Origin of the sequence: Microbacterium sp. CFH 31415 (genome assembly GCF_022538185.1) — a bacterium.
In the GTDB taxonomy this organism is placed as follows: domain Bacteria; phylum Actinomycetota; class Actinomycetes; order Actinomycetales; family Microbacteriaceae; genus Microbacterium.
The window spans coordinates 1-112020 of sequence record NZ_JAKYXC010000005.1; the positions used below are offsets into that span (position 1 = coordinate 1).

At 70.2% G+C, this 112020-nt stretch carries 111 protein-coding genes and 1 tRNA gene (1 of these 112 only partly in view); 43 read left to right on the plus strand and 69 right to left on the minus strand.

All coding sequences use genetic code 11. From position 1 onward, the window contains the following. Nucleotides 1-94: 94 nt before the first annotated feature. The 7 genes from MK786_RS06560 to MK786_RS06590 all read right to left on the minus strand — a co-directional run bounded on the left by MK786_RS06560 (nucleotide 95) and on the right by MK786_RS06590 (nucleotide 6631). Nucleotides 95-1063: a tripartite tricarboxylate transporter substrate binding protein gene (locus MK786_RS06560; protein WP_241111441.1), complete on the minus strand. Its 969-nt coding sequence runs from the start codon at nucleotides 1061-1063 to the stop codon at nucleotides 95-97. An 85-nt stretch (nucleotides 1064-1148) separates the two neighbouring features. Beyond that, nucleotides 1149-1817, minus strand: a complete 669-nt coding sequence (locus MK786_RS06565) for a GntR family transcriptional regulator (protein WP_241111442.1) — start codon at nucleotides 1815-1817, stop codon at nucleotides 1149-1151. Between the two features lie 87 nt (nucleotides 1818-1904). Then, nucleotides 1905-2393, minus strand: a complete 489-nt coding sequence (locus MK786_RS06570) for a heat shock protein transcriptional repressor HspR (protein ID WP_241111443.1) — start codon at nucleotides 2391-2393, stop codon at nucleotides 1905-1907. Between the two features lie 29 nt (nucleotides 2394-2422). Then, nucleotides 2423-3418, minus strand: a complete 996-nt coding sequence (locus MK786_RS06575; RefSeq protein ID WP_241111444.1) for a DnaJ C-terminal domain-containing protein — start codon at nucleotides 3416-3418, stop codon at nucleotides 2423-2425. A gap of 14 nt (nucleotides 3419-3432) precedes the next feature. Further along, nucleotides 3433-4017, minus strand: a complete 585-nt coding sequence (locus MK786_RS06580; RefSeq protein WP_241111445.1) for a nucleotide exchange factor GrpE — start codon at nucleotides 4015-4017, stop codon at nucleotides 3433-3435. Nucleotides 4018-4019: 2 nt separating this feature from the next. Further along, a complete protein-coding gene (dnaK, locus tag MK786_RS06585) occupies nucleotides 4020-5888 on the minus strand; it encodes a molecular chaperone DnaK (protein WP_241111446.1) in 1869 nt (622 codons plus the stop codon). Between the two features lie 182 nt (nucleotides 5889-6070). Next, on the minus strand, nucleotides 6071-6631 hold the full coding sequence (locus tag MK786_RS06590; RefSeq protein WP_241111447.1) for a hypothetical protein: 561 nt from the start codon (nucleotides 6629-6631) through the stop codon (nucleotides 6071-6073). Between the two features lie 271 nt (nucleotides 6632-6902). Between MK786_RS06590 and MK786_RS06595 the strand changes: the two genes are divergently transcribed. Continuing rightward, nucleotides 6903-7487 carry a GNAT family N-acetyltransferase gene (locus MK786_RS06595; protein WP_241111448.1) on the plus strand — a complete coding sequence of 195 codons (585 nt, stop codon included), beginning with the start codon at nucleotides 6903-6905 and terminating at the stop codon, nucleotides 7485-7487. Nucleotides 7488-7629: 142 nt separating this feature from the next. Here the strand turns inward: MK786_RS06595 and MK786_RS06600 are convergent, their stop codons facing one another. Next, nucleotides 7630-8907, minus strand: coding sequence for an HNH endonuclease signature motif containing protein (locus MK786_RS06600; RefSeq protein ID WP_241111449.1), 1278 nt, complete (start codon nucleotides 8905-8907; stop codon nucleotides 7630-7632). Between the two features lie 65 nt (nucleotides 8908-8972). After that, a complete protein-coding gene (locus MK786_RS06605; RefSeq protein ID WP_241111450.1) occupies nucleotides 8973-10550 on the minus strand; it encodes an MFS transporter in 1578 nt (525 codons plus the stop codon). A 168-nt stretch (nucleotides 10551-10718) separates the two neighbouring features. Between MK786_RS06605 and MK786_RS06610 the strand changes: the two genes are divergently transcribed. Then, nucleotides 10719-12191, plus strand: a complete 1473-nt coding sequence (locus MK786_RS06610; RefSeq protein ID WP_241111712.1) for an MFS transporter — start codon at nucleotides 10719-10721, stop codon at nucleotides 12189-12191. A 19-nt stretch (nucleotides 12192-12210) separates the two neighbouring features. On the opposite strand, the gene MK786_RS06615 is transcribed toward MK786_RS06610, so the two are convergent. Next, entirely contained in the window at nucleotides 12211-12753 is a 543-nt protein-coding gene (locus MK786_RS06615) for a MarR family winged helix-turn-helix transcriptional regulator (RefSeq protein ID WP_241111451.1), read from the minus strand. 115 nt (nucleotides 12754-12868) lie between these two features. Here MK786_RS06615 and MK786_RS06620 point away from each other — a divergent pair, with 115 nt between their 5' ends. From MK786_RS06620 to MK786_RS06680, 13 genes are all read left to right on the plus strand, one after another. Next, nucleotides 12869-13720: a hypothetical protein gene (locus MK786_RS06620; protein ID WP_241111452.1), complete on the plus strand. Its 852-nt coding sequence runs from the start codon at nucleotides 12869-12871 to the stop codon at nucleotides 13718-13720. Nucleotides 13721-13869: 149 nt separating this feature from the next. Next, complete coding sequence (locus tag MK786_RS06625) at nucleotides 13870-14622, plus strand: sirohydrochlorin chelatase (RefSeq protein WP_241111453.1); 753 nt, start codon at nucleotides 13870-13872, stop codon at nucleotides 14620-14622. 128 nt (nucleotides 14623-14750) lie between these two features. Next, nucleotides 14751-16496: a nitrite/sulfite reductase gene (locus tag MK786_RS06630; protein ID WP_308220025.1), complete on the plus strand. Its 1746-nt coding sequence runs from the start codon at nucleotides 14751-14753 to the stop codon at nucleotides 16494-16496. Nucleotides 16497-16614: 118 nt separating this feature from the next. Then, entirely contained in the window at nucleotides 16615-17358 is a 744-nt protein-coding gene (locus MK786_RS06635) for a phosphoadenylyl-sulfate reductase (protein WP_241111454.1), read from the plus strand. Next, the gene (cysD, locus tag MK786_RS06640; RefSeq protein ID WP_241111455.1) at nucleotides 17355-18374 is read left to right on the plus strand and encodes a sulfate adenylyltransferase subunit CysD; all 1020 of its coding nucleotides are present in this window, start codon (nucleotides 17355-17357) and stop codon (nucleotides 18372-18374) included. Before MK786_RS06635 ends, cysD begins: the two co-directional genes overlap by 4 nt. Further along, entirely contained in the window at nucleotides 18374-19702 is a 1329-nt protein-coding gene (locus MK786_RS06645; protein WP_241111456.1) for a sulfate adenylyltransferase subunit 1, read from the plus strand. Before cysD ends, MK786_RS06645 begins: the two co-directional genes overlap by 1 nt. A 47-nt stretch (nucleotides 19703-19749) precedes the next feature. Beyond that, nucleotides 19750-20817, plus strand: coding sequence for an ABC transporter substrate-binding protein (locus MK786_RS06650; RefSeq protein ID WP_241111457.1), 1068 nt, complete (start codon nucleotides 19750-19752; stop codon nucleotides 20815-20817). Nucleotides 20818-20960: 143 nt separating this feature from the next. Continuing rightward, entirely contained in the window at nucleotides 20961-21686 is a 726-nt protein-coding gene (locus MK786_RS06655) for an ABC transporter ATP-binding protein (RefSeq protein WP_241111714.1), read from the plus strand. Then, nucleotides 21676-22590, plus strand: a complete 915-nt coding sequence (locus MK786_RS06660; protein ID WP_241111458.1) for an ABC transporter permease — start codon at nucleotides 21676-21678, stop codon at nucleotides 22588-22590. Before MK786_RS06655 ends, MK786_RS06660 begins: the two co-directional genes overlap by 11 nt. Continuing rightward, the gene (gene cobA / locus MK786_RS06665; RefSeq protein WP_241111459.1) at nucleotides 22587-23420 is read left to right on the plus strand and encodes a uroporphyrinogen-III C-methyltransferase; all 834 of its coding nucleotides are present in this window, start codon (nucleotides 22587-22589) and stop codon (nucleotides 23418-23420) included. Before MK786_RS06660 ends, cobA begins: the two co-directional genes overlap by 4 nt. 11 nt (nucleotides 23421-23431) lie before the next feature. Further along, the gene (locus tag MK786_RS06670) at nucleotides 23432-24796 is read left to right on the plus strand and encodes an FAD-dependent oxidoreductase (protein WP_241111715.1); all 1365 of its coding nucleotides are present in this window, start codon (nucleotides 23432-23434) and stop codon (nucleotides 24794-24796) included. After that, the gene (gene fdxA, locus MK786_RS06675; RefSeq protein ID WP_241111460.1) at nucleotides 24793-25122 is read left to right on the plus strand and encodes a ferredoxin; all 330 of its coding nucleotides are present in this window, start codon (nucleotides 24793-24795) and stop codon (nucleotides 25120-25122) included. Before MK786_RS06670 ends, fdxA begins: the two co-directional genes overlap by 4 nt. Further along, on the plus strand, nucleotides 25115-26086 hold the full coding sequence (locus tag MK786_RS06680; protein WP_241111461.1) for an NAD(P)/FAD-dependent oxidoreductase: 972 nt from the start codon (nucleotides 25115-25117) through the stop codon (nucleotides 26084-26086). Before fdxA ends, MK786_RS06680 begins: the two co-directional genes overlap by 8 nt. Before the next feature lie 73 nt (nucleotides 26087-26159). On the opposite strand, the gene MK786_RS06685 is transcribed toward MK786_RS06680, so the two are convergent. From MK786_RS06685 to dcd, 3 genes are all read right to left on the minus strand, one after another. Continuing rightward, nucleotides 26160-26921 (minus strand): hypothetical protein, encoded by a 762-nt coding sequence (locus MK786_RS06685; protein WP_241111462.1) that lies wholly within the window; start codon nucleotides 26919-26921, stop codon nucleotides 26160-26162. A gap of 67 nt (nucleotides 26922-26988) precedes the next feature. Then, a complete protein-coding gene (locus MK786_RS06690; RefSeq protein WP_241111463.1) occupies nucleotides 26989-27639 on the minus strand; it encodes a PadR family transcriptional regulator in 651 nt (216 codons plus the stop codon). A 229-nt stretch (nucleotides 27640-27868) separates the two neighbouring features. Further along, nucleotides 27869-28474 carry a dCTP deaminase gene (dcd, locus tag MK786_RS06695; protein ID WP_241111464.1) on the minus strand — a complete coding sequence of 202 codons (606 nt, stop codon included), beginning with the start codon at nucleotides 28472-28474 and terminating at the stop codon, nucleotides 27869-27871. A gap of 87 nt (nucleotides 28475-28561) precedes the next feature. Between dcd and MK786_RS06700 the strand changes: the two genes are divergently transcribed. Further along, nucleotides 28562-28635, plus strand: a tRNA-Gly gene (locus MK786_RS06700). 33 nt (nucleotides 28636-28668) lie between these two features. Further along, nucleotides 28669-29214 carry a hypothetical protein gene (locus MK786_RS06705; RefSeq protein ID WP_241111465.1) on the plus strand — a complete coding sequence of 182 codons (546 nt, stop codon included), beginning with the start codon at nucleotides 28669-28671 and terminating at the stop codon, nucleotides 29212-29214. A gap of 76 nt (nucleotides 29215-29290) precedes the next feature. Here the strand turns inward: MK786_RS06705 and MK786_RS06710 are convergent, their stop codons facing one another. Beyond that, nucleotides 29291-29446 (minus strand): hypothetical protein, encoded by a 156-nt coding sequence (locus MK786_RS06710; protein WP_241111466.1) that lies wholly within the window; start codon nucleotides 29444-29446, stop codon nucleotides 29291-29293. 193 nt (nucleotides 29447-29639) lie between these two features. On the opposite strand from MK786_RS06710, the gene MK786_RS06715 reads away from it, so the two are divergent. After that, nucleotides 29640-29912 (plus strand): DUF1905 domain-containing protein, encoded by a 273-nt coding sequence (locus MK786_RS06715; protein ID WP_241111467.1) that lies wholly within the window; start codon nucleotides 29640-29642, stop codon nucleotides 29910-29912. A gap of 148 nt (nucleotides 29913-30060) precedes the next feature. Here the strand turns inward: MK786_RS06715 and MK786_RS06720 are convergent, their stop codons facing one another. The 3 genes from MK786_RS06720 to MK786_RS06730 all read right to left on the minus strand — a co-directional run bounded on the left by MK786_RS06720 (nucleotide 30061) and on the right by MK786_RS06730 (nucleotide 32195). Continuing rightward, the gene (locus tag MK786_RS06720; RefSeq protein WP_241111468.1) at nucleotides 30061-30504 is read right to left on the minus strand and encodes a hypothetical protein; all 444 of its coding nucleotides are present in this window, start codon (nucleotides 30502-30504) and stop codon (nucleotides 30061-30063) included. A gap of 91 nt (nucleotides 30505-30595) precedes the next feature. After that, nucleotides 30596-31153 carry a hypothetical protein gene (locus MK786_RS06725; protein ID WP_241111469.1) on the minus strand — a complete coding sequence of 186 codons (558 nt, stop codon included), beginning with the start codon at nucleotides 31151-31153 and terminating at the stop codon, nucleotides 30596-30598. 358 nt (nucleotides 31154-31511) lie between these two features. Continuing rightward, nucleotides 31512-32195: a hypothetical protein gene (locus tag MK786_RS06730; RefSeq protein WP_241111470.1), complete on the minus strand. Its 684-nt coding sequence runs from the start codon at nucleotides 32193-32195 to the stop codon at nucleotides 31512-31514. 873 nt (nucleotides 32196-33068) lie between these two features. Here MK786_RS06730 and MK786_RS06735 point away from each other — a divergent pair. After that, the gene (locus MK786_RS06735; RefSeq protein ID WP_241111471.1) at nucleotides 33069-33413 is read left to right on the plus strand and encodes a hypothetical protein; all 345 of its coding nucleotides are present in this window, start codon (nucleotides 33069-33071) and stop codon (nucleotides 33411-33413) included. Nucleotides 33414-33880: 467 nt separating this feature from the next. Here the strand turns inward: MK786_RS06735 and MK786_RS06740 are convergent, their stop codons facing one another. The 3 genes from MK786_RS06740 to MK786_RS06750 form a co-directional block, all read right to left on the minus strand. Continuing rightward, nucleotides 33881-34633 carry a hypothetical protein gene (locus MK786_RS06740; RefSeq protein WP_241111472.1) on the minus strand — a complete coding sequence of 251 codons (753 nt, stop codon included), beginning with the start codon at nucleotides 34631-34633 and terminating at the stop codon, nucleotides 33881-33883. A 376-nt stretch (nucleotides 34634-35009) separates the two neighbouring features. Then, entirely contained in the window at nucleotides 35010-36320 is a 1311-nt protein-coding gene (locus tag MK786_RS06745) for a DUF2254 domain-containing protein (protein ID WP_241111473.1), read from the minus strand. A gap of 4 nt (nucleotides 36321-36324) precedes the next feature. After that, the gene (locus MK786_RS06750) at nucleotides 36325-36804 is read right to left on the minus strand and encodes a DUF421 domain-containing protein (protein WP_241111474.1); all 480 of its coding nucleotides are present in this window, start codon (nucleotides 36802-36804) and stop codon (nucleotides 36325-36327) included. A 448-nt stretch (nucleotides 36805-37252) separates the two neighbouring features. Between MK786_RS06750 and MK786_RS06755 the strand changes: the two genes are divergently transcribed. The 7 genes from MK786_RS06755 (at nucleotide 37253) to MK786_RS06785 (ending at nucleotide 42160) form a co-directional block, all read left to right on the plus strand. Further along, complete coding sequence (locus tag MK786_RS06755; protein WP_241111475.1) at nucleotides 37253-37675, plus strand: hypothetical protein; 423 nt, start codon at nucleotides 37253-37255, stop codon at nucleotides 37673-37675. Nucleotides 37676-37855: 180 nt separating this feature from the next. Further along, nucleotides 37856-38794, plus strand: coding sequence for an SDR family oxidoreductase (locus MK786_RS06760; protein WP_241111476.1), 939 nt, complete (start codon nucleotides 37856-37858; stop codon nucleotides 38792-38794). Nucleotides 38795-38863: 69 nt separating this feature from the next. Beyond that, complete coding sequence (locus MK786_RS06765) at nucleotides 38864-39724, plus strand: helix-turn-helix transcriptional regulator (RefSeq protein WP_241111477.1); 861 nt, start codon at nucleotides 38864-38866, stop codon at nucleotides 39722-39724. A 31-nt stretch (nucleotides 39725-39755) separates the two neighbouring features. After that, on the plus strand, nucleotides 39756-40439 hold the full coding sequence (locus MK786_RS06770) for a phosphatase PAP2 family protein (protein WP_241111478.1): 684 nt from the start codon (nucleotides 39756-39758) through the stop codon (nucleotides 40437-40439). 215 nt (nucleotides 40440-40654) lie between these two features. Then, entirely contained in the window at nucleotides 40655-40972 is a 318-nt protein-coding gene (locus tag MK786_RS06775; protein WP_241111479.1) for a hypothetical protein, read from the plus strand. Next, complete coding sequence (locus MK786_RS06780) at nucleotides 40969-41679, plus strand: 1-acyl-sn-glycerol-3-phosphate acyltransferase (RefSeq protein WP_241111480.1); 711 nt, start codon at nucleotides 40969-40971, stop codon at nucleotides 41677-41679. The genes MK786_RS06775 and MK786_RS06780 overlap by 4 nt, the downstream gene beginning before the upstream one ends. A gap of 85 nt (nucleotides 41680-41764) precedes the next feature. Continuing rightward, on the plus strand, nucleotides 41765-42160 hold the full coding sequence (locus tag MK786_RS06785) for a hypothetical protein (protein ID WP_241111481.1): 396 nt from the start codon (nucleotides 41765-41767) through the stop codon (nucleotides 42158-42160). A gap of 46 nt (nucleotides 42161-42206) precedes the next feature. Here the strand turns inward: MK786_RS06785 and MK786_RS06790 are convergent, their stop codons facing one another. From MK786_RS06790 to MK786_RS06800, 3 genes are all read right to left on the minus strand, one after another. After that, nucleotides 42207-45092 carry a hypothetical protein gene (locus MK786_RS06790; RefSeq protein WP_241111482.1) on the minus strand — a complete coding sequence of 962 codons (2886 nt, stop codon included), beginning with the start codon at nucleotides 45090-45092 and terminating at the stop codon, nucleotides 42207-42209. Nucleotides 45093-45211: 119 nt separating this feature from the next. Beyond that, nucleotides 45212-46090 carry a DMT family transporter gene (locus MK786_RS06795; RefSeq protein WP_241111483.1) on the minus strand — a complete coding sequence of 293 codons (879 nt, stop codon included), beginning with the start codon at nucleotides 46088-46090 and terminating at the stop codon, nucleotides 45212-45214. A gap of 4 nt (nucleotides 46091-46094) precedes the next feature. Continuing rightward, nucleotides 46095-47360, minus strand: a complete 1266-nt coding sequence (locus MK786_RS06800) for a beta-lactamase family protein (protein WP_241111484.1) — start codon at nucleotides 47358-47360, stop codon at nucleotides 46095-46097. Between the two features lie 82 nt (nucleotides 47361-47442). Here MK786_RS06800 and MK786_RS06805 point away from each other — a divergent pair, with 82 nt between their 5' ends. Together MK786_RS06805 and MK786_RS06810 are read left to right on the plus strand one after the other, a co-directional pair. Then, complete coding sequence (locus MK786_RS06805) at nucleotides 47443-47751, plus strand: DUF2470 domain-containing protein (protein ID WP_241111485.1); 309 nt, start codon at nucleotides 47443-47445, stop codon at nucleotides 47749-47751. Nucleotides 47752-47801: 50 nt separating this feature from the next. Further along, nucleotides 47802-48455: a heme oxygenase (biliverdin-producing) gene (locus tag MK786_RS06810; RefSeq protein WP_241111486.1), complete on the plus strand. Its 654-nt coding sequence runs from the start codon at nucleotides 47802-47804 to the stop codon at nucleotides 48453-48455. A 6-nt stretch (nucleotides 48456-48461) separates the two neighbouring features. On the opposite strand, the gene MK786_RS06815 is transcribed toward MK786_RS06810, so the two are convergent. Beyond that, nucleotides 48462-49835, minus strand: coding sequence for an ATP-dependent RecD-like DNA helicase (locus tag MK786_RS06815; RefSeq protein ID WP_241111487.1), 1374 nt, complete (start codon nucleotides 49833-49835; stop codon nucleotides 48462-48464). A gap of 230 nt (nucleotides 49836-50065) precedes the next feature. On the opposite strand from MK786_RS06815, the gene MK786_RS06820 reads away from it, so the two are divergent. Further along, nucleotides 50066-51118, plus strand: a complete 1053-nt coding sequence (locus tag MK786_RS06820) for a hypothetical protein (RefSeq protein WP_241111716.1) — start codon at nucleotides 50066-50068, stop codon at nucleotides 51116-51118. Between the two features lie 6 nt (nucleotides 51119-51124). Here MK786_RS06820 and MK786_RS06825 read toward each other — a convergent pair whose 3' ends face one another. The 8 genes from MK786_RS06825 to MK786_RS06860 form a co-directional block, all read right to left on the minus strand. Beyond that, the gene (locus tag MK786_RS06825) at nucleotides 51125-53101 is read right to left on the minus strand and encodes a cytochrome c oxidase assembly protein (RefSeq protein WP_241111488.1); all 1977 of its coding nucleotides are present in this window, start codon (nucleotides 53099-53101) and stop codon (nucleotides 51125-51127) included. Between the two features lie 94 nt (nucleotides 53102-53195). Continuing rightward, nucleotides 53196-53483 (minus strand): HU family DNA-binding protein, encoded by a 288-nt coding sequence (locus MK786_RS06830; protein ID WP_127473557.1) that lies wholly within the window; start codon nucleotides 53481-53483, stop codon nucleotides 53196-53198. A gap of 289 nt (nucleotides 53484-53772) precedes the next feature. Then, nucleotides 53773-54903: an alpha/beta hydrolase gene (locus MK786_RS06835; RefSeq protein WP_241111489.1), complete on the minus strand. Its 1131-nt coding sequence runs from the start codon at nucleotides 54901-54903 to the stop codon at nucleotides 53773-53775. Nucleotides 54904-55004: 101 nt separating this feature from the next. Further along, on the minus strand, nucleotides 55005-55310 hold the full coding sequence (gene rpsN / locus MK786_RS06840; RefSeq protein WP_191764850.1) for a 30S ribosomal protein S14: 306 nt from the start codon (nucleotides 55308-55310) through the stop codon (nucleotides 55005-55007). Between the two features lie 3 nt (nucleotides 55311-55313). Continuing rightward, on the minus strand, nucleotides 55314-55484 hold the full coding sequence (gene rpmG, locus MK786_RS06845; protein WP_029145259.1) for a 50S ribosomal protein L33: 171 nt from the start codon (nucleotides 55482-55484) through the stop codon (nucleotides 55314-55316). After that, nucleotides 55484-55720: a 50S ribosomal protein L28 gene (rpmB, locus tag MK786_RS06850; RefSeq protein ID WP_013584774.1), complete on the minus strand. Its 237-nt coding sequence runs from the start codon at nucleotides 55718-55720 to the stop codon at nucleotides 55484-55486. Before rpmB ends, rpmG begins: the two co-directional genes overlap by 1 nt. A 188-nt stretch (nucleotides 55721-55908) precedes the next feature. Continuing rightward, nucleotides 55909-57342: an FAD-binding oxidoreductase gene (locus MK786_RS06855; RefSeq protein ID WP_241111490.1), complete on the minus strand. Its 1434-nt coding sequence runs from the start codon at nucleotides 57340-57342 to the stop codon at nucleotides 55909-55911. 91 nt (nucleotides 57343-57433) lie between these two features. Beyond that, the gene (locus MK786_RS06860; protein ID WP_241111491.1) at nucleotides 57434-58732 is read right to left on the minus strand and encodes a nucleotide disphospho-sugar-binding domain-containing protein; all 1299 of its coding nucleotides are present in this window, start codon (nucleotides 58730-58732) and stop codon (nucleotides 57434-57436) included. 67 nt (nucleotides 58733-58799) lie between these two features. Here MK786_RS06860 and MK786_RS06865 point away from each other — a divergent pair, with 67 nt between their 5' ends. Continuing rightward, nucleotides 58800-59423, plus strand: a complete 624-nt coding sequence (locus MK786_RS06865; RefSeq protein ID WP_241111492.1) for a TetR/AcrR family transcriptional regulator — start codon at nucleotides 58800-58802, stop codon at nucleotides 59421-59423. Between the two features lie 11 nt (nucleotides 59424-59434). Here the strand turns inward: MK786_RS06865 and MK786_RS06870 are convergent, their stop codons facing one another. The 14 genes from MK786_RS06870 to hisC form a co-directional block, all read right to left on the minus strand. Then, nucleotides 59435-60100, minus strand: a complete 666-nt coding sequence (locus MK786_RS06870) for a DNA-3-methyladenine glycosylase (RefSeq protein WP_241111493.1) — start codon at nucleotides 60098-60100, stop codon at nucleotides 59435-59437. 180 nt (nucleotides 60101-60280) lie between these two features. Next, complete coding sequence (locus MK786_RS06875) at nucleotides 60281-61126, minus strand: hypothetical protein (protein WP_241111494.1); 846 nt, start codon at nucleotides 61124-61126, stop codon at nucleotides 60281-60283. Beyond that, entirely contained in the window at nucleotides 61111-61476 is a 366-nt protein-coding gene (locus tag MK786_RS06880) for a PadR family transcriptional regulator (protein ID WP_241111495.1), read from the minus strand. The genes MK786_RS06875 and MK786_RS06880 overlap by 16 nt, the downstream gene beginning before the upstream one ends. Before the next feature lie 104 nt (nucleotides 61477-61580). Then, nucleotides 61581-62993: a hypothetical protein gene (locus tag MK786_RS06885; protein WP_241111496.1), complete on the minus strand. Its 1413-nt coding sequence runs from the start codon at nucleotides 62991-62993 to the stop codon at nucleotides 61581-61583. Beyond that, nucleotides 62983-63780 (minus strand): TIGR03943 family protein, encoded by a 798-nt coding sequence (locus MK786_RS06890; protein ID WP_241111497.1) that lies wholly within the window; start codon nucleotides 63778-63780, stop codon nucleotides 62983-62985. Before MK786_RS06890 ends, MK786_RS06885 begins: the two co-directional genes overlap by 11 nt. Beyond that, nucleotides 63773-64792 (minus strand): permease, encoded by a 1020-nt coding sequence (locus tag MK786_RS06895; RefSeq protein WP_241111498.1) that lies wholly within the window; start codon nucleotides 64790-64792, stop codon nucleotides 63773-63775. The genes MK786_RS06890 and MK786_RS06895 overlap by 8 nt, the downstream gene beginning before the upstream one ends. Next, nucleotides 64779-65192 carry a Fur family transcriptional regulator gene (locus tag MK786_RS06900; protein ID WP_241111499.1) on the minus strand — a complete coding sequence of 138 codons (414 nt, stop codon included), beginning with the start codon at nucleotides 65190-65192 and terminating at the stop codon, nucleotides 64779-64781. Before MK786_RS06900 ends, MK786_RS06895 begins: the two co-directional genes overlap by 14 nt. 414 nt (nucleotides 65193-65606) lie before the next feature. Further along, on the minus strand, nucleotides 65607-66470 hold the full coding sequence (locus tag MK786_RS06905; protein WP_241111500.1) for a metal ABC transporter permease: 864 nt from the start codon (nucleotides 66468-66470) through the stop codon (nucleotides 65607-65609). Next, a complete protein-coding gene (locus tag MK786_RS06910; RefSeq protein WP_241111501.1) occupies nucleotides 66467-67288 on the minus strand; it encodes a metal ABC transporter ATP-binding protein in 822 nt (273 codons plus the stop codon). The genes MK786_RS06905 and MK786_RS06910 overlap by 4 nt, the downstream gene beginning before the upstream one ends. Continuing rightward, nucleotides 67285-68265, minus strand: a complete 981-nt coding sequence (locus MK786_RS06915) for a metal ABC transporter solute-binding protein, Zn/Mn family (RefSeq protein ID WP_241111502.1) — start codon at nucleotides 68263-68265, stop codon at nucleotides 67285-67287. Before MK786_RS06915 ends, MK786_RS06910 begins: the two co-directional genes overlap by 4 nt. Nucleotides 68266-68336: 71 nt before the next feature. Beyond that, on the minus strand, nucleotides 68337-69704 hold the full coding sequence (locus MK786_RS06920; RefSeq protein WP_241111503.1) for a dihydrolipoamide acetyltransferase family protein: 1368 nt from the start codon (nucleotides 69702-69704) through the stop codon (nucleotides 68337-68339). A 209-nt stretch (nucleotides 69705-69913) separates the two neighbouring features. Beyond that, entirely contained in the window at nucleotides 69914-70879 is a 966-nt protein-coding gene (locus MK786_RS06925) for an alpha-ketoacid dehydrogenase subunit beta (RefSeq protein ID WP_225221756.1), read from the minus strand. Between the two features lie 14 nt (nucleotides 70880-70893). After that, on the minus strand, nucleotides 70894-72051 hold the full coding sequence (locus MK786_RS06930) for a thiamine pyrophosphate-dependent enzyme (RefSeq protein WP_241111717.1): 1158 nt from the start codon (nucleotides 72049-72051) through the stop codon (nucleotides 70894-70896). A 5-nt stretch (nucleotides 72052-72056) separates the two neighbouring features. Next, on the minus strand, nucleotides 72057-73178 hold the full coding sequence (gene hisC / locus MK786_RS06935) for a histidinol-phosphate transaminase (protein WP_241111504.1): 1122 nt from the start codon (nucleotides 73176-73178) through the stop codon (nucleotides 72057-72059). A gap of 110 nt (nucleotides 73179-73288) precedes the next feature. Here hisC and MK786_RS06940 point away from each other — a divergent pair, with 110 nt between their 5' ends. Next, the gene (locus MK786_RS06940) at nucleotides 73289-73681 is read left to right on the plus strand and encodes a phage holin family protein (protein ID WP_241111505.1); all 393 of its coding nucleotides are present in this window, start codon (nucleotides 73289-73291) and stop codon (nucleotides 73679-73681) included. On the opposite strand, the gene MK786_RS06945 is transcribed toward MK786_RS06940, so the two are convergent. From MK786_RS06945 to MK786_RS06955, 3 genes are all read right to left on the minus strand, one after another. After that, nucleotides 73653-75017, minus strand: coding sequence for a hypothetical protein (locus tag MK786_RS06945; RefSeq protein WP_241111506.1), 1365 nt, complete (start codon nucleotides 75015-75017; stop codon nucleotides 73653-73655). The two genes, MK786_RS06940 and MK786_RS06945, sit on opposite strands and share 29 nt — an antisense overlap. Next, entirely contained in the window at nucleotides 75017-75295 is a 279-nt protein-coding gene (locus tag MK786_RS06950) for a hypothetical protein (protein ID WP_241111507.1), read from the minus strand. Before MK786_RS06950 ends, MK786_RS06945 begins: the two co-directional genes overlap by 1 nt. A 176-nt stretch (nucleotides 75296-75471) precedes the next feature. Further along, nucleotides 75472-78729: an ExeM/NucH family extracellular endonuclease gene (locus MK786_RS06955; protein WP_241111508.1), complete on the minus strand. Its 3258-nt coding sequence runs from the start codon at nucleotides 78727-78729 to the stop codon at nucleotides 75472-75474. A gap of 173 nt (nucleotides 78730-78902) precedes the next feature. Here MK786_RS06955 and MK786_RS06960 point away from each other — a divergent pair, with 173 nt between their 5' ends. Continuing rightward, nucleotides 78903-79409 carry a low molecular weight phosphotyrosine protein phosphatase gene (locus MK786_RS06960; protein WP_241111509.1) on the plus strand — a complete coding sequence of 169 codons (507 nt, stop codon included), beginning with the start codon at nucleotides 78903-78905 and terminating at the stop codon, nucleotides 79407-79409. A gap of 36 nt (nucleotides 79410-79445) precedes the next feature. Further along, nucleotides 79446-80843, plus strand: coding sequence for an adenylosuccinate lyase (gene purB / locus MK786_RS06965; RefSeq protein ID WP_241111510.1), 1398 nt, complete (start codon nucleotides 79446-79448; stop codon nucleotides 80841-80843). A 182-nt stretch (nucleotides 80844-81025) separates the two neighbouring features. Here purB and MK786_RS06970 read toward each other — a convergent pair whose 3' ends face one another. The 3 genes from MK786_RS06970 to MK786_RS06980 all read right to left on the minus strand — a co-directional run bounded on the left by MK786_RS06970 (nucleotide 81026) and on the right by MK786_RS06980 (nucleotide 83530). Then, a complete protein-coding gene (locus tag MK786_RS06970) occupies nucleotides 81026-81352 on the minus strand; it encodes an amino acid transporter (protein WP_191764897.1) in 327 nt (108 codons plus the stop codon). Next, on the minus strand, nucleotides 81349-82062 hold the full coding sequence (locus MK786_RS06975; RefSeq protein ID WP_241111511.1) for an acyl-CoA synthetase: 714 nt from the start codon (nucleotides 82060-82062) through the stop codon (nucleotides 81349-81351). The genes MK786_RS06970 and MK786_RS06975 overlap by 4 nt, the downstream gene beginning before the upstream one ends. Before the next feature lie 85 nt (nucleotides 82063-82147). Continuing rightward, nucleotides 82148-83530 (minus strand): pyridoxal-dependent decarboxylase, encoded by a 1383-nt coding sequence (locus MK786_RS06980; RefSeq protein ID WP_241111512.1) that lies wholly within the window; start codon nucleotides 83528-83530, stop codon nucleotides 82148-82150. 165 nt (nucleotides 83531-83695) lie between these two features. Here MK786_RS06980 and MK786_RS06985 point away from each other — a divergent pair, with 165 nt between their 5' ends. After that, complete coding sequence (locus MK786_RS06985) at nucleotides 83696-84148, plus strand: hypothetical protein (RefSeq protein WP_241111513.1); 453 nt, start codon at nucleotides 83696-83698, stop codon at nucleotides 84146-84148. A 3-nt stretch (nucleotides 84149-84151) separates the two neighbouring features. Here the strand turns inward: MK786_RS06985 and MK786_RS06990 are convergent, their stop codons facing one another. Genes MK786_RS06990 through dnaB form a run of 3 tightly spaced genes read right to left on the minus strand, consistent with a single transcriptional unit; the run spans nucleotide 84152 to nucleotide 86754 of the window. Continuing rightward, nucleotides 84152-84532 carry a PPOX class F420-dependent oxidoreductase gene (locus MK786_RS06990; RefSeq protein ID WP_241111514.1) on the minus strand — a complete coding sequence of 127 codons (381 nt, stop codon included), beginning with the start codon at nucleotides 84530-84532 and terminating at the stop codon, nucleotides 84152-84154. 29 nt (nucleotides 84533-84561) lie between these two features. Then, nucleotides 84562-85320 (minus strand): class I SAM-dependent methyltransferase, encoded by a 759-nt coding sequence (locus MK786_RS06995; protein ID WP_241111515.1) that lies wholly within the window; start codon nucleotides 85318-85320, stop codon nucleotides 84562-84564. A 54-nt stretch (nucleotides 85321-85374) separates the two neighbouring features. Continuing rightward, nucleotides 85375-86754, minus strand: coding sequence for a replicative DNA helicase (gene dnaB / locus MK786_RS07000; protein ID WP_191764910.1), 1380 nt, complete (start codon nucleotides 86752-86754; stop codon nucleotides 85375-85377). A 560-nt stretch (nucleotides 86755-87314) separates the two neighbouring features. Here dnaB and MK786_RS07005 point away from each other — a divergent pair. Together MK786_RS07005 and MK786_RS07010 are read left to right on the plus strand one after the other, a co-directional pair. Then, nucleotides 87315-88316, plus strand: a complete 1002-nt coding sequence (locus MK786_RS07005; protein WP_241111516.1) for a hypothetical protein — start codon at nucleotides 87315-87317, stop codon at nucleotides 88314-88316. Between the two features lie 90 nt (nucleotides 88317-88406). After that, nucleotides 88407-89783: a hypothetical protein gene (locus MK786_RS07010; protein ID WP_241111725.1), complete on the plus strand. Its 1377-nt coding sequence runs from the start codon at nucleotides 88407-88409 to the stop codon at nucleotides 89781-89783. Between the two features lie 123 nt (nucleotides 89784-89906). Here the strand turns inward: MK786_RS07010 and rplI are convergent, their stop codons facing one another. From rplI to MK786_RS07040, 6 genes are all read right to left on the minus strand, one after another. Then, the gene (rplI, locus tag MK786_RS07015; protein ID WP_241111517.1) at nucleotides 89907-90359 is read right to left on the minus strand and encodes a 50S ribosomal protein L9; all 453 of its coding nucleotides are present in this window, start codon (nucleotides 90357-90359) and stop codon (nucleotides 89907-89909) included. Nucleotides 90360-90370: 11 nt separating this feature from the next. Then, a complete protein-coding gene (rpsR, locus tag MK786_RS07020; RefSeq protein WP_045301896.1) occupies nucleotides 90371-90625 on the minus strand; it encodes a 30S ribosomal protein S18 in 255 nt (84 codons plus the stop codon). A 57-nt stretch (nucleotides 90626-90682) separates the two neighbouring features. Then, nucleotides 90683-91192: a single-stranded DNA-binding protein gene (locus MK786_RS07025; RefSeq protein WP_191764915.1), complete on the minus strand. Its 510-nt coding sequence runs from the start codon at nucleotides 91190-91192 to the stop codon at nucleotides 90683-90685. A 5-nt stretch (nucleotides 91193-91197) separates the two neighbouring features. Continuing rightward, a complete protein-coding gene (gene rpsF / locus MK786_RS07030; RefSeq protein WP_241111518.1) occupies nucleotides 91198-91581 on the minus strand; it encodes a 30S ribosomal protein S6 in 384 nt (127 codons plus the stop codon). 130 nt (nucleotides 91582-91711) lie between these two features. Next, nucleotides 91712-92920, minus strand: a complete 1209-nt coding sequence (locus MK786_RS07035; protein ID WP_241111519.1) for a CaiB/BaiF CoA-transferase family protein — start codon at nucleotides 92918-92920, stop codon at nucleotides 91712-91714. Further along, complete coding sequence (locus MK786_RS07040) at nucleotides 92917-94110, minus strand: acyl-CoA dehydrogenase family protein (protein ID WP_241111520.1); 1194 nt, start codon at nucleotides 94108-94110, stop codon at nucleotides 92917-92919. The genes MK786_RS07035 and MK786_RS07040 overlap by 4 nt, the downstream gene beginning before the upstream one ends. A 74-nt stretch (nucleotides 94111-94184) precedes the next feature. Between MK786_RS07040 and MK786_RS07045 the strand changes: the two genes are divergently transcribed. Then, on the plus strand, nucleotides 94185-95387 hold the full coding sequence (locus MK786_RS07045) for a hypothetical protein (RefSeq protein WP_241111521.1): 1203 nt from the start codon (nucleotides 94185-94187) through the stop codon (nucleotides 95385-95387). Nucleotides 95388-95430: 43 nt separating this feature from the next. Here the strand turns inward: MK786_RS07045 and MK786_RS07050 are convergent, their stop codons facing one another. From MK786_RS07050 to MK786_RS07070, 5 genes are all read right to left on the minus strand, one after another. Next, the gene (locus tag MK786_RS07050) at nucleotides 95431-95844 is read right to left on the minus strand and encodes a DUF779 domain-containing protein (protein WP_241111522.1); all 414 of its coding nucleotides are present in this window, start codon (nucleotides 95842-95844) and stop codon (nucleotides 95431-95433) included. Between the two features lie 94 nt (nucleotides 95845-95938). After that, complete coding sequence (locus MK786_RS07055; RefSeq protein ID WP_241111523.1) at nucleotides 95939-97489, minus strand: aldehyde dehydrogenase family protein; 1551 nt, start codon at nucleotides 97487-97489, stop codon at nucleotides 95939-95941. Nucleotides 97490-97623: 134 nt separating this feature from the next. After that, a complete protein-coding gene (locus MK786_RS07060) occupies nucleotides 97624-98952 on the minus strand; it encodes a GAF domain-containing protein (protein ID WP_241111524.1) in 1329 nt (442 codons plus the stop codon). A 51-nt stretch (nucleotides 98953-99003) separates the two neighbouring features. Continuing rightward, nucleotides 99004-100431, minus strand: a complete 1428-nt coding sequence (locus MK786_RS07065) for a CCA tRNA nucleotidyltransferase (RefSeq protein WP_241111525.1) — start codon at nucleotides 100429-100431, stop codon at nucleotides 99004-99006. A gap of 468 nt (nucleotides 100432-100899) precedes the next feature. After that, on the minus strand, nucleotides 100900-102429 hold the full coding sequence (locus MK786_RS07070) for a methyltransferase (RefSeq protein ID WP_241111526.1): 1530 nt from the start codon (nucleotides 102427-102429) through the stop codon (nucleotides 100900-100902). 118 nt (nucleotides 102430-102547) lie between these two features. Here MK786_RS07070 and MK786_RS07075 point away from each other — a divergent pair, with 118 nt between their 5' ends. The 5 genes from MK786_RS07075 to MK786_RS07095 all read left to right on the plus strand — a co-directional run bounded on the left by MK786_RS07075 (nucleotide 102548) and on the right by MK786_RS07095 (nucleotide 108565). Further along, on the plus strand, nucleotides 102548-104854 hold the full coding sequence (locus MK786_RS07075) for a DUF6049 family protein (RefSeq protein WP_241111527.1): 2307 nt from the start codon (nucleotides 102548-102550) through the stop codon (nucleotides 104852-104854). Further along, nucleotides 104851-106461 carry a murein biosynthesis integral membrane protein MurJ gene (gene murJ, locus MK786_RS07080; protein WP_241111528.1) on the plus strand — a complete coding sequence of 537 codons (1611 nt, stop codon included), beginning with the start codon at nucleotides 104851-104853 and terminating at the stop codon, nucleotides 106459-106461. The genes MK786_RS07075 and murJ overlap by 4 nt, the downstream gene beginning before the upstream one ends. Before the next feature lie 78 nt (nucleotides 106462-106539). Beyond that, the gene (gene trxB / locus MK786_RS07085) at nucleotides 106540-107538 is read left to right on the plus strand and encodes a thioredoxin-disulfide reductase (protein WP_241111529.1); all 999 of its coding nucleotides are present in this window, start codon (nucleotides 106540-106542) and stop codon (nucleotides 107536-107538) included. A gap of 82 nt (nucleotides 107539-107620) precedes the next feature. Then, nucleotides 107621-107944, plus strand: a complete 324-nt coding sequence (gene trxA / locus MK786_RS07090; protein WP_191764942.1) for a thioredoxin — start codon at nucleotides 107621-107623, stop codon at nucleotides 107942-107944. 204 nt (nucleotides 107945-108148) lie between these two features. Beyond that, the gene (locus MK786_RS07095) at nucleotides 108149-108565 is read left to right on the plus strand and encodes a YciI family protein (protein ID WP_241111530.1); all 417 of its coding nucleotides are present in this window, start codon (nucleotides 108149-108151) and stop codon (nucleotides 108563-108565) included. Nucleotides 108566-108573: 8 nt separating this feature from the next. On the opposite strand, the gene MK786_RS07100 is transcribed toward MK786_RS07095, so the two are convergent. After that, entirely contained in the window at nucleotides 108574-108921 is a 348-nt protein-coding gene (locus MK786_RS07100) for a tryptophan synthase subunit alpha (protein ID WP_241111531.1), read from the minus strand. 59 nt (nucleotides 108922-108980) lie between these two features. Between MK786_RS07100 and MK786_RS07105 the strand changes: the two genes are divergently transcribed. Continuing rightward, nucleotides 108981-110288 (plus strand): sigma-70 family RNA polymerase sigma factor, encoded by a 1308-nt coding sequence (locus tag MK786_RS07105; RefSeq protein ID WP_241111532.1) that lies wholly within the window; start codon nucleotides 108981-108983, stop codon nucleotides 110286-110288. A 35-nt stretch (nucleotides 110289-110323) separates the two neighbouring features. On the opposite strand, the gene MK786_RS07110 is transcribed toward MK786_RS07105, so the two are convergent. Both MK786_RS07110 and MK786_RS07115 read right to left on the minus strand, forming a co-directional pair. Further along, nucleotides 110324-111313 carry a ParB/RepB/Spo0J family partition protein gene (locus tag MK786_RS07110; RefSeq protein ID WP_241111533.1) on the minus strand — a complete coding sequence of 330 codons (990 nt, stop codon included), beginning with the start codon at nucleotides 111311-111313 and terminating at the stop codon, nucleotides 110324-110326. Further along, on the minus strand, nucleotides 111313-112020 hold the 3' portion of the coding sequence (locus MK786_RS07115) for a ParA family protein (protein ID WP_241111534.1). Its footprint extends 279 nt past the window's final position; the window shows 708 of its 987 coding nt (coding positions 280-987); its start codon lies beyond the right edge, outside the window — the gene reads right to left on this strand; its stop codon occupies nucleotides 111313-111315. The genes MK786_RS07110 and MK786_RS07115 overlap by 1 nt, the downstream gene beginning before the upstream one ends.

A 112020-nucleotide genomic window follows, 5' to 3' on the forward strand; every position in this document is an offset into this window, starting at 1 on the left:
CCCGCCCCCCCCCCCCCCCCCCCCGCCCCCCCCCCCCCCCCCCCCCCCCCCCCCCCCCCCCGGGCCCCCCCCCCTCGCCCGCCCCCCGGACGGGTCAGCCCAGGAGCTCCTGGAAGAGGGTGAACTGGTCCTCGACGAAAGTGGTCCACTCGGCCGAGTCGCGGTAGACGACGAGGTTGCCGGCGTCCGCCTGGAACTGCTGGTAGGAGTCGCTCTCAACCGCCTCCTCGACGGCGGACTCGAGCACGCTCTTCACGTCGTCCGGCAGGTCCTTGGGAGCGTAGATCCCGCCCCATCCGCCGAAGACGACCTCGGCGCCGATGGCCTCCTGCGCGGTGGGGACGTCCGGCGCGTCGGGGTGACGCTCGTCATGGAGCACCGCGAGGATCCGCACGGCGTCGCCCTGCGCGAGGGCTTCACCGAGACCCGACACCGCGGCGTCGGTCTCGCCGGACGCTGCGGCCGAGACGGCCGTCGCGCCGCCGTCGTACGGCACCGGGGTGAACGTGCCGCCGGCCTCGGCGGCGAGACCGAGGGTCGCGGCCTCCCAGATCGAGCCCGCGCCCGAGTTGGCGACGGTGACACTGCCGGCCTCCGCCTTGGCGACGAGGTCCTCGAGTGTCTTCACATCGCTCGACGCACCGACGGTGACGACGCCCGGAGCGAGCATGATCTGGCCGAGGAGGTCGTAGTTCTCAGGGAGCACGTCGGCTCCCTGCGTGGTGTTGAGCATGGCGATCTCGACCGGCGCGAACCCGATGACGTAGCCGTCAGCGGGCTGGGCCGCGACGTACTCCATCGCCAGGGCGCCTGCGGCGCCCGGCATGTTCTCGGGGATCACGCTGACGCCGAGGATGTCCTCGAGCTCAGTGGCGAGGGCGCGCGACGAGAGGTCCGATCCGCCGCCCGGGTTCGCCTGGATGATCAGGCGCAGATCCTTCTCGGGGAAGGTCGACTCCGGTGCAGCGGTCTCATCGACCTTGGTGCAGGCGGAGAGAACGAGAGCGGTCGCTGCGACTGCTGCGGCGGCGACGGCGAGGCGGGTGATGCGCTTGCGGGGCATCCTTGCTCCTCTGGTGCGTGGCCGACCCTGTTGTCGACTCACTTCGACGCTACAGTGTCGACTGTTAACAGTCAACACTGAAGGGTCAGGCTTCCCGTCGCGTCGCCAGTTCGATGGTCATGCGCTCCTCTGCGCCGGCGAGGTGCTCCGCCAGAACCCGGGACGCCGCCGCGACATCGCCCGAGCGCATCACCGCGTAGAGGCGATCGTGGTCGGCCGCCGATTCGTGGAGATCCTCGTCGTGGTTGATCGTCACGTCGAGGAGCGAGGTGAAGGTCGGGAGGTACTGACTCCACGCTCCCTCGAGCCGCGGGTGATCGGCGAGCGCGTAGATCTGCGCGTGGAAGTCGAGGTCGGCGGCGAGGAAATCAGCATGGTCGCCGCGGTCGGCCGCCTCCAGCATGCGCGTCACCGCCTCGCGGGACGGCCGCCACCGCGCATCATCGCTCACGCGCATCGCCCGCTGCAGGGCGAGCTGCTCGAGTGCCGCGCGCAAGCTGTACAGCTGCTCCACGTCGTCATCGGTGAGACCGACGATGTAGATGCCGCGCGGCTTGTGCACCTCGACGAGCTTCTCGAAGCTGAGCTGGGTGATCGCGTCGCGAACAGGTCCGCGGCTCACCTGGAACTCGTCGGCGAGCGACTCCTCGGTGAGGCGGTCGCCGGGCTTCAGCTGGCCCCGGACGATCCGCTGGCGGATGATGTCCGCGATCTGCTGACCCAATGACGCGGCGCGCTGGACCGATCGAGTCACTTCGTCTCCTGTCGACAGTTAACAGAGTACGACGGAGCGACCGCTCAGATCCAGCACGGATCTGAGCGACTTCTCGGCTCGGCCTGCTCAGCCCTCGACCGGACCGGCCGCCGGTGGATCACCGTCGTGATCGTCGGCTCGCTCGATCGGCTGGCGGGGACGCCACACGACGAGCTCGGTCGCGCGGCGCACGCGCGTGCCGTGGCGCAGGGTCACTACGGCGCCGGTCGCACCCGCCGCGAAGACGCGGGCGCCCGGGCGACGTTCGAGTTCGGTGCGCACCCGCTCCTCGAGGTCGCGGACGCGGCCGTGCAGCTCGCGGACCCGGTCTTCCAGCTCGAGGATGCGCGCGATCGCCGGGAGGCCGATGCCGTCGGCCGACATCCGCGCGACCTCGCGCAGCTGCGCGACGTGGCGGAGCGAATAGCGGCGCGAGCCGCCCGACGTGCGCGCGGGCACGACCAGCCCGAGGCGGTCGTACTGACGGAGGGTCTGCGGATGCATACCGGAGAGCTCGGCGGCGACGGCGATCGCGAAGATCGGCGCCTCGTCGTCGATGTCGTGCTGCTCACCCATGCCGGCTCACCTCCCTCCGACCTATCCTCCTAGCCGCGCGCCTTCGCCATGAGGTCGGCACGCGGGTTCTCCTTCGGCTCGAGCGCGTGGTACCGCTCGAGTGCCTCGCGGGCCGCGTCGTCGAGGTGCGACGGCACAGCCACCTGCACCTCGGCGAGCAGGTCGCCGGTGCCCTTGGCGGTCTGCACGCCGCGGCCCTTCACGCGGAGCACGCGCCCCGACGGAGTGCCGGGCGCTACGCGCAGCTTCACCGGCTCGCCGCCCAGGGTCGGGACCTCGATGGTCGCGCCGAGGGCGGCCTCGGTGAACGTCACCGGGATCGTCACACGAAGGTTGAGCCCGTCGCGCGTGAACACCGGATGCGGCCGCACGGCGACCTGCACGACGACGTCGCCGTTCTCGCCGCCGTCCGGCGACGGCCGGCCCCGGCCGCGCAGGCGGATCTTCTGGCCGTCGGAGACGCCCGCCGGGATCTTCACCTTGAACGGACGGCCGTCCTCCCCCTGGAGCGTGATGGTCTCGCCCTTGGTCGCGGTGACGAAGTCGATCGTCGTCCGCGCCGTGACGTCGGCCCCGCGGGTCGGACCGCCATACCCGCGGTAGCCGCCCGTCGACTGACCGAACCGGCCGGTGCCGAAGCCGCCGCCCTGCTGGTTGAACATCGAGAAGATGTCGTCGAAGTCCTCGGCCGACTGATAGCGGCCACCGCCGCGCCCCTGGTTGAACATCGAGAAGACGTCCTCGAAGCCACCGGCGCCGCCCTGGCCGCCCGCCGTGAAGCGCGCGCCCGAGCCCATGGCGCGGATCTGGTCGTACTCCTTGCGCTGCTCGGCGTCGGAGAGCACCGAATACGCCTCGCTGACCTCTTTGAACTTCGCCTCGGCCTTGGCATCGCCCTGGTTGGAGTCGGGGTGGTACTTCCGCGCGAGCTTGCGGTAGGTCTTCTTGAGGTCAGCATCGCTGACGTCCTTCGACACACCGAGGATCGAGTAGAAGTCCTTGTCGAACCAGTCCTGACTGGCCATAGGTGCCCTCCGGACTACTCGGCCGGCACCGCGACGACGACCTTCGCCGGGCGAAGCTCGACGGAGCCGAGTCGGTAGCCGATCTCGACGACCTCGAGGATCGTGGGCTCGGTCGTGCCGGGGGTCGGCGCCTGGAAGATGGCCTCGTGCTGCTGCGGATCGAACGCCTCGCCGGGCGCACCGTAGGTGACCAGGCCGATGCGCTCGGCAACGCCGCGCAGCTTCTCGGCGATCGCGGCGAAGGGCGAGCCCTCCTCGAGGTCACCGTGCTTCTCGGCGCGGTCGAGATCGTCGAGCACGGGCAGGAGGCCCTTCGCGACCGCTCCCTTGGCGCGCTCGATCTCGAGCTCTCGCTGGTCCTCCGTGCGGCGGCGGTAGTTGGCGTACTCCGCCTGGAGGCGCTTGAGATCGTTGAGCAGCTGCGATTCGAGGTCGGCGATCACGGCGTCTTCGGCCGCGGCATCCGCATTCTGTGTCGCACCGAGGATGTCGTCGATCGTCAGCTCGTCGTCCTGGCCCTCCTGCGGGTCGGACCCGGAAGCCTGTGCTTCCGGGTCCTCGCCGCCGGGGACCTCGTTCTCGAAGTCCTTGTCGGCCATGGTTACTTCTTGTCTTCCTCGTCGTCGATGACCTCGGCGTCGACCACGTCCTCGTCGGACTCGGTCTGGCCGGAGCCGTCGGCGGGCTGCTCACCCGACGCGTCGGGAGCCGACGGCGACGCCTGGTTGGAGGCGTAGATCGCCTCGCCCAGCTTGCCCTGGCTCTGGTTCAGCTTGTCGAACGCCGTCTTCACAGCCTCGTCGTCGTCGCCGGCCAGCGCCGTCTTGAGAGCGTCGACGTCGGCCTGGACCTCGGTCTTGACGTCTTCGGGCAGCTTGTCGTCGTTCTCCTTGATGAGCTTCTCGATCGAGTACGAGAGGGTCTCGGCCTGGTTGCGCACCTCGGCGGCCTCACGGCGCTTCTTGTCTTCGGCGGCGTGCTCCTCGGCCTCGCGCACCATGCGCTCGATGTCGTCCTTGGGCAGCGAGGAGCCGCCGGTGATCGTCATCGACTGCTCCTTGCCCGTGCCCTTGTCCTTCGCCGAGACGTGCACGATGCCGTTGGCGTCGATGTCGAAGGTGACCTCGATCTGCGGGATGCCGCGGGGAGCCGGCGCGATGCCGGTGAGCTCGAACGTGCCGAGCGGCTTGTTGTCGCGCGTGAACTCGCGCTCACCCTGGAAGACCTGGATCGCGACGGACGGCTGGTTGTCGTCGGCCGTCGTGAAGGTCTCCGAGCGCTTCGTCGGGATGGCGGTGTTGCGCTCGATGAGCTTGGTCATGATGCCGCCCTTGGTCTCGATGCCGAGGCTCAGGGGGGTCACGTCGATGAGCAGGACGTCCTTGCGCTCGCCCTTGAGAACACCGGCCTGGAGGGCAGCGCCGACGGCGACGACCTCATCGGGGTTGACGCCCTTGTTGGGCTCCTTCCCGGCCTCGCGCTGCACGAGCTCGCTCACCGCGGGCATACGGGTCGAGCCGCCGACGAGCACGACGTGGTCGATGTCGGCGACCTTGATGCCGGCCTCGCGGATGACGTCCTCGAACGGCTTCTTGGTGCGGTCGAGCAGGTCCTTGGTGAGGTCCTCGAACTTGGCGCGCGTGATCGTCTCGGAGAGCGACACCGGGCCCGAGTCGGTCAGCGAGAGGTACGGGAGGTTGACGCTCGTGCTCGTCGAGGACGAGAGCTCCTTCTTCGCCTGCTCGGCGGCCTCCTTGAGACGCTGCAGGGCGATCTTGTCGCCCGAGACATCGACACCCGTCGTGTCCTTGAACTGCTTGATGAAGTAGTCGACGAGGCGCTGGTCCCAGTCGTCACCACCGAGGCGGTTGTCACCGGCCGTTGCGCGCACCTGGATCGTCGAGAAGTCGTCGTCCTTGCCCACCTCGAGCAGCGAGACGTCGAACGTTCCGCCACCGAGGTCGAAGACGAGGATGAGCTCGTCCTCCTTGCCCTTGTCGAGGCCGTACGCGAGAGCGGCGGCGGTGGGCTCGTTGATGATGCGGAGCACGTTGAGGCCCGCGATCTCGCCGGCCTCCTTCGTGGCCTGACGCTCGGCGTCGTTGAAGTACGCAGGAACCGTGATGACGGCATCCGTCACCGTGTCGCCCAGGTACTGCTCGGCGTCGCGCTTCAGCTTCTGCAGGATGCGGGCCGAGATCTCCTGCGGCGTCCACTTCTTGCCGTCGACGTCGAAGCCCCAGTCGGTGCCCATGTGACGCTTGACGGACGAGACGGTGCGGTCGACGTTGGTGACGGCCTGGCGCTTCGCGGTCTCGCCGACGAGCACCTCACCGTCCTTCGTGAACGCGACGACCGACGGGGTCGTGCGGAAGCCCTCGGCGTTGGCGATGACCTTCGGCTCGCCACCCTCGAGGACGCTGACGACCGAGTTGGTCGTACCGAGGTCGATTCCGACAGCACGTGCCATGTGTTCTCTCCTTCTTGTGGGCGAAGCGGATGCCTCGGCCCGTGGTTGATGGGAAGTCTGCTCGCGCTCGACACAGAGGTTGAGTCGCGATGGCTCAAGGCTACTCGCGTGGGTCGAGCGTGTCAAATGAAGTTGATATGACCCGACTCAAGTTTGGATCCGACTCCGACTTCGGGTCCCGCTCAGACAGAGTGGGCGAGCGTCTGCAGCAGCACGACCACGAGTCCGAGCGTGACGAGGATCGTGAGCGCCAGCAGCTGCTTCCACAGGTCCAGGCGCGAACGGCGCACCGCGAACCAGCCGATCACGGCGAGCGTGGCGACGTAGACGATCTCGGCCGCGCGGAGTGCCGCGGGGAGCGGCAGGACACCGAACCATGCGAGCGCCAGAAGGATCATCGGCGTGACAAGGGTGCCCAGCGCCCCACCTGCGATGCGCAGCTGCGCCCTCAGCTCGGCGCCTCCCGGGAAGTCGCGGTGGACGGCGAGGTGCGAGATCACGCCCGACACGAAGCCGGCCGCGGTGATGCCGACGACGCCGAGCAGGAGCGCCAGCACCGCATGGCCGGCGTCGTGCGCGTCGTTCACCGACACCACGAGGACGATCGCGAGTCCGGTGAAGGTCGCGTAGACACGCTCCTTGAAGTACTCGACGAACTCTGGGGCATCCTCGCCCAGCCTCTGGCGCGCACGGGCGGTGCCTCCGTGCGTCGGCGGTGGGGGCGCCTCGTGGTGCGCCCCCACGCGGTGACGCGGACCCTGCACGTGATGCGGGCCCTCACCGCGACGCAGGGCCTGCCCGCGTGGGGGCTCAGTGCCGGGTGGGCCTGCGGGGGGCGAGGCGGAGTCGGGCAAGGCGCCGGGCGGCTCGCTGTCCGGCGGTGCGGCGTCGTTCATCGATCCTCCCGTCGGAGTCCGCGTTGCGGCGAGCCTAACCCTGGAGGGCGCCGGGTGGCGGGCATCGGCGGGCGTGGCATCCCTCCCGCTCATTCGTGCGATCCGGGAGGATGGCCCCATGCCGCTTCCGTACGACCTGCAGCCGCTGCGCGGCCCGCGCGTCACGCTCGACGCGCTGCGCCCCGAAGATCTCGCCGACCTGTATGCCCTTCAGTCCGACCCCGACGTGTGCCGGTTCCTGCTGTATGAGCCGCGGTCGCGTGAAGAGGTGGCCCGAGTGCTCGAGCGGGATGCCGCGGCCACTCGCCTCGAGAAGGCCGGCGACTACCTTCAGCCGGCGATCCGGGACGAGCACGGCGCGTTCCTCGGCACGATGTATCTCGAGCTGCACAGCGTCGATCCCGACCGCAACGCCGAGATCGGCTGGATCCTCGCTCCGCACGCGCAGGGACGCGGCTATGGGGCGGAGGCTGCGCGCGTGCTGCTCGACCTGGCGTTCGGCGACCTGGGCCTGCATCGCGTGTACGCGGAGCTCGATCCGCGGAACGAGGCCTCCGTCCGGCTGTGCGCCCGTCTCGGCATGCGCCGGGAGGGGCACTTCGCGGAGCACATGTGGCTGAAGGGCGAGTGGACCGACACCGGGCACTACGCGATCCTCGAGCGCGAGTGGCACGGGCAGCGCGATGGCGGGAGCGCTGCCTGAGCCGCGTGCGCGGCGGCAGTGTCTGGGCGCGTTCGCGGCGGGATCGATGTCTGGCCGCGTGCGCGGCGGGATCGGTGTCTGAGCACGTGCGCGGCGGGATCACTGTCTGAGCCGCACGAGCGGTCACTCCCCGCGCGACCGGTCACTGTCTGAGCCGGGTGAGCGTCGTTTCGCGGTCCTCGCGCGGACCGCTGGCGTGTTCGTGACCGGACGGACTTGTCCACACGAGAAGCTCGTCCTCGAATCGTGCCCACCAGCGGGTGTGATGCTTGAGCCGGTGATGCGTGCGGCAGAGGTGCGCGAGGTTGTCGTGGTCGGTGCAGCCGCCGTCGGCCCAGTCGTCGGTGTGGTCGACGTCGCATGACGACGTCGCGCGTTCGCAACCCGGAAATCGGCAGGTGCCGTCGCGGTCGGCGAGCCAGGCGCGCAATGCGGCCGGCACCCGGTAAGTCTCGCGGTCGAAGCAGAGCCGGACCCCGGTCACGGGGTGCGTGAGCACGCGATGCCAGGAGTCCGCCCCCGCCGCAAGCGTCTTGGCGACGTCGAGCGGGATCGGGCCGTACCCGTCGATCACCGCGGGCTCGTCACCGTGCCCGAGCAGGGTCAGGGCGGGGACCGTGAGCGTCACCCCGACCCGGACCGGGCGCAGCGACGCCGCGTCAGCGCCGTCGGCGAGCCCGACCGGACGCCCGGAGCGCAGCACCGCATCGACGAGGGCATCGAAGCGGAGCTGCGACATCGTGCGCGGGTCGCCCGCCGCGGACTCATCCATTGCGGTGCCGGTGAGCAGTGCGTGCGCCAGCTGCACCTGCATGATCGGGCCGTAGGCCATCAGCCAGCCCATGCCGTCTCGCGCCGGCTGAACGGTCACCCCGCGTGATCGCGACGCACGCTCGGACATCGTCTCGGGGTCGAGGTGCTCGCGGACGCGGCGGCAGCGATGGGCGAACCGGTTCGCCGGGACGTCGAGGCGGCCCGAGAGCACGGCCTGCTCGAACGCGCCGCGGTCGAGCGGACGGAACAGCTGTGCATCTTCGACCAGCGCCCTGGCGTGCGCGTAGGAGATGTCACCGGAGCGCAGCGCCTCGGTCGTGGCGGGGAGGTCGGCGCACAGCACGCGTGCTTCGGCGATGAGGGTCGCGGCAGCGCGCTCGCTGACCCGAAGGACGCAGGCGACTTCGGCGCGGGTCGAGCGGGCGACCCAGTCCGAGGCATCCGCCGCCCCTGCTCTCGAGCCGGGCGCGCCCTCGACCTCACCCACCGTCACGATCAGCTCTTCGTGCGCCTCGTTCGCGCACCGCAGGGCGTCGAGCAGCATCGTGCGCTCGGCTTCGAGCGCGGCAAGGTTGCGGCGCACCCGGTCGAGCTCACCGACGATGGCAGCAGCGTCGTCGCAGTGGAGGGCGTCGGTGCTGCACATGCCCTGACTTTAGAACATATCTACGACATTCCTCCGCGCGGGGGGGGTCCTGTCGCGCCCCCGCCCTACCCCAGCAGCGTCTCCGCCGAGGAGGCCTTCGGGTCGGGCAGCCGCCGCATCCGGAACGCGTTCAGCAGGCCCAGTCCCGCGGCGAGGATGGGGATGAGAAGCGCCACCTGCAGCGCGACGTGCCTGGCCTCGGTGTTGATGCGGATGACCTCGGCCGCGGCATCCGGCGGCTCATCCGCCACCAACTCGGCGAGCCCGGTGTTCGACATCAGCTGCGCGTCCTCTTCGAGCACGCTGGAGACCTGCTGCTTCTGCTCCGTCGACAGCACCGTGCTCGCGTCGGCGAGCGACGTGAACGACACGGCGAGCGTCGCGAGCATGATGGCTCCGGCGAATGCGAGGCCGAACGAGAGGCCGAAGGAACCCGCCGCGGAGTTGACCCCGGCCGCCTCGCTGACCCGCTCGTCGGAGATCGGCGACAGCGTGTAATTGTTGAGCTGCGACACGAGCAGACCGAGCCCGGAGCCGGCGATGAGCAGCGGAATCGCCAGCCACCACCCCGTGTCGGCGATGGGCACGAGCGGCACGATCGCGAGCAGCCCGACGAGGGCGAGGGCGAAGCCGGTCAGGATCAGATTGGCCGGGCGGCCCTTCGCGCCGCGTCCGGCCCAGATCGCGACGGCGAACATGCTCAGCGACAGCGGGGCGATCGACAGACCGGCCTGCAGGGCGTTGTACTCGAGCACCATCTGCAGGTACAGCGGCAGCACGATCATGGTGCCGCCCAGTGCGATCTGCTGCAGCAGCTGTCCGCTCACGCCCGTGCGGAACGGCTTCGAAGCGAACAGCGCGGGATCGAGCAGCACGGGCTTGCCCTTCCTCTTGCGGGACCGGAGCCACCACGCCAGCCCGCCCAGCGCGACCGCGCCGAGGCCGATGATCAGCCCGACGTAGCCGCCGCCCTCCTGCCACACCAGGATCCCGAGCACGACGCCACCCATGCCGATGACCGACAGGCCCGCTCCGACGAGGTCGATCGAGCGATCGCCGGTGTACTTCACATCCTTCACGAGGCCGATCCCCAGCAGCACCACCGCGATGATGACGGCTTCGAGCGCGAAGGCGACGCGATACGACCAGAACGTCGTGATGAACCCGCCGAGCAGTGGACCCACTGCTGCCGCGATCGCCGCCGACGCGCCGACGAGCGCGTAGACGCGCTTCTGATGTTCGCCGGCGAAGTTGCCGTGGATGAGCGATTGCATCGCGGGAAGGAGAAGGGATGCTCCGATCCCGCCGATCACCGCCCAGAAGATGATCACCGCGGTCAGGCTCTGGGTGAACGTCATCGCGACGGCTCCGACCGCATAGCCGAGCAGACCGAGGATGTAGGCGAGCTTGCGTCCGATCAGGTCGCCCGTCTTGCCGCCGATGAGGATGAACGCGGCAGAGACGAGCGCTTCGAGCGCGATCGCGCCCTGCACGCCGCTCGCCGTCGTGCCGAGGTCGTTCACGACAGCCGAGATCGACACGTTCATGATCGACGTGTCGACGACGAGCACGAACATCGCCATCGCGAGGAGCAGCGCAAGGCGGCCGTTGAAGGCGGGCGCGGCGCCCGGTGCATCGGACATGACGGAAGCGAACCACGGCGGAACCCGCAGGAACAGATCCCTCAGCAGAGATCACCCGGGTGAACATCGCCCAGGGTCGACGGCCGGTACTCTGGCCTGGCGTCGCGACGAGGCGGCGCGCTCGCGGGCGCCACCCGCCGTTCACCGAAGGACCATACCGTGACGACCATGGGACCCGACCGCTCCCCCGACGAGCCGATCTTCCGCCCGCCTGCGCCGCCGGCGGCAGCCAACACCGGTGCGATCCGGCCGTTCGCGGACGTCTTCCAGGAGGCCGGTTCCGAAGCCCCCGTGCCGCGCAAGCGCGTGATCTCGTGGGCGCTGTGGGACTGGGCGACCCAGCCCTTCAACTCGGTGCTGCTCACCTTCGTCTGGGTGCCGAGCTTCCTCGTCTCGCCGTTCTTCCTCGATCCCGCCGTCGCCGCCTCCGGCATCGTGAACGGCGAGGAGATCGACTGCGACACCACCGCGAATGCGCTGACGGAGTTCTGCCGCGCGCTGGGCGGTCTCGATGCGAACCTCGGCTGGGGCATCATGATCGCCGGCGTCCTCATCGCCCTGCTCGCGCCGGTGCTCGGTCAGCGCGCCGACGCCACCGGGCGCCGCAAGCTCATGCTCGGGATCTTCACCGGGCTGCTCATCCTCAGCCAGCTCGCGATGGCCTTCATCCCCGGCACGCCGTCGCTCTTCTGGTTCGGGGTCGCGATGATCGCGTTCGGGAGCATCGTCGGAGAGATCGCGGGCGCCAACTACAACGCCCTGCTCGTGTCGGTGTCGACCCCCAAGACCGTCGGCCGCGTCTCCGGACTGGGCTGGGGGTTCGGCTACATCGGCGGCATCGTCGCGCTCGTGATCGTCGTGGGCCTCATCCTGGGCGGCGTCCTCGACGGGACGCAGGCGATCACATTCCAGCTGATCGCTGCGGGCGCGACCGTCTGGACGGTCCTGTTCTGCATCCCGATCTTCCGTAACGTGCCGGAGCCGCCGCCGTCGCCCGACGCCAAGCGGGTCGGGTTCTTCGCCGGGTACGTCGAGCTCGTCCGCTCGGTGGCGCGCCTGTGGCGCGAACACCGCCCGACCCTGTGGTTCCTGCTGGCGTCGGCGGTGTACCGCGACGGCCTCGCGGCCGTGTTCACCTTCGGCACCGTGATCGCCGCCCGCGTCTTCGGGTTCGGCTTCACCGATCTGGTCATCTTCGGCGTCGTCCTGAATCTCGTCGCGGGCATCTCGACGATGCTGGCCGGCCGTCTCGACGACCGCTTCGGGCCGAAGACGGTCATCCTGTTCGCGATCGGCGGGATCATCGCGTGCTGCCTCGCCGTCTTCATCGGCGCGGGCGCCGGCAAGGGTCTGTTCTGGGCCGCGGGCATCGTGCTGGCATCGCTCGTCGGTCCCGCGCAGGCCGCGTCGCGCTCGTTCCTCGCCCGCGTGACGCCCGTCGGCCAGGAGGGCGAGATCTTCGGCCTCTACGCCACGACCGGCCGGGCCGCGAGCTGGATGGCGCCGCTCCTCTGGGGCGCGTTCATCGCCGTGGGCGGCAACCAGACCCTGTACGGCATCCTCGGGATCGCGTTGATCCTCGCGATCGGTTTCGTGCTGCTGCTGTTCGTAAAGGCCCCGCCGCGCACGCCGCGCGTCTGAGGGGCGGCGCCCGGCGCCGTCACCAGGGCCAGGCGTCTGCGAGCTTCGTGAGCAGTCGTGCGAGGTCGGCTCGCTCCTCGTCGGTGAACCCGGCCAGGGCGGTGTCGATGGCCTCGCGGCGCTCGCCGCGGAACCCCCGCACGAGGGCGGCGCCGGCATCCGTCAATGCCACACGGGTCCGCCGCGCGTCTTCGGGGTCTGCCTCACGGCGTACGAGCCCCAGCTGGAACGCCTGCTGCACAAGCCGTGAGGCGCGCGGCTGATCGACTCCGACGGCCTCGGCGATCTCACCGACGGAGAGAGGGTGGGATGCCGCGGCCAGCGCCTCGAGCAGGCGCATCCGGGCCGGACCGCCGATGCGCGGACCGCCTCCCCACGGCGGACCGCCGTGCCCGCGGTGCGGGCCGCCGCGTGCCCACGGCGCGTCCCCGTGGTGGTGAGGACCGTGGCCGGAGTGACCGTGGGCGTCCGCTCCTTCCCACGGCGGGCGCGGGATGCGGCGGCCGCGCAGCTTCGAGAGGGCTGAGGCGATGTCGTCGGCCGGAGTCGGATCCTGAGGCATGGAATCAATTTACATGCGACTTGACATACAAACCATTCACATGTCATCCTACATATGCATGTACTTCGACATGTAACCAGGCGGCCACCCGTGCCGCCTCCGGAAAGGACTTCACATGAACGACAACGAGAAAACACAGGACCACCCCGTCGACGACACCGCCGACATCCCCACCGGCCGTCGGCCGCTCGGCTACTGGCTGCGCGCCGTCGACGGCCTGCTCACGAGCGAGTTCGCCGCCGCCTTCCAGAACGAGGGCGTCACGCGCCGCGACTGGATGATGCTGAACCTGCTCGCCGGAGAGCTCGATGCCCCCGAAGCCGCAGAGCGCCTCGCCCGCAAGGGCAAGCGACTGCGCCGGCTGGAAGACCTCGGCTGGGCCGAGGAGCAGGGCGATGGAACGTGGGCGCTCACCGACGCCGGCCGCGAGGCGCACGCACGTCTCGGCGAGGTCGTGAGCGGCATCCGCTCCCGCGTCGCGGGTGCCGTCTCCGACGAGGAGTTCGCCACCACGCTCGCCTCCCTCGAGGCGATCGCCCGCGAGCTCGGCTGGGACGAGACCCGTCCGTTCGCCGGGCGGCGCGGCTTCGGGCGCGGCTTCGGCCCCGGACGCCGGTTCGGCGGACCGCGCGGGTTCGGGTTCGGCCCGGGGGAGGGCTTCGGCTTCGGTCCGGGCTACGGCTTCGGACCGGGCGCCGGCGCTTCGCACGGCGAGGCGTGGGCGTACGGCCACGACGACGGATGCCACGGCCACGGCGGTCACCGCCACGGCCACGCCCCTCACGAGCACGGCCACGCCCCTCACGAGCACGGCCACGGCCACGGCCACGGCCACGGTCACGACCGGCACCGCCACGGCGGCCACGGTCACGACCGGCACGGCCACGGCGGCAAGGGCGGCGAGCGCGCGTTCGAGCGCGGCTTCGACGCCGGCTTCCGCCGCGGCCAGGAGGCCGGCGCAGCCTGAGCGGCTGCTCCACTGTCAAAGCGGCGGGAGATTCCTGCGCTGGAAGGGTCGATCCGACGTTTTCAGGCCGGTTTCTCCCGACGCCTTGACGTGCTGGCGCCGAACGCGGCGTAACACGCGCGCCACACGGCCGGAGCACAATGGAGCCGATGACCACCCCAGCTCTGCTCGCGATCTCCCACGGCACGTCCTCCCCCGAGGGCCAGGCCGCGGTGGCGGCGCTCGTCGACGCCGTCGCTGCGCGGCTTCCCGACGTCACAGTCTGGCTCGGGCACGTCGACGTGCAGCAGCCGGATGTCGCGGCATCCCTCGACGCCCTCCCCGATGACCAGCCGGTCGTCATCGTGCCGCTGCTGCTGTCGGCGGGCTACCACGTGCGGGTCGACCTGAAGAAGCAGTCGGCCGGCCGCGACGGCGTGACGATCGCGAAGGCCCTCGGCCCCGACCCGAGGCTCGCCGAGCAGCTGGCGACCCGCCTCGCACCGCTCGACCCCGACCCGGCGAGCGCAGTCGTGCTCGCCGTCGCAGGGTCGAGCGACGACAGGGCGAACGACGACTGCCGTGCGGTGGGCGCGTTGCTCGCCGAGCGCCTCGGGCGACCCGTCGAGGTCGGCTTCCTGGCCGCAGCCGAACCGCGCCTCGGCGCGGCCGTGGCATCGGCGCGTGAGCCGGCGGCCGGACGCGTCCTCGTGGCGAACTACCTCCTCGCGCCCGGCTACTTCCACGACCTCGCCGCACGCGTGTCGGGCGACTCCCCGGTAGCCCGACCGCTGCTCGACGATGACGAGCCCGCGGCATCCCTCGTCGACATCGTCGTCGACCGATACCGCAGCGCAATCCCGACATTGCGAGCGCTTTCCTGGACGCGGTCTGACAACCCCGGCCAGCCGCAACCTCTGTGACGCACCGTTACGCACGGTGACGCCCCTTGACACGCGCCTAGGCCGGGGCTCGCGGCGCTTCTACTCTCGCCGAATGGGCTCGCCAGAGTCCGCCCCGGCGACGCCCGGGGACTCCTCCGGAGGCCACCGTGACCCTCAGCGACACCGACACCCGCGCCGCAGCACCGCCGCCTGCACGCGCCGGCGGCGCGACCGCGCGTCCGCCGCGGCCGTCGTCCAAGCCCAACGGGCAGTGGAAGATCGACGGCACGACGCCCCTCAACGGCAACGAGGAGTGGAAGCAGGTCGACGACGGCCTCGCCGTACGCGAGCGCATCGAGAGGATCTACGCGAAGGGCGGCTTCGCGAGCATCGACCCGACCGACCTGCACGGCCGATTCCGCGTGTGGGGCCTCTACACGCAGCGCAAGCCGGGCATCGACGGCGGCCGCACCGCCACCCTCGAGCCGCACGAGCTCGAGGATGCGTACTTCATGCTCCGCGTCCGCATCGACGGCGGCCAGCTGACCACCGAGCAGCTGCGCGCGATCGCCGGCATCTCGCAGGAGTTCGGACGCGACACCGCCGACCTCACCGACCGGCAGAACATCCAGCTGCACTGGGTCGAGGTCGAGTCGATGCCCGAGATCTGGCGGCGCCTCGAAGCGGTCGGGCTGGGCACGACCGAGGCCTGCGGTGATGTGCCGCGTGTCGTGCTCGGGTCGCCCGTCGCGGGCATCGCCGCCGACGAGCTCATCGACCCGACGCCGCAGATCGACGAGATCACATCGCGCTTCATCGGCGATCCGTCGCTCGCCAATCTCCCCCGCAAGTTCAAGTCGGCGATCACCGGGCACCCCAGCCAGGACGTCGTGCATGAGATCAACGACGTCGCCTTCGTCGCAGTCGAGCATCCCGACTTCGGCGTCGGCTATGACCTGTGGGTCGGCGGCGGCCTGTCGACGACGCCGCGTCTCGCCGAGCGGCTCGGTGTCTTCGTGTCGCCGGATCGGGTGGCGGATGCCTGGCACGGCGTCGCCCAGATCTTCCGCGACTACGGCTACCGGCGGCTGCGCAACAAGGCGCGACTGAAGTTCCTGCTCGCGGAGTGGGGCGCCGGGAAGTTCCGCCAGGTGCTCCAGGATGAGTACCTCGGCTACGCCCTCCCCGACGGACCTGCTGCGCCGAAGCCGCTCGCACACGGCGACCATGTCGGCGTGCACCGGCAGAAGGACGGCCGCTTCTACGTCGGCGTCACCCCGATCGTCGGCCGGGTCTCGGGCCGGATCCTCGCACAGCTCGCCGACCTCGTCGAGGCGCACGGCTCGACGAGGCTGCGCACCACCCCGCACCAGAAGCTCGTCATCCTCGACATCCCCGCAGACCGCGTCGACTCGCTCGTCGCCGGGCTCGACGAGCTCGGGCTCTCGGCGCGTCCGAGCCTGATCCGCCGCGGCACGATCGCCTGCACCGGCATCGAGTTCTGCAAGCTCGCGATCGTCGAGACCAAGGCCTACGCGACGGCCGCCGTGCTCGATCTCGAGAAGCGTCTCGAGCAGTTCGAGCTGCCGCATCCGATCTCGCTCCATGTCAACGGCTGCCCGAACTCGTGCGCGCGCATCCAGACGGCCGACATCGGCCTCAAGGGCCAGCTCGTGACGATCGACGGCGAACAGGTGCCCGGATACCAGGTGCACCTCGGCGGCGGACTCGTCAGCGCCGACCGCGACGAGGCCGGCCTCGGCCGCACCGTGCGCGGCCTCAAAGTAGGCGCCGACGGCATCGCCGACTACGTCGACCGGGTGGTGCGCCGCTTCCTTTCGGAACGGGATGCCGCGGCCGACGAGACCTTCGCCCAGTGGGCGCACCGCGCCGACGACGAGGCCCTCCAGTGACCCGCAGCACCCACCCCCACGTCACCGCGAGACTTCATCCGCGCGCCCAGACTGCACGCACCGACCGCCGGCTCGGTGCACCGGTGCAGTCTCGCGGGGCGACGGCGGGGGGTGGCGCATGACCGTGTCGCTTGCGCCCCGCGTCGCCGTGAAGCGCTCGGGCGAAGAGCTGCGGGCTCTCGCCGAACGAGGCAACCTCGAGCTCGGCAGTCTCACCGAGCACGAGGCATCCCCCGCCGACGTCGTCGCCTGGGTCGCGCGCAACTTCTCGATGACGTCGGCGGCGGTCGCATGCTCGATGGCGGATGCCGCGCTGCCGCACCTCATCGCCGAGCACCTGCCGGGTGTCGACGTGCTGTTCCTCGACACCGGATACCACTTCGCCGAGACGCGCTTCACGCGCGATGAGGTCGGCCGCATCCTCGACGTGCGGATCGTCGACGTGCTGCCCGAGCAGACCGTCGCGCAGCAGGACGCCGAGTTCGGCGCGAAGCTGCACGAGCGCGACGCGGCGCTGTGCTGCGAGCGCCGCAAGGTGACCCCGCTCCGCGATGCCCTCGCCGGCTACGAGGTCTGGTTCACGGGCGTACGCCGCGACGAGGCGCCGACCCGCACCCGCACGCCTCTCGTCACGTGGGACGAGCGCAACGGCCTGGTGAAGGTGAACCCCGTCGCCGCCTGGACCTTCGACGACCTGCTCGACTACGCCGGCGCCCACCGGGTGCCCGTCAATCTCCTCGTGTCGAACGGCTACCCGTCCATCGGGTGCGAGCCCTGCACCCGACCGGTCGCGCCCGGCGATGACCCCCGTTCCGGCCGCTGGGCCGGGCTCTCCAAGACTGAATGCGGGCTCCACGTATGACCGAGACACTCACCGCCAACGCTGTCGCCGAGAACAGGAGTTCTGGCGAGGACAGGTCGATTCCCGGCGGATCGTCCTCCGCTCGGCAGACCACCGGTTCCGGGCAGCTCGGCACCGCACCGTCGACGCTCAGCACGCTCGACCTGCTCGAGGCCGAGGCCATCCACATCATCCGCGAGGTGGTCGCCGAGTTCGAGCGGCCCGTGCTGCTGTTCTCCGGCGGCAAGGACTCCGTCGTCGTGCTGCACCTCGCCACCAAGGCGTTCGCTCCCGGTCGCGTGCCGTTCCCGGTGCTGCACGTCGACACCGGCCACAACTTCCCCGAGGTGATCGCGTTCCGCGACGAGACCGTCGAGCGTCTCGGCCTCCGCCTCGATATCGCCCGCGTGCAGGACTACATCGACGACGGTCGCCTGCAGGAGCGCGCCGACGGCACCCGAAACCCGCTGCAGACCCTGCCGCTGCTCGACGCGATCGCCGCAGGCCGGCACGACGCCGTCTTCGGCGGCGCGCGGCGCGACGAGGACAAGGCCCGCGCGAAGGAGCGCATCATCTCGCTGCGCGACGAGTTCGGCCAGTGGGACCCGCGCAACCAGCGGCCCGAGCTGTGGAGCCTGTACAACGGCCGCCACACTCCGGGCCAGCATGTGCGCGCCTTCCCGATCTCGAACTGGACCGAGCTCGACGTCTGGCGCTACATCGAGCGCGAGGGCATCCCCCTTCCTCCGCTCTACTTCGCGCACGAGCGCGAGGTCTATGCCCGCGACGGCATGTGGCGTCCCGTCGGCGAGTTCTCCCCTCCGCGCGCGGGCGAGAAGGTCGAGCGTCGCACGGTGCGCTACCGCACGGTGGGCGACATGAGCTGCACCGGAGCAGTGGAATCGGATGCCGCATCCCTCGCCGACATCGTCGCCGAAGTGGCCATCTCGACCCTCACCGAGCGCGGCGCCACCCGCGCCGACGACCGCCTCAGCGAGGCGGCCATGGAGGACCGCAAGAAGGACGGGTACTTCTGATGTCTGGGACGCTCACCGCCCAACCCACGCTCTTCCGGTTCGCGACCGCAGGATCGGTCGACGACGGCAAGTCGACGCTCGTCGGACGCCTGCTGCACGACTCGAAGGCGATCCTCGCCGACCAGCTCGATCAGGTCGCCCGCACGTCGGCCGAGCGCGGCTTCGCCCATGGCGCCTTCGACTTCGCGCTGCTGACCGACGGCCTGCGGGCCGAGCGCGAGCAGGGCATCACGATCGACGTCGCCTACCGCTACTTCTCGACGGGCTCCCGGTCGTTCATCCTCGCCGACTGCCCCGGCCACGTGCAGTACACGCGCAACATGGTCACCGGCGCGACGACCGCTGACGCCGTGGTCGTGCTCGTCGACGGACGCAAGGGCGTGCTCGAGCAGACCCGCCGGCATCTCGCGGTCGTCGCGCTGCTGCGCGTTCCGCATGTGATCGTCGCGGTGAACAAGATCGACCTGATCGGATTCTCGGCGGATGCCTTCGCCGACGTCGCGGCGCAGGCGCGTTCGGTCGCGAGCGAGCTCGACATCGAGGGCCTCCACTTGCTCCCCGTCTCGGCGCTCGACGGCGACAACGTCGTGGACCGCTCCGATCGCACCCCCTGGTACGACGGGCCTTCGCTGCTCGAGCTGCTCGAGACCCTGCCCGCGACGGGATCGCTCGGCGACGATCCGCACACCGCACCCGAGCCGCTGCGCCTCCCGGTGCAGCTCGTGCTGAGGCCGCAGGGCGGCCTCTCGCCCGAGCTCGCCGCCGATCCCGTCGAAGCCGAGCTGCTGCGCGACTATCGCGCTGTCGCCGGGCGCATCTCGTCGGGCACTGTGCGCATCGGCGACCGGGTGCAGCTGTTCCCGTCCGGCATCGCGACGACGGTCACCGGCATCCGCTCCTCCGGTCGCCCGGTCGCCGAGGCTGTCGCCCCGCAGTCGGTGTCGCTCGAGTTCGCCGACGACCTCGACACAGCGCGCGGCGCGCTGGTCGTCGCCGAGGGGACGCTCCCCCTCGGTCGCCGCGAGGCCGACGTCGAGCTGTTCAACCTCGACGCCCGTCCGATCACCCCCGGTCAGCGGGTGCTGGTCAAGCACGGCACGACGACGGTGCAGGCGATCGTCGCGCAGATCGAGTCGCGGTACGACCTCGACGCGCTGGTCCACGCGCCGGCGCAGACTCTGCACACCAACGACATCGGCCGCGCGCGCCTGCGCCTGGCCGCCGATCTTCCGCTCGAGCCGTACGCCTCGAGCCGGCACGGGGGCTCGTTCCTCGTGATCCATCCGTCCGACGGCGCCACCCTGGCCGCCGGCATCGTGCGCGACTGACGCGCACCCGCCCTGCTCCACCCACTGCCATCTAAAGGAGGCGAACCGTGAACACCATCCGCACCGCGACGACGATCACCACTCTGGGACTTGTGGCCGTGATGATGGCCGGGTGCGCCTCCGCCGCAGGCAGCACGCCCGAGCCCGAGGACGTCACCGAGGTGCGCCTCGGCTACTTCGCGAACGTCACGCACGCACCGGCGCTCGTCGGACTCGAGGAGGGCCTCTTCGCGGAGTCGCTCGGCGACATCGACCTGTCGACCTCGGTCTTCAACGCCGGTCCCGCGGCGATCGAGGCGCTCACGGCGGGCGCGATCGATGCGACCTACATCGGCCCGAATCCATCGATCAACACGTTCATCCAGTCCGGCGGCGAGTCGGCCCGTATCGTCGCCGGTGTGGCGACCGGCGGCGCCGCCCTCGTCGTCCGCCCCGGCATCGACAGCCCGCAGCAGCTGTCGGGCACGACCCTCGCGAGTCCGCAGCTCGGCAACACCCAGGACGTCGCGCTGCGCGTCTACCTGGCAGAGCAGGGCTATGAGACCGATCCCTCGGGCGGCGGCGACGTGTCGATCACGCCGACCGAGAACGCCCAGACGCTCACCCTGTTCCAGCAGGGTGCGATCGACGGCGCCTGGCTGCCCGAGCCGTGGGTCTCGCGGCTCGTGGTCGACGAGGGTGCCGAAGTGCTCGTCGACGAGGCCGAGCTGTGGCCCGGCGGCGCGTTCCCGACCACCGTCCTGCTCGTGCGCGCCGAGTTCCTCGAGCAGCATCCCGACGTCGTCGAACGGCTCCTCGAAGGGCACGTGGCTGCCGTGCACTGGATCGCCGATAACGCGGCCGAGGCCCCCGGAGTCATCAACGCGGCGATCGAGTCAGAGACGGGCAAGCCGCTCAGCGACCCGGTCATCGAGCGCGCCCTCGAGCACGTGACCTTCTCGGTCGACCCCCACGCCGAGGCGTTCGAGACCCTCGTCGCCAACGGCCTCGGAGCCGGCACGCAGAAGGACGGCTCGATCGACGGGCTGTTCGACCTGCGCATCCTCAACGGCCTGCTCGACACCGCCGGCGCAGAGCAGGTCTCGGCGGCAGGGCTCGGAGAGGACTCGCCGTGACGGCGTCCGGTCCCCCGGCAGCGGGTGTCGCGACGCCGGGCGCAGCGGTCGCGGCGCCCCGCTCCGGCACGCCGAACCTGCTCGGGCCGAGCTTCGACGGCGTGACGCCGGTGCCCGCACGCACTCCCGCCCCGGAGCCCGCGGTGCGCATCGACGGCGTCTCGAAGCGGTTCGGCCGCGGACCGCTCGTGCTCGACGACGTCACCCTCGACATCGCGCCGGGCGAGTTCGTGTGCCTTCTGGGCGCGTCGGGATGCGGAAAGTCGACGCTGCTCAACCTGATCGCCGGCCTCGACCGCCCCTCGGTCGGCTCGATCGCAACGCCGGCGGAGGGCTCGGCGGTCATGTTCCAGGAGTCGGCCCTCATGCCGTGGCTGACCGCGCGCCGCAATGTCGAACTCGCCCTGCGGCTGCGCGGGGTGCCGCGCGGCGAGCGTCGCGAGAGGGCGCTCGCGCTGCTCGATACCGTGAATCTCGCGGATGCCGCGGAGAAGCGCCCGCACGAGCTGTCGGGTGGCATGCGCCAGCGCGTCGCTCTCGCCCGCGCGCTCGCGCAGGACCGGCCGGTGCTGCTGATGGACGAGCCGTTCGCCGCTCTCGACGCCATCACGCGCGATCTGCTGCACGAGGAGCTCGAGCGCGTGTGGCGCGCGACCGGCCGCACGATCGTGTTCGTCACCCACAACGTGCGCGAGGCGGCGAGGCTCGGCCAGCGCGTCGTGCTCATGGGCAGCCGGCCGGGCCGGATCGTGCAGGAGTGGACGATCGCCAAGACCCGCGGCCGTCGCATCGAGTCGCCCGAGGTCGCCGCCCTGTCGGTGGAGATCACCGAGCAGCTGCGGAAGGAGATCCGTCGCAATGCCGCGTGACATCGCCGTCGAAGCGCCGCGGGCCGAGGCATCCGCTCCCGACGACCTGCGCAGCCTCGCTGCCGGACTCGACCGCCTGCAGACCGACGCCGGCCCGGGGTCCGCGCGCTGGCGGCGGATCGCCGAGAGCGTCGTGCCGCCCATCGTCTTCGTGCTGCTGCTCCTCGTCGCGTGGCAGGCGTACGTCGTCCTCGCGCAGCCGCGCCCCGACATCGTGCCGAGCCCTGTCGACGTCGCGAACGCGCTCGGATCGGCGTGGGACTCCGGCCGTCTGCAGGAGGCCGTCGCCACGAGCCTCGAGCGCGGCGTGGTCGGCTTCCTCATCGCGATCGCCGTCGGCACTCCGATCGGGCTGCTGCTGGCCGAGGTGCGCCCCATCCGCCGCGCCGTCGGACCCATCATCTCGGGGCTGCAGGTGCTCCCCTCGGTCGCATGGGTGCCTGCCGCGATCATCTGGTTCGGGCTGTCCGACGCGACCGTCTACTTCGTGATCCTGATGGGCGCGATCCCGTCGATCGTGAACGGCCTCATCGCCGGAATCGACCAGGTGCCGCCGCAGCTGCGGCGCGTCGGCACCGTGCTGGGGGCATCGCGCTGGCAGCTGGCGACGGCCGTCATCCTCCCCGCGGCGCTGCCCGGGTACCTCGCCGGCCTCAAGCAGGGCTGGGCGTTCTCGTGGCGCTCGCTCATGGCGGCCGAGATCATCGCCGTCGGCGGCACGATCGGGTTCGGGCTCGGCTCGATGCTGCAGCAGTCGCGCGAGCTGGCCGACCTCGCGGGGGTGCTCGGCACGATCATCCTGATCCTCCTCATCGGCATCCTGATCGAGCTCGTCTTCTTCGGACCCCTTGAGCGACGGATGCTGAAGCGCCGGGGTCTGCTCGTCACGGGAGGCGCGCGATGACCCGGCGACCGGGATCCACCGGCAAGGTCTGGCTCGTGGGCGCCGGGCCCGGCGACGCCGAGCTGCTCACCGTCAAGGGACTGCGGGCCCTCGAGCGGGCGGACGTGATCGTGGCCGACCGGCTCGGCGCGCGGGGGGTGCTCGACGGCCTCGCCGCGGAGGGGGTGGTGCTCACGCCCGAGGTCGTCGACGTGGGAAAGCTACCCGGGCACCACGCCGTGCCCCAGGACGCGATCAACGCCCTGCTCATCCAACTCGCCAGAGACGGGAAGCGCGTCGTACGGCTCAAGGGCGGCGACCCGTACGTGTTCGGCCGCGGCGGCGAGGAGCTCGCGGCCTGCCGGGAGGCGGGGATCGAGGTCGAGGTCGTGCCCGGCATCACCAGCGCCATCTCGGTGCCTGCGCTCGCCGGCATCCCCCTCACCCATCGCGGTCTCGCGACCGCGTTCACCGTCGCCACCGGCCACGACCAGATCCGCGAGCTCGGCGGCGGGTGCGACCACACGGTGGTGCTGCTCATGGGCATCGGCACCCTCGCGCACTCAGCTCTGATCCTCGCCCGCGGCGATCGCGGCGCCGGCTGTCCCGTGGCCGTGGTCGAGGACGGTTACGGACCGGGCCAGCGGGTCACGATCGGCACGCTCGCGACGATCGCCGCGCAGGCCGCCGCCCGCGGGGTCCGCTCACCCGCCGTCGTGGTGGTCGGCGACGTGGTGCGCCTCAGCCCGTGTGCCCCCGACGCGATCGCGGCCGCCGATCTGTCGACCTTCGACCCCCTCGGCTCGCCCGCCTCGCGCAGCGACGCCCCCGGAAAGGCTCTTGCACAATGACCTCATCGTCCATCGACAACCTCCGCGTCGCGATCGTCGGCGCCGGTCCGGCCGGCATCTATGCGGGAAACATCCTGTCCGCTTCTGTGCGGGAGGCCGGCGGTCGTGTCGCGATCGACCTCTTCGAGTCGCTGCCCGCCCCCTACGGCCTGATCCGCTACGGGGTCGCGCCCGACCACCCGCGCATCAAGGGCATCGTGACGTCGCTGCACGAGATGCTCGACGCCGGCGCCATCCGGTTCCTGGGCAACGTCGAGATCGGCCGCGACCTGGCGCTCGACGAGCTGCACGCGCGGTACGACGCGGTGATCCTGGCGACCGGCGCGATCCGCGACGCCGCGCTCGACATCCCCGGCATCGACCTGCCCGGGTCGTTCGGCGCCGCCGACTTCGTCGCCTGGTTCGACGGTCACCCCGACGTGCCGACCGACTGGACCCTCGACGCCGCGCAGGTCGCCGTGATCGGCAACGGCAACGTCGCGCTCGACGTGGCGCGCATCCTCGCGAAGCACCCCGAAGACCTGCGGTCGACCGAGATCGCCGACAACGTGCTCGCCGGGCTCGAGGCATCCGCCGTCACCGACGTGCACGTCTTCGGCCGCCGCGGCCCCGCCGACATCAAGTTCACGCCGATCGAGCTGCGGGAGCTGGGCGAGGTTCCCGGGGTCGACATCGTCGTCCACGACGAGGATTTCGCCCACCTCGAGGGCGTGGCGCCCGCCACCAACCAGCTCAAGGTGATGCTGCGCATCCTCGACGGCTGGCGCACCCGCTCCTCGACCGGAGCGAGCCGCCGCCTGCACCTGCACTTCTACCACGCGCCCGTCGCGGTGCTCGGCTCTGACAGGGTCGAAGCGGTGCGCTTCGAGCGCACCGCACCGACCGGCGACGGCCGGGTGCGAGGCACGGGCGAGTTCCGCGAGGTGGCGGTGCAGCAGGTGTACCGCGCGGTCGGCTACCACGGCACGCCTGTGGTCGACGCGCCCTTCGACGAGGCACGCGGGGTGATCCCCAACGTCGAGGGCCGCGTGGACGGCGGGGACGGTCACGTGTCGGGTCTCTATGCCACCGGCTGGATCAAGCGCGGCCCCGTCGGGCTGATCGGCCACACCAAGTCCGATGCGATGGAGTCGATCGCGCATCTCGTCTCCGACGCCACCGCGGGCCGGCTCAGCGCACCCCCGATCGACGCCGATGTGGTCGAGCTGCTCGATGAGCGCGAGGTCGCCTACACGACATGGGACGGCTGGCTCGCGCTCGACGCCCATGAGCGCGCACTCGGCGAATCCCACCGGTTCACACGCGAGCGCGTCAAGGTCGTCCCGCGCGCCGAGCAGGTGGACATCTCGCGGTCGGGAGCGCTGATCCGCACATGACGTACGTCATCGCGCTGCCGTGCGTCGATGTGAAGGACCGGGCCTGTATCGACGAATGCCCGGTGGACTGCATCTACGAAGGCGACCGCTCGCTCTACATCCACCCCGACGAGTGCGTCGACTGCGGTGCGTGCGAGCCGGTCTGCCCCGTCGAGGCGATCTACTACGAAGACGACCTGCCGGATGAGTGGCAGGACTACTACAAGGCCAACGTCGAGTTCTTCGACGATGTGGGCTCGCCCGGTGGCGCCGCCAAGGTGGGCGTGATCCACAAAGACCACCCCATCATCGCCGCACTGCCCCCGCAGGAGGACTCGCATGGCTGAATCGGAATATGATGCTGGCGTGTCGCAGGTCGAGGTCGACGTGATCGTCATCGGCGGTGGTCCGGCGGGACTGTCTGCGGCGCTCAATCTCGGGCGCTCGCGGGCATCCGTGGTCGTGGTCGATGCCGGTCGACCGCGCAACGCGGCCACGCTGCGGTCCCATGGATTCCTCACCCGCGACGGGGTTCCTCCGCTCGAGCTGCGCAAGCTCGCACGCGCGGAGCTGACGGCGTACCCGAGCGTCAGCCTGCTCGATCGCACCGGGGTGACAGCTCTGCTACCGACGGATTCTTCGAACGGCATGCGTTTCATCGCCGCACTGAAGGGTCCGGCCGGCCGGACCCCGCCGGCCGTCGCCGCGAGATCGGTGCTCATCGCCACCGGGATGCGCGAGACCCTGCCCGAGATCCCGAGCCTGCGCGCGTTCTACGGCATGTCGCTGTTCAGCTGTGCGGCCTGCGACGCGTGGGAGCTGCAGGATCGTCCGCTCGCCCTCATCGGCGAGACGCCCGACCTCGCGGTGCGCGCGCGTCTCATCTCCCGCTGGACCGACCGCCTCACGGTGTTCACGAACGGAGCGGACGTGGTCGACACCGTCGAGGAGGCCGAGCTCGCGGCATCCGGAATCATCGTCGAGCGCCGCGCCATCGATGATCTCGAAGGGGACCGTGGCGCCGTGTCGGCGGTACGCCTCGTGGACGGCTCGCGCGTCGAGGTCACCGGCGGGTTTGTGCGGCCGCAGTGGCAGCCGGCGCTGGACTTCCTGTCGGCGTTCGAGGTGGATCGCGACGACGACGGCGCACTCACCGTCGATCGCTCGGGACGCACGTCTGTGCCGGGTCTGTATGCGGCGGGGGATGCCGCGTCCCCCGGTCCGCAGCAGCTCATCGTCGCCGCGGGCCAGGGTGCGCGTGCCGCCGCCGTGCTGGTGCACGACTCGGTCGGGGTGCGCACGGCGCACTGAGGTCGTCGGGGCGCTGAGTGCCGCCGGGAGGCCGGCCGCGACGCTCAGGGTCGCCGGGCGTAGACCGGGGTGCTCAGGGTCGCCGGGCGTAGACCGACGCCTCGGATTCGTCGATGACGAAGCGGAGGGAGGTGCCCTCGGGGAACTCGGCGCGCAGCTCCTCCGACGCGGTAGCCGTCACGGTGAACGACGCCGTCGGCGGGAAGCCCTCGCCCGCGCAGCCCATGGTCAGCATCATGCCCTGGTCGCTGTAGACGAACACGCACGTCGTCGAGCGGTCGCTCTCGGGCTGACCCCAGGCGTTGCGAACCTCGACGACGGTGAGGTCGCGGAAGTCCTCGAACACGACGGAGCCGTCCTGCATCGGGCCGAAGAGGTCGCTGTTCCACTCCGCCTCTGACGCGGTTGCGAGCACCGCGACCCGGTTGCCGGGCAGCACGGGAATCGCCGTCGCCAGCACGGCGCCGACGACCAGACCCGCGCCGCCGACGGCGGCCAGCCAGGGCCAGATGCGTCGACGCCGCCGCCCCGGCTTGTCCTCCGTAGCGACCGCGGTCGTCGCGGACGCTCCGGAGACGGATGCCGCGACCACCGGTGCCGCGTCCGTGGCAGTGAGTCCGGGTGCAGGGTCCGTGGCGGCGGTGGCGGCTGCGGGGTCTGCGTCCATGGCAGCGGGAGCGGGGCCTGCGTCCGTCGCAGCCGGGTTGGGGGTCTGCGCGCGACCCTCGAGCTCGCGCAGCCGGGCGAGCGCGGCCGGATCGTCGAGGATGTCGGCTGCCGGACCGTACGCGCGGGCACGCAGCATCCGCAGCTCGTCACTCCACTCGTGATCCATCGCTCATATCCTGACATCCCGCGGCGCGCCGAGGACGATCGGTGCGGCGACGTCGAGGCGCAAGGCGTCAAGCTCCGAGCTGCAGCGAGTCGGCCCAGACCTTGCGACCCTCCACGAGCATGTCTCGCACCTGCGCCTGATGCGTCTCGGCCGGCGAAGCGGCGTCGGGCCACGACGCGGTCTGCTCGAGTGCCCACGTCGTCCACTCGATGATGTGGACGTAGTGGCCGATCATGAACGTGTTCGACAGAGCGAACAGGTGGCGGCGCTGGGGGAACGTGCCACCCGTCTCGCTGATGTTCACGGCGTAGCGGGCGAACAGTGCGCGGGCCGTTTCTGCCTGCGTACGGATCGTCTCGAGGGTGCGCCGCAGGTCGTCGATCGAGCCCTGGTCCGAGACGAGCACGCGGATCATCCCCTCGAACTCGAGGGCGACGGGCTCCGGGTCAGCGGCCAGCCACGCGGCGAGCGTCTCCCGGCCCGCGTCGGTGATCGTGTAGACGGTTCGGCCGCGCCTGCCGGAGTGCTCTTCGCGCGCGGTAACCAGGCCGGTGGCGAGCAGTCTGTGCACGACGTTGTACCGCTGACGGTCGGCCCGGGGCCAGAGCAGGTCGACGCCGCGACCCAGCTGTTCGGCGAGCTGGTAGGCCGACCAGTCGCTCGTCGCGAGCAGACCGAGGGTCAGGTACGCGGTCGTGGTGAGCTCGCGTGGGGGCACAGCATCCTTCTTTCAGAAAATCATCGACGCGGCCCGTCCCGATCCCTATACTGCAAACTGCAGTAGCCTTCGGGTCGAACGTGGCCGAATCGTGTGGGGACACGGGTCACGGACTGGGGCGGGCTCGATCGCAAGGTTGGCCTGCGCCCGATGGCGCTGGGGTAGCCATCGGGGTGGTGCCGGCACCGCTCGCCGGTTCCACCCCGATTGCTCGATCGGGGCCCGAGGGTCAGCCGCCCATGGCTCCCGCATCGGTCTGCCCGACATCGGTGCGGTGGAAGCTCTGGAACGACCGGGACGCCGTCGGCCCACGCTGGCCCTGATAGCGGTTTCCGTACGGCCCCGAGCCATAGGGATTCTCAGCGGGCGAGGTGAGGCGGAAGTAGCAGACCTGGCCGATCTTCATGCCGGGCCAGAGTTTGATGGGCAGCGTCGCGACGTTCGAGAGTTCGAGCGTCACGTGGCCCGAGAAGCCGGGGTCGATGAAACCGGCCGTGGAGTGGGTCAGCAGGCCCAGACGGCCGAGCGAGGACTTGCCCTCGAGGCGGGCGGCGATGTCGTCGGGCAGGGTGATCTGCTCGAACGTCGAGCCGAGCGCGAACTCGCCGGGGTGCAGGATGAAGGGCTCTGACGGGTCGACCTCGATGAGGCGCGTGAGCTCGGGCTGGTCCTCGGCAGGGTCGATGAACGGGTACTTGTGATTGTCGAACAGCCGGAAGTAGCGGTCGAGCCGCACATCGACACTCGACGGCTGCACCATCTCGGGATCCCACGGCTGGAGCCCGATGCGACCCGCGTCGAGCTCGTGGCGGATGTCGCGATCGGAGAGCAGCACGAGGTCAGCCTACCCGCGGCGCGGACGCGTCTGCTTCGGCCTGTGGATGCGCTCTGTTATTCTTTCCAGACGCCGAAAGGCGTGCCCGGGGATGTAGTTCAATGGCAGAACTTCAGCTTCCCAAGCTGATAGCGCGGGTTCGATTCCCGTCATCCCCTCCATTTACGGTACGGCCGCGGGCTAGGGTCGGAAGCGTGTCTCGAAAGCCGGCGGGTGCTGCGCTCGTCCTCGCTGTGGTGCTCCTCTGTTCCGGTTGCACGTCGTTCCCGAGCCCGCCGGGGTCCGTCGGAGACGACTATCCCGGCACGTGCATGCCGGGAGAGCTGTCGTGGCCGACCGACTTCCTGGAATCGCTCGCGGGGGAGTCGTCGGCGGTAGGCGGTGAGATCGTCGGCCTTCGGCTCGAGTACCTGGAATCGCGGTGGGTCTGGCGCCTGAGGAGCGCCGACACGAAGCTCGACGCCTTCGGCGAGCGGGTCGACGAACCGAGCTTCGGCAGAGAGTCGCTCATCGACGTGCGAACTCTGGAGCCGATCGCGACCCACGAAGTCACGCTTACGCAGGCCGAGCAGGGCACGCCGGCGCGTGCGGCGCTCGAGGCAGCTCAGCAGTCGGGCGAACAGTGGCCGGGCCCGCTGATCATCGAGATGACCCGCGTCATCGACGGCGATCAGGCAGCGTGGCAAATCACGACGTGCGACACGGAGAGCAATCAGCACACGGTGATGACGCTGGGCTGATCGCACGGTCCCGGACGTATGACGCGAGCGCGCCGGCCGCGAGGGGTCGCTCGACGGAAACAGAGTAAATCGACCGCTATTCGAGCTCGACAGCAACCCAGGCGGATTCCGGAACGCGGTCTCCGGAATCAACCAGCCACCCTGATAGTGCGGCAAGACCCAGCCCGATCGTCATCGCCGCCAGTGCGCCCGCCCCGACGATGATCCATGCCTTGCGCGCGTCCGGAGCCATGGGACTGACCCTATAGACGTCGACCGCCTGGTCGCGAGCGGTCGAGGCTCGGCGGTCCACCGGTCAATGAACGTTGCCGATCGAGACGGACGCTGGTACAGGTCTTGGTGGCGGGCCGGTGAGCAGCCGCTCGTCCAGGCTTCGCGCGTGGTTCGCCCGGACACCGGGCGGAGTGGGCGCATAGGCTGGCGCGATGGACACGGGTGAACTGCACTTCCGGACGACAATCGGCGTCAAGGTCAAGGGTGAGACCTGGAGTTGCGTCGAGATTCCCGGGTCCGCCGACCTGTTCGGTACGGGTAAGACCGTCAGAGTTGATGCACAGATCGACCACGTGTTCCTGGAGGACGTCGGTACGTTGCCCACCGGCGCGGGCGGACACATGGTCTCTCTCAACGCCAAGGTCCGCAAGCAGCTCGACAAGAACATCGGAGACGAGGTCGAGGTGACGATCGCACGGCGGTGAACGCGTCGTCGATAGCTCAGCGCTGACAAAGGCCAACCACGCGCTCCGCCGAAGGTTCTGCGACCGCACGACGACCGGCTTGAGGGCGACCCTCAGGTCTCGGGTCTCAGGCGGTCAGTGAACAATCGAGGGAGGACATTCACCAGCGCTACGGCGTGATCTCGTCGCTCGAGTCACGCCGGTACACCAGCCGCAACTCAACACCGTCTTCCGTGGGTGTGCTGTATACCCACACGGGACGCCAATCCAGGGGGGTCGGGCCGATCTGAGTCGGCTGCTCAGCCAGCCCCATCTCCTCAATGAGTTGATGGGCTTTCTGACCGTCCGCCGGACGGATCGTCACGTATGTCGTTGCCCTGTACGGCTCGTAACCGATCCGAGGTTCTCCCAGGATCGTTGCCCCGGCAGGTGCCGATATGAGCCACGATGGCGGCACCGCGTCCTTCGCGGTCCAAACTCCGAGGAGCTGCCAGATGACGTAGCCGCCGACGATGATCAGGGCGATAGTCCACGCGATGATTCGTCGGTCTTTCGCCTTCCGCGGTCGCGGCTGCCCGACGTCGGCTTTGACCTTGTCCTCCGGGGCCGTCAACGGACTCTCCCTGTAGACGCACTCGCCAGCAATCGAGTTGTCACCTTTCCTCCATCATCTGCGAGGAGGCCGGAGAGTGCCTCGGTGTCGTTCATGTGCGCAGGTCACCCACGAACCCATTGCAGATGCCGCTCTCACTGGCGAGCGCCTGATCGTCGATGGCCCCGTCGGAGCGCGTCAAGTCATTGGGGTAGGGCACGTCCGGCATGGTCGCATCCCCGCGTGCGGCGTAGTCCTTGGACGCGATCGGGTCGTCGTCGACGAAATACGCGTCCCACGCTGCGTACACCAGCATGCAGTGGTAGATGCCGGCGGCTCTGGTGTAGCCGGACCAGTCACCGTTGCCGTGCCACCGTCCAGCGGGCAGACCTGTTATCGACTCCGGCCACGCGAACCCCTGAGGAATCGCCTCAGCCCACGCTGCGACTTCCGCGTCGTACGCGCTGTCACGCGGATCAGGGGGGTGCGTAGGCGTAGGGCTCGGTGATGCTGGTGCGGTAGATGCCGTCGGTGCAGGCGTCTCGGCCGTCACCGTGGCATCCGCGGTTCGTTCAGAAGCGGGGTCATCCACGGGCACGGCACATCCGGTCAGCGAGAGCGCGATGACGACGACGGCGGCTCCGAGAACGGCCTCGGCGATGCGATTCACAAGCGAATACTCGCATACGACCGTGTGGGAATCCGGCCGTCGCATCGGCCCCGGGGGAATCGTGGACCGCTGAACGAGACGAGCCGGCTCGGGCGCGCGTGACTAACGGTTCGCGTCGCATCGATCACTTCGACTGCCGCGCGCCCGACGACCGCCTAACGAGCCCGTGTGGTGGACGGCCCGACGCATACGCGCTCGACGGCGCACCGGCCTCAGGAGTCCACCCAACCTTGCGTTCGCGCCAACCTAATGGTCACGTCGACGTCGCCCCGCTCCGTAGTCAGTCGGGCCACGAACTGTGCTGACCCAATCAGCCCACTCGAACGAATCCAGAAGGTGCGACCTGGCGGCGGGAGGACTAATCCATGGCGAGCGGCTCGAGTTGCGTGACGATCTGCGTGGCGATCTCCAGGGCTCGCGAGGCTGTCTCTCGGCCCGTATGTGCTCCTCGATGGATCGCGTCGTTCCGGCGATCGACCAGACCATCTCTTGTGTCGACGGGTAGAGCGACTGTCGCGTGATCGACCAATAGACCCAACGTTGGGCGGGGGTGGTTCAAGCCCGGAAACGAGTTCCGCGAATGCAGCCGAGCGAGCACGAGTTCGACCGAAGTGGCGGCATCGATGACTGATCTTCTGAATCGACCTCTGATCAGCTCACCCCGCGCGTCTCGAAGGAACAAGTGCGCATCGGGTGGCAGCCGAGCTGCGTTGGACATCGCGATTACTCGACGCAGCATCCCTAACGTCAGGGGCGTTGGTCGCGAAACACGGATCTCCATTCGATTCGGCCAGGTGGTTCCCGACGGGCCGTCATCCGAAAGCGCTCTGAACGACAACCCTTCGCCCCATTTGCGCCTATGTATGGGGTTGTCGATCAGTGTGTCCTGGCCGGTGGCCGCGCCGATCCAGACGAGCACATTGTCGAACCAGCTTTGTACCTCCTCGAACAAGGAATCGATCTCGGGACCAGTCGGATCCCAGCTACCAGTCGGCTGCGCACGTCGCTCGATCAATTCATCGCGGAGAACAATTTCCATCATCAGGCACGAAACCCACGCGGCCCGAAATCGAGGTGGACCGGTGCGCCACTCCGTAACCCTTCCCCACTCGCCGTCCCCGAGTCGCTCTCGATCGTTTGGCGACTGAGGCAGGAGATCGACGGCCGGTGGAACGATTGCAAATCCGTCCGGCCGCTGCCACGCATCGTCACCTCGCTTCCAGCCAGGGAAGCTCACTCGCATTCGGCGGTCAGCAATGCGTGCTGAGAACGTCTTGCCGAGGCAGCCGCGTGTGACCTTTATGGACGTCGGGAGGTCGTACCGAGCGAAGACTCGAACCATGGCCTGACACTAGCGGTACGCATTGTTCCTAGGAGGGCTTCGATTGGGACGGCTTCGCAATCCCCTCCCGACGGTGGCTCGAGACTCCCTAGAGGACCCGGCCACGCGCACTCTGCGACCAATGACTCACTTCGCAGCTGACCTCCTATGCGGCGCGCGAGACGTCGTCGCGCTAGGCTCAGAAAAGTTCGTTGGTTCAAGGCGCCAGTGGTCCCGGGTTCGATCCCTGGGGCATCGCAGGTGGCTTGGTGGCGCTAGTTCTGCTAGCACTCGTCCGCCTTCTCAGTGACAGAAGAAATTCGACTACGCCGAAGGAGACACGGATGAACACAAACCACGCAAACAAGTCAGGTCGCACACGGAAGTACTGGCAGTACGTCTTGGAAACCCTCTGGGCGGCGGGTGCTGGGGTAATTGGCAGCCCACTGGCCACCTTGAGCTAACGAACCAAGGAGGTAGTCGGCGGACGCATGGCTACCTCCTCCCCCGTTCCAACCACGCGAGCCTCGCACGGCGACCGGCGTCGCCCGGTCCTCGACCGGCATGCGGTCGCTCATCCTGCAGAGTAGGAGCATGCGTGCGCGAGCGACACTCAGGGCGTCGGTCGAGTCCGGCAACAACTGGGACGACCCATCCGAGGATCATCTGTTCATGCTCGTCGAGGATATCGAGCGCGGCGACGAAAGCTACCTGATCGTCGAGCGCCTCAGCGACTCGTCCGGACAGAGCTACATCCAGACGATGCGGAACGAGGAAGGGGGCTTCCTCGTCGAACGTCGCGATGGGGCGCCGGACAAGCACTTCCAGACCACGGCGAGCGACTTCCGACATGCCCACGCCCTGATCGCGGCGTGGGCGTTCGGCGAGCCCGAGGTCGCCACACCCAGCGAGTGGTTGCCAGTCAGATTCGTCGGCTGACTCCCGTCGGCCCGGGCAACCTTCGGCGCGGTCGGGATCGCCGGCGCGCTTACGGACGGTCAGCGGGCTACTGCCTCGAGCGGCCGAAGCCTTCGAGACCGCGGCACACGCTGTCGAGATGCTGCGGCGAGCACCGAGGCGAGGCGGCCGAGGTCGCGGAGATCACCCGGATCGAGCGGGAAGCTATTCGAGCGGACTGCGACGGCTGAACTCACCGAGGGCCTCGCCGGTGCACCTCCCGGAAAGTCATCGGCTGTCATTGACGCTCGCGCTCGTAGCCACACTCACGGTCGGGGTTTCCGCCCCCGCCCAGGCTGCCGTACGGACACAGAGGTGCTCATCGCACGTCGTCTTCATCGGGGTGCGCGGGACGACCGGCAATCGCGCAGTACAGGACGATGTCGGGTGGCGGCGACCGGCGAAGTGGCGTGAGCTGCACGCAGGCCCGGCCCGCGTTTCTAGCCCAGTCAGCGTGGCGGATTCGTGTACAGGTCAGTCGCGCACCCTGTCTCACCGGGCTCGAGCGAAATGGGGCGATAGGAGGGGTAGAACAGTTCGCCTGCTTCGTCGCGTACTACGAGAATGCACTCACGCTCCGCCGGAATCCCGACGGCGACTACGGTTTCACCGTTCCAGAAGGCAATGTCGATGCGGATGTAGTCGTCGGGAAATGCGTCATGAAGCGCCGACTCGAGTGTGTCGAGCTCGCTCTTGGCGGAGAGGATCTCGGCGACACGGGCGGTGTCGTGTTCAGTGAGCTCGGGACGTGCACGCGGTAGGGGTCGCGGAGGCGCGACAGTGTCGGGGCATGAGATCTCGGAGCGTCTCGCCTCGTAGTACCGCGGCCAGACCAGCCGGTAGCACACAGTCGCCTCCCCGGCGCTGTTCGATCGACCCCCGATGTTGGGCGAGGTGTAAGCCGCCACCTCGACGTGAATGCGCACGTCGATAGTCGCTTCGCTGTCGTGACCGATCTGGCCAGACCAGTCGAGTGCCTCGACTTCTTCGGGCACCCACCAGGAGACCATCTCTTCTAAACTCACCTCCCCGGTGTTGTCAGAGTGGGAGCCGATCTCCGCGGCGATGTTCTCGGCTCCGCGGTGCGCAAGGTCGTCACCGTCGGTGAAGAACGATGGCGCGCATCCCGTAAGTGGCACGGCGAGAAGTGCGGCGACCGCGATGTTGGTGGCGCGAACGTGTGGTCGGGTGCGGAGTCGCATGACGAGATTGTCGCGATAAGAAGCCCGGTCGTCCCGAGGTTCGGCGCGACCCGACAAAGGGCGAAGTCCGCGGCGCATCACTTGTAGGCGCTCTTCTACGGACGCATTCGCCTCGCGGCATGTTTCACTTGACCGACACGGCGTACACAAGCTGCCACCCAACGGGAGATGAGCCGGGCGTCCCGCGGGGCGCCTTTCGACCTCAACTCAGCGGATGGCCTCCTGGGGTGCCCCGCGAAGCCGCGTCGCCACTCCCGGCGACAAGGACGGTCGCGCCAAACTCTCGCGCGCTGCTGTCTCGAGGGAGGGTTCGGCTCTGCGAAATCGATCCGTTTGGGTCGCGTCACGCCGGCGGCGCTCGCAACCAGTGCCTTGCTCACCGCACGTCGTGGCGTTCCGCGCAGGCGAGGGCGGTCTGGAGGCGGACGGCTGGCGCACGCTCCGCGGGCACCACTCGCTCCAGCCGGCGCAGTACGTCCAGCAGCACACCGACGACGTGGGCGTTGCCGTGGGCGCTGTCGCGGATCTGATCGAACGACGCCGCAACAAATTCGTCCCAGCCCGGCCGGTCGAGCGTGATGTGGATGCCGCCACCCGGTGCCGTGCGCACCGCCGACGGAAACGCGCGCTGCCCCAAGCGCCCGAGGAAGTCGCCCAGATAGTACAGCGCGTGTTCGGCCGTGGTCGGGTCGTTGATGCCGGGTGAGAGCGCTCGCAGAGCGATGTCGACCAGCTGCCGCACGTCGAAGAGCGGGTCCTGCTCGGCCGAGCGGGTCGCGTCGATGACGACGGCGGCGCGGATCGCCTTTGTCGCCTCGACCTCGTCTACTGGCGTGCCGGCGGCCGTCGCCAGCACGTCGTCGCACGCCACGAAGGAGCCCACGCGCACCCGAATATGCACGCGGTCGACCTTTCCAAGGTCGGCGTCCAGAAGGGCGGAATCGTCGATCGACCGGACGAATCCGGTCGCGGTCGACCGGACGTCCCACTTCGGGCCGGCGTAGGGGCGCAACGCCGCAACGCCCCCGGCCGCCGCCTGCCGGTCGGCCTCGCTCTCGGCGAACTGATCCGCGGCGGACTCGTCCTGGGCCTCGACGGGTGTACCGATCATGGAGGGATAGAGGTGGTCCAGACGCTCCAGCATCTCCTCGTGGATCTGCCGCTGCACCAGATCGACCTGCAGCATCTGAGAGATGTGGTGGATGAAGAGGATCAGGAGGCCCACGCAGACGATCGCCAGCGCGATGGCAACCGACACGGACAGCGCGGGAACGAATCCGGACGCCCCCTCCGCAGGGCTGCGCACCTCACGGAGCACCATCAGCGAATAGACGAAGGTGCCGATGTAGGCCCCGAGCACGACCTGGTTGACGCGGTCGCCGGTGAATCGGCGCATCACCCGGGGCGAGAACTGCGACGACGCCTGCTGCAGCGCGATCACCGTGAGCGAGAAGGCGATGGAGATGACCGTGATCAGCGAGCCGGCGATGGTCGACAGAAGGCTCCGCGCGGCATCCGCGGTACCGCCGAAAAGCCACGGCACCGAGGAGTAGTCGAGGCCGCTTAGGTGGGCATCGACCTCGACCAGCACCCAGGAGAGGCCGAGGGCTCCGACGACGGCGAGTGAGGGGACGAACCAGAAGCTGTTCGACATGTTCTGCCACAGGTTCTGGAGCTTGCCGGGCATCGATCTACCCGTTCGCGCCGTGCTCATCGCGGTGATATCCCGAGAGGTCGCGCAGCGCCCGAAGATCGCCGCCATCGGTGCGATGGATGACCGCGAAGCTCCCGTCCGTCTCGAGGATCACCGTCTCAACGCGGAGCAGGCGGCCGCGCAGCACGAGGATTCGGGGCCCGCTCTTCACCAGTCGACCCACACGCTTCGACCGCACCGAGAGCCATGCGATGCCGAATTGCATCCCGATGAGGACGGAGAACGCGACGATACCCTCGGCGAGGGCGACATCCTCCGACAAGAGGATCGTGGCGAGCGTTGACCCGAGGGCGACCGTGACGACGAGGTCGAAGGCGTTCATCTTGCTGAGCGTCCGCTTGCCCGAAAAGCGCAGCAGTGCGATGAGGGCGGCGCACGCGAGGATGCCGACCAGAACGGTCCGGATGAGTCCGCCCCAGTCCTGGAAGAACATCGAGAGAAGATCTGACGCGTTCATCGCGACTGGACAGTGCCTATCAGCGGTGTCACCCCGCGGCCGTGTCCCAGGGGCAGCTGGTCGTGCGGCGACGTCAACTGTTCAAAACTCCCAGGCTGACGCGAAACGACACTCACGATGTTCGACCTCTCCTTGTGCGCGCGCATGCTCATATCGTGGCCTCCAGTAGGTCGCTGCTCCGTGCAGGCTACTTCCCGCCCGCGTACTGCCTAAACGGGTTGACATGTCGCGCCGACGATGGGAACCACCCGTCGCCGACCACCGGCGCCTCCCCCTCACGGAACTCGCACCCGCGCGGTGCACTTGGGTCTTGGACCAATCGAAGGCGATCGGGGGTTCGATGAAGGGTCTCGGAAGACGAGTCACGTTCACCACAGCGCTCCTGGTCGCGACCTCCCTGGTCGCAGTGGGTTGCGTGCCGGGTGGTCAATCGGGAAGCCGGCATACGTTGTATGACGACCTCGACTCGCTGGCCCGGGACAGCTCGGCCATCGTCGTGGGATCCGTCAGAGATCAGCGCGAAGAGACATCCGCGGGATTCAGCTCCACGATCTCGACGGTCGAAGTCACCAACAGTCCTGCGAACCCGAGCCTCGGCTCGAACCTCGACTCCGGCGCGGTGCCCGTAGCCGTCGGAGAAGTGATCCAGGTTCGACAGGATGGACCGGAGCCCAGCGTTCTTCACCCGGGACAGGAGTACCTGCTCTACCTGACGCCCAGCATGCTCTCCGGGGAGGAGTCGACGCACTTCTTCATCACCGGAGCGGTCGCAGGGGCGTACGTGAGGAACGGCGATCAGTTCACCCGCGTCGCAGTCGACAGCGGCGATCGGCTTCCCGACACGATCACCATCGCGGGCACGGAGGGCTGACCGAGCCCCCGTCGAGTAGGCGGCACAGAGGTTCCAGGAAAGAACAGAGCGGGCGGCCGAGGGTCGGCGAGGGTGGCCGCTATCCCCAGCCAGGGACTCGCGATCCCGGGGTAACGGCGCCCTGAATCCGCCGGCGCGCCTCGCGCACGATGGGTGAACCCTCACACGAAGGAGCCACCCATGCCGAAGCCACACGACATCCACATCCCTGACCTGACTGGCAAGCGCGCGCTCATCACCGGCGCGAGCGACGGCGTCGGATTCGAGATCGCGGCGCGCCTCGCTCGGGCGGGCGCCGACCTCGTCCTGCCCGTCCGCAACGAAGCGAAGGGCGAGGCCGCCGTGGCCCGTATCCGCGAGCGGACGCCGGGTGCCGGCATCCAGATCCGTCATCTCGATCTCGCCTCGCTGAAATCGGTCGCCGCATTCTCCGACGACCTGCTCGCCGATGGGCGCGCGATCGACATCCTGATAGCCAATGCCGGTGTCATGAACCCGCCCACCCGGCAGCGCACCATCGACGGCCACGAGCTGCAGTTCGCGGTCAACCATTTGGGACACTTCGCCCTCGTCGCACACCTGCTCCCCTTGCTGCAGGCGGGACGCGCGCACGTGACGAGTCAGGTCAGCGTCGCGGCGAACAGAGGCTCGATCAACTGGGACGACCTCACGTGGGCGCGTCACTACGACCCCATGAAGGCGTACAGCTCATCGAAGATCGCGTTCGGCCTCTTCGCGGTCGAACTGCAGAGGCGATCGGATGCCGCGGGCTGGGGCCTGCGCAGCAACCTGTCGCACCCCGGCATCACTCCCACCAATCTGCTCTCGGCGCAGCCGGGCATGGGGCGACCAGACGACACGGCGGCGGTCAAGGTGATCCGATGGTTGTCGGAACGCGGCATCCTGGTCGGCACTCCGTCGTCGGCTGCGCTGTCTGCCGTGTACGCGGCGACCGCCCCGGAGGCGCGGGGCGGACGAATGTATGGGCCGAAGGGCTTCCGGCATCTGGGCGGGCTCCCCGCGGAGCAGCCGCTGTTCACCCGGCTGCGGAGCGAGAGCGACGCACGGCGCGTGTGGGAGCTGTCCGAGCAGTTGACCGGCGTCCGCGTCACCCGGTGATGCGAGCGACACCGACGCACGGATCCGGAGTCCCTGGCTAACCCCGAGCCCGTACCCGAGACTCGGATCATGGACAGAGCGCAACTGGCGGACTTCCTGCGGCGCCGCCGAGAGGCGTTGCAGCCCGAGGACGTCGGTCTGCGGCGCGGCCCGCGGCGCCGCACGTCGGGGCTGCGTCGGGAAGAGGTCGCGGTGCTCTGCGACATGTCCACCGACTACTACAGCCGACTCGAGCAGAGCCGCGGCCCGCAGCCTTCCGAGCAGATGCTCGCCGCGATGGCGCGCGGCATGCGGCTCAGCCTCGACGAGCGCGACCACCTGTTCCGCCTCGCGGGGCACACGGCACCCGCGCGAGCCCTGCGCGGCGAGCACGTCTCGCCCGGTCTGATGCGGGTGCTCGACCGGCTCGCCGACACTCCCGCGCAGGTCATGACGGAGCTCGGCGAGACGCTCGCGCAGACTCCCGCCGCTCGCACGCTGTTCGGCGACGAGACGCGGTTCGAAGGATTCATGCGCAGCGTGGGGTATCGATGGTTCATGGATGCCGCGGCCCGCGACGTCTACCCGCACGAGGACCATGCCGCACTGTCCCGCGCGTTCACCGCCGACATCCGGACGGTCTACGCCAAGTTCGGTGCACGCTCCCGCGCCGGTGCGATCGTCGCCGCCCTGTTGGCGGAGAGCCCGGAGTTCGCCGCGCTGTGGGAGGCGCACGAGGTGCGGTCGACGCATGCACGTGAGAAGCGGTTGCAGCACCCTGAAGTCGGCGTGATGGACATGCAGTGCCAGATCCTGATCGACCCGGAGCAAGGGCAGACGCTCCTCGTGCTCACTGCGACGCCGGGCACCGAGAGCTACGAGCGCCTGCAGCTTCTCTCGGTCATCGGCACCCAGGAGATGTCGTCCCCCGGCGGGCCCGATCACCCGTAGGCGCCGGTCGCCGCAACGCTACGATGCGGGCATGCCGTTGCTGCGAGACGTCGTCCTGCCGACGCTCGGCGCAGTCGCCGTGCTGGCTGCGGCTGGGCGGGCGATCCGGCGCATCGGTGGCGATGACCCCCGTGAGGACCAGGCCGTGCGTGCGCTCCAGGAGGCGTTCGGCCACCGGCCGGACGCCGGCGATGCCGCCCTCGCGACCCGCCCCGCCGACCCGGCTGGGCGTGAGCCCATCGACCGCCTCACCGGCCCGCTCTCGTGGTACTCCGGCGTGCCGCAGACCATCGCGAACGGGGCGATCTGGTGTGGCGTCACCTGGCTGCTGACGCGCGACAGACGCTCAGCGATCGCTCCTGCGGCAGCGCTCGCCCTCGAGACCGCGTGCTTCGTCGCATCTGCGGCGCTCGTGGGACGACCACGACCCCAGAGGGTGTGGCGCCCTGAGCAGCCGCATGCGACGTCGTCGTTCCCTTCCGGCCACACGGCAGCAGCCTTCGCGCTCCACGGCACGCTCGCCGACCTGCTCGACAGGCGCGGCGTACCTGGCGCACGGCTCCTCGGTCCTCTCCTTCGGTACGGCATTCCCGGAGTGATCGCGTTCTCGCGGGTCTACCGCGGCCAGCACCATGTCTCGGACGTCGTCGCGGGCGTCGTGCTGGGACGGTGGAGCGCCGCTGTGGTGCGGCGCGGGCTCATCTCGGGGCCATAGACCTCGGGGTGATGAGGACCCGAGGATCGCGATCAACCAGTCCGGCAAGCGGCCTCCCCGCTCGGACAGTTCGCACACCAATCCAACCCCGCGGAGGCGATCGGTATCGGCCGAGGCCCGCACAGCCTCCTATCCGATGACACGACGGAAGACCTCCCGGGCCACCGGGGCGCCGGTCAGGGGGTGTCAGAGCTTCGCCGAGGAGGTGAGACACGATGTACGCCTACATCGACGTGCTGGGGTTCATCGCCTCGGTGATCTCGTTCGTCCTCTGGTGGCCGCAGGCGGCGCTGGTGTGGAGGTGCCGCAAGCACGGGGAGCAGCTCAGAGGAGTGTCCACCTCTTCTCAGGTGCTCCTCTCGATGAACGCATGCCTCTGGGGGGCATACGCGGTAGGCACCGGCTCGCTCTGGGTCGGTGCGCCAGGGCTCGTCAACGGTCCGCTCGCCATCGTCACCGTCGTTCTTCTCAGACGATCCCGACGACTGCCGGAGAAAGCCCGGGGCTCCACGGCAGATAAAGTGGCGAGGTGACAGCGCCCGCTCCGCCGAGTCCCACCCCTGTGCCGCGGCCGGGTGCCGTCTACTTCCTGGGTCGAGTCGTTCTGCGGCCGTTGTTCTGGGTTCTGTACCGCCCCCGCATCGTCGGACGAGCGAACCTGCCGGAACGCGGGCCGGTGCTGTTGGCGAGCAACCACCTGGCGGCGCTCGACACGGTGATCATCCCGACTTCCGCGAGCCGCCCCGTCCAGTTCCTGATCAAGTCGTCGTACTTCACCGGCCCCGGGATCCTCGGCCGCTTCAAGCGATGGTTCTTCACCTCGATCGGGGGGGTCCCCGTTCACCGCTCGACTGGTCGCGATGCACGCGCCGCGCTCGATGCCGGGAGCAGCATCCTGCGGGCCGGGAACGTGTTCGCGGTGTTCCCCGAAGGAACCCGCTCACGCGACGGGAAGCTTCACGCCGGCCACGGTGGTGCGGCATGGATGGCGCGCGACACGGGCGCCGCGGTCGTGCCCGTCGGGCTCATCGGGACCGGCACCGCCAAGCCGCTGAGCCACCTGCTGCCGGGGAGGCGGCGGCTCGAGGTGCGCTTCGGCGAACCGCTCGATCTCGCCGACCTGGAGGGCGTACCCGACGGCAAGGCGCGTCGCGAGATCACCGAGCGCATGATGGCCGCCATCGCACGCCTGAGTGGCCAAGAACGCTCCGGCACCGTGAACGCGACCTCGCGCGACTGAACTGCTCAGGCGGTCCCGAGACGGCAGGAACGCGAGCGCCGAGCTGTGACGCGGCGCGAGCTCACCCCGCCGATACATTGACAGGATGCCCTTCGCCTTCCTCTTCACGCTGGTCCTCGCCCTGCTGGCCGTCTTCCAGCTCGCGCTGGTGCTCGGTGCACCGTGGGGGCACTTGGCGTGGGGCGGGCAGGACCGGGTGCTGCCTGCCCGCAAGCGGATCGGCAGTGTGATCTCGATCCTGATCTACGCGTTCATGGCGGTGGTGGCGTGGGACCGCGTCGGTGCGATCAGCGTCTTCCCGGACCTGTTCTCGCAGATCGCGATGTGGGTGATCTTCGCCTACTCAGTGCTCGGGATCCTGATGAACGCGATCTCCCGCAGCAAACCGGAGCGCTACACGATGGTGCCGGTCGCGATCATGCTCTCGGTGCTGTCGTTCCTGATCGCGATGGGGTACGGCGAGGTGGCCCTGGCGGTCTGACCCGCGCTCTCGAGGAGTTCCGCTCTTCGAGAGCGCGCCGCGAGCACTACTGGTCAGCGCGCAGCGCCGTCACCAGTTCCGCGCGGGCGAGCTCGATCTGATCGGTGCCCAGATAGGCCGAGTGCTTCGCGACCGTCCACTGGTAGCCCGGGGCCGTCTCGGTCGCGCCGCGGTCGACCGGGTTGCGGGCACTGTCGTAGCTGAACACCGGAAAGCCGAGGAAGTCGGTGCGGCGCCAGAGATTCCGCCAGCGCGGGTCGCCCTTCGCCCCCGCGCCGAGCAGCGCTGTCAGCGACTCATCCCGATATGCCGCGGCGTGCACCTCGGCCTTGGACGCCCTGATGCTCTCCTCGTCGGCGGCAGCACCCGGCCCGGGGAACTCCGCGAGCACCTGCGTCTTCCACGGGTCCCGCTTCCACAGCGAGGGAGCCGTCAGACCAGGCACGCCCAGCACCTGATAGCCGAACACCGAAGGGAAGTACCGACTGAAGTACGCGCGCAGCTGGCTGCCGTACGAGAGCAGAGCCAGGCGCGCGGTCAAGCGCGTGCTGGACGGGTCGTCCTCCACGATCGTCTCGCCGCGGAGAGCCAGGATCGTCGCGGCAGAGATGGTCGATCCCATGGAGTGCGCCGTCAGCATGACGGCCGGCAGCGGCGCGGCGGCGTCTGCCCGTGGTGTCCGCAGAAACCGCCTGGTGTGCTCCGCGAGCTCGGGAACGGCTCGTTCCGCGAAACAGGGCGGCGCGAACGGGTGTCCCGCTCGCGGGAAGAACGCGACGACGTCCCAGAAGACGCCGAGAGGACGATCAGCACTGGATGCCGCGTTCGCGACGACCGCCGCAGCGGCGACGACCGCCAGCGCGACGAGCACCGATGTCGCGGTGGTGCGCAGCCCCGCCGGGAGGCCGGGCGCCCACCCGGTGAGGATGAGCTTCGCCTCGTCGAAGGCGATCGAAGACGACAGGGCGAGGAAGCCGACGGCAGCGAACACGGCGATCCACGCGAACAGTGGCTCGCCGCGGTGGAGGAGGTGCGACGACCGTCGACCGAGGGCGCGAATCCGGACCCGTTCGTCCGGGTCGTCGAGTGGCTCGGGGTACTTCGCGCCCGGCGCATCCACCCCACCTCCTGCCTCAGCGTCGACTTCGTCATCCGGTGCACTGCCCCGCCACTTCAGCTCGGGGAGCGTGAACTTCACGAGCTTCGCGAGGTTGATCCCGATCGCGAGCACGAGCAGCAGAATGACCCCGACGACCACCGCCAGGAGCAGCACCGCGAAGCGCTCGTACGCGTCGGGCACGTTCCACTCGGTGACCGGCAACGGGTCGCCGGGTTCGCGCCAGATGCGGTCGGTCTCGGGCGGGGCGGGCGCTCCCAGCCAGGAGGCGACCCCCAGCACGAGCAGGCTCGACAGCGCCATCGACACGAAGAGCGACAGCAGCATGACCACTGCCGCCCCCTGACCTCGCCAGGCGCGGAAGCGCAGCTCGCCGGCATCCGACTCCCCCTCGGCGACACCCGGGTTCGGCTGCGACGTCCGCGAGATGAGCAGGTGGAGCAGAACGAACGCGATGGCCACTCCGGTCAGCGCCCATTGCAACGCGGAGTCGGAGAGCACCTGACTCGCCAGCAGTGCCGCCGCGCCGAGGGTGAGCACGATCGCGCTGGTGCGCCGGCGCCAGGTCGAGCGCAGTCGCCAGCTCAGCGCATACAGCGCGAGGAACAGCGCCACCGACATGAGCACGAGCGGCGCGGTGATCAGACCGGTGAACTGATCCGCGACCTTCGCCGGGTCGGTCGGCGGCAGGAACGTCAGCACGAGCCACACGAGGTAGCCGAGAACGGCGTAGCCGAGGCAGCTGAGCGCATACACGCGCTTGTGGGCATTGCGCTTGTCGGGGGTCTGCTTCTGCTGGGCCAGCCGGACGGGATTCATCGTCTTCGCCGTCTGCGTCGCCTGCGGCGGCGTGCTCGAGGCGATGATCACCCCGATCACGACGAGAACGAGGCCGACTCCCGCCACCATCACGAAGGCCATCGGCATGCCGTCGACCGGCCCGAGGCACGTGGCGAGGTCTTTGGTCAACGGGGCGCCGAGGCAGTCGGCATCGGGGAAGGCCGCATCCCAGGCCAGCAGGAACAGCACCAGCACGAACGCGCCGGCCACATGCAGCCACTCCGAGGTGTCGCGGCTGCGCGCGGCCGACCAGAACCCGCGCGTCGCGAGGAGCGGTCGGCCTGCGTCTTCCTGGCTGCCGATCTGCTCGCCGAACTTCTCGATCCGGGCTTCGAACCGCACGCGCCCACGGCGTGCGATCGAGTAGAGGACGAGGATGATGAGCACCGGGATGAGGCCGAGGAGGGCCGCCCGGCTGTCGACGTCGAACTCGCGCAAGCCGTCGAAGATCGCGGGCAGGGCTGCACACACCCTGTCGGCGTCGTCGACGCTGCCGCGGAAGCACTGCACCGCGACGAGGTCGATCGCGACCGAGCAGAACGCGGCCACCGCGATGAACGTGAGCACGAGCCCGAAGACGCGCACGGTCCCCGAGCCGATGTCGCCGTGCCACGCGCGCGTCGTCCCGTCGGGCTGGGGCCTGATCTCGCGCGTCCAGTAGGCGAGGTTCACCAGCGCGTAGGGAAGCAGCAGGAACCAGCCGACATGCACGAACGCCCGCCCGACTGCGGCGAGCGCTCCGCCGCCGGTGCGGGTCTGCGCGCCCCATGAGAACGCATGCGTGGATGTGATGCCGTCGCCGTTGACGGCTCTGTCCTTCCGCGCCCAGAACGAGCCGAGGGCATCGCCGTCGACGCGTTCGATGGCGTCGGGCTCGGACTCGAGCATCTCGGCCGGGGGCGTATTGCTCACGCCGTGGACCCTGATGTCGAGGATCAGCGGCGACGGCGGGGCCGTCGATTGCGCGTCAGTCATGGACACTTCCCGGATGCGTCGGTGCCGCCGGACAGATCAGCACGATGGTACTGCGCAGAGGCCACTGCGCGACATGCTGATACCGTCGCGACGAAGGGCCCGCCGTCCGGACAGTGTCGTCAGGCGAGCGGCTCGGCCGCCTCGCGCGCGGCCCGCGCGGACGACTGAACGGCGCCGATGCTGGCGGCGATGACGAGGGCGATGCCGACGATCTCGAGCCAGGCCAGGTGCTGGCCGAGGAAGACGAACCCGGCGAGTGCCGCCGTCGCAGGCGCGAGGCTCATCAGGATCGCGAAGACCGCCGCAGGCAGCCGGCGCAGCGCCACCAGCTCGAGGGCGTAGGGGATCGTCGACGACAGCACCGCGACGGCGGCGCCGAGGGCGACGATCTCGACCCGCAGCAGGGCTGAGCCGGCATCCACCACACCGAACGGGAGCGCCAGCACCGCGCCGATCGCCATCGCCAGCGCGAGCCCGTCGAGCTTGGGGAACGCCTGGCCGACCCGCGCCGACGCGAGGATGTAGAACGCCCAGCTCGCCGCGGCGCCGAGCGCGAAGAGCACGCCGAGGGGGTCGAGCCGGTCCCATCCGCCACCACCGAGCGCCACGACTCCCGCCAGTGCGAGAAGCGCCCAGAGCCAGGCGGACGCGCGTCTGGTCGCGACGATCGACAGGACCAGCGGGCCGAGCACCTCGATGGTGACGGTGACGCCGAGCGGGAGCCGCTCGAGCGCGAGGTAGAAAAGGGCGTTCATGGTCGCGAGGACGACACCGAACCAGACCACGCCCGTCCATGCGTGGCGTGAGTGCCCCCGCAGCGCCGGGCGCGCGATCAGGAGGAGGATCGCCGCCGAGAAGACGAGCCGCAGCATCACCATGCCGAGCGGCCCGACCGTGGGGAAGAGCAGGACGGCCAGCGAAGCGCCGACCTCCTGGCAGGCGAGGCCGGCGACGACGAGGAGGATCGCGGGAGTGGCTCCCGCGCCGCCGCGCGTCACTGAGTCACTGCGCCGGGGCCGCGCAGATCGCGTTCGCGGCGATCTTCTCGTGGTACTGCTCGGCGGTCCACGGCAGCCCCGCCTCGGGTGCCGTCTGACCGGAGGCGGCGGGAGCCTTCGATGCGATCGCAGCCAGCTCCCACGCGAGCTGCGCACCTACGCCCGAGTTGGCAGCGGAGTCATTGAGCACCACGGCGACCGTCAGGCCCGAGGAGGGGTCGGAGAACGCCGCTGTGATGTAGCCAGGCACCGCCCCGAACTGCCCGATCAGCGGGCCCGCCAGGACCGCACCGCCGGCCATGTTGAACCAGGACGGCGCGCCGACCCCCGCGGGGACAGGATCGTCGAAGCGGTCGTCCTTGCCGGGCAGCAGCGCACCGGTCGCGAGCGCCTGCGCGTAGCGCCCGAGTTCGGTGATGTTGCTCGACACCCCGCTGTCGGTGAACCCGGTGGTGATCGACACGTTCGAGACGTCACGCGGCTCGGCGCAGTTGCTCTTGCCGTCCTTCATCCGCGGGGCGTACAGGCCGGTCAGGACCGATCCCGACGGCAGCGCCAGCTGGGTGGCCTCGAGGTCGAGAGGGTCGGCGACGTAGTCCTGGATCAGCTCGGCGGCAGACCGCTCGAGGGCGCGCTCGAGCGCGAGCCCGAGCAGCACGTAGCCGGCATCGGAGTCGCGGTACGCGGTGCCGGGCTCGCCCGACCGCGGCTCGCCCAGCCCGAAGCTGGCCAGCTCGCGCGGGCTCCACCGGCGCTCGGGGTTCGACAGCCAGACCGGGGTCAGGTGCTTCGAGTACGACCCGATTCCCGACGTGCCGTCGCACAGCTGCTCGAGGGTGACATCGGTGAGCGTGGGAACGCTCGGTACCCACGTCGCGACGGGGTCGTTCAGTTTGACCTTGCCCTCGGCGGCCGCCGCGTAGAGCACGTCGCAGGTCATCGCCCGTGTCACGACCCCGGCCCGGAACTGCATGTCCGCGCTGACCTTGCCGCCGTCGACCGGATTCTGCGTGCCGAGGCCCGCAACCCAGCTGCCGCTCCACGGCGCCCAGACCCCGACGATGGCGCCCGACGACCCGGTCGCCTCCATCGCGTTGGCGACGGCATCCTCCAACTGCTCGACGGTAGCCTCGGCGAGCTTGCCGTCGGCCTGCGGCGGCACGTCGACGTCGACGTGCTTGTCGGGGGAGCATCCCACGAGGGCGAGCGCGACGACGATCGCGGCGGATGCCGCAGCCATGGCGCGGCGTGTCGCGAGTCGGGCCGTCATTCTCACCCCCCGGTGATCGTCCTCTAGATTCAAACACACCCGGGCACGACTGACCCTCTCAGCATTCTTTAGGCTGACCCTCATGACGCACCACTTCGACGAGTCCGCGCTGGCGGGCGTCTTGGGCCACATGAACGGCGACCACGGCGACGACAACGTCCTGATCGCCCGGGCGTTCGGCCCCGAGGGCGTCGTCGGTGCGGTGATGACCGGCTTCGACGGCGACGGCGGCACGTGGGAGGCGACGCTGTCCGATGGCACCGCGATCCAGGTGCGCGCACCCTGGCCCGGCGGACCGATCGCCGCGCGTCCCGAGGTGCGCCGGGAGATCGTCGCCCTCTACGACGAAGCGTGCCGCCGGCTGGGCGTGGAGCCGCGGCCGCATGCCTGATGTTGCGGCGGGCATAGGTTAGGCGACCCTAATCTGCCTAGAATGGGGCCATGAGCGACCCGATCCCGTTCTCCGCTGCGCTGCGTGAGCGCTCGAGCCGCGCCCACTCGTCGAGCGAGCACGCCGGTTTCATGGCCGACCTCATGAAGGGCGAGGGGACGCGCGAGGACTACATCGCACTCGTCGCGCAGCACTGGTTCATCTACGAGGCGCTCGAGCGCACCGCCGATCGGATGCGCAACGACCCCGTCGCCGCCGTCTTCATCAGCGACAAGCTCACCCGGCTGCCGGCTCTCGAGGCCGACCTGGAGTTCCTCGTCGGCCCGGACTGGCGCAAGACCATCACGCCGCTGCCGACCACCCGTGCATACGTCGACCGCATCAACGAAGTCGGCGCCACGTGGGCGGGCGGGTTCGTCGCCCACCACTACACCCGCTACCTCGGCGACCTCTCGGGCGGCCAGTTCATCGGACGCCTCATGGCTCGCCGGTTCGGCTTCGAGACCAACGGCATCGGCTTCTACCTCTTCGACGACATCGCCGACCCGAAGGCCTTCAAAGAGGTGTACCGCGAGCAGTTGGATGCTGCGCCGTGGGACGCGGCAGAGCAGGAGCGCGTCATCGACGAGGTGCTGCTGGCCTACCGCTTCAACACCGAGCTGTTCGACGATCTCGCACTCGCGAAGGCGGCGCAGGTCGCCTGACGCGTCTCAGCGACCGGAGCCGGCCGCGGACTGTGCCCGCACACCGGCCATGAACCTCTGCACGTCGGGGTCGACGCGAATGTCGCTCGGACGAAGCGGTCGCGAGAGATACAGCCCGTCGAGCGATGTCAGCCGCGACAGGGCGACGTACGTCTGACCCGGAGCGAACGCGCCCGAGCCCAGGTCGACGATCGCTCGGTCATACGTCTTGCCCTGCGATTTGTGGATCGTGACCGCCCACGCCAGGCGCAGCGGGAACTGCGTGAACTCCGCCACGATCTCGCGAGACAGCGACTTGGAGCCGGCGTCGTACGCGTAGCGGAACCTCTCCCACACGGCGGGCTCGACGTCGAACTCCTGACCCTCCACCTCGACGCGCACCGTGCCACCGGCGATCCGGGTGACCGTGCCGATCGTGCCGTTGACCCAGCGCGGCGGTTCGCCGTACGACTGGACGTCATTGCGCAGGAACATCACCTGGGCCCCGACCTTCAGCTTCAGCTCGACGTCGGCGGGGTACGCGGCATCCCCTCTTCCGAAGTCTCCGCTGATCTCGGCCATCGCGGTCTGCTCGCGCCCCACGAGCTCGTTCAGGTGACGGCGGTTGATGCTGTTGACGATGTCGTTGCGTGTCGCGAGCGTGATGATCGGATGCTCCCCGTCGCGCGCGTCCGGGGGCGTGCGGGCGCCGGTGTCGTTGAGGATCTGCGCGATGTCGGCGGTCACCCGGCCGTAGCGCACGGCATTGAGCATCGCCTTGAACCCCGGATCGGATTGCCGGTGGATGTCGACGAGCTCGCGGATGTGCAGGTCGGCGCCGTACGACCCGACATCGAGGATGCCGTCGCGCGCGGCCTCGCCGACCCAGACCTTCGCGTCGAAGAACCAGAAGGAGCGGTAGTGGTCGCGCACATACCTCAGCTCGTCGCCGCGCGGAGGCACGGGGGCGAGCTGGTACGGGTCGCCGAACATCACGATCTGCACGCCGCCGAACGGCTCGCCGCGCCGCCCCCGCGCTTTGCGGAGCGAGCGGTCGATCGCGTCCATGAGGTCGGCATTGACCATCGAGATCTCATCGATCACCAGTGTGTCGATGGCGTTGAGCAGCTTGCGGGTCGCGTCGGACTGGTCTTCCTCCTGCGAACCGATGATGCCCAGGGGGAGCTTGAACAGCGAATGGATCGTCTGCCCCTCGACGTTCAGCGCCGCGACACCGGTCGGCGCGCAGACCGCTATCGACTTGCTCGTGTGCCACGCGAGGTGCTGCAGCAGCGTCGACTTGCCGGTGCCGGCGCGGCCGGTCACGAACACGTGCTCGCGCGTGTCTTCGATGAGCCGGAACAGAGCCTCCTGCTCGGCGGAGAGAGGCGGCGTGGTCACCGATCAATGCTAACGAGCGGATGCCGCGCCCCGGCCGCCCGCGACGGTTCGGTGGACGACTCACCCTCCACAGCGTCGTCAGCCCACACGTGTGACACCAGGTTTCGGGCTCGACGCGGGATGCTTCCTAGACTGGGGGTGTGGACCAAGGGGCGGTGGGCACGACAGCCGGTCGCGGGTCTGCGCCGCCGGCTCCGTCCGCGAGCCCGGGGAACGAGGCATCCGCTCTCATCCAGCCGCCGCGCAAGCGCCGCCGCACCCTGGCCCTGGATCTCACCCTTCTCGCCATCGTCGGCGTGCTGCTGATCGCGGCGACGGCCGCGGCCGTGGGAGCCATCCAGACGCAGTTCTACAGCCCGAGCGCGTTCGTCGAGCGCTACCTCGACATGCTCTCCGACGGCAGGGCGGCCGAAGCGCTCACGGTGCCGGGCGTCGTGGTCGAGTCGGCCGAGCTCGAGGCGGCCGGGCTGCCGGCGTCGGCATCAGAGGCGCTGCTGCGCCGGGCGGCGCTCGCTCCGCTCTCGGACGCGCGAGTCGTGTCCGAGGAGACCGACGGCGACATCACGCGGGTCACGGTCGAATACGTCGCGGCGGGCTACGACGGCACCACGACGTTCGATGTCGCCCCGAACGGGATGATCGGCATCGCGCCGACGTGGCGCTTCGCAACGAGCCCGCTGGCCGTGATGGACCTCGTGGTCAAGGGTTCGATGGTGTTCTCGGTGAACGGATTCGAGATCGACAAGCGGCAGGTCTCGGTGGACGGAGCGGATGCCGAGCCGCTCGACCCGCTTCCGCTGCTGGTCTTCTCGCCCGGCCTGTACTCGGTCTCGGTCGACACCGCCATCTCGGCGACGCCGGGCGTCGCCGTCCTCTCCGACAGCCCGTTCCGTTCCATCCCCGTCGAGATCCAGGCCGAGGCCACCGACGAGTTCGTCGCGGTCGTGCAGCAGGAGGTCGAGGCGTTCCTCACCGAGTGCGCGACGCAGGAGGTGCTCCAGCCGACCGGATGCCCGTTCGGCTACACGGTGCAGGACCGCATCGACTCGCTGCCGAAGTGGTCGATCGCGCAGCAGCCCACGGTCGCCGTCACGCCCGAGGGTGCGGGCTGGCGCATCGCGCCCACCGAGGCCGTCGCGCACATCGAGGTCGACATCCAGTCTCTGTTCGACGGCTCGATCACCCAGGTGGCCGAGGACGTGCCGTTCATCGTCGAGGGCCAGATCACCGTGCAGCCCGACGGGCGGGCATCGATCGTGGTGACCGGACCCGACACGCAGTAGGCGTGGTCAGTGAGTCTGCCGGGCGTCCCGCGCGGCGAGCTCTGCGAGCCGCGCGTTGTACTCCTCGAGCTCGGCGTCGCCCGTGCGGTCAGCGTGCCGGTCGCGACGCTTCTGGTCGCGGGCGTCGCTCCTGCTCCACTGGATCGCGACGATGATCGCCAGGATGAGCGTCGGGATCTCACCGATCGACCACGCGACACCGCCGCCGACGTACTGGTCTTCGAGCGGCGTCGCGCCCCACGTGCGTCCCATCGAGCCGAACCACTCGGCGATCATGAGCCCTTCCTGCATCATGATCGCGATGCCGAAGAACGCGTGCATCGCCATGACGCCGATGAGCAGCAGCAGCCGGCCGGGGTACGGCAGACGGTAGGGGACCGGATCGATGCCGATGAGCGTCAGCACGAAGAGGTAGCCGGTGATGAGGAAGTGGGCGACCATCCACTCGTGGCCGAGGTGGTCGTACAGCGACCAGCGGAACAGGTCGGTGTAATAGAAGACCCACAGCGACCCGATGAACAGCCCGGCCGCGACGAACGGGTTCGTCAGCACCCTGGCCACCGGCGAGTGCACGGCCCAGAGGATCCACTCGCGCCCGCCGCGCGTGCCATCCTCGCGCTTGCGGATGGCGCGGGCCGCGAGGGTCACCGGGGCGCCCGCGACCAGCATGAGCGGCACTGCCATCGTGAGCAGCATGTGGCCGACCATGTGCACGCTGAAGAGGTAGTCCTGGTAGACGTTGATGGCGCCGCCGGTCACCCACACCAGCAGAGCGAGCCCGATCATCCACAGCACGGTGCGGTAGACCGGCCAGGCATCGCCGCGGCGCCGCAGGCGCCAGACGCCCATCGCGTAGAAGAAGATGCCGAAACCGGCCGCGACGGCCCACAGCAGGTCGATGTTCCACGACGTGAGCCAGCCCAGCGGCGTGAGCTCGGGCGGCAGCGGGGCACCGGTCAGCACCTCGGCGGGCGTCGGCGGCCCCGGCAGCACGGACGACCCGGGCGGAGGGGTGCGGGCGAGTGCTGCCGCTGCTCCTGATGCTGCGCCCATGAGCACGAGTTCGAACACGATCAGGGTCCAGAAGACGCGGGATGCGGCATCCCCCCGCAGCCTGCCGATCAGCCGAGTGCGGTACCACGCCCCGAAGGCTCCGAGCGCGATGAGCGCCACGATCTTGACGCACAGGATCGCGCCGTAGGGCGACAGCAGGGCGTCCCAGGTCTGCAGCCCGATGGCCGCCCGCACGGTGCCCGACGCGGCGACCACGACGAACGCGGCGATCGCGATGCTCGAGTACCGCGCCACGACGGTCGCGAGGCGGTCGCGATCGAGCAGGGGGCGCACCACCACGAGCAGGACGAGGCCGCCGAGCCAGACCGCCGCGGCGATGATGTGCAGGATGAGCGCGGTCATCGCCTCGTGATGGAACGCCTCTTCGCCCGAGTGGCCCTGGGTGCCCATCGGCACGAGCGAGGCCGCCGCGAGGATCGCGACGAAGAGGGTCGCCGTCCACGAGCGCACCGCGAATGTGAGCACGGTGAGCGCCGCACCGGCGACCGTGGTGATCAGCCACGTGCGGCCCACCTCGGTCTCGACGACGAAGCGGCCCAGCTGCGCGCCGAACTCCGGGCCCGCGTCGATCGCGGGGTTGAAGGCATCGACGAAGGTGAGGAATCCGGTCACCGCCGCCGAGACCGTGAAGATCGCCGCGGAGATGGATGCCACATCCAGCGCGACGTCGAACTCGCGCTCACCCGCGCGCAGCGCGTAGAGCGCCGTCACGAGCGCTCCGACCAAGCCGGCGGCGGAGAGGTTGACGACGAGTTTGACGGTGGGGAGTCCCCAGCGGGCGACCGGGCCGGGGTCGCCGATCGCGAGCGGAGCGGCCCCGCCGCCGAACGCCAGCGCCCAGATCAGCACGACGAGCGCGCTGACGACGAGGATCACGGGCCCTGCGGCCCGCAGGGCGCGGGGACTCACCCCTCCAGCCTAGGCGCGGAACGCGGCGCCATTCGCCGTCGGCGGCAACGCAGAAGGGGGATGCCGCGGCATCCCCCTTCTTGTGTGGTCGTCGTTACTTGACGGCGGCCTTGAGCTTCGAGCCCGCGGTGACCTTGACGCGCTGGCCGGCGGGGATCTTGATCTCCTCACCCGTCTGCGGGTTGCGACCGGTGCGGGCGGAGGTCTCGACGCGCTCGAACGAGATCCAGCCCGGGATCGAGACCTTGCTGCCCTTGGCGACGGCCTCGGAGACCGTCGAGAAGAGGGAGTCGAGCACGCCCGACACGGCGGACTGGCTCTGCCCGGTCGCGCTGGCGATGCTCGCGACGAGTTCGGTCTTGGTGATGGACTTGTCGGCCATGGGGATTGTCCTCCAAGGCGGCGGAATCGCCGCCTTTTCATTGCTCGGACCGGACGGCATGCGCCCCCCGGCTGGTCGGATCGACCGCCTTGAATGTACCCGACTTCGCGCGCAGATCCGCGTATTTCCGGGGTTTTCGGACGTTCCGGGCGGCGTGTCGGGGGTGAAAGTGACCCCTGTGGCCGATGTGACGACGGTTTCGGGGTCGTTCGACGGGCTCCGCAGACGTCAGGGGCGGTGCGAGTCGAAGCCTCTGCGGGACGTTCGGGCGAAGGCGGGAGCGACCCGATCACGCGTGAAGCCGGTGCAGGGCCGCGACGACGTCGTCATGCCACCGGCGGGCGGCGGGGAGCACGCCGGTGAAGATCGGGGTGTCGTGCGTCACGCCCATGTAGCGAACCACGCTGGCGTCGACACCGGCCGCGCGCAGGGCCGCCCCGTAGGCATCGCCGTCTCCACGCAGCGGGTCGTACTCGGCGGTGAGGATGACGGCGGGCGGCAACCCGGCATGCGATGAGGCGCGCAGCGGCGATGCGTAGGGCTCCCGGGCATCCTGCGGTCGCTCGAGGTAAGTGCGGGCGACCGAGCGCAACTCCCTCATCGTCAGGAATCGGGGGATGCCGAGTGCGCGCATCGCGCCGAGATCGAGGTGGGCGCCGGTCAGGTCGACGACCGGCACCTCGAGCACCTGGACGCCCAGCGGATGGTTCGCGCGATCCCGGTTGACGATCGTCAGCGCCGCGGCGAGGCTGCCGCCGGCGGAGATGCCCATCACGCCGATCCGGCTCGGGTCGACCCCGAGCCCGCCGGCCGAGGCGATCAGCCAGTCCAGGGCGGCCGCGGCCTGCTCGATCTGCACCGGATACCGGTGCTCGGGCGCCAGCGCGTAGTCGACCGCGGCGATCGCGACGTGGGCGTCGACGCAGCGGCGGCGGTACGCGGCATCCGTCGTCGGATAGTCGATGCCCCCGATGCGGAATGCTCCGCCGAAGAACGCCAGGACGGCAGGCACAGGTGCGTCACCGACGACGGGCGGGTGATAGATCCGGACGCGGACGGACGGATGCCCCGGCACGTCGACCTGGTGCTCGGTGATGCGCACCTCGGGTCCTGGCGTACCGACCGTGCTCAGCTCGGTGCGATCCCACGCGAGCGCCGCGCGGCGGTGCCGGGCCCGGGCTTGCGCGCGAGGACCGAGCGCGGCGGGCTTCTCGGGCGCCGACTTCTCGGCCGCGGAATTCTCGGCCGCGGTCTTCGCCGGCGCGCCGGCTCCGGTGGGCTTCGCGGCAGCCGGAAGCACGGTGCCACGGCTGAACGGCCACAGCGCGGTCAGGCGGGCGCGCGCGGAGCTCAGCGCCTGGTCGAACATGTACTTGCGATGCACGCGCAGGCGCTCGGCGAAGAACGGGTCCAGCGGCATGCCACCATCCTGGCGCGAGCCGGTGTGCGGGTGCACTCGGTTGACAAGCGGAAGGCCCGGAGTTCCGAGGAACTCCGGGCCTTCCGGTGAAGCTGTGGTGCTTACCAGCTCGACTTGGTCACGCCGGGCAGCTCGCCACGGTGCGCCATGTCACGGAAGCGGACACGCGAGATGCCGAACTTCGTGAGGACACCGCGGGGGCGGCCGTCGATGACGTCGCGCGAGCGGACGCGTGCGGGCGACGCGTTGCGGGGCAGCTTCTGCAGGCCCACGCGAGCGGCCTCGCGCTGCTCGTCGGTCGAGTCGGGCGAGACGAGCGCCTTCTTCAGTTCGGCGCGCTTCGCCGCGTAGCGGTCGACGACCACCTTGCGCTGCTCGTTGCGCGCGATCTTGCTCTTCTTGGCCATAGGTCAGCGCTCCTCTCGGAATTCGACGTGCTTGCGGACGACCGGGTCGTACTTCTTGAGCACGATACGGTCGGGGTTGTTGCGGCGGTTCTTGCGCGTCACGTAGGTGTACCCCGTGCCGGCGGTCGAACGCAGCTTGATGATCGGACGGACGTCCTGTGCCTTCTTGGCCATTAGAGCTTCACACCCTTCGCCTGGAGGTCACGCACGACCGCCTCGATGCCGCGGGCGTCGATGACCTTGATGCCCTTGGCCGAAACGTTGAGCTTGATGTTGCGACCCAGCGACGGAACGAAGTAGGTCTTCTTCTGCACGTTCGGGTCGAAGCGGCGCTTCGTCCGGCGGTGCGAGTGCGAGATGTTGTGACCGAAGCCGGGAACTGCTCCAGTCACCTGGCACACTGCTGCCATGGTGATGTCTCCTTAGTACCGTGGAGCCGGACGGCCCCACCCAAGATCCCTTGTCTGCACCCCAGGACTCACCGGACCGATTCCGGCCCGGAGGAGGTGTGGGATACGAACTGCGTGCTGGAGTGCGCGCAGACAAAGAGTCAGTCTAGCACGGGCGGCGTGTCGCGCTTGACTCGGGCGGCGAGGCGTCAGTCGAGCGGGTGGCCGACGCGGATGACGCCCTCGGGGTCCCACGCGTACGCGACCCGGCGCAGCCGCTCGGCATCGGGCCCGTACAGACTCGCCGCGGCTGCGGGCCGCTCGGCGAAGTTCTTCACGACGGCGGGCGACGCGAAGGGCTGCATCCGGTCGGTGACAGCGGTCGCCGCGTCCTTCACCCCGCCGAGCGCGCCGGGAAACGGCACCAAGCCGACCGCGAACACGAGTCCGGCACCGTCGATGGCCGAGACGGCACCGCCGGTGGTCCGGCCCGGCGTCGTCCCGCCGCCGAGGTGACGCAGTTCGATCGACAGGAGCGACTGCGACGACGGCGCGAGCGCGACATCGAGCAGGGCGTCCATCGACGCCGCGGTGATGTCGGTCAGCACGACGGCTTCGCCGAACGCCGGAGCGGGGTGCGCCGGGTCACCGTGCACGGTGTTCAGCTCCGCCGGAGACATCGGGCGCACCGAGTCGAGCTCGGGTCGGAGGTCACGCAGGGGCTGCAGCAGGGACGCGGCGGTCGCGGCATCCGCCTGAATCGCCGCTTCGACGGCCACGAAGGAGCGGCCGCGCAGGAAGTCGGGGATCTCGGGGATCGGGGGGTAGCGCAGCACGCGCGCCAGCGAGGTGACCGACTCGGGCAGCTCGGCGATCCACTCGCGCCACGCGTGAGCGACGTCAGCCGCACGCTCGAGCGGCCACAGCAGGGCGCCCGCGTGGAGGTCGCCGATCTCATGCAGCTGGAGCTCGATCGACGTGACGATCACGGGGGCGATGCCTCCGCGCACCGCCCAGAAGAGGTCCGGGTGATGCTCGGCGTCGACCCGGACGACGTGACCCTGCGCGTCGACCGCCTCGATCGAGAGGATGCTGTTGACCCCGAGGCCGTGAGATCGGGCGAGCCAGCCGAGCCCGCCGCCGAGGGTCGACCCGACGACACCGACCGACGGTGCCATGCCCGAGACCGCGGCGCACCCGTGCTCGGCCACGGCCGCGGCCAGCGCCGCTGCCGTGACGCCGGCGCCGACTCGCGCGGTGCGGGCTTCGGCGTCGATCGCGATGCCGTCGAGCCGCGCGGTGCGCAGGAGGATCGTGTCGGTGAGCGGCCCGAGCGCTCCGGCCGCGTGACCCGTGCTCTGCGGGGCGACGTGCAGTCCGAGCCGACGCGCGCAGGTCACCGTCGTCGCGACATCGCGCGCGTCGGCGGCGATGACGACTGCCGCCGGCTGCTGGTCGACCAGCAGCTGCCACGCGGCGCGGGCGGAGTCCCAGCCGTCCTCGCCCGGGAGGAACAGGTCGCCCGAGAGCTCCGCACGGAGTCGCTCGAAGTGCTCACCGGGCAGCGCGAGCTGGTCGGCGGCGGATGCCGGGCCGGCAGAGGAGGCCGGGCCGGGGGTCGGGAGGGAGGTGTCGATCGTCACTGTGATTGCTCTTTCGTCTTCGATGTCTTCGTTCTGTGCTGGGCGTCGTGGGGAGCGCGCCCGGCGTCGCGCGGAGGGCGCGCTCGGCCGCTCAGCGTCGGGCTCCGGCGGAAAGGAGTGCGTCCAGCACGGCCGTGATACCTGCGGGACCAGGAGATCTCCGGATCGCGGCGCCGATGCGTTCCGCGTTGCTCCGGTACGAGGGGTCGCGCAGCAGCGCATCGACGGCTCTGCCGACCTGAGCGGGCGCGACGCGGCCGTCGCGCGGCCGCAGACGCAGCCCCGCACCGCTCCAGGCGACCCGCGCCGAGACCTCGGACTTGTCTTCACTGTCGCCGGCCGCGACGATCGGCACGCCATGGGCGAGTGCGTACTGGACCCCGCCGTAGCCGCCGTTGGTCACGAGCGCGCTCAGGTGCGGGAACAGACGGTCGTACGGCAGATAGGGGGCGATGCGGGCATTGTCCGGAAGCGCGAGCGAGGGAACGTCGCGTCCACCCGTCGTGGCGACCACCAGGACATCGCGGTCGGCGAGCGCTTCGAACGCGGGCAGGACGAGCCCGGAGAGGTCGCCGTTGGCGACCGTCCCCTGGGTCACGTGGACGACCGGCCGCCCGTCCTTCAGGTCGTCCCACCACTCCGGCACCTCGACGGTCGACGCGTCGGCCGGCGAGACCGGGCCGACGAAGTGCACGGGCGTCGTGAGATCGCCGCGCGGATACTCGAACTCGGGCACGCTGAACTGCACCACGGCGTCGGCTGCGGATGGATAGTCCATCACCGGCACGCTCAGCTCGACGCCGATGAGGTCCTGCACCATGCGCTCGGCGTTGCGCTGCAGCTCGGCGAACACGAAGCGATCCGTCGTCCACGCGAGGAATCGGTTGCGGACGCGCCCCAGGGGCCCGGCAAGCGGCGGGATACCGAGGGCGAACGGTGCGGTGTCGCGACTGCGCAGGCCCAATGGCACGATGCCGAGATTGACCACGAGTGGTCGCTGATGCGCCGGGCGCGCGAGCATCAGCATCGCGGCGAGGAACATGCTCTCGCTGAGCACGGCATCGGCCGGCTCCGCCGCCAGCAGCTCATCGAGCGCGCGCAGCTGGCTCGGCGCCGGCTCGAGGAAGATGTGCTGCAGGTCCCACCGGGGGCCGGCGACGCCCCGGAGTCCGACGCGGCCCGGGAACGCGGCATCCATATCCCGGTCGTCGTAGTCGGCGTCGGCCGGAAGCGGGAGCCAGCGCGCGCCGGTGGCCTCGACAGCCTCGCGGTAGCGACCGCCCGTGAGGAATCGCACTTCGTGGCCGGCCGCCACGAGCGTGCGGGCGACAGCGAGCAGCGGGGTGACATGACCGTGCACCGGAGTGCTGCACATGACGAGAGACAGCATGGGATTCTCCAACTGATAGGGTTGTGAAAGTACTCGTGGAGTATTCACTACCCCGTCAGGAAAGTCAATGACCCCATACGTGTCGCCCCTGCGCGAAGCGCAGGCTGCACAGACCCGAGCCCGCATCCTCGACGCGGCGATCCGCGTGTTCGGGCAGGCCGGGTACTCCGGCGCTTCCCTCGGTCGCATTGCGAGCGAGGCCGGAGTCTCGCTCGAGACGGTGAAGCAGAACGGGCCCAAGGCGGCTCTGCTGCTGGCCGGCTTCGATCACGCGTTCGCCGGCAGCGAGGGCGAGGGGCCGCTGCACACGCGCGAACTCGGCGAGACGGCGGAGGAGCTCGACGCGAGCGAGCTGCTGCCCTTCCTGGTCGATTTCGTCGCGAGCGCCAACGCCCGCGTCGCACGCCTGTGGCCCCGGCTGCTCGAGGCGGCCGCCGGCGACGACGACGTTGCGCAGCGGCTGCGCGAGCTGCAGGCCAACCGGCGGTCCGACATGCTCGGTGCGGTCGCGATGTTCCGGCGGCGGGGTGTGTGCGACAGCGCTCGACCCGACGGGGAGCTCGCCGACGCGCTGTCGTTCGTCATCTCGCCGGAGAGCCACACCCAGCTGGTCGCCGAGGCGGGCTGGAGCGAAGAGGCGTATCGCGCGTGGCTCGTCCGCGCGGTAGAGCGCGTGGTGCTGACCGACTGACCCGCCTGGGCTCAGAGCTCGGCGGCGCCGCGGCCCCAGCGGAACGGCGATACCGTCGGCTCGCCGGGGATCCAGAACCGCCAGGGGAAGGCCGAGGTGCCGGCCACACCGGCCACCCCGACTCGCGGTCCCGAGGCGATCTCGGCGATCGGCTCGACCGCCACCGCGAGCCGCGCGACCGCACCGTGGTGGGGTGTGCCGGTGATCGCGTCGATCCCGTCGTGGAGCGGATGCCGCAGCCCCACCGCGTCGCCGAGCCGGCCCGGTCCGCGCGCGAGGTCGCGCGGCGAGCGGGCGGCGGGACGGCGGCCGAACGCGGTCTCGGTGCCTTCGATCACCTCGCCGCCGCGCAGGAGCACACCGCCGGCGATCCCGTCGGGCCCGCAGACGACGTTCACACAGGAGTGGATGCCGTGACTGAGGTAGACGTAGAGGTGCCCGGGCTCGCCCCACATGGTGGCGTTGCGTGCCGTCGGTCCCATGCGGGCGTGCGACCCCGGATCGGGCACCGGCCCGGTGCCGCGGCCGTGGTACGCCTCGACTTCGGTGAGACGCACGGTCACCGTCGCCCCCGCCACGGTCGTGGTCAGCTGGGCGCCCAGAAGCCGGGGCGCGACCTCGGCGGGAAGACCGGCCAGGTCGGCGCGCGTCGCTGCGCGCACCTCGTCACCCGCCATGGCGCGATTCTACGTGCGCCCGCAGACGACGCGTCCCGGGGTGCCGTGCCGAGCGGCATCCCGGGACGCGCTCCGGCGCGCACGGAGTCGAGGCGTGCAAGCCTCTCCGCGCCGGAGTCGGGCGTGCGACGGCGCGCGCCGCACACATCGGGACGGGGCGCTGCGCGCCCCGGCAGGAGGTCAGGCGGCCGCGACCTGCGGCGGAGCGGCCGGACGTGCCTTGGCCACCGCGAGGAGCGTCGCCACGCCGGCGAAGGCGGCGGCGAACCAGAGCAGACCGGTCACTCCGGCATCGAAGCCGACCCAGACGTAGCCGACCAGCGCTGCCCCGACGCCCAAAGCACCCACCGCAGCCAGCGCGCCGAGCAGCACATCGCCCTGCGCGAAGCGCCGCACGAGGTCGATCATCGAGCCGAGGAGTACTGCGATGCCGATGGTCATGACGATCGGCGCCCACCACAGGCACGCCGGGGTCGCGGCTCCCGCGACGATGAGAGCGGCGGCGGTGCGCGGCATCCGGGCCTTCAAGATGACTCCCGCGGCCAGCATTCCGCCGACGATGATCGCCTGGACGGAGCCTTCCAGGTAGGGCATGCCCGGCTCGAGGAGCTGGCCGATGCCCATGCTGAGGATGATCGCCGACAGGACGGCGGCGCCGAGCACCCACCACCAGCGGGACGAGAATCGGAGTACGGAGTTCATGATCGTTGCTTTCGGTTCAGCCGGCAGACTCCGCAGTGCCGCGCGTTCTGTGTGTACCCAGAGCAGGTCGGCCGGGATGCCGGACGCTGCTCTGCGCGCGATGGAGAAGGACACCGCGATGGGCGGTGTGCCGATCTCACGCGCGTAGGCCTGCTGCTCCCACAGGTCGGAGTGGATCTCGTCGCGTCGACGCTCGGCCGCCGGCGCGCTCACCCAACCCGTGTAGAAGCCGACCCATGCTCGGACGAGCCGCACCGCGAATCCCGTGGTCGCGGCTCCTCCGATGCGCTCCCGGGCCAGCAGCCCGGTCACAGTGTTCCCCACGCTGCTCGCCCCTGCGCCAGCGGCGCACGGGATGATGACTGCCGGTGCTGGGCCAGCGCCGCCGAGGCGGCGGTGCCGTCGACCTCGTACAGGCGGCGGCGGGGACGCCCCTCGGCGGCCGCGTCGTCGGCCGCTTCCCACGTGCTGGAGAGGAAGCCGGCGGTTTCGAGCCGGCCGAGCGCCTTGTACAGCGTTCCATGCGACGTGAGGCTCCCGGTCTCCTCGCCCTCGGCGATGACCCGGGCGATGCCGAAGCCATGGAAGCTCTGTTCGCCGCTGCGCCGCAGCTGGAGCGCAGCGTCGAGGATGGCCACCTCGAGCGGCAGCAGAGTTCCTGGTTTCCGTCGCATGGGTCATTTATAGGCAGATATCTTCCCATTGTCAATAGGAAGATATGAAGACGTCTGTGACCGCCGGAGATTCGCGGGAGTCACACCGTCCGTCAGAGGGCGGGTCAGGCCGGTGGCACCTGGCACCACGAGATCGACGACCCCGCGAGCGAGACCACCTCGGCGCCGTCGGCGAGCTCGAGGACCCTGGTCTCGGTGCGCTCGGGGAGCGGGAGCTGGTAGGTGTCATAGGGGTTGGCCACGGCGTCCGGCGCGACGAGGACGGCGGCGTAGCGCGCGCTGGGCGACACGCACACCTGCAGCACGGCATCCGTGTCGGCGACCTCGCTCAGCAGACGCGTGATCCCGTCGGACGCGACGAGCGAGATCGACGTCCGGCCCGTGGGCGCGCCGTCGGCCTCGAGGACGGCCGCCGTGCGGATCGTCGATCCGTCGGGGAGCGGGGTCACGGTGCTCACCGGGCCGGGGTCGTCGTCGGGCGGTACGAGCGGGCCGTCGGCGGCGTCGGTCAGGTCGATCGACACCAGCCCCTCCACCCGCTCGACGACCGCCGCGGTCGAGCCGCGCGCGATGCCCTCGATCGTCACGGCCGAGCCGAGCGCCGTCGCGCCCTCGCCCTCGGAGCCCGTCAGCAGCAGCGACCCGTCGAACGACAGGAGCAGGATGCTGTCGGTGTCGGGAACGAAGCGCCACTCGGCGATGCGCGGATCGGCGCCCTCGACGGCGATCTCGACCGGCTCGGCATCGGGGTCCCTCAGCGACATCGTGTAGAGCAGGCTCTCGCGTCCGCTGTCGGCCGTGATCGCGGCATCCGAGAAGGTGAACCCGATCGTGTCGCCGCGGTCAGCGCTCTGCAGATTCGACACGAATCCGTCGCCCGGGAGCGTGAGCTCGCGGGGGTTCGCGCCGTCGAGGTCGGTCATGACGAGCCCGGCACGGTCGTCTTCAGTGCGCACCGACATCACGAGGTGGGTCGACGTCGCGCGGAAGTCCTCGATGTGCGGGTGGGTGAAGACGGGCACGGCGTTCTCGCCCGAGAGGTCGGTGCGGAAGATCGTGTCGCCGTCGGCGCCGCGCTGGAGCAGCTCGACCTGGGCAGCCGGCGTGCGGAAGGTCTCGGCGATCCCCGCCGTCGGGCCGCCGCCCAGCGACGTGACGTCGGCGATCTCCACGGTGTACGCGGTGTCGTCCCACAGCGGGAGGGCGAAGCGGATGCCCACGCTGCGACCGGCGGTGTCGACCGCGAACGGCGTCGCGGGTGTGACGGTGACCTGTGACGGGTCCACTTCGGCGAGCGACTGCGTGGTGGTGATGATGAGACGGCCGCCGGATGCCGCGGCCGCCGCAGCCGGATCGACCTGCACCTGCGTCACCCGTGGCCCCTGCGCGACGGTCGCCGCGGCACCGGCCAGTCCGAACACCGCCAGCAGACCGACGACGATCGCGAAGGCGGCGGCGAACGCGCGACCGCGCCGACGGCGGCCGTGAGAGCGGCGCGTCGACGGCTCAGTACTCATACGGGTCCTCGGGCTCGTCGATCTCCTCGACCGAGGCCGCGTCGATCTCGAGGCGCCCGTCGGAGGTGGCCCGCACCGTGCCGGTCACCGTCACCCACTGCCCCGTGCCCGGGTTCCCCGCGCCGCCCACGGCGACGCTCGCGGGCTGCGCGTCGATCACGCAGTGCGTGATGACCAGGCGCGTCAGGTCGAAGGCGCCGTCCTCGCCGGGGGTGACGAACCCCGTGAGCTCGATCGGGTCGCCGTCGAACGCCTCGGGGTCGGTGGCCGTGGCGAAGACCGTGGCCCACTCGCCGACCCCGAACGACGACGTGTCTCCGGTCGCGGCGAGGGTGACGGCATCCGCTCCCGCGAACAGCGGGGTCGCACCGACGTCGCGCGACATCGCAAGCTCGGCGGAGAGCGACGCAGGCGGCAGCACAAGGGTGAGGACCGCGATTCCGGATGCCGCGACCCCGCCCACCACGCTCGCGGCGACCCCGAGCGGGTGCGACGGACGGTGGTCGAGGGTGTCTTCGCCGGCGTGTGCGCCATCGGCTGTGCGGGCGTCGCCGTGGCCGTGGTCGTGATCGTGGCCGTGATCGGCCTCGGCGCCGAGCGGCAGGGCGAACGACGCGATCGCGCCGACGAGCGCGACCACCGCCATCGAGACTGCGAACCAGGTGGAGTCGGGGTTGATGTACAGGCCCAGGCGCCCCGTCACGGCGAGGCCGAGCGTGACGACCGCGAGGATCGCGGCGAGCCCGACGCCAAGCCACCGCGTGCCGATCCACTCCGACCTACGCAAGGAGGTTCACCGCCGTCCCGATGGCGAAGGCCGACAGCACCACGATGACGACGATCCCGGCGAGCGTGCGGGTCGTGAAAGTCGTGCGCATGAGTGCGAGCATCTTGACGTCGACGAGCGGCCCGACGAGCAGGAACGCCACGATCGACCCGGGCGTGAACGTCGAGGCGAACGACAGGGCGAAGAACGCGTCGACGTTCGAGCAGATCGAGACGACCATCGCGAGGGCGATCATTGCGACGATCGACAGCGCCGGGTTCGAGCCGATCGCGAGCAGCGTCTCTCGTGGGATGAGCACCTGCACGGCGCCGGCGAGCGCCGAGCCGATGATGAGCGCGGGCATGACCGCGCGCAGCTCGACGACGAACTGGGCGATGCTGCGACGGCCTTTCCCGCCGGGCTCGTGCGTCACGAGCTCGCAGGTGTCGCGGAACCGGTCGGTGAGCAGCGCATCGGGCGACGGGTGACGGCTGTAGAGCCACCCGATCAGGTTCGCGATGAGGTACCCGCCGACGAGGCGTGCGATGAGGATGCCGTCGCTGAAGCCGAACGCCTGGTGCGTGGTGATGATGACGATCGGGTTCACGATCGGAGCTGCGATGAGGAAGGTCATCGTCTCCGGCACGCTGAACCCGCGCATGAGCAGGCCGCGTGCGAACGGCACGTTGCCGCACTCGCACACCGGCACGATCATGCCGAGCAGCGAGAGCACGGCCCGGCGGGCCCACGCGCGGCGCGGCATCCATCGCTCGAGCACGCCTGGTGGCACCCACACCTGCACCGCGATCGACAGGATCACGCCGAGCATCACGAACGGCAGGGACTCGATCAGCACGCTGATCGCGAGGGTCAGTCCGTCCTGCGCGCGCGTGGGGAGGGATGCCGGGAACAGCGTCGGCACGAGCCAGTCGATGAGGAACAGCGCCGCGACGACCGCCGCGCCGATGGCGAGCGCGACGAGAGTGCGGGCCGTGCGCGTCGGAGCCGCGGGCCGAAGGTCAGTCCGCGACACTCTGCTCGTCCCGGGCCTTCGCGCAGGTGGCGCACAGCCCGAAGATGTCGACGATGTGCTCGGCGTCGCGGAAGCCGTTGCGCTCGGCGGTCCGCTTGGCCCACTGCTCGACATCCGTGGCCTCGATCTCGACGGTGAGCCCGCAGCTGCGGCAGATCAGGTGGTGGTGGTGCCCACTGCTGGTGCAGGCGCGGTAGAGCGCCTCGCCCTCGGGACTCTGCAGGGAGTCGGCGTCGCCCTGGGCTGCGAGGCCGGCGAGCGCCCGGTAGACGGTGGCCAGTCCGATGCCGGTGTTCTCGTCGCGCAGGGTCGCGTGAAGCGACTGCGCGCTGACGAATCCGCGGGCGTCGGCAAGCGCTTCGCGCACGCGCTCGCGCTGCCACGTATTGCGCTGGGCCATAGGGGTAAGTCTACCGGCGGCCCCCTGAACGCCGCCCGGGTCCGCTCGCCTGCGCCCCTTCCGCCCGCCTGTGCCCCTGGCGCTCGCCTGTCGCAATGTGCTGCCGCGCACGGCGTTTCGTGCCAGGTGAGCCCCCCGCTCACCCGGGCCTGACGCTCGCCTGTCGCAATGTGCCACCCCGCACGGCACTTCGTGACAGGCAAGCCCCCTGCTCGCCCGGGCCTGCCGCTCGCCTGTCGCAATGTGCTGCCGCGCACGGCGTTTCGTGACAGGTGAGCCCCCCGCTCACCCGGGCCTGCTGTTCACCTGTCGCATCGTGCCGCCGCGCACGGCGTTTCGTGACAGGTGAGCGAAGGGGAGTCGGCGCTGAGCGACCGGGTCAGGCGCCGTCGGTTCGTGTCAGGCGCCGTCGGTTCATGCGGCAGCGCGGATCACGCGGCCACGGCGGGCGCCTACGCCGCGGCACACCACGTAGATCACGAACGAGATCGTCGTGATGTACGGGCTCACGGGCAGCGTGCCCATGATCGCGAGCAGGATGCCGCCCACGGCCGACACGAATCCGAAGAGCGCGGCGAGGAGCGGCACCGACATCGGTCCGGTCGCGACCCGCATCGCCGCCGCTGCCGGGGTGACCAGCAGCGCCATCACGAGCAGGGCGCCGATGATGTGCACGGCGACGGCGACGATCAGCCCCAGCAGCACCATGAAGGCCAGCGACACCGCGGTCGTCGGCACACCGCGCGCCGCCGCCGACTGCGGGTCCAGCGAATCGAAGCGCAGCGGCCGCCAGATCAGCAGCAGCCCGAGGAGGGCGATCGCGCTGATCACGATGAGCCAGCCGAGCTGCCCCGACTGCACCGACACGATCTGGCCGGTGAGCAGGCTGAACCGGTTGGCGCTGCGCCCGTTGTACAGCGAGAGGAACAGGATGCCGAGACCCAGCCCGAACGGCATGAGCACGCCGATGATCGAATTGCGGTCCCGTGCCCGCGCACCGAGCCAGCCGATGATCGCCGCGGCGAGGATCGACCCCACGATCGACCCGGTGACGACGTCGACGCCGATCAGCAGCGCCGCCGCCGCCCCCGCGAACGACAGCTCGCTGATGCCGTGCACCGCGAACGCCATGTCGCGCTGCATCACGAGCACGCCGATCAGCCCGCCGACGAGGCCCAGCACGGCCCCCGCCCACACCGAGTTCGACACGAGCCCGAGGATCTCGCCGTACACCGGCAGGCCGCCGAACATCGCGTCGGCGATGTCGTCCCAGTTCATGCGTGGTCCTCGTCGTGGGCGTGATGGTGGTGGGATGCCTCGGCATCGGGCGCACCGACGACCACGAGCCGGTCACCCGCGCGCAGCACGAACACCGGAGCACCGTAGAGGTCGGTGAGCACGCGCGAGTTGAGCACCTCGTCGGGGGTGCCGAGCGTGAAGCGGCCGTTGGCGAGGTACAGGATGCGGTCGACCTTGCCCAGGACGGGGTTGATGTCGTGCGTGACGAGCAGGACCGCGGCATCCTTCTCTCGCCGGTGCCGGTCGATGAGGCCGATCACCGCCTGCTGGTTCGCCAGGTCGAGGCTCGTCAGCGGCTCGTCGCACAGCAGCAGTCCGGGCTCGTCGGCGAGCGCCTGACCGGCGCGCAGTCGCTGCTGCTCGCCGCCCGACAGCTCACCCACCGGCCGGTCGGCGAAGTCCCGCGCGCCGACGGCGTCGATGAGGGCGTCCACCCGGGCGTGGTCGCCGCGGCGCGGGATGGGAAGACCGAACCGGTGGCCCGAGACGCCGAGGGTGACGAGGTCGCGCCCGCGCAGCGCGGTGTCGGGCGGCAGCGGCCGGCTCTGCGGCAGGTACCCGACGCGACGGCTGCCCCGCTTGCCGACCGGCTCGCCGAGGACCGTGATGGAACCGGCGCTCAGCGGCTCGAGCCCGAGGATCGCCCTCAGCAGCGTGGTCTTGCCCGACCCGCTCGGCCCCAGCACGGCGATCAGCTCGCCCGGACGGACGGCCAAATCGAGTCCGGCCCAGAGCTCGCGGTCGTCGCGGCGGAGTGCGGCGCCGCGGATCTCGAGGGCGGGCGCGGGGTCGCTCACGACTCCAGCGCGCCGCTCAGCGCCTCGATGTTCGCCTGCATCCACGAGATGTAAGTCTGGCCCTCGGGGAGCGTTTCCGAGAACGCCATGCTGGGGATGCCGCGACCGTCCGCCTCGCCGACGATCTGCGCGGTCTCGGCGCCGGCGGTCTGCGTGTTGGTGACGACGAGCTTCACGTCGCCGTCCTCGAAGCGGGCGATCGATTCGAGGAGCGTCGCGGGCGCGACATCCTGTCCCTCTTCCACCGCCTCCGTGAAGGCGTCGGGCGTGACGTTCTCGAGACCCGCGGCAGCGATGAGGTAGGCGGGCACGGGCTCGGTGACGAAGGCCTCGGCGCCCGCGTGGGTGGCCGCGATGTCGGCGAGCGAGGCCTCGAGGCCCTCGACCTCGGCGACGAAGGCCTCGGCGTTCGCGGCGAAGACGTCGGCGTCGGCCGGGCTCAGCGCCTCGAGCTGCGCGGCGACGCCGAGCGCGAGGTCCGCCATCGCGTGCGGGTCGTACCAGACGTGCTCGTTGAATCCCTCGATGTGCTCGTGCCCGTGGTCGCCGTCCTCGTCGGCATGGTCGCTGTCGTCGCTGTCATCGTGGGCTGCGCCGCCCGGCCACTGGTCCGAGAACTCGACGGCGGTGAGGACGGGGGCCCCGGCGCCGCTCGACTCGATGAGCGCGTCGATGAAGGCGTCGTAGCCGCCGCCGTTCTCGATGATGAGATCGGCCTTCGCGACGGCGAGCTGGTCGCGTGCGCTCGGCTCGAACGAGTGCGGATCCTGCGACTCGTTCGACACGATCGACGTCACCTCGACGAGGTCGCCGCCGATCTGCTCGGCGATCTGTCCGTACACGTTCGTCGACGCGACGACCGATACGCCACCGTCAGCACCGTCGCCCGCGAGTGTGCTGCTCGCGCAGCCGGCAAGTGCGAGAGCGGATGCCGCGGCGAGGCCGAGCACGATCAGTGAACGTAGGGGGGAGGTCATGCCTCCACTCTAACGCTATTGATAATCGTTCTCAAACTGGCGGGCGGAGGACACCGCGGAACGAGCGGTCATCAGTCCAGCAGCAGGGCGGGCTCCTCGAGGATCGACGCGACGTCGGCGATGAAGCGGGACATCCCGTCGCCGTCGACCACGCGGTGGTCGAACGAACCGGCGACCGTCGTCACGAACCGGGGGCGCACCTCGCCGTCGACGACCCACGGCTTCTGACGGATCGTGCCCAGCGCCACGATGCCCGACTCGCCGGGATTGATGATCGGGGTGCCCGCGTCCATGCCGAAGACGCCGATGTTCGTGATCGTGATCGTGCCGTGCTGCTGATCGGCCGGAGTCGTCTTGCCGTCGCGCGCCGTCTGCGTGAGCTTCTCGAGCGCCCGGGCGAGCTCGCGCATCGAGAGGTCCTGCGCGTCCTTGATGTTGGGCACGAGCAGCCCTCGTGGCGTCGCGGCCGCGATCCCGAGGTTGACGTACCGGCGCACGCGGATCTCGGCGCCGCTCTCGCCGTCGACCCACGCCGCGTTCACCATCGGCGTGCGCCGCGCTGCCCAGATCACGGCGCGCGCCATGATGAGCAGCGGCGAGACGCGCACGTCGGCGAAGTCGGGCGAGGCCTTCAGCCGCTTGACGAGCTCCATCGTGCGCGTGGCGTCGACGTCCGTCCACACCGAGACGTGGGGCGCCGAGTAGGCCGACTGCACCATCGCGGTCGAGGTCGCCTTGCGCACGCCCTTGACGGCGATCGTCTCCTCGCGGCCGCCTGCGTCGGGGGCCGGCACCGCCGGAGCGACGGCTGCCGGACGGGATGCCGCCACCGGAATCGTCTCCTCCCGCACGTCGCCCCAGTCGGGCGTCTCGATGTTGCGGAAGACGCTGGCCTGCGACGCGTGCTTCACGACGTCGTCGCGTGTCACCTCGCCGGCGGGGCCGGTGGGCGCGACCGCGGTGAGGTCGACGCCGAGGTCGCGCGCGAGCTTGCGGATGGGGGGCTTGGCGACGACGCCGACGGATGCCTCGACCCGCTCCTGTGCGGTGGCAGCAGGCTTGCGGCGGCGCGACTGCACGGGTCCGCCCGTGCCGTAGCCGACCAGGACCGCGCCCTCGCCCTCACCCGCTGGGGCCGGCGCATCGGCCGGGGCACCGTGCTCGGACTGTCCGACGGTGGCCGGGCCCGCGGCATCCGCTCCCGCTGTGATCGTGATGATGGGCGCGCCGACGTCCACGGTCTCGCCCTCTCCGACGAGCAGGTCGCCGACCGTGCCCGCGAAGGGCGAGGGCAGCTCGACGAGCGACTTGGCGGTCTCGATCTCGACGAGGACATCGTTGACCGCGACGGTGTCGCCGGGTGCGACGTGCCACGACACGATCTCGGCCTCGGTGAGGCCCTCGCCGACATCGGGGAGGACGAACGTCTGGGTGCTCATGTGCGGTCCTTTCGGAGAGCCCGCTCGCCACGCTCTCCACGCCCACCCCACCGCTCGCGAGACTGCATCCGCGCACCGAGACCGCGGTCAGCGCATGCGGTTTCGGTGCACGGGTGCAGTCTCGCGGGGATCGGGACCGGGGCCGGGGCGAGAAGGCGGGTGGCGAGGAGCGGGGTGGTGGCGGGCACGGTGCGGTGGGTGGCGGGGGGTCAGTAGGCGAGGGAGCGGTCGACGGCTTCGAGGATGCGGTCGGCGTCGGGCAGGTACGTGCCTTCGAGCTTGGCCGGGGGGAACGGCACGTCGAAGCCCGACACCCGCAGCACCGGGGCCTCCAGGGCGTAGAAGGCGCGCTCCATGACGGTCGCCGCGACCTCGCCGCCGAGGCTCGCGAAGCCGGGTGCCTCCTGCGCGTAGACCATGCGGCCGGTGCGGCGGACCGAGTCGAGGATCGGCCCGTAGTCGATGGGTGACAGCGAGCGCACGTCGACGACCTCGCAGCTCGTGCCCTCGCTCTCGGCGAGCGCCGCCGCCTGCAGCAGCGTCGTCACCATTGCGCCGTGGCCGACGAGCGTGACGTCGGTGCCCCGACGCACGATGCGGCTGGCGTGCAGCGGCAGGGCGCGTGACGTCGTGTCGACCTCGCCCTTCTGCCAGTACTTGCTCTTTGGCTCGAGGAAGATCACGGGGTCGGGCGAGGCGATGGCGTCCTGGATCATCCAGTACGCGTCGTTGGCCGTCGAGGGGCTGACCACGCGCAGCCCGGGGGTGTGGGCGAAGTAGGCCTCGGGACTCTCCTGGTGGTGCTCGACGGCGCCGATGTGGCCGCCGTAGGGGATGCGGATCACGACGGGCATCTGCAGCGCACCCTCGTGGCGGTTCGTGAACTTCGCGAGCTGCGACGTGATCTGGTCGAACGCGGGGAAGACGAATCCGTCGAACTGGATCTCGCACACCGGCCGGAACCCGGCCATGGCGAGCCCGATCGCGGTGCCGACGATGCCGGACTCGGCAAGCGGAGTGTCGAGCACGCGGCGATCGCCGAACTCGGCCTGCAGACCCTCGGTCACGCGGAACACGCCGCCGAGCTTGCCGATGTCCTCGCCCATGAGCAGCACGCGGTCGCTGCCGGCGAGCGCCGCCCGCAGACCCGCGTTGAGCGCGCGGCTGATGGGCATGGTGGTCACGTCGGTCACGATGCCCCCTCCTCGAAGGATGCCTCGTACCCGGCGAGCCACTCCCGCTGCGCCTCGACGAGCGGATGGGGCTCTGAGTACACGTGGTCGAACATGAGCGCGGTGTCGATGCCGCCGAGCGCGTTCGTGCGCGTGCGGACGTCATCGGCGACGGCCTGCGCCTCGGCGTCGACGTCGGCGAAGAAGGCGTCGGACGCGCCTCGCCCGCGGAGGTAGGCCTCCATGCGGGCGATCGGGTCGCGGCGGCGCCACGACTCCTCCTCATCGGACGTGCGGTACTTGGTGGGGTCGTCGCTCGTGGTGTGCGCGCCCATGCGATACGTCATCGCCTCGATCGCGCGAGGGCCCTCGCCCGACCGGGCCCCCTCGAGCGCGACGCGGGTGACCGCCCAGCTCGCGAGCACGTCGTTGCCGTCGACCGGGATGCTCGGCATGCCGTAACCCTCGCCGCGCTTGAACAGCGGCGCGCGCGACTGCGTCGCGACCGGCACCGAGATCGCCCACTGATTGTTCTGCAGGAAGAAGACCTCGGGCGTGCGGTAGCTCGCGGCGAACACCATCGCCTCGTGCACGTCGCCCTGGCTGGACGCGCCGTCGCCGTAGTAGACGATGACAGCCTCGTCACGCTCGGGGTCGCCCGTGCCGCAGCGCCCGTCGAAGACGAGCCCCATGCCGAAGCCGGTCGCGTGCAGCGTCTGGGCCCCGAGCACCAGCGTGTAGATGTGCGTGTTGCCGTTCTTCGGGTCGGTCGGGTCCCACCCGCCGTGCGTGAGGCCGCGCATCAGGCGGATGATGTCGAGCGGGTCGACCCCGCGGATGCGCGTGACGACGTGCTCGCGGTACGACGGGAACAGATGGTCCTGGGTGCGCGCGGCGCGGGCGGAGCCGACCTGCGCGGCCTCCTGGCCGAAGCTCGGCGGCCACAGCGCGAGCTGCCCCTGGCGCTGGAGGTTGGTCGCCTGCACGTCGAACGCCCGGATGACCGCCATGTCGCGGTAGAAGCCCTCGAGGTCGGCGTCGGCCAGTCCGTCGACGAGCGCGCGGTACGGCTCGGCGGCCGGCGATGGGGCGAACGTGCCGTCAGCGGCGAGGAAGCGGACCGTGCCTGGATCGTCGGCCGGTGCTGCAGCCGCGACCTCGACCGACCCGTCGATCGACGTCACCGCTCGACGCTCTCTCGCGTGCCGGCGTGACCGGCGGGGAGGTCGGCGACGACGGATGCCGCGATCCGCAGCACCTTCTCGACCGATTCCTCTTCGCCCACCGAGATGCGGATGCCGTCGCCGGCGAACGGGCGGACGATGATGCCCGCCTCGTCGAACGCCTGCGCGGCGGCGAGCGTCTCGTGGCCGGTGGGCAGCCACACGAAGTTGCCCTGCGCGTCGGGGACCCGCCAGCCGGCGTCGCGCAGCGCGGCGACGAGCTGGTCGCGCCGCTCGGCGATCGCGCGGACCCGGTCGAGGAGCTCCGCCTCGGCGTCCAGACTGGCGAGCGCGGCGACCTCGGCCTGAGCTGTGACGGACAGTGGGATGCTGGTGCTCCGCGCCGCGTCGAGGATGCGCTTGTGGCCGACGGCGTAGCCCACCCGGAGCCCCGCGAGCCCGAACGCCTTCGAGAACGTGCGGAGGACGACCACGTTCGGGTGGGTCGCGTCGCCGAGGACGAGCAGGCCGTCGACCGCGTCGGGGTCGGTGACGAACTCGGCGTACGCCTCGTCGAGCATGACGAGTACGTCGGACGGGACCTGCGCGATGAACGCGTCGAATTCGGCCTGGGTGACGATCGGGCCGGTCGGGTTGTTGGGGCTGCACACGATGATGGCGCGCGTGCGCTCGGTGATCGCGGCCGCCATCGCCGGGAGGTCGTGGCGGGCGCCCTCGGTGAGCGGCACCTCGACGGCGGTCGCCCCGGCGACGACGGCGAGCCACGGGTACGCCTCGAACGAGCGCCAGGCGTAGATCACCTCGTCGCCCGGGCCCGACGTCGCGAGGATGAGCTGCGCGAGGATCGAGACGCTGCCGGCTCCGATGTGCACCTCGTCGGAGGCGACGCCGAACCGCTCGGCCAGGCGCTCGCGGAGGCGGGCGGCCGAGGCATCCGGATACCGGTTCACGGCGGTCGCGGAGCGGATCGCCTCGACGACGCCGGGCAGCGGGTCGAACGGGTTCTCGTTGCTCGACAGCTTGAACGCGTCGCCACCGGCCTGCCGACCCTGCTTGTACGGAGGGAGTGCAGCGATCTCGGGGCGGACGCGGATGGGGATGTCGGAAGCGTCGGTCACCCTGCGAGTCTACGAGCGCGCCGTATGCCGACGGGAGGATACGTGGGCGTCCGAACACCTGGCACGGCATCCTCGCACCCGCGCAGAGCGCGTGCCAGACTGTGCTCACTATGGGCTTCATCATCCGCGTCGTCGTCAATGCCTTCGCGATCTGGGTCGTCACTCTGATCACGGCTCTGCAGGTCACGGTCATCCCGTTCCCGCCCGGCGAGACCCTCCAGCTCGTGCTCACGCTGCTGGCGGTCGCCGCCATCTTCGCCCTCGTCAACACGATCCTCGGCACGGTCATCAAGGTGCTGGCGTTCCCGCTGTACATCCTCACGCTCGGCCTCATCGGGCTGCTCATCAACGCGTTCCTGCTGTGGTTCACGGCCTGGATCACGAGCTTCTGGAGCTGGGGCCTGCGGGTCGAGGACTTCTGGCTCGGCCTCGTGGCGGCGATCATCATCTCGCTGATCAACTGGATCTTCGGCATCATCCTGCGCCCGCGGAAGAAGGACTGACGCCGTCGCCCCGCTCGGCGGCGAACTCCAGCACCTCGATCGACTCGGCCTCGGCGAGCCCCGCGAACACGTCGCGGACCTGACCCATCCGCGGATCGCTGGATGCGTCGACGAGGACCGCCGTGTCGGTGTACGACATCATCCGGTGCGCCGGCACGCCGAGATCGCCGAGCCCGGACGGGGAGTCGGCCTCGCGCTCCGCGACGAAGCTGCCCGGTGCGCCCACCGCTCCGTCGTGACCCGCTCCGGCGAGCGCGGCGACAGGGTCGTCGGTGTGCCGGATGGCGACGCTCAGCGTCCCGGGACCGACGTCCGCCTCGACGGGTGAGCCGAACGACACGAGCGTGCGCACGTCGTACTCGCCCTCGAGCGCGAGATGCGACGTGATCATCGCGCCCTGCGAGTGCCCGAACGCGTGGACGACATCGCCGGGCTCGGCGCCGGCCGCGGCGAGCGCCGCCTCGGTCGCCTCGTACGATGCCGAGGACGATCCCGCGTAGAGCTGCGCGTTCGACAGGTTGTCCCACGGATCGTGGCCGCCCGCCGCGAACGTCTGCATGCCCGCGACATAGACGGCGTACTGCCGCGAGCCGTCGGCCATCGTGTACCGCTCGACGCGCACGCGTGAGTCACCCCCGCCGGGCATTCGCCGCGCAGCGCCGGCGAGGCCGGTCGGCGCGACGGTCGGCGTCTCGACAGGAGGCACCCGCGTCAGCGTCACCGGATCGCGGCCCCGCCCCGTGAGCCGTGCGTCGGGGCCGAGCCGGCCGAACCCGCCGACCCCGGCCACGACCCCCAGACCGAGCGCGAGCCCACCCAGCGCCACGCCGCCGACGATCGCGCCGGTCGCGTTGACCTCGTTGCCGAGGACGACGCCCACCTCGGTGGCCTCGCGCACGAGGTCGCCGGGCGCGTTGACCGTCCACCAGAACCGGGCCTCCGCGGCCGCCGCCACCGCGTCGGGATGACGTGCGACCAAGGCCCCGCGCAGGAGATCGATGCGCGCGGCCGCGTCACGATCGGCCGAGAGCACGGCGGCATGATGCCGGGCGTCGAGCTCGACGAGCTCGTACACCGCAGCCGCCTCGCGGAGGGCGTCGGCGATCTCGCCCGCGCCCGCGAGGGACGCTGTCAGCCGAGAGCGCAGGGTCGCAACGGCCCCGGCGGCTTCCCAGGAGTGGGCGCGCTCGGCGAAGAGCATCATCTCGAGCGCGCCGACGCGGTGGCACAGCGCGTCCAGTTCCTCGCGCGCAGCGAAGAACTGCGCGGCGGTACGCCGCAGCGTCTCGGTGTCGACGGCGACGACCCCGCCGCCGCTGAACTGCACGTCGCTCATCAGAGGCCCCGATCCCACGAGAACAGCACGGCATCACGCGCGCGCGCCGCCGACAGGCGCGCGGTCTCGGCGAGGCACACCAGGCTCGACACCTCGCCGGCCCACTCCTCGGCTCGGGCGTGGAACGCGGTCGCGGCGGACGACTGCCAGTCGGTGGAGGCGGCCAGCGCCCGCGCGAGAGCCGCGGCGTCGCCGAGCCGATCGCTGACCACCCCCAGTTCCCTCGCGACGATGTCGAGCTGGGAGGCGACCCCTGCTGTCCACGTCGTATCGTGCATCGCCCCATGCTGGTCGGACGCGACAGCGCGCCACCGACGTCGACCCCGACCTGTGCAGGGCTCCGCGGCCCGCACCCCTGTGAAGGAGGAGAGCGGATGCCGCGGCATCCGCTCCTCACGAAACGAGAGGACGCCGCCCCGGCGAGCAGGGCGGCGTCCTCGTCGTCAGCCGGAGGTCACAGGTACGAGAGGAGCCCCTTCACTCCGACGATCACCGTCGCGGTGTCGGTCGCGATGTTGCCCGCGGCGTCCGTCGCCGTGTAGGTGAAGGTGTAGATCGCGCCGTTCACCGCCTTCACCGTGAAGTGGGTGTCGTCGATCTCGGTCCATGACGCGCGGGGCTTGCCGTTGGTCGTCACACTCGTGAGTTCGACCGTCACCTCGCCGCGATCGTCGTCGGCGTGGAGGTAGACCCAGACGCTGCGATCCTTGTTGTTCGGCACGAGGACGAACGACGGGACGGCGATCGCCTCGATGGTCGGCGCCGTCGTGTCGGGCGGCGTCAGCTCGAGGCCGACGAGCACCGGGTCATGGTCGCTCGACCGATACGGGTCGGGCGCCCACAGGGCGTCCTGCGCCGGCTGCTTGAACGACATGTCGTAGTCGATCAGGCTCGGCTCGTCGGCGTTGATGTTCCACGGCGACGCGCCGCGGACGTCCTCGAGCAGTCCGGGACCGGCCAGCGCGTGATCGAGGTAGCCGTTCTCGCCGTCGAACACATAGCTGTACGCGTCCTCACCCTGGTACTTCAGGTTGAGGTCGGTGTAGCCCTTCGCCGTGAGCGCCGTGATCGGGTCTTCCTTGTCGTAGGCGTTCAGGTCGCCGATGATCAGCTCACGGCCGACGGTGCCCTGACCGGTCGGGTCGGTGGCGAGCCAGTCGGCGAGCGCGTTCGCCGCATTCGTTCGCACGATGTTGCAGTTGCCCTGCAGCGGGTCCTCCGGCTCGCCGGTGCACGCCGAGCCCTTCGATTTGAGGTGATTCACGACGACGGTGAAGGCGGCGCCGCGCGCGTCCTGGAACGTCTGCGTGAGACCGGGCCGGTTGCGGCTGTCGAGCCAGCGCGGGTCCTTCGCTTGATTCATCAGGGCGAAGTCGCCGACCGGCGTGACCGACGCGGGCTTGTAGATGATCGCCGTCGTGATCACGTCTGTGCCGATCTTGCCCGTGACGAGCGGCGCATAGACCTCGGAGCCCAGCTCCTCGTTGAGCGCCGTGGTGAGGGTCTTCAGCGCCTGCGAGTCGGCGTTGTTCTCGATCTCGATGAGGCCGAAGACGTCGGCGTCGATCGCGGCGAGGGCCGACACGATCTTCGCCTCCTGACGGTCGAGCTCCTCCTGGGTGTTCGCACCGCGCGCGATGTCATCGTCGGCAGACGTGTTCGGGTCGTCCAGCGTCGTGAAGTAGTTCAGGACGTTGAAGCTCGACACGACGAGATCGCCGCCGACCTCAGGAACCTCGGGCCGCGGGTTGGTCGCCGTGTAGATCGGCTTGCCGGTGGGCTGGATGGCGTACGTGCCGAAGCGGTCATCGAGGATGCCGGTCACGTTCTTCAGGGTGTCGCCACCGCGGAAGGTGTTGTCGAGCGTGAACACGTCGCCGTTCGGGTGGATCGCAGGATCGGGATTCTGGATGCTGCGCCCGTCGTCGATCGTGATCCGCTCGGCCACGTTCGACAGGTCCAGTGCGGCCGCCCGCGGGTCGCTCGGCAGGTACCGTGCCGTCGGGACCGACTGACGGGTCAGGCCGACGTCGACCGTGCCGTAGCGCGCGAACTCGAAGTACTCGAGGATCGACAGCGTCTGCGGGAGGGTGACGAACATGCCCTCGAGCGCCTCGCGCTGAGCGGGCGTGGCGGGGAGCGAGAACGACGTCGGCGCCGGGAGCGTCACTCCCGAGTCGCAGATCTCCACGTCGGCGAGCACGATCTCGGTCGTCCCCTCGAACTCCTTCACCTCGCCGGCCACGCTGACCACATCGCCGACGGCGACGTCATCGCCGTTCTGCGCGTAGACGAAGATGCCGTCCGACGTGGCGGAGTCGCCGTCGCCGCCGTCCTGCACGAAGTAGCCGCTGAAGCCGCCGGTCTGGAAGTCGCCGACGACCGTGCCCTTGACGAGCACATCGGTCCCCGCCACGGGCGATGCCATGCCCGAGCCCTGCACCGAGCCGATGGTGACGTGCGTCAGTTCGCACCCCGCCTCGATGTCGGGCGGGTCGACGGGCGGAACGGTCAGGGAGTTCGGCTTGCCCGGGGTGTACGCGGCCTCGCCGTCGATCAGCGTGCCGGTGATGCCGGGGATGCCGGCCAGATCGAAGTCGTTGCGCACCCAGTCGGCGGTGGTGTCGGTGTCGGTGCCGTCGGGGATGCGGGATGCCCCGCCCGGCGCGAACGGCAGTCCGTCGTACGAGACCCCCAGCGTCACGCCGCCGTAGGTGCGGTCGGCAGCGCCACCGTCATGCACGGCCACCGCGTCGACGACCTCGAAGCCGAGGCCCTCGTCGACGACGCCGTCGTCGTTCGTGTCGATGTCGGTGCCGGGCGCGGGAACGGCGCCGGTCACGAGGAGCAGGCTGAGCGTGCCGTTCTCGAGCGCACCGTTCGCGAGCGATGCCAGGCTGCGGCCGGTGGCGTCGGCGGCCGGGAAGGAGATGACCTCGTCGACCACGCCGAAGGCAGGCGTCGTGGTCGCGTCGCCCTCGATCTCGAGGACGCGGTAGCCCGACAGGTCGGTGCCCGGGGTGGCCAGCAGCTCGACGAACTCGACGTCGTCGCCGGCGGTGCTCGCCGAGAACTCGTTGATCACGACCTTCTGCACGGGAGGCTCGCCGCCGCAGTTCGCGGTGTGGGCGCCGAGGCCGTCGAAGGTGTCGATCGCGAAGCCGTCCCACTCGTCGGCGGGAGTGAACGCGTTCGCGCCGTCGGTGTCGCCGACGCACACGTCGGCCTGGCGACGGAGGGTGGCGTCCTGCGCACCGGTCGCGCCGGTGCCCCACTCGGTGCCGGGATCGAACCCGATCTGCCCGAAGACGTCGACGGCGGTGGAGCCGTTGAAGAGTGCGATGACGTCGTCGCCGTTGTACCAGCTGCCGGTGGCGATCTGATCGCCGAGCGCCTGGAGCGCCTCGGAGGCCTGGCTGTTGACGACCACGAAGGCGTCACCGGCGGCGACGGTGCCCGACAGCGGCACGGTGAGCGTGGAGGTGGCGGAGCCGTTGAAGTACATCCTGATCGAATAGCCGGTCAGATCGACGGGCGCAGCGGTGGGGTTGAAGACCTCGACGGCCTTGTTGTTGCCCGACCCCTCGACCATCTCGCTGATGAACAGCTCGGTCGGGGCTTCGGCTGCCACCGCGGAGGGCGCGATCAGCCCGGTCAGGGCGATGGCACCGGCGGCGACTATGGCGACGGTTGCTCGTGTGGAACGGCGCACAGATCCTCCTGGACATGAGAGAAGGCCGGTGGGCCTTCGGCGCAAGGCTAGGCGAGCGCGTGTCGCGCGGGAAGGGCTATTGGAGGAGAGTTCGATAACGTTCGGTGAAGATCGGGCTGAGCAGCATCCGTCACCTCTTGGGCACCCCCTGTCGGCGCGCAAGAATGGAGGTCATGACGGCCACCCCCGGCGATCCCTTTCGCGTGGTCTTCGTCTGCACCGGGAACATCTGCCGTTCACCCATGGCCGATGTGGTCTTCCGAGGATTCGCGGATGCCGCGGGCCTGGGCTCGCGCGTCGCATCGACGAGCGCCGGCACCGGCGACTGGCACGTCGGCGAGCGCGCCGACCAGCGCACCATCGACGCCCTGACCCGCGCCGGCTACGACGGCACGCGGCACCGCGCGCGGCAGTTCACCCATGCCGACTTCACCCACAGCGACCTCGTGATCGCGCTCGATCGCAGCCACGAGCGCATCCTGCGGGGCTGGGCGCGCAGCGAATCGGACGCCGACAAGATCGCCCTGCTGCTGCGGTTCGATCCATCGGCCACCACGCTCGACGTGCCCGATCCGTACTATGCCGGGCCCGGAATGTTCGACGAGGTGCTCGGTATGATCGAGAGTGCGAGCCGGGCGCTCTTCCGGCAGCTCGAACCCGCGATCCGTCCGGTGCACTGACATCGGCGCCGCCCTCTGCGTCTCGACGGGAGCATCGTGACCTCTCTCCATCCCACCGCTCTTCCGTGGCAGCCGCTCAGCCCGCTCGACGGTCGCTACCGCGAAGCCGTCACCGGTCTCGCCGACTACCTCTCGGAGGCGGGGCTCAACCGCGCGCGCGTCGAGGTCGAGGTCGAGTGGCTGATCGCCCTCACCGACCGGTCGCTGTTCGGCACGTCACCGCTGAGCGACGATGAGAAAGCGCGCCTCCGCGCCCTCTACCTCGAGTTCGGCCAGGCCGAGATCGACTGGCTGGCCGAGAAGGAGGCGGTGACCCGCCACGACGTGAAGGCCGTCGAGTACCTGGTGCGCGACCGCCTCTCGACGCTGGGGCTCGACTCGATCGCCGAACTGACCCACTTCGCCTGCACGAGCGAGGACATCAACTCCACCTCGTACGCACTCACGGTGCAGCGCGCGGTGGCGCGCGTGTGGCTGCCGAAGCTGCGCGCGGTCATCGACGCGCTCACCGACCTCGCGGTACGGCACCGCGACGCCGCGATGCTCTCCCGCACCCACGGCCAGCCCGCCACGCCGTCCACGATGGGCAAGGAGCTCGCCGTGTTCGCGTGGCGCCTCACGCGCGTGGCCGACCAGATCGCGGCCGGCGACTACCTCGCGAAGTTCTCCGGCGCCACGGGCACCTGGTCGGCGCACCTGTCGGCCGATCCCGACGTCGACTGGCCCGAGCTCACCCGCTCGTTCATCGAAGGTCTCGGTCTCGGCTTCAACGTGCTCACGACGCAGATCGAGTCGCACGACTGGCAGGTCGAGCTCTACGATCGCGTGCGGCATGCCGGCGGCATCCTGCACAATCTCGCCACCGATGTGTGGACCTACATCTCCATCGGGTATTTCACGCAGATCCCCGTGGCGGGCGCGACGGGCTCGTCGACGATGCCGCACAAGATCAACCCGATCCGCTTCGAGAACGCCGAGGCCAACCTCGAGATCGCGGGCGGCCTCCTCGGCACGCTCTCGCAGACGCTCGTCACGAGCCGACTGCAGCGCGATCTCACCGACTCGACGACGCAGCGCAACATCGGCGTCGCGTTAGGCCACTCGCTGCTGGCGCTCGACAACCTGCAGCGCGGGCTGAGCGAGATCTCCCTCGCCGAGGACGTGCTGCTTGCCGACCTCGACGCGAACTGGGAGGTGCTCGCCGAGGCGATCCAGACAGTCGTGCGGGCGGAGATCGCCGCCGGTCGGTCGCAGATCAGCGACCCCTACGCGCTGCTGAAGGACCTCACCCGCGGCCGCCGTGTCGGCGCCGCGGAGCTCGCCGAGTTCGTGCGCGGACTCGACATCGGCGACGCGGCGAAGGAGCGGCTGCTCGCCCTCACTCCTGCGACGTACGACGGCCTGGCGTCGAAGCTGGTCGACGAGCTCGGCTGAGGCTCAGGTCTGTCGCCTGCGGGAGCCGGCCGGCAGTCCCCCGAGAACAGGTGATCTGGCGGAGACAGGAAGACGCGGCGGGAAACGTCCTGCGTGCGCCAGATCTCCTGTTCTGGGCGAGGGGCGCTCGGCTCGCTAACGACCCGGCTGGTCGCCGCGCTTACGAGCCCGGCCGGAAGGTGTCAGGCCTTCGGGCCGGCGCCGGGCGCGGCATCCGACGAGTCATCCTCATCGGGCATGAGCACCGGCTTGTCGATCGTCTTCGTCACCTGAGCCGGGTCGACGGCGAGGAGCAGGAGCGACACGATCAGCAGCACGGCGATGAACGTGATGCCGGCGATGATGAGCGCGAGCACGAGCGCGGCCCGCGTCTGCTCGCTTCCGCCGGCCTGGAAGAAGCCCATCGACACGAGCGTGACGATGCCGGCGAACAGGGCGGCCGCGAACGCGAGCCCGAGCAGCTGCAGGGGCTTCATGAGGTCGCGGCGGGTGGGGCGGTCGTCGCTCACGCGGGATCCTTCTGGTCGGCGGGGGCGGACGCCGGGGCCTCGGTGACGACCTCGGCTTCCTTTCGGGGCGAGAAGCCCGCGATCCCCAGGTATACGGCGACGATCGCGGCGTAGACGCCGAAGATGCCGACGGCGATGATGATGCCGGTCAGGGTGCCGGTCATGCCCGCTTCCTCGACGCGGTAGGTGAGTGCGTAGCCGGCCGGGACGAGCGCCAGCGCGATGCCCAGCAGCACGCCGACCGCTCCGACCACGACGCCGTCGCGGGCGTCGGACCGCGGGCCGGGGTCCACGACCGGGCGCACGTCGGCGACGCCGGGGGCGATGTCGCGCCGGGCACGCGGACCCCGCATCGCGCGCCAGCCGGCGATGAGTTCGAGCGCCCCGCTCACGAGGGCCCATGCGATCACGACGGAGAAGAACCCCGTCACGGTGCGCAGCGGCATCAGGCCGCCCGCCATGCCGGCGACGAGGGTCACGCCGCCGAGGGAGGCGGCGGGCCAGCGCCGGCCGGCGGGATGGACGAGCCACACCGAGAGGAGCAGCACGAGGCCGGTGGCGATCGCGAAGCCGCTGAACACCGACATCCCGACCTGCGCGGAGTGGTCAGGCGAGAACGTGATCATGACCGCGGCGAGCGCCGCGAATGCGGCACGTGCGAGCTGCACGTGGCGCACGTCGAACGTGCGAGCGGAAGAAGCTGAGGTCACGGCGGATTCCTGCGAGACGGAAGAGATGCCTCCAGTCTAGTTCGGCCCGCTGCGAAGGGCCGCCGCGGCCGGGTGGTGCCGAGCGTCACGCGAGCGAGTCGAGGATCTCCACGAGCAGCTCGTACGTCGTCAGCGGGCTGATGATCGCGAAGCGCAGCACCGGCTCGCCGGCGTGCGAGCTGGGCACCACGAAGCCGCGCTGGTCCTCGAGCAGGCGGTCGGACCACGCTTGGTAGTCGACGGCCGACCAGCCCTCCCGGCGGAAGACCACCACCGAGAGCTGCGGGTCGCGCACGAGCGAAAGTCCGTCGCGCCGCTCGATCTCGTCGGCGATCCGGCGGGCGAGGTCGATGCCGTGCGCGATGGTCACCCGGTACTGCTCGGTGCCGTGGGTCGCCAGCGAGAACCACAGCGGCAGCCCCCGTGAGCGCCGGGTGAGCTGGATCGCGAGATCGGACGGGTTCCAATCCGGCGACTCGGTCAGCGTGTCGAGGTACTCCGCCTTCTGCGTGTGCGCACGCAGCGCGAGGGAGGGCTCGCGGTAGATCAGCGCGCAGGCGTCGAAGGGGGCGAAGAGCCACTTGTGCGGATCGACGATCACCGAGTCGGCGAGCTCGACGCCCGCGAACGCCGGGCGCAGCTCCTCGACGAGCATGGCCGCGAGTCCGTACGCGCCGTCGACGTGCAGCCAGATGTTGTGCGCCTTCGTCGCGACGGCGACCCCTGCGATGTCGTCGACGATGCCGAAGTTGGTCGTGCCGCCGGTCGCGACCACGGCGAACACCGCATCCGCGTGCTCGTCGAGCGCGCGGGCGACCGCGTCTCCGTGCAGACGCCCGTCGGCGCCGGGAGGAGCGGTGATGACGTCGACGTCCATCACGGCGGCGGCGGACGCGATCGACGAGTGCGCCTCGGCGCTGCACAGCACCGCCCAGCGCGCCGGGTCGGGGCGGCCCGCGTCGCGGTTGCGCCGGCGCGCGGCATCCCGAGCCGTCACGAGAGCCGAGAGATTGCCGATCGTGCCGCCCTGCACGAACACCCCGCCCGCCGACGCGGGCAGCCCGAACTCGCGTGCGAGCCAGTGCAGCACCTCGTTCTCGGCGAAGACGGCGCCGGCGCCCTCCATCCACGAGCCGCCGTAGATCGCGGATGCGGACACCACGACGTCGAACGCGAGCGACGCCTTGCTCGGTGCGGAGGGGATGAACGACAGATACCCCGGGTGGTCGGTCGAGATGCACGCCGGGGCCAGCACGTTCTCGAACAGCGCGATGGCGCGGCGAGCGCCGATGCCCTCCTCGGTGATGGAGCCGGACGCGAGACGGGACAGGTCGTTGGGACGCATCGGCTTGTCGAGCGGCACGTCCTTGTAGAGCGCGCGGCGCCGGGCGTAGTCGAGCACGTCGTCGACGGTGTGGCGGGTCTCGTCGGAGATGGCGTGCATCTGCTCGGGGGCTGGCGAGGTCATGGCTTCTCCATGGATCGGGTGACAGTCCACGGTAGATCCCGTCGCGCGGGTTGTCACTCCGGCGGTCGGGGAACCGATCAGGATTGGAGAAGCGGATGCTGCGCGGTCTGCGTAGCGTGAAGCCCGAGGTCGTGAACCAGATCGCACACCGTGAAGGAGAACGCCATGAGCGAGAAGACCGAGTCGAGGGAATCGACGGCCGGACTGTCTGCCGAGGAGCGGGCGGCCATCAAGGAGCGGGCCAAGGAGCTGCGGGCGCAGGAGAAGGCCGGCAAGAACCGCGAGGCGGGGCTCAAGTCCGTTCTCGACGTCATCGCGAAGCTGGACGGCACTGACAAGAAGATCTGCGAGGGACTCGTGAAGGTCGTCGGCGAGGTCGCCCCGGAGCTCGTCGGCAAGACCTACTACGGCATGCCGGGCTTCGCCAACGCGGACGGCAAGATGGTCGTCTTCGTGCAGCCGGCCGGCAAGTTCAAGACCCGCTACGCGACGCTCGGCTTCGAGCACCCCTCCCACCTCGACGACGGCGACATGTGGGCGACCGCGTTCGCAGTGCTCGACTGGAACGCCGCCGTCGAGAAGCGGGTCACCGAGCTCGTGACCGCGGCGGTCTCGTAGGCGTCAGGCGGCGCGGAACCGGGGCGAGCCGAGCACGCGCTCGACGGTCAGCTCGAGCACGACCCGTTCCGGGTTCACGCGCGGTGGGCGGTAGCGCGCCGCATACAGCTCGACGGCGTGGGCGACGGCATCCGCATCATCATTGATCCGTACGGTGCCTTCGAAACTGATCCAGCGCGCGCGGTCGACCGAGCAGATCGTCGCCCGGCCGCGTCGCTGGGCGTTGAGGAACTTCTGCGTGCCGCGGGTGCCGATCACGCGCACCACGCCGTCCTCGTAGGTGAAGCCCACGGGCACGGCGTGGATGCGGTCGTCACGCCCGAGGGTGGACAGGGTCGCGAGGTGGTACTCGTGGAGGAACTCGAGGGCGTCGTCGGTCAGCACCGGTCCAGCCTCGCACGCGGCGGCGGTGCTCAGCACTTCGCCGGGAGCCGGTACACCGACACATGGCTGCGAGACTCGCCGGTGAAGGCGCGGCGGTCCCAGTCCGCCCACCGGGACTCGAGCTCGAAGCCGGCGAGGCGCGCCATGAGGTCGAGTTCGCTCGGCCAGATGTAACGGTGCGGCGACCGCCCGATGCGGGCCTCGCGACTGCCCGTGATCTCGGGATCGAAGCGCACGTGGTGCGACACGATCAGCTGCTGCAGCGTGTCGACCGTGTCGACGAGCAGGTAGCCGGGTTCGCTCATCTCCACCGTGCCGCGGTAGCCGGGCGCGAGCGCCCGCAGTTCGGGCACCCACAGCTCGATGACGAAGCATCCGCCGGGGGCGAGGTGGCGTGCCGCGTTGCGGAAGCACTCGACCTGGGCCTCCTGCGTCAGCAGGTTCGAGATCGTGTTGTACACGAGGTAGGCGAGCGCGAAACCCTCGCCGGCGTACGCGGTGGTCATGTCGCCCTCGACGACCGGCAGCCGCTCGGCGCTGGCCTTCTCGCGGAGGCGCGCGATCATGGCCGTCGACAGCTCGATGCCGACGACCTCGACACCGGCGTCGCGCAGCGGGAACGCGACGCGCCCGGTGCCGACGGCGAACTCGACTGCGCGTCCGCCGTGCGCGAGCTCGGCGAGCACGTCCACCGTTGGGCCGAGCACGTCGGCGGAGAACATCCCCTCGCCGGGGGTGTCATAGCTCTGCGCGACCTCGGCGTCCCAGAGCCTCTGCTGGTCGACCATCGGGCCATCCTGGCCCGGCTGGCCGACGTGGTCAACGGGTGCGCGAGCGGCCTGCTACTGGAAGTCGCCTGCCGGAGCCATGTCGGTGAAGCGCGAGAAGTGGCCCTGGAACGCGACGGTGATCGTGTCGGTGGGGCCGTTGCGGTGCTTGGCCACGATCAAGTCGGCCTCGCCCGCTCGGGGCGACTCCTTCTCGTAGGCCGCCTCGCGGTGCAGCAGCACGACCATGTCGGCGTCCTGCTCGATCGAGCCCGACTCACGGAGGTCGGACAGCGCGGGCTTCTTATCGGCGCGCTGCTCGGGACCACGGTTCAGCTGCGACAGCGCGATCACCGGGCACTGCAGCTCCTTCGCGAGGAGCTTGAGGGCCCGCGAGAACTCCGAGACCTCCTGCTGACGCGACTCGACGCGCTTGCCGCTCGTCATGAGCTGGAGGTAGTCGATCACGACCATCTTCAGCCCAGCCTTCTGCTTGAGACGACGGCACTTCGCGCGGATCTCGACGAGCGTCATGTTCGGGCTGTCGTCGATGTACAGCGGCGCGTCGTTGATGCGACCTCGCGTCGCGGCGATCGTCGTCCAATCGCGCGAGTCGAGCGTTCCCTTGCGCATCGCCTGCAGCGGGATCGATCCCTCGGCGCTCATGAGGCGCATCGCGATCTCGCTGCGCCCCATCTCGAGGGAGAAGAAGATCGTCGGCATGTCGTGCTTGATCGCCGCGGCCCGCGCGAAGTCGAGCGCGAGGGTCGACTTACCCATGGCGGGTCGTGCGGCGATGATGATCATCTGGCCGGGGTGCAGACCGTTGGTGAGCTGGTCGAGACCCGAGAAACCGGTCGGGATGCCGGTCATCTGGCCGTCGCGACCGCGGGCCGCCTCGATCTCTTCCACGGCCGCGTCGACGGCGATCGTGAGGGGCACGTAATCTTCTGCGGCCTCGGCGCCGGTGACCGAGTAGATCTCGGCCTGCGCATTGTTCACGAGGTCGAGCGCCTCGCCCTGACCCGAGTAGCCCATCTGCACGATGCGGGTGCCGGCGTCGACGAGGCGGCGCAGCAGCGCGCGCTCCGAGACGATGGACGCGTAGTACCCGGCGTTGGCGGCTGTCGGGACGATGGAGGTGAGCGTGTGCAGGTAGTCGGCACCACCGGCGCGCTGCAGCTCGCCCGTCTTGATCAGCTCGTCGGTGACCGCGACGACATCGGTCGGCTCACCGTGCGAGTAGAGGGTGAGGATCGCCTCGAAGATCAGCTCGTGCTTCGGGATGTAGAAGTCGGCGCCGCGGAGCGTCTCGATGACGTCGGCCACGGCGTCCTTCGACAGCAGCATGCCTCCGAGGGCGCTCTGCTCGGCGAGGAGATCGTGCGGGGGAGTCCGCTCGAACTCACGGGGTCCGCCGCCCATGCGCTCTTCGGAGATGTCGGCGATCGACATGAATGCAGGATCCTCCACGTGTTCGGGTTCCGTCCGGACGGCTCGCCGAGTCGGGTGCGCACGCGCCGCAGAAGGAACGCGGCTGTGGCGAAGCGGGTGCGGCGGGAGAGCCGGCGCTGACCCGGACCTCGTCGTCTGAGACGTGCCGCGCTCTCCCCCGGAGTGCCGAAGTCCACGGTAGGCAGGGGTTCCGACAGCCGCAACAGAGGCTGTGGATAACTCTGTGGAGAGCCTGCGTGAAACGCCGATAGACCTGTGAACAACCCCTGTGGAGAATCTGCGTAGTTCGGCGGGGAAAGCCTAGCGAAATGGCGGTTGACCTGGCATTCCCCAATCCACAGGTTGTGGAGGACGATGTGGTTGAAGTCGCGCTTGAAGGTTGGCCGTCGGACTGCCCCCTGTGCACAATTCCGCGGCGTTGATGACCAACGGTCCGCTTGACGACCGCCTCCAAGAAGACCCTGGACACCGCCCCGGGAGAGCGCTAGCCTGTCCAGTCCAGGCACCCTCAGGCGCATTCCGCTCGGAATGCGTGACGTTCTTCGTCGTGGGAGGTGAACGTGGAGATCGCTACCTCGCAGTTGTCGAGGATCTGGCGGCTGGCCCTCATCGGGGCCGCGACTGCGTTTGCCTGGATCGCCCTCTCGCTGCTGCTCGGACTCGGCTCCTGGTCCGCGCACGCGGATGAGGGCGACGACGAGGGCACGGGCCTGCTGGGTGCCGTCACCTCCGCCGTGGACCGCACGGCCACCACGGTCACGACGACCGTGACGAAGACCACGTCCGCCGTCACCGAGGTCGTGAACACCGTCGTCGAGGTGGCGCCCGCCCCGGTGCAGCAGCCCGTGCGGCAGGTCGCGCAGACTGTCGGCACGACGGTGACCACGGTCGCGAAGCCGGTCGTCGAGGTCTCGAACGACGTCGTCGGCTCCGTCACCGCCCCCGTCGTGGACGTGGTCACCCAGGTTCCGGTGGTCAGTGGCATCGTCACCGGCACGGGCGTGGACCAGGCCGTCTCCGACCTCGGCAACACCGTGGACGACACGATCGGCGGACTCACCGGAGCGGTCACCGACACGGGTTCCACCATCGGCCAGCCGCCCGCCGGCACTCCCGCGCTTCCCCCGGCGACGCCCGGAGTTCCGGTGCTCCCGGGGGCTGAAGAGACCGACGAGCCGGCAGCCGCCGAGCACCCCGAAGCCACGGTCACGGCGGCCCCGGCGCTCGACTGCGACATGGCTGCGGCATACGCGGCCGGCGGGGCCGCGGCATCCGCTCAGCTCTCGCTCTTCGACCGCGCGTCAGAGAACATCTCCGCGCCGTCTGCCACCGTTTCGTCGTCCTCGGCGTCTTCTGACGCCCGCGGACCCTTCGCTCCGGCGGGGGAGCTCTGCCCGCCGACTGCTTCTTCCTCGGGACCCGGTGGTGCGGGTCCCGGCGCCTGGGCGCTCGTCGCTTTCGGTCCACTCGCCGCTCTCCGTGCCTGGGGGCGTCGTGCCGGACCGGAGGACGACCTCGCGCCGCCGGCGCCTGCAGGATCCACCGACGTCTCCCCTGACTGATCGGCTCATTCCGCCTTCTCGAGGCGGACGAGCATCGGCGCGCACCCTCGCGCGTCTCGACACATCAGTCACATCGAAGAGGAAGACATCATGCGTACATTCATCAAGCGCGCCTTGCTGGGCACGCTTCTCGCCGGCGGCATCACGCTGCTCGGCGCAACGGTCGCCAACGCGGCTGAGACCACGGGGGAGGACGGGCTGCTCTCGGGCACCCAGGCCCTCCTCGACGTGAACCTCCCGGTGACGATCAGCGGCACCTCGCTGTCGGTCATCGGCGACTCCACGAGCCAGGACGCGGCCACCACGGCCCCGGCTCCCGCACCGGCGGCCCCGGCTCCCGCACCGGCGGCCCCGGCTCCCGCGCCCGCGGCGACCACCAGCGGCCACGACGGCGCCGCCTCGGGAACGCAGGCGCTCGTCACCATGACGGTGCCGGTCACCGTGTCGGGGAACTCGATCTCGGTCGTCGGTGATTCTTCGTCGACGGATGCCGCAACCGCCGCTCCGGCACAGCCTGCCGCCGCCGCGACCCCGGCCGCTCCGGCGACCACGTCGGGCGCCGACGGACTGCTCTCGGGCACCGAGGGCATCGTGTCGGTGAACGTGCCGGTCACGGTGGGCGGCAACGCCGTCTCCGTCGTGGGCGACAGTTCGAGCGAGGGCTCGTCGAGCACCGCGGGCACCGCCGGCGGCGGTTCGGGCACCGAAGCGATCACGGGCGGGCAGGACTCGATCGCGGGCGGCACACAAGTCGTCGCTCCGGTCTCCGACCCCGTGAACGTCGGCGGCAACGCCGTCTCGGTGATCGGCGACAGCACCAGCTCGGATGCCACCACGGCACCGGGCTCGACCGGCGGCGCAGGCACGGCGACCGCGGGCGGAACCGACGGCACCGACTCGATCGCCGGCGGCACGCAGGTGATCGCACCGATCGCCGCACCGATCACCGCCGGCGGCAACGCCATCTCGGTCATCGGCGACAGCACCTCGACGGACAGCGCGGTCGCGCCTCCCGCCGGGAACGGCGGCACGGGCGGTCTGACCTCGGGAGGTGACTCGATCCTCGGCGGGACGCAGATCCTGGCTCCGAGCGAGCTGCCGATCACGCTCGGCGGCAACGCCGTCTCGGTCGTCGGCGACAGCACCACCGTCGTCCCCGCTGCACCGATCGACCCGACCGACCCGACGGACCCGACGGATCCCAGCGGCCCGACGGACCCGACCGACCCCACGGAGCCGGTCGACCAGACCGACCCTGTCGGTCCGGTCAGCCCGGCCGGTCCGGCTGATCCGAACGGCACCGACATGTCCGCTGACGGCGGCGACGTGACCGGTTCGCCGGCCGTTGCCGGAGCCGCCGCACTCGCCGAGACGGGAGCGATAGGCGCGCTCCCCGCGCTGCTGCTGGGCATGGTGCTGCTCGCAGCGGGCGCGACGGCGCTCGGGTCTCGGCGGCGCTCGGCCTGATCCGCACGTCACAGACCAGGCGGATGTCGCGACCGGGGGGCTCGCGGCATCCGTCTGTGCAGGGACGAAATGGCGGATGCCGCGGATCCGAAGGTCCGCGGCATCCGCTCTCTTTCGCTGCGTCTACTTGGCAGCGACCACCTGCAGGGTGATCACGGCGGTGAGGTCGTCGCGCAGACGGACCGTCGCCTCGTGCTCGCCCACCGACTTGATCGGCGAGGTGATGTGGATCTTGCGCTTGTCGAGGTCGCCCAGGCCGGCGGCCTTGACGGCGTCGGCGACGGCCTCGGTCTTCACCGAGCCGAACAGGCGGCCCTCGGCGCCGGCCTTGACGACCAGGCGGACCTTGTTGGACTCGAGGGCGTCCTTGAGGGCCACGGCCTCTTCGTGAACGTGGATCGCGCGAGCGTCACGGGCGGCGCGGATCGACGCCACCTGCTTCTCGCCGCCACGGGTCCACGCGACCGCGAAGCCCTGGGGGATGAGGTAATTGCGGGCGAACCCGTTCTTGACCTCGACTACGTCACCGGCGCTACCGAGCCCGGCGACCTCATTCGTGAGAATCAGCTTTGCCATTGCGGTGCTCCTTAGCGGCCAGCGCCGGCGTAGGGCAGGAGCGCCATCTCGCGCGCGTTCTTGATCGCCTTGGCGATCAGACGCTGCTCCTGCACCGAGACACCGGTGATACGACGGGCGCGGATCTTGCCGCGCTCCGAGATGAACTTGCGAAGAGTCGCGACGTCCTTGTAGTCGATGAGACCGACACGGATCGCCTTCGCGGGGGCAGCGTTCTTCGCGCCCTTCCGCGGCTTCCGGCGGTCGCCGGTTGCCTTTCCAGCCATGGGTGTTTCCTTACTGAGAGATGAGATTCAACGGATGCCGCAGCATCCGGATGTCGTTTAGAACGGGGTGTCGTCGCCGTAGGCGCCCGGGGCGGCCCACGCGTCGCCGCCGCCGGCGTTGCCACCGGACGCGTTCGACGAACCGGGGGTCGACCACGGCTCGTCGGCGACCTGCGCCTGACCACGGGACTGACCGCCGCCGCCTGCCGCACGCGTGACCTGAGCGGTCGCGTAGCGGAGCGAGGGGCCGATCTCGTCGATCTCGAGCTCGATCGCGGTGCGCTTCTCGCCCTCGCGCGTCTCGTAGCTGCGCTGCTTCAGGCGACCGGTCGCGATGACGCGGGAGCCCTTCGTCAGAGAGCCCGCGACGTGCTCGGCGAACTCGCGCCACACGCTCGCGCGGAGGAACAGCGCTTCGCCGTCCTTCCACTCGTTCGCCTGGCGGTCGAAATTGCGCGGCGTCGACGCGATCGTGAAGTTCGCGACGGGGAGACCGTTCTGCGTGTAGCGCAGCTCGGGATCAGCCGTGAGGTTGCCCACGACGGTGATGATCGTCTCGCCGGCCATCGTCGTTACGCGTCCTGCTTGACGGGCTTCGCGGGACGGGCGGCCTTGCGGGCAGCCTTCTCGTCGGCGCGCTGCTTCTCGGACGCGATCATGGCGATCGCCTCTTCGGCACGGAGGACCTTGGTGCGCATGACCTGCTCGCTGAGGTTCAGCTGACGGTCGAGCTCCTGGGTGGTCGCGCTCGTGGCGGTGAAGTTGACGACGGCGTAGATGCCCTCGGTCTTCTTCTGGATCTCGTAGGCGAGACGGCGGCGACCCCAGATGTCGACGTTGTCCACAGTGCCACCATCGTTGGTGATGACCTTGAGGAACTTGTCGAGGTTCGGGGCGACCTGGCGCTCATCGATCTCAGGGTTCAGAATGACCATGAGTTCGTACTGGTGCGTCACTAACCCACCTCCTTCGGACTTGAACGGCTGTCGGGCATTTCCCGGCAGCAGGAGGGTGTGTTGCACGTCATCCGGCTTCTCGTGCACAGGGGCGCGTGCGGACAACCGTCCTATCGTACCGGATGCCTGGTCAGCCGCCCAATCCGCCCGGATGCCCGCTGCCGCCCTCGAGCAGCTCGAGCACCCACGCCCGGTCGGCATCGCGCGACGGCGGTGCGAGCGGGTACTGCGCGGGCGTCGAAGACAGCGAGATCGGATGCCGCACCCCCGGCGTCTGGGCCTCTCCGGCGCCGATCACCGGGTCGAGTCCGAGGAGGCGCGCCCGCTCGAAGGCGTCGTCGATGCCGAGCACCCGCGCGCACGGGACGCCGGCCGAGGCGAGCAGCGTCTCCCACCCGGCGGCGGAGCGAGCGGCGAGCGCTGCGTGGAGGAGGGGGCGCAGCGCGTCACGGCCCGCGCTGCGGTCGGCCGCGCGCGTGAAGCGGGCGTCGGCGGTGACTTCGGGGATGCCGAGCACCTCGCACAGCCGCGCGAACTGCCGGTCGTTGCCGATGGCGAGCACGAGGTCCCCGTCGGCGGTGGGGAACGGGCCGTACGGGAAGATGCTCGGATGGTCGTTGCCGAGCCGCCGCGGCACGACGCCGGCCAGCGCGTACGCGCCCGACTGGTTGACCAGCGCCGACAGCGCCGACGACAGCAGGTCGACCTCGACGCGCTGCCCCTCGCCGGTCTGATCGCGGTGGCGCAGGGCGGCGAGCGCGCCGAGCCCGGCATGCAGACCGGTGACGACGTCGACGATGGCGACACCCGCCTTCGTCGGGCCGCCGTCCGCCGGGCCCGTCACGCTCATGAGTCCCGACAGTGCCTGTGCGAGCACGTCGTAGCCCGGCAGCGCCGAGTCCGGTCCGAACCCGGTGATCGAGACGTAGACCACGCCGGGGTTCGACGCGTGCACGGCGTCGTAGTCCAGACCGAAGCGGCCGAGCCCACCGGGCTTGAAGTTCTCGACGACGACGTCGGCGCGGCCGGCGAGGTCGCGCGCGATCGCGAGATCGGCCGGGTCGTCGAAGTCGAGTGTGATCGCCCGCTTCCCGCGGTTCACCGACAGGAAGTAGGTCGCATCGCCGTCGCGTTCGGGCGGCGTCCAGTGCCGCGTCTCGTCACCGGCCGGTCCCTCGATCTTGATGACCGTCGCGCCGAGGTCGGCGAGGAGCATCGTGCAGTACGGCCCCGCGAGCACGCGCGAGAAGTCCGCGACGATGAGCCCGGCGAGCGGCCCTGTTCCGCCTGCCGGTGGCTGCGGGGCGGGGGAGGGAACAGGGGCGGGGGCGGACCTCACCGGAAGGCCCCGATGCCGGTGAGGTGCTGCCCGAGGATCAGCGTATGCACCTCGTCGGTGCCCTCGTAGGTGCGCACCGACTCGAGATTCGCGGCATGGCGGATCGGCGAGTTCTCGAGCAGCACGCCGTCGCCGCCCAGGATCGTCCGCGCCTCGCGCGCGATGGCGATCGCCTCCCGCACGTTGTTGAGCTTGCCCAGCGACACCTGCGCGGGAGTGAGGGTGCCGGCATCCTTCGCTCGTCCGATCTGCAGCGCGAGCAGCGCACCCTTCTGCAGCTCGACGACCATGTTCACGAGCTTCTGCTGCGTCAGCTGGAACGACGCGATCGGCACCCCGAACTGCTGCCGGCGCAGCGCGTGGCGCAGCGCGACCTCGTAGCTGTCGCGGCCCGCGCCGAGTGCTCCCCAGACGATGCCGTACCGCGCCTCGTTGAGTGCCGAGAACGGACCGCGCAGTCCGCTGGCCCCCGGAAGGAGAGCGGATGCCGGCAGCCGCACGTCGTCGAAGTGCAGCTCGGTCTGGATCGACGCCCGCATCGATCCCTTCGGCTCGAGCACCGTCGCCTCGAAACCGGGTGCGTCGGTCGGCACGAGGAACCCGCGCACCCCGTCGTCGGTCTGCGCCCACACGACGACGAGCTGCGCGATCGTCGCGAGGCCGATCCAGCGTTTGGCGCCCGTCAGGATCCAGTCGGCGCCGTCGCGGCGTGCGAAGGTCGTCATGCTCGAGGGATCGGATCCGGCGGTCGGCTCGGTGAGTCCGAAAGCGCCGATCACCTCGCCGGTCGCCATGCGCGGCAGCCATTCCTGCTTCTGCTCCTCCGATCCCCACCGGTGGATCGAGCCCATGGCGAGCGAGCCCTGCACCGACACGAAGGTGCGCAGCCCGGAGTCGCCGGCCTCGAGCTCGAGCGCGGCGAGGCCGTACTCCACGTTGCTGCGGCCGGGGCATCCGTAGCCCTTCAGGGTCATTCCGAGCACGCCGAGCTCGCCGAACCCGCGGGCGAGCTCGACCGGGAAGTGCGCGCGATCGAACCAGCCCGCGATGTGCGGGCGGATCTCGTCGTCGACGAACGCGCGCACGCGGTCACGGGTGGCTCGCTCGTGGTCGCTCAGCAGCGCGTCGATTCCGAGGATGTCGGATGCCTCGCGCAGCGCCTCGAGATCGTCGGGGTTCCTGGGCTCCATAGCCGCCTCCTCTGGGTACTCGTCGCCCATTCTGCCGGGAGGGGTGCGTCGGCGTGCCCGGGTAGCGTGAGGGCATGACCCTCCCGAGCGCAGCGACGGCCCCGTCCTACCCGTTCGACGCGCGGCCCCTCGTGGAGCCTGTCGACGCAGCCGAGGCGCGCGCGTACGCCAAGGGACTTCGCGAGAGCGGTCGCGTGCCGGGGATGTTCACCGGATCGAGCGCCGCGGTCGTGGTGGTGGTGGGCGTCTTCGTCGTGGCGTTCGGGTCGGTGTTCGTCACGATGTTCGTCTCGATCTTCACGTCGCTCGCGGGCACTGTGGGCGAGGGTGGCGGCTTCACCGGTGCACTGTTCGGCGTGCTGCCGTTCCTGGTGATCGGCGTGGCGATCACGCTTGTGGTCGTCGGCTTCACGACCGCGGGGCGCACCGCCGCAGTGAGGATGTTCCGGCTCGACCGCTTCGCCCGCGCGAACGGCATGAACTACCAGCCGCGGTTCGACAGCCCCGGACTGCCGGGCATGATCTTCAGCATCGGCAGCGCCCGGCAGGCCAGCGACCTCGTGCGCGGCGACCGCCCACGCTTCGTCGAGTTCGCGAACTACCGCTACACCACCGGGTCCGGCAAGAACAAGACCACGCACTCCTGGGGCTACGTGGCGGTGAAGCTCGACGTGCCGCTGCCGCACATCGTGCTCGACGCGAAGGGCAACAACGGCATCTTCGGGTCGAACCTGCCCGCGACCTTCGACAAGGATCAGCGCCTCAGCCTCGAGGGCGACTTCGACCGGTACTTCTCGCTGTACTGCCCGCAGGGGTACGAGCCCGACGCCCTGTACCTGTTCACGCCCGACATCATGGCCCGCTTCATCGACAACGCCGCGGCCCTCGACGTCGAGATCGTCGACGACTGGCTGTTCCTGTACGCCAAGCGCGACTTCTCGACGCTCGACCCGGCGACGTGGGCGTGGCTGTTCTCGGTCGTCGGCGCGCTGCTCGACAAGTTCGCGCAGTGGGCGCGCTGGCGCGACGACCGGTTGCGCGCGCAGGCGCAGGTGAGGACGGATGCCGCGACTGCGGCGCCGATCCGCGCCGGGGACGCGGCATCCGCTGTGCCGTTCGTCGCTCCGCTCGATGCGCTGCGTCCGCCGCCGGGCGTCGCCCCGCAAGGACGCCGGCTGCAGCGCGGCGTGCCGTGGGTGTCGATCATCGCGATGGGCGCCGTGGTGCTGTGGTGGATCGTCTCGCAGACCGGCGTGCTCGGCCTGTTCTTCCGTTGACACCCCGCCGCGTGCCGTCGGCACGCCGCCGGCGCGGTGCGGCTCAGCCTTCGAGGGCCCGCGGTCCCAGCCCGAAGTGCGTGAGCTCGGCATCGTCGAGCATGCGGCTGCGGATGATGAACCGGTTGCCCGTCGGGCCTTCGACGCTGAACCCTGCGCCGCGGCCCGGTACGACGTCGACGGTGAGGTGGGTGTACTTCCAGTACTCGAACTGCGCCGCTGAGATGTAGACCTCGATCGCGTCGTCGAGCCCGACGTCGAGCGCCCCGAGGTGCACGTCCGACGGCCCCAGGAGGAACATCCCGACCGGGAAGCACATGGGTGCGCTGCCGTCGCAGCATCCGCCGGACTGGTGGAACATCAGCGGGCCGTGCTGCGCCGTGAGCCGACGAAGAAGGGATGCCGCAGCATCCGTCACCGCCACCCGTGAGCGGATGCGGGTCTCGGCGTCTGTCATCGCGGGTCCTTTCGCAGCGTCGCGTGGCGTGGGTCGTCGGAACTCGGACAACCCGGATGGAGCGCGTGGGATCGCTCCATCCGGGCAGGTCCGATCAGAAGAAGCCCATCGCGCCTTCGGCGTACGACACGAGCAGGTTCTTCGTCTGCTGGTAGTGGTCGAGCATCTTGAGGTGGTTCTCGCGGCCGATGCCGGACTGCTTGTACCCGCCGAACGCCGCGTGCGCGGGGTACTGGTGGTAGGTGTTCGTCCAGACGCGGCCGGCCTCGATGGCGCGGCCCGCGCGGTACGCCGTGTCGCCCGAGCGGCTCCACACGCCGGCGCCCAGGCCGTAGAGCGTGTCGTTGGCGATCGAGATGGCGTCGTCGAAGTCGTCGAACGACGTCACCGACACGACCGGCCCGAAGATCTCCTCCTGGAAGATGCGCATGTCGTTCGTGCCCTCGAACACCGTCGGCGCGACGTAGAACCCCTCGCTGAGGTCGCCGCCGAGGTCGACGCGTTCGCCGCCCGCGAGCAGCTTCGCGCCGCCCTGCGTGCCGATGTCGATGTAGCTCAGGATCTTCTCGAGCTGGTCGTTGGATGCCTGCGCGCCGATCATCGTCGCCGGGTCGAGCGGATTGCCCTGCACGATCTTCGATACCCGCTCGAGCCCGTCGCCGAGGAAGCGGTCGTAGATCGAGCGCTGGATCAGTGCGCGCGACGGGCAGGTGCACACCTCGCCCTGGTTGAGCGCGAAGAAGGTGAAGCCCTCCAGCGCCTTGTCGTAGTAGCCGTCGTCCGTCGAGCGGGCGACGTCCTCGAAGAAGACGTTGGCGCTCTTGCCGCCGAGCTCGAGGGTCACCGGGATGAGGTTCTGCGACGCGTACTGCATGATGAGGCGGCCGGTGGTGGTCTCACCGGTGAAGGCGACCTTGCGGATGCGCTTGTGCTGCGCGAGCGGCGCCCCCGCCTCGATCCCGAAGCCGTTCACGATGTTCACGACGCCGGCGGGGAGGAGGTCGCCGATGATGTCGAACAGAAACAGGATGGATGCCGGCGTCTGCTCGGCCGGCTTCAGCACGACGCAGTTGCCTGCGGCGAGCGCGGGCGCGAGCTTCCACGTCGCCATGAGGATCGGGAAGTTCCACGGGATGATCTGGCCGACCACACCGAGCGGCTCGTTGAAGTGGTAGGCGACGGTGTCCTCGTCGAGCTGGCTCAGCGAACCCTCCTGCGCGCGCAGCACGCCCGCGAAGTAGCGGAAGTGATCGACGGCGAGCGGGATGTCGGCGGCCAGCGTCTCGCGGACGGGCTTGCCGTTCTCCCACGTCTCGGCGACGGCGATCTTCTCGAGGTTCTGCTCGATGCGGTCGGCGATCCTGTTGAGGATCACTGCGCGCTCGGCGGGGGTCGTGCGCTTCCACGACTCGAACGCCTTCCACGCGACGTCGACCGCGCGGTCGACGTCTTCCACGGTGCCGCGGCCGACCTCGGTGAACGGCTTGCCGTTGACGGGGCTGATGTTCTCGAAGTACTGGCCCTTGATCGGCTCCACCCACTCGCCGCCGATGTAGTGGCCGTAGCGGGGACGGTAGTCGGCGATCGAGCCGCGCTGCCCAGGGGCGGCGTAGACGCTCGAGACGCCCTCTTCGACGATGGTCATGCTGGTCTCCTTCGACGCTGTCGCGACGGTCCTCGTCGCGTGCCGTCGAAGGTAGGCGACCCGACGTTGCATTCCGTTGCATCCGGTCGTCGGCGCACTCCGCCCCCCGCGCGAGGCGGACGTCCGATCCGCGGTCAGGCGTCCGCTTCGAGTCTCTCGACGCGTGCGACCAGGCCGGCGCGCTTCGGCGATCGTGCCGGCAGCATCGACAGGCAGAGCCTCAGCAGCTCGAGGTCGTCAGCCGCGGCATCCGTCTCGGAGAAGGCGAGGAGGACGTCGACGGATGCCTCAGCCAGCAGTGCTTCACGGAGGGCGGTGCGCACCGTGGCCCGGAAGTCCTCGACACCCGGCGCGACCGAGTCGGGGAGCACGTCGCCCCGGTAGGCGGCGAGCGCGACGCGGTGAGCGCCGCGGTCGAGCAGCGAGAGCAGCCGATGGGCGTCGGTCTCGAGCTCGACCCCCAGGCGGTACGGACGCGACTCGGGCACGAGGGCGGGCGCGGTGCGCTCGAGCACCTTGCGCAGGCGCACCATCTCGGCGCGGACGGTCACGACCGCCGAGGGATCGCCGTATACGAGCCCGGCCAGCCGCTCTGCGGACAGGCCCTGCCGGTGCACGGCGAGCATCAGCAGCAGCTCGGCGTGACGCGGCGCGAGTGCCGACACGGTCTCGATGCCGTCGCCGTCGACCTCCAGCTGTCCGCGATCGCGTCCCAGCACGCTGAGCGCAGCACGGGTCGCCGTCACTGTGCGGATGGCCCGGCGCGGCGAGCGCGCCGGCTGCGCGCGGGCGCGAAGACGCGCGACCAGGAGCTCGCCCTCGATGGCGCGGGCCGTGGCATCCACCAGAAGCTGCGCCTGCGGCGAAGCGGCCTCGGCTCCGCCGGTGACATCGATCACCCCCAGCAGCCTGCGGGTCTCGGGATCGTGCACCGGCGCCGCCGTGCACGACCACGGCTGCACCAGCCGGTTGAAGTGCTCGGCGCCGTGGATCTGCAGCGACGCGTCGAGGGCGAGCGCCGTGCCCGGAGCCGACGTGCCGACGGCGTCCTCCGACCAGTTGGCCCCCTCGACGAAGCCCATGTCGCCGGTGAGGGAGCGCACGCGCCGATCGCCCTCGACCCACAACAGGCGCCCGGCCTCGTCGCCGACGGCCACGATCACGCCCGATTCGTCGGCGCCTCCTGGCAGGAGGAGTCCGCGCACCATGTCGATGACGCCCACGAGCGGATGGCTTCGGCGGTACTCGGCGAGCGAGTCGCCGTCGAGCTCGAGCGGCGGCAGTGCCTCGGCGCCGACGAGGTTGGCGATCGACCGCCGCCACGACTCGCGCACCAGCGCCCGTACGTCGGCCAGCCGCTCATCCGCCGCGTTGCCCGCCAGGAACTCCTCGTGCGCGCGCTCGATCAGCAGGCGGGAGGTCTCGGGCGACACCCCGCGCCGCTGGGACCACGGCGATGACATGGGGCTCCGATCGACGTCGGGGAGCGTGCGTCCCAGTGTAGGCGCGCCCGGTCAGCCGCGGGCGGCCCACCACTCGCGGAGCCGGCGCTCGGCCTCGTCCCCACCGATGATGCCCTCGTCGAGCCGCAGGTCGAGCAGGAACCGGTACGCCTCGCCCACCTCGCGCCCCGGCGGGATGCCGAGCACCTCCTGGATGCGGTTGCCGTCGAGCTCGGGCCGCATCGCGGCCAGCTCCTCCTGCGCGGACAGCTCGGCGATGCGGCGCTCGATGTCGTCGTACGCGCGGGCCAGGCGGCCCGCCTTCTTGGCGTTTCGGGTGGTCACGTCGGCCCGCGTGATGATGTGCAGGCGCTCGAGCTCGTCGCCCGCATCGCGCACGTAGCGGCGCACGGCCGAGTCCGTCCACGCGCCCTCGGAGTATCCGAAGAACCGCAGGTGCAACTCGATCAGGCGCGTGACGACGCCGATCGTGTCGGCGTCGAATCGCAAGGCCTGCAGGCGCTTGCGGGCGAGCCGCGCTCCCTTGATGTCGTGGTGGTAGAACGTCACACCGCCGCCCGGTTCCAGCCGGCGGGTCGCCGGCTTGCCGATGTCGTGCAGCAGCGCCGCGAGCCGCAGCGGCACGTCGGGTGCGGCATCCGGATTCCGCGTCTTCTCCAGGTCGATCGCCTGTCGCAGCACGGTCAGCGAGTGCTCGTACACGTCCTTGTGGTGGTGGTGCTCGTCGACCTCGAGCTGCAGCGCGGGGATCTCGGGCAGGAACTGCGCCATGAGTCCCGATTCGACGAGCAGGCGGATGCCGCGCACCGGGTCGTCGGTCTGCAGCAGCCGCACGAGCTCGCCGTGGATGCGCTCGGGGCTGACGATCGACAGCGTCTCGCGCAGCTCCGCCATGGCCGCCGCCGTCGCCGGGTCGACCTCGAAGCCGAGCCGCGACGCAAACCGTGCGGCACGCAGCATCCGGAGCGGATCGTCTCCGAAGCTCACCGACGGATCGGCGGGTGTGCGCAGCCGTCCGGCGACGAGGTCCTCGACGCCACCGGTCGGGTCGACGAGCGTGCGGCCGGGAACCCGGAGTGCCATGGAGTTCACGGTGAAGTCGCGGCGCACGAGGTCGCCCTCGAGGGTGTCGCCGAACTCGACCGTCGGCTTGCGCGTGACGCCGTCGTAGCTGTCGGCGCGGTACGTCGTGATCTCGACCTGCTCGCCCGCGACCTTCGCGCCGATCGTGCCGAACGCGCGCCCGATGTCCCAGTGCGCGGTGCTGATCGGCTTGACGATACGCAGGATCTCGTCGGGGAGCGCGTCGGTCGTGAAGTCGAGGTCGTTCGTGGTGCGCCCGAGCAGGGCGTCGCGCACCGGACCGCCGACGATCGCGAGGTCGTGCCCGGCGGCGGCGAAGGCGTCGGCCAGCGTCGAGACGACGGGAGACTCGGCGAGCGCGCCGAGGCGCGCGATGCCCTCGGCCATGTTGAGCATGGATCGAGCCTACCGAGCGCGGTCCCGGTGGTTGTGCGGGGCCCGGGTGCCCAGGCCCGGGTGCCCAGGCCCGGGTGCCCAGGCCCGGGTGCCGGCTCGGGTGCCGGGTCGGGCCGGGGTCGCGTGCCGGGTCGGGCCCGGGCCGTTGTGCCGGGTCGGGCCGGGGTCGCGTGCGGGGTCGGGCCGGGGTCGCGTGCCGGGTCGGGCCCGGGCCGTTGCCCGAAACAGGAGATCTGGCGGAGGGAGGACGCTTCGGGCCGAATGCTCCTGTATTCGCCAGATCTCCTGTTCTGGGCGACAGCGGAGGACGCCGAACGCCGAACGCCGAACGCCAGACGCCGAACGCCGAACGCCGAACGCCAGACGCCGAACGCCAGACGCCAGACGCCAGACGCCAGACGCTGAACGCCGAACGCCTAACGCCGGACGCGAACGCCGAACGCCGGCCTCCGGGGCAGGGCTCCGGCGCTACGGGAAGCGCAGGAAGCCGGTGAAGGTCAGCTCGCGCACCCTCGGCAGGAGGTCCGCACGCAGGGCCGCGGCATCCGCGTCGAGAAGCTGTGCGATCGCGTCGATCAGCACCCCCACCGGAAGGTCGCCGTCGCACGCGCCCACGAGCGCGGCGAGGCCCGGGTCGACGCCGAGCGCGCGGCCGAAGCCGCCGCCCTGACGCAGCTCGATCACCGTCGGATCCTCCTGCCCGGGGATGTGGTGGCGGGCCTCGGTCACATCCGAGGCGACGGCGAGGACGGATGCCGCGAGCCCGTCGTCGTCGAGCACGGAGAGCCGGTCGTGCGCGGCGAGCGCCGCGGCCAGGTGCGCGCCGAGCCCCTCGCCGGGCAGCGACTGGTGCAGCGACTCGAAGCGCCGCAGCGTCGGCTCGCCTTCGGCGGGCCGGCGCAGCAGCAGGTAGCCGAACCCGACCTCGGTGACCTCGCGGGCCGTGAAGTCGTCGAGCCAGGCGTCGATCAGCCGCGAGAATCCGTCGGTCCCGGGCAGCGTGCCGCCGTCGCGGACCCAGAGCTCCGCGTACGACAGCGGGTCGAGGCTCTCTCGCTCGACCACCCACGCGTCGAGCGGTACCGCGGACTCCTCCACCCAGCCGCGCACGCGGTCGAGCCCCCGCACGCCGGCGCGCGTCTCCCAGTTGCCCAGCAGCTGCGCGACCCCGCCCGGTTCGAGGTGCGCGCCGACGCCGCGGACGAAGGCGGCGACGACGTCATCGCCCTCCATGCCCCCGTCGCGGTACTCGTACGCCGGCACGCCGGCGACCCGCGGCGTGATGACGAACGGCGGGTTCGACACCACGCGGTCGAACCGCTCGCCGGCGACGGGCTCGAAGAGGCTGCCGAGCCGCACCTCGACGCCGTCGACACCGTTGAGCAGTGCGTTGAGCCGCGTGAAGGCGAGCGCGCGCTCCGAGATGTCGGTCGCGACGACGTGGTCGACCGAGCGCCGGGCGCGCAGCGCCTGGATGCCGCAGCCGGCGCCGATGTCGAGCCCGCGCCGGGCGGGCGTCGGCAGCTGCAGTGCCGCGAGGGTCAGCGACGCACCGCCGACACCGAGCACGTGGTCTTCGGGGAGCGGTCCGCCCAGCGCGGCCTCGTCGAGGTCGCTCGCGATCCACCATGAGCTGCCGCCGTCGGCTGCCGTCGCATCGGCGTAGGACTGCGGTCGCACCACCGCGAGCGGCCGCACATCGTCGCCGGCGACCTCGGCGAGCCCGAGGCGCACGACGCCGTCGACGCCCGTGCGAGGAAGAGCGAGGGCGACGGATGCCGCGGGCTGCGGCATCCCGAGCATGAAGAGTCGCCCGAGCACCGCCACCGCGTCCGCGCGTTCGCCGAGCGCCCGGTCGGCGGGCGCGCGCAGGCCGCGCGCGATGGCGTCGTCGGCCGCGTCGCCCCAGGCGGAGCGCAGCGCTTCGGCGGTGTAGCCCGCGGCGCGCAGGTCGTCGGCCAGGTCGCGGCAGAGGGCGGGATCGGGTTCGGGGAGCACGGCTCCATTCAACCGTGCGTCGCCGCGCGGCGCCCGGGTACCGGAACCTCGGAGGGTGCGACCGTAGAATCTGACTCGATCGTGCGGTCAGACATCGCACAGGAGCGAACCACACAGTATGACCGTGATCCCCTCGGGAAGGCCCGCCCGTCGCCGCGCCTCACGCGCCGCCGCGGTGGTCGTGGCGATCCTGACGGCACTGGCGCTGGTGACTCCGGCGGGGGCGCTCGCCGACACTCCCACGCCGTCGCCGACGCCCACCCCGCCCATCCCAGCGGGCACGACCGCCTTCACGCTGACGCCCATCTCGAACGGCGTCGTACGGCCGGGCGACCCGCTCGTGGTGTCCCTCACCCTCCAGAACGAGACGCTCACGCCGACCGCGCCCGTCACCGCGACACTCGCCCTCGGTCGCACCGCCCTCGCCGACCGCACTGCTCTCACGGCCTGGCTCGACGGCGAGGAAGCGGGCGTCACGACCCAGGCCGTCGCGACGGCGGCGATGGAGTCCGTCCCGTCGGGCTCGTCACGGGTCGCCTCCGCGCGCGTCGAGTCCGACGACCCCGTGCTGAAGGGACTCGCGCCGGGCGTGTATCCACTTCGCGCGACCTACGGCACTCCGTCCGGCACGGTGACGTCGACGAGCGCGATGGTCGTGCCCCCGACCGACGGCGACGAGGTCGGGATCGGCGTCGTCGTGCCGATCACCGCGGACCCGACCACCCGTGGACTTCTCACCGCCGACGAGCTCACCGAGCTGACCGCTCCGGGCGGCGCGCTCACCGCGCAGCTCGACGGCGTGGAGGGCACGGCGGCGATCCTCGCCGTCGACCCGGCGATCCCCGCCGCAATCCGAGTGCTCGGCAGCTCGGCTCCGGAGACGGCCACGGCGTGGCTCGAACGGCTCGAGGAGCTGCCCAACTCGCGGTTCGCGCTGCAGTTCGGCGACGCGGACGTCGTCCCCCAGCTCGAGTCGGGCCTCGCCCGGCCGCTCGCCCCGACGTCGCTCAGCGCGTACATGCAGCCGGCGGACTTCGTCCCCGTGCCCGAATCGGACTCCGACTCCGACTCCGGCTCCGCACCGCCACCGCAGGCCACCCCCACGCCCACGCCGACCGAGCCGGTCGACCCCGAAGCGCCGGTGTACCCGACGCTGCCCGAGCTGCTCGATATCGGCGCAGGCTCGCGCACGGCCGTCTACTGGCCGGTCGCCGGGACCGCGGGCCCGGCCGTCGTCGAGAGCCTGGGCGGCATCCGGATCGACGACCAGTCGTCGCTGACCCTCCTCTCCTCCACGTCCACCGCTGCCGGCCGCGCCGGTGACACCGTGCCGGCGCACGGGCGTGCCGGCGACGCCGACCTGCTCGTCTACGACGCCGATGTGAGCGACGCCCTCGCGGCGGCTTCGGGACTGGAGGAGCCTCCGCTGCGCGGCGCGGCACTGGCCGAGGCGACCGCGTACCTGGCGTTCGCGACGGCGGAGTCCGGCGGCGCCCCGCTCCTGGTGAACCTCGGCCGCAACCCCGACCGCTCGCGTGTCGCCCTCGGCACGACGATCGGCGCCGCGACGAGCGCACCCGACGTCACGCCCTTCACCCTCGGCGGACTGGCGAACTCCGCGGTGAGCGCGGTCGAGATCGAGGACGCGCCTGAAGAGACGGTGCGCACGGATGTGGCATCCGCTCTCCTGCAGGACGAAGGCGAGCTCGCCCGGTTCGCGACGATCCTCGACGACACCAGCCTCCTCACGGGTCCGCAGCGCGCCGAGATCCTGCAGCTGCTCAGCACCGGATGGCTGGCCGACGACGCCGGCTGGACCGCGGCGATCTCCGACCATCGGGCCGCGACAGAGGCCACACTCGACTCGGTAGGACTCGTTCCCACGAGCGAGATCAACCTGTTCGGCTCGAACGTCGGCCTGCGGTTCTGGGTGCGCAACGACCTGCCCTACCCCGTGAACCTCGTGCTCTATGTCACGCCCGACAACCTGCGCCTGAACGTGCAGCGAGCCAATCCGCTGGTCGCCGCCGCCGGCAGCAACAGCCGCGTCGAGGTGCCCGTCGAGGCCCGCGTCGGCAACGGCGAGGTCACCCTCGAGCTGCAGCTGCGCAGCCGGGCGAGCGTCGCCATCGGCGACCCCGAATCGGTCGACGTGAACGTGCGCGCCGAATGGGAGAGCTTCGGGCTCGCGGCCCTCGGCGTGGTCGTCGGCGGCCTGCTGCTGCTCGGCGTCGTGCGGACCGTGCTGCGTCTGCGTGCGCGCCGACGGGGAGTGGATGCCGCGGCCGACGGCGCTGTGGGCGAGGGGTCCGGACGTGCCGGAGGCGAGTCCGGGGACGCCGCAGCCGACGGCGCTGTAGGCGAGACGTCCGCGGATGCCGCGGCCGACGGCCGGGCGGCCCGCGATCCGGAGGAGACGTCGTGAGCATCGGGCGGGCCAGTGCGCTGATCGGCGCCGGGACGATCGTCTCGCGCGTCACGGGATTGGTGCGGACCATCGTGCTGGTGTGGGCGGTCGGCGCGACCACCGCGGGAGGCAACGCCTTCGCCGTGGCCAACCAGCTGCCGAACAACATCTACGCGATCATCTCGGTCGGTCTGCTGAGCGCGGTCGTGGTGCCGCAGATCGTCAAGGCCGCGGCGCACGACGACGGCGGCAGCGCGTTCGTGTCGAAGCTGTTCACCCTCGGCACGGTCGTGCTGCTGGGCACGGCGGCCGTCGCAACCGTCGCCGCACCGTGGCTCGTCGTGTTCTACGCACCGGACTACGGCCCCGAGCAGCAGGCGCTGGCCACGGCTTTCGCCTACTGGTGCCTGCCTCAGATCCTCTTCTACGGCCTGTTCGCGCTGGTCGGCGAAGCGCTCAACGCGCGCCGGGTGTACGGGCCGTACACGTGGGCGCCGATCGTCAACAACGTCGTCTCGATCGCCGGGTTCCTGATCTTCATCTGGCTGTTCGGTTCCGGCACGGCGTCGACGCAGTGGTCGCCCGAGATGATCGCGGTGCTGGCGGGCACCGCGACGCTCGGGATCGTCGTGCAGACCGGCATCCTGTTCCTGTTCTGGCAGAAGACAGGGATGAATGTGCGTCCCGACTTCCGCTGGCGCGGCGTGGGACTCGGCCAGATCGGCCGCCTCGCGGGCTGGACGTTCCTGATGGTCCTCGCGGGTCAGCTCGCCGGCGTCGTCCAGTCGCGCGTGATGTCGCAGATTCCCGAGGGCGATCCGGGGTTCTTCGTCGCCGGCAACGCCTGGCTGATCTTCATGCTCCCGTACTCGATCATCGTGCTCTCGATCGGGACGCCCTACTTCACCCAGCTCAGCGAGCACGCCAGTGCCGGTCGCGATGATGACGTCCGCGCGGACGTCGGCCGCAGCATCCGCACCCTCGGTCTCTTCATCGTCGCCGCGACGGCGGCCCTCGCGGTGGCGGCGGTGCCGATGTCGCGCATCTTCACCAACTCGCGCGAGGAAGCCGTCGGAGCAGCCGGGGTTCTGCTCTGCTACCTGGTCAGCCTCATCCCGCTCGCGGTGCTCTTCGTGATCCAGCGCACGTTCTACGCGTACGACGACACGCGCACCCCGTTCTTCTTCACGCTCGGGCAGTGCGTGATCGTGGTGCTGACGGCGCTGGCGGCGTCGTGGGCGGCGGGCGCCGATGTGATCTCGATGTCGCAGCTCGCCGCGGCGGTGGCGCTCGGCCAGTCGTTCGCGAGCGTGTGCCAGGTGATCGCCGCGACCTGGCTGCTGCAGCGCCGCCTCGGCGGATTGCGGATCGGATCATGGATGCTGGCGCTCGGCCGCTTCGCCCTGGCCGCGTTGCCCGCCGCCGGCGCGGGCTGGCTCACCTTCCAGCTGCTGGGAGGGACCGACGGGTGGACGGTGTCGGACAAGATCCTCGGAGTGCTCGGATCCGCCGTGATCGGCGCCGTCGTGCTGGTCGTCTACGTCGCGTTCCTGGCCCTTCTTCGCGCGCCCGAGCTGTCCGCCGCGATGACTCTCGCCCGGCGCGTCCTGCCCGGCGGGCGCTGACGTGCCCGCGGAATGCTCCGCGGTTACCATGTGTTGAGCAGTACGGGGCCGAAGTGCCCTGCAAAAGAAGGGGTCGCAGTGCGTCACGTCATCATCATCGGTTCGGGTCCTGCGGGGTACACGGCAGCGATCTACGCGGCACGCGCGAACCTCGAGCCGCTTCTGGTCGCCAGTTCGGTCGAGGCCGGCGGCGACCTGATGACCACCACCGATGTCGAGAACTTCCCCGGCTTCCCGGAGGGCATCCAGGGCCCCGACCTGATGACCCGCATGCAGGAGCAGGCCGAGCGGTTCGGCACCGAGGTGCTGTACGACGACGTCGTCTCGCTCGAGCTCGACGGTCCGGTCAAGAAGGTGCTGCTGGGCAGCGGCGCCGAGTACGAGGCCCGGTCGATCGTCTACGCAACCGGATCCGCGCACCGCAAGATCGGCATCGAGGGCGAAGAACGCCTCTCCGGCCGCGGCGTGTCGTACTGCGCGACCTGCGACGGCTTCTTCTTCCGCGAGCGCGTCATCGCCGTCGTCGGCGGTGGCGACTCCGCGATGGAGGAGGCGACCTTCCTGACCAAGTTCGCGTCCAAGGTGTACGTCATCCACCGCCGTGAGGAGCTGCGTGCGTCGAAGATCATGCAGGAGCGCGCGTTCGCGAACGAGAAGATCGAGTTCGTCTGGAACAGCGAGGTCGTCGACGTGCTCGGCGACGACGCCGTCACCGGCGTCGTGCTCGAGAACACGGTCGACGGCACGCGCAGCGACCTGGCGATCGACGGCCTGTTCGTCGCGATCGGCAACGACCCGCGCACCCACCTCGTGCACGACAAGCTCGATCTCACCCCCGAGGGCACCATCTGGGTCGACGGCCGTTCGTCGCGCACGTCGGTGTCCGGCGTGTTCGCCGCGGGCGACGTCATCGACCCGACGTACCGCCAGGCGGTGACGGCCGCCGGCAGCGGCACCGTCGCCGCGCTCGACGTCGAGCACTACCTGGCATCGCTCGGCGAAGCCGGCGCCCCCGCCACCGACGTCGACCAGATCGAGGGCCTGCCCGAGGCGGACCCGGAGCAGACCGCGGCCTGATCCCGCCGCGTCCTGCTGCGGAACAATCCCGCAGCACGGCGCGTTGTCACCCACGTACGACTTCCCCATCGAAGGAGAGAACATGACCGCCAAGGCGACGACGTCCGCCACGTTCGACCAGGATGTGCTCCAGGCCGATGGCCCGGTGCTCGTGGATTTCTGGGCTGAGTGGTGCGGCCCCTGCCGCATGGTCTCGCCGGTCCTCGACCAGATTCAGGCGGAGCACCCCGGCAAGATCACCATCCTCAAGCTGAACGTCGACGAGAACCCTGACCTCGCCATGAAGTACCAGATCACGTCGATCCCGGCGATGAAGGTCTTCAACAAGGGCCAGGTCGAGACGACGATCATCGGCGCCAAGCCCAAGTTCGCGCTCGAGAAGGACCTCGAGGCGTACATCGGCTGAGTCCGTTCGAAGCCTGAACCCCGCTGGCCTGCGCTCGCCGCAGGTCAGCGGGGTTTTTCGTTGCATGCCGTTCGAGGCATCCATTCGCTCCGGAGAGAATCCGCGAGAGGATGTCGATCCCGGCCCCTCTCGTTCGACGTACAGCATGAGGGGCCGGAGCGCGGCCCTCCGGGTCGAACGCCCGCAACGACGAAGGAGCAGGACATGCGTTACATGCTGATCATGCAGGTGGAGCCCGAAGCCGCGGCCAAGGCGCCGGAGGAGCTCGACATGAAGCAGGTGATCGCCGCGATGAGCGCCTACAACGAAGAGCTTCAGAAGGCCGGGGTCTTCCTCTCGGCGGAGGGTCTCTCCGATGCGCGCGAGGGATTCCGCATCGACTTCTCATCGGTGCCGCCGGCGGTCACGGACGGCCCGTTCGCTGAGGCCCGCGAGGTCTTCACCGGCTTCTGGATCCTCGAGGTAGCCAGTCGCGAAGAGGCCGAGCACTGGGCGAAGCAGTGCCCCCTCGGCCCGGGCGTCGCGCTCGAGGTGCGGCGGGTCAACGAGTTCGCTGACTTCGAGTCGGTCGACCCCGAGTGGGTCGAGAAGGCTCAGGAGTGGCGGGCCGCCAACGCCTGAGGGTGGGATCAGGACGCGTCCGCGCGCACCGTGGCATCCCAGCGGCGGTGCGTGTTCGCGTCGCCCAGCAGTCGCCACACGGCGCGCGTGAGCTGGGGATACTCCAGGGCGATCTGCCGCAGCACGCGATAGTGGCGCGTGGCGTTCGGCCGGGAGCCACCGTTCGCCTCGATGTTCTCGGCGCGGAGCGTGAAGACGACGAGCTCGTCGACGGTTGGCAGGTCGTCTATGAAGTCCCACGGGTCTTCGCCGGCTCGGAGTCGCTCGGCGATCACCACGGCGAGTTCGTCGGATGCCTCGGCACGCAGAAGCTCGAGACTGGCCCGGCGGCGCGGGGTCTGGTCTGCGTTCGGCACCCATCAAGGGTACGACGCCGCACCGACCTCGGGCCGCGTTCCACGCCTACGCTGACATCATGACCGATGTCGACGTGCATGCCCGCCGCGCGGTCGAGGCGGTCTGGAGGGCCGAGTCCGCGCGGATCGTCGCCGCGCTGACCCGACACACCGGCGATTTCGCCTGGGCGGAGGATCTCGCGCAGGATGCACTCGTCGAAGCCGTCGCGAAGTGGCCGGCGGGCGGCATCCCCGACAATCCCGGGGCCTGGCTGCTGTCGGTCGCCAAACGGCGGGCCATCGACGGGTGGCGGCGGCGCGAACGCCTCGCCCAGCGTGAGCCACTGCTCGCCGTCGACGTGCAGGACGCCGAACGAGTCGACTCGGTGCCCGAGCTTGCCGATCCCGACCGCATCGACGATGACATGCTGCGGCTGGTGTTCGTCGCGTGCCACCCGGTCCTCCCCGCGCAGGCGCGGCTCGCTCTCACCCTGCGCACAGTGGCAGGTCTCACCACCGACCAGATCGCGCGCGTGCTCCTGATGACCGTGCCGACCGTCCAGCAGCGGATCGTGCGGGCGAAGCGCACCCTGGCCGATGCGGGCGTGCCGTTCGAGGTGCCCGACCGCGCCGAGCGGCCGGCGCGGCTCGCCAGCGTGCTGCAGGTGATCTATCTGCTCTTCACCGAGGGCTACGCCGCGGCGGCAGGCGATCATCCGGTGCGACCCGAGGTGGCGCGCGAGGCCGTGCGGCTCGCGCGACAGCTGCACGCACTCGCGCCGGACGAGTCCGAGGTCGACGCGCTCATCGCCCTGATGGAGTTCCAGTCGTCGCGCTTCGCCGCCCGCATCGATCGGGACGGCCTTCCGCTGACCCTGGGCGAGCAGGACCGACGCCGGTGGGACCGTTCGGCCATCACGCGCGGCCGAGAAGCGATGAAGCGAGCGGAGGCATCGCCTCGCGGGCTCGGCTACTACGGTCTCCAGGCGGCGATCGCCGAATGTCACGCGATCGCCCCGTCGTTCGACGAAACGGACTGGGACCGCATCCTTCGGTTGTACGACGCGCTGGTGATGCTCGCGCCGACTGCTGTCGTGCGCCTCAACCGGGCCGTCGCCTTCTCGATGGCCGAGGGGCCGGAGGCGGCGCTGCACCTGGTGGACGCACTGGAACCCGAACTCGGCGGCTTCCGTCCGCTGCGGGCGGTGCGCGCCGAACTGCTCGAACGGATGGGGAGATCGGATGCCGCGGCCGCCGAGTTCCTGGCAGCCTCGGCGCTGCCCGGCAACGACGCCGAGGCGAGCGTGCTCAGGCGGCGGGCCGCCGCGCTCCGTACGGACCTGGAACGGGGTGCGCCCGAGTCGGTGGTCGATCGGGCGGGGCCGTAGCCGGCGTGGCTCAGGTGGGGCCGGAGCCGGTTGGCTCAGGCCGCGCCGCCGAAGCCGGTCTCGCCGAGCTCCTCCAGGATGCGGTTAAGGTCTTGGATGCTCGCAAAATCTATGCTGATCTGGCCTTTACGCGCAGTCAGAGAGATTCGGACGCGGGTATTGAGGCGATCGCCCAGGCGCTCGGCGACTTCGTCGAGGTGACCGCGGCGCGCGCCGGCGGTCGGCTTCGACGGGCGGCGGGACCCGGCATCCGTCATCTTGGCCGCAGCCTCGGCGGAGCGCACCGACAGATCCTCGTTGACGATCTTGTCGGAGAGCCGCTGCATGGCCTCGGGGGTGTCGAGCGACAGGATCGCCCGGGCGTGGCCGGCGGTGAGCACGCCCGCGGCGACGCGCTGCTGCACCGGCACCGGGAGCTTCAGCAGGCGGATCGTGTTGCTGATCTGGGGGCGCGAGCGGCCGATCCGGCTGGCGAGCTCCTCCTGGGTGATGCCGAAGTCCTCGAGGAGCTGCTGGTACGCCGATGCCTCTTCGAGCGGGTTGAGCTCCGAGCGGTGGAGATTCTCGAGCAACGCGTCGCGCAGCAGGTGCTCATCCGCCGTCTCGCGGACGATCGCCGGGATGGACGTCAGGCCGGCCTCGCGCGCGGCGCGGGTGCGACGCTCGCCCATGATGAGCTCGTAGTCGCCGTCTTCGTTCGCGCGGACGACGACCGGCTGCAGCACGCCGAACTCCCGAACACTGTGAACGAGCTCGGCGAGGTCTTCGGGGTTGAAGTGCGTGCGCGGCTGGCGCGGGTTCGGCACGATGGAGTGCGGGTCGATGTGCGTGAGGCGCGCGCCGGGAACCTGCACCAGGTCTTCGGTGGGTGCGGTGTCGGGCGTGGCGTCGGTGTCCGCGTCGGCGGGAGCGTCGTCGGTGGCGACGGCGCGCGGAAAGAAGACGTCGGAAGGGCGGTCCTCCGCCGGTTCCGTCGTCGGGATCAGCGCGCCGATCCCCCGTCCTAGGCCTGTGCGCTTGGCCATCAGGCTCCCCCTTCGATCTTCGATTCGACGTGCTGTTCCGCGACGCTCTGGCCTGCGGCGTTCTTCACCGCGGCGGGCTGACCGTCGCGGCGGATGATCTCGACGGCTGCTTCGCGATACGCGATCGCGCCGGCCGACTGCCCATCGTAGGCGATGACGGTCTGGCCGAAGCTCGGCGCTTCGGACACGCGCACCGAACGCGGGATGACGGTGTCCAGCACTTCCTTGGCGAAGTGCTCCCGCACCTCCTCGGCGACCTGCTGCGCGAGACGGGTACGGCCGTCGTACATGGTGAGCACGATCGTGCTCAGGGTGAGGCCCGGGTTGAGGTGCTTCTGGATCATGCGGACAGTGCCGAGCAGCTGGCTCAGGCCTTCCAGCGCGTAGTACTCGCACTGGATCGGAATGAGCAGCTCGCCCGCGGCCGTGAACGCGTTGATCGTGAGCAGACCCAGAGACGGCGGGCAGTCGATGAGCACGAAGTCGATGACTTCATCGAGGTTCGCGAGGTACTCGTCGAGTGCCGTCTTGAGCCGGTGCTCACGGGCGACCTGCGAAACAAGCTCGATCTCGGCCCCGGCGAGGTGGATCGTGCTGGGGGCGCACAGCAGATTCGGCGATTCCGGGCTGACCTGCACGATGTCAGCGAGCGGGAATTCATCGATGAGCACGTCGTAGACGCTCGGGATGTCGGCGGTGTGGGGCAC

What these genes read in the sequence shown, in the direction of transcription:
- MK786_RS06790 (WP_241111482.1), bottom strand. Translation starts at nt 45,092, where the DNA reads ATGACTGACGCGCAATCGACGGCCCCGCCGTCGCCGCTGATCCTCGAC.
- MK786_RS06865 (WP_241111492.1), top strand. Translation starts at nt 58,800, where the DNA reads ATGACCCCATACGTGTCGCCCCTGCGCGAAGCGCAGGCTGCACAGACC.
- MK786_RS07045 (WP_241111521.1), top strand. Translation starts at nt 94,185, where the DNA reads ATGACCCTCCCGAGCGCAGCGACGGCCCCGTCCTACCCGTTCGACGCG.
- cobA (WP_241111459.1), top strand. Translation starts at nt 22,587, where the DNA reads ATGACCCGGCGACCGGGATCCACCGGCAAGGTCTGGCTCGTGGGCGCC.
- MK786_RS06835 (WP_241111489.1), bottom strand. Translation starts at nt 54,903, where the DNA reads ATGCCGCTGGACCCGTTCTTCGCCGAGCGCCTGCGCGTGCATCGCAAG.
- MK786_RS06775 (WP_241111479.1), top strand. Translation starts at nt 40,655, where the DNA reads ATGTACGCCTACATCGACGTGCTGGGGTTCATCGCCTCGGTGATCTCG.
- MK786_RS06940 (WP_241111505.1), top strand. Translation starts at nt 73,289, where the DNA reads ATGGGCTTCATCATCCGCGTCGTCGTCAATGCCTTCGCGATCTGGGTC.
- MK786_RS06620 (WP_241111452.1), top strand. Translation starts at nt 12,869, where the DNA reads ATGAACGACAACGAGAAAACACAGGACCACCCCGTCGACGACACCGCC.
- MK786_RS06560 (WP_241111441.1), bottom strand. Translation starts at nt 1,063, where the DNA reads ATGCCCCGCAAGCGCATCACCCGCCTCGCCGTCGCCGCCGCAGCAGTC.
- MK786_RS07065 (WP_241111525.1), bottom strand. Translation starts at nt 100,431, where the DNA reads ATGCTCAACATGGCCGAGGGCATCGCGCGCCTCGGCGCGCTCGCCGAG.
- MK786_RS06635 (WP_241111454.1), top strand. Translation starts at nt 16,615, where the DNA reads ATGACCGTGTCGCTTGCGCCCCGCGTCGCCGTGAAGCGCTCGGGCGAA.
- MK786_RS06575 (WP_241111444.1), bottom strand. Translation starts at nt 3,418, where the DNA reads ATGGCCAGTCAGGACTGGTTCGACAAGGACTTCTACTCGATCCTCGGT.
- MK786_RS06945 (WP_241111506.1), bottom strand. Translation starts at nt 75,017, where the DNA reads ATGAGCGACGTGCAGTTCAGCGGCGGCGGGGTCGTCGCCGTCGACACC.
- MK786_RS07110 (WP_241111533.1), bottom strand. Translation starts at nt 111,313, where the DNA reads ATGGCCAAGCGCACAGGCCTAGGACGGGGGATCGGCGCGCTGATCCCG.
- MK786_RS07010 (WP_241111725.1), top strand. Translation starts at nt 88,407, where the DNA reads ATGCGTACATTCATCAAGCGCGCCTTGCTGGGCACGCTTCTCGCCGGC.
- MK786_RS06800 (WP_241111484.1), bottom strand. Translation starts at nt 47,360, where the DNA reads ATGACGGCCCGACTCGCGACACGCCGCGCCATGGCTGCGGCATCCGCC.
- MK786_RS06925 (WP_225221756.1), bottom strand. Translation starts at nt 70,879, where the DNA reads ATGCCCATCAGCCGCGCGCTCAACGCGGGTCTGCGGGCGGCGCTCGCC.
- MK786_RS06950 (WP_241111507.1), bottom strand. Translation starts at nt 75,295, where the DNA reads ATGCACGATACGACGTGGACAGCAGGGGTCGCCTCCCAGCTCGACATC.
- MK786_RS06645 (WP_241111456.1), top strand. Translation starts at nt 18,374, where the DNA reads ATGTCTGGGACGCTCACCGCCCAACCCACGCTCTTCCGGTTCGCGACC.
- rplI (WP_241111517.1), bottom strand. Translation starts at nt 90,359, where the DNA reads ATGGCAAAGCTGATTCTCACGAATGAGGTCGCCGGGCTCGGTAGCGCC.
- trxA (WP_191764942.1), top strand. Translation starts at nt 107,621, where the DNA reads ATGACCGCCAAGGCGACGACGTCCGCCACGTTCGACCAGGATGTGCTC.
- MK786_RS06680 (WP_241111461.1), top strand. Translation starts at nt 25,115, where the DNA reads ATGGCTGAATCGGAATATGATGCTGGCGTGTCGCAGGTCGAGGTCGAC.
- MK786_RS06610 (WP_241111712.1), top strand. Translation starts at nt 10,719, where the DNA reads ATGGGACCCGACCGCTCCCCCGACGAGCCGATCTTCCGCCCGCCTGCG.
- MK786_RS06980 (WP_241111512.1), bottom strand. Translation starts at nt 83,530, where the DNA reads ATGACCTCGCCAGCCCCCGAGCAGATGCACGCCATCTCCGACGAGACC.
- MK786_RS06765 (WP_241111477.1), top strand. Translation starts at nt 38,864, where the DNA reads ATGGACAGAGCGCAACTGGCGGACTTCCTGCGGCGCCGCCGAGAGGCG.
- MK786_RS06870 (WP_241111493.1), bottom strand. Translation starts at nt 60,100, where the DNA reads ATGGCGGGTGACGAGGTGCGCGCAGCGACGCGCGCCGACCTGGCCGGT.
- rpsR (WP_045301896.1), bottom strand. Translation starts at nt 90,625, where the DNA reads ATGGCTGGAAAGGCAACCGGCGACCGCCGGAAGCCGCGGAAGGGCGCG.
- MK786_RS07025 (WP_191764915.1), bottom strand. Translation starts at nt 91,192, where the DNA reads ATGGCCGGCGAGACGATCATCACCGTCGTGGGCAACCTCACGGCTGAT.
- dnaB (WP_191764910.1), bottom strand. Translation starts at nt 86,754, where the DNA reads ATGTCGATCGCCGACATCTCCGAAGAGCGCATGGGCGGCGGACCCCGT.
- MK786_RS07095 (WP_241111530.1), top strand. Translation starts at nt 108,149, where the DNA reads ATGCGTTACATGCTGATCATGCAGGTGGAGCCCGAAGCCGCGGCCAAG.
- MK786_RS06985 (WP_241111513.1), top strand. Translation starts at nt 83,696, where the DNA reads ATGAGCGAGAAGACCGAGTCGAGGGAATCGACGGCCGGACTGTCTGCC.
- MK786_RS06900 (WP_241111499.1), bottom strand. Translation starts at nt 65,192, where the DNA reads ATGGCCCAGCGCAATACGTGGCAGCGCGAGCGCGTGCGCGAAGCGCTT.
- MK786_RS07060 (WP_241111524.1), bottom strand. Translation starts at nt 98,952, where the DNA reads ATGTCATCGCCGTGGTCCCAGCGGCGCGGGGTGTCGCCCGAGACCTCC.
- MK786_RS06785 (WP_241111481.1), top strand. Translation starts at nt 41,765, where the DNA reads ATGCCCTTCGCCTTCCTCTTCACGCTGGTCCTCGCCCTGCTGGCCGTC.
- MK786_RS06905 (WP_241111500.1), bottom strand. Translation starts at nt 66,470, where the DNA reads ATGAACTGGGACGACATCGCCGACGCGATGTTCGGCGGCCTGCCGGTG.
- MK786_RS06595 (WP_241111448.1), top strand. Translation starts at nt 6,903, where the DNA reads ATGCCGCTTCCGTACGACCTGCAGCCGCTGCGCGGCCCGCGCGTCACG.
- MK786_RS06750 (WP_241111474.1), bottom strand. Translation starts at nt 36,804, where the DNA reads ATGAACGCGTCAGATCTTCTCTCGATGTTCTTCCAGGACTGGGGCGGA.
- MK786_RS07105 (WP_241111532.1), top strand. Translation starts at nt 108,981, where the DNA reads ATGACCGATGTCGACGTGCATGCCCGCCGCGCGGTCGAGGCGGTCTGG.
- MK786_RS06735 (WP_241111471.1), top strand. Translation starts at nt 33,069, where the DNA reads ATGCGTGCGCGAGCGACACTCAGGGCGTCGGTCGAGTCCGGCAACAAC.
- rpmG (WP_029145259.1), bottom strand. Translation starts at nt 55,484, where the DNA reads ATGGCCAAGAAGGCACAGGACGTCCGTCCGATCATCAAGCTGCGTTCG.
- MK786_RS06810 (WP_241111486.1), top strand. Translation starts at nt 47,802, where the DNA reads ATGAGCGACCCGATCCCGTTCTCCGCTGCGCTGCGTGAGCGCTCGAGC.
- MK786_RS06830 (WP_127473557.1), bottom strand. Translation starts at nt 53,483, where the DNA reads ATGGCCGACAAGTCCATCACCAAGACCGAACTCGTCGCGAGCATCGCC.
- MK786_RS07040 (WP_241111520.1), bottom strand. Translation starts at nt 94,110, where the DNA reads ATGGAGCCCAGGAACCCCGACGATCTCGAGGCGCTGCGCGAGGCATCC.
- dnaK (WP_241111446.1), bottom strand. Translation starts at nt 5,888, where the DNA reads ATGGCACGTGCTGTCGGAATCGACCTCGGTACGACCAACTCGGTCGTC.
- MK786_RS06960 (WP_241111509.1), top strand. Translation starts at nt 78,903, where the DNA reads ATGACGGCCACCCCCGGCGATCCCTTTCGCGTGGTCTTCGTCTGCACC.
- MK786_RS06760 (WP_241111476.1), top strand. Translation starts at nt 37,856, where the DNA reads ATGCCGAAGCCACACGACATCCACATCCCTGACCTGACTGGCAAGCGC.
- MK786_RS06570 (WP_241111443.1), bottom strand. Translation starts at nt 2,393, where the DNA reads ATGGGTGAGCAGCACGACATCGACGACGAGGCGCCGATCTTCGCGATC.
- MK786_RS06860 (WP_241111491.1), bottom strand. Translation starts at nt 58,732, where the DNA reads ATGCTGTCTCTCGTCATGTGCAGCACTCCGGTGCACGGTCATGTCACC.
- rpmB (WP_013584774.1), bottom strand. Translation starts at nt 55,720, where the DNA reads ATGGCAGCAGTGTGCCAGGTGACTGGAGCAGTTCCCGGCTTCGGTCAC.
- MK786_RS06740 (WP_241111472.1), bottom strand. Translation starts at nt 34,633, where the DNA reads ATGCGACTCCGCACCCGACCACACGTTCGCGCCACCAACATCGCGGTC.
- MK786_RS06885 (WP_241111496.1), bottom strand. Translation starts at nt 62,993, where the DNA reads ATGAGTACTGAGCCGTCGACGCGCCGCTCTCACGGCCGCCGTCGGCGC.
- MK786_RS06710 (WP_241111466.1), bottom strand. Translation starts at nt 29,446, where the DNA reads ATGGCTCCGGACGCGCGCAAGGCATGGATCATCGTCGGGGCGGGCGCA.
- MK786_RS06770 (WP_241111478.1), top strand. Translation starts at nt 39,756, where the DNA reads ATGCCGTTGCTGCGAGACGTCGTCCTGCCGACGCTCGGCGCAGTCGCC.
- MK786_RS06920 (WP_241111503.1), bottom strand. Translation starts at nt 69,704, where the DNA reads ATGAGCACCCAGACGTTCGTCCTCCCCGATGTCGGCGAGGGCCTCACC.
- MK786_RS07055 (WP_241111523.1), bottom strand. Translation starts at nt 97,489, where the DNA reads ATGACCATCGTCGAAGAGGGCGTCTCGAGCGTCTACGCCGCCCCTGGG.
- fdxA (WP_241111460.1), top strand. Translation starts at nt 24,793, where the DNA reads ATGACGTACGTCATCGCGCTGCCGTGCGTCGATGTGAAGGACCGGGCC.
- rpsN (WP_191764850.1), bottom strand. Translation starts at nt 55,310, where the DNA reads ATGGCCAAGAAGAGCAAGATCGCGCGCAACGAGCAGCGCAAGGTGGTC.
- MK786_RS06715 (WP_241111467.1), top strand. Translation starts at nt 29,640, where the DNA reads ATGGACACGGGTGAACTGCACTTCCGGACGACAATCGGCGTCAAGGTC.
- MK786_RS06880 (WP_241111495.1), bottom strand. Translation starts at nt 61,476, where the DNA reads ATGCGACGGAAACCAGGAACTCTGCTGCCGCTCGAGGTGGCCATCCTC.
- MK786_RS06605 (WP_241111450.1), bottom strand. Translation starts at nt 10,550, where the DNA reads ATGTCCGATGCACCGGGCGCCGCGCCCGCCTTCAACGGCCGCCTTGCG.
- MK786_RS06625 (WP_241111453.1), top strand. Translation starts at nt 13,870, where the DNA reads ATGACCACCCCAGCTCTGCTCGCGATCTCCCACGGCACGTCCTCCCCC.
- MK786_RS06745 (WP_241111473.1), bottom strand. Translation starts at nt 36,320, where the DNA reads ATGCCCGGCAAGCTCCAGAACCTGTGGCAGAACATGTCGAACAGCTTC.
- MK786_RS06995 (WP_241111515.1), bottom strand. Translation starts at nt 85,320, where the DNA reads ATGGTCGACCAGCAGAGGCTCTGGGACGCCGAGGTCGCGCAGAGCTAT.
- MK786_RS07050 (WP_241111522.1), bottom strand. Translation starts at nt 95,844, where the DNA reads ATGACAGACGCCGAGACCCGCATCCGCTCACGGGTGGCGGTGACGGAT.
- MK786_RS06615 (WP_241111451.1), bottom strand. Translation starts at nt 12,753, where the DNA reads ATGCCTCAGGATCCGACTCCGGCCGACGACATCGCCTCAGCCCTCTCG.
- MK786_RS06580 (WP_241111445.1), bottom strand. Translation starts at nt 4,017, where the DNA reads ATGGCCGACAAGGACTTCGAGAACGAGGTCCCCGGCGGCGAGGACCCG.
- MK786_RS06805 (WP_241111485.1), top strand. Translation starts at nt 47,443, where the DNA reads ATGACGCACCACTTCGACGAGTCCGCGCTGGCGGGCGTCTTGGGCCAC.
- MK786_RS06660 (WP_241111458.1), top strand. Translation starts at nt 21,676, where the DNA reads ATGCCGCGTGACATCGCCGTCGAAGCGCCGCGGGCCGAGGCATCCGCT.
- cysD (WP_241111455.1), top strand. Translation starts at nt 17,355, where the DNA reads ATGACCGAGACACTCACCGCCAACGCTGTCGCCGAGAACAGGAGTTCT.
- MK786_RS06730 (WP_241111470.1), bottom strand. Translation starts at nt 32,195, where the DNA reads ATGATGGAAATTGTTCTCCGCGATGAATTGATCGAGCGACGTGCGCAG.
- MK786_RS06685 (WP_241111462.1), bottom strand. Translation starts at nt 26,921, where the DNA reads ATGGATCACGAGTGGAGTGACGAGCTGCGGATGCTGCGTGCCCGCGCG.
- MK786_RS06915 (WP_241111502.1), bottom strand. Translation starts at nt 68,265, where the DNA reads ATGACCTCCCCCCTACGTTCACTGATCGTGCTCGGCCTCGCCGCGGCA.
- MK786_RS06600 (WP_241111449.1), bottom strand. Translation starts at nt 8,907, where the DNA reads ATGTGCAGCACCGACGCCCTCCACTGCGACGACGCTGCTGCCATCGTC.
- MK786_RS07075 (WP_241111527.1), top strand. Translation starts at nt 102,548, where the DNA reads ATGACCGTGATCCCCTCGGGAAGGCCCGCCCGTCGCCGCGCCTCACGC.